Here is a 115,343-nt window from a genome sequence, read left to right as displayed (position 1 = left end):
AACCGCGGATTTGCTTTGGTCGGAGAAATAAGGAAGTCTGATCTCAAGTCGGCCTTCGGCGGAATCCCCCAATCCCAGCTGCGGTATAATCTCTTCCCCTGTTAACGTGTCAACCATTTCCAGATTCCACTTGCCCTCTTCTCCCCAGCGTGAGCCGATGGTGCCGTTGGGAATCCGCAGCCCGCCGGAGATTTCGTCGATGAGCACGGTCTTCCATTCGCTGTTATTCGTTGCGATTCCCAGATCATGGGCCGTGAGAAACCGGTCTGCCGCGAACGCCCCATCCTGCTCCCGGAGCAGCACAAGGAACGGGAAATCCGTATATTTCTTGGAGTAGTTTTCAAAATAGGGCGTTCTCTGCTTCACATAGAACTCGTTCAGAATGACATGCCCCATGGCCATGGCCAGTGCGCCGTCTGTTCCTTGCTTCGCCGGCAGCCATTTATCCGCGAATTTTACAAACTCCGCATAATCCGGGCTGATGGAGACGACTTTGGTTCCGCGGTAACGGGCTTCCGTCATGAAATGGGCATCCGGGGTTCTTGTCATCGGCAGATTCGAGCCCCAGACCAGCAAATAACTGGAGTTGTACCAGTCGCTGCTTTCGGGAACATCCGTCTGGTCCCCCCAGATTTGCGGCGAGGCCGGCGGCAAATCCGCATACCAATCGTAGAAGCTGAGCAGCGGCGAACCGATGAGGGACAGGAAGCGTGAGCCTGCCGCGTAGCTGACCATGGACATAGCCGGAATAGGGGAAAACCCAATCACACGGTCCGGGCCATACTTTTTGATAGTAGAAATCATGGAGGCGGAGATAATCTCGGTTGCTTCATCCCACGATGCCCGGACCATGCCGCCTTTGCCGCGGGCCGATTTATACGATTGTTTTTTATTCTCGTCCTGCATAATCGAGTTCCACGCCTCAACGGGATCAGAGTATTTGCTCTTCGCTTCCCGCCATAGATTCAGCAGCCTGCCGCGGATATAGGGATATTTCACCCGAAGCGGACTATACAGGTACCAGGAAAAGCTGGCTCCGCGGGGACAGCCCCGGGGTTCGAACTCCGGCATGTCCGGTCCTGTCGTGGGATAATCCGTCTGCTGGGTTTCCCAGGTGACAATTCCGTCTTTCACGAATATTTTCCAGCTGCAGGAGCCTGTGCAGTTTACGCCATGGGTTGAACGGATCACGCTGTCATGCTGCCAACGGTTCCGGTACATATTCTCCCAGGAGCGGTCGGCTGTGGACTCTTCGCTCCACCCCTCCGCATTGGTCTCCCGCTTGCGGAAAAATTTCAGCTTTTGGATCAGAGGATTGAACTTGTTCATCGTTCCAGCTCCTTGCCCCTTATGATACTTCTATTGTAAAGGCAGGAGCAGGCGGATAAGAGAGGGGAACTCCCCCATTCCACGGCAGGGATTCCCCGAAATCGGTGATCGGCTACAGAAGGGAACGTGCAAGGGAAACCGCCGCTTCAAGGACAGAGTCCTCATGCTTGAGCCACAGGGTTGGAGGGGAGGTGCGGCCAACAGGCTTCTCCCAGCTGATCCAAAGCCGGATGTTTGCCGCTTGGGCCGGCAAAGCTTCCATGTCACCGTCATGGCGGATCAGCGCAATCTTGGGATGACGGGCCGATTTGAAGCCTTCGGCGATGAGAATATCAACCTTGCCAACAAGCTGCCGGGCAATGTCGTCCAGGGATGTGGAGCTTTTGCGCATGGAGCGGGTAGCCGTGGATGAAGTCAGGACTGTTTCTACGGCGCCGTGAGACAGATGCTTCTCGCTATCTGTGCCCAGGTCATCCAGGCGGAAATCGTGGGCGTCATGCTTGGCCGAGCCGACACGAAGCCCCTCGGCGGTAAGCGCAGCGATAAGCCTGCACACGAGGGCGGTTTTGCCGCTGTTTTTGTAGCCGATAATTTGCAGGACAGGGACAGCCGGTACGAAAGAAGGCGCGCCGGATGGAATGTTCATGTCTCTTGGCTCCATTAGTCATAGAATCCCTTCAGGGGAATAAGCTCCACCAGGGAGCCGGCCCGATATCCGGAAGGAGAACCCGGAAGACAGATCAGACAATTGGCATCCCGCAGGGATACGGTTAAGCTGGACATATCATAACCCACCGGCGCGGCCATCAGCTTGCCGTCCTGCTCAAACATGCGGCCACGGACAAATCGTGTAAAACGGTCCGATTTCACGTAATCCTCCGTTAAGGTTGCCGTCACCCGGGGTTCAGGGCTAAGCTCTGCGCCCAGCATGCCCCGGAGTGCGGGCCGAAGAAATAATCTGCAGCCGACATAACAGGCGGCAGGGTTGCCGGACAAGGCAAAAACCGGCTTCCCTTGCCATACTCCGAAGGTTGTCGGGCTTCCCGGCCGCATCATCACCTTGTTGAAGAGCAACTCGCCATCCCATGACTGTGTGACATCATACAGAATATCGTGGTCTCCGACAGATACGCCTCCCGTCGTCGCCATAACATCATGCTCACGGAGTGCATCAAGGATCATCCGCTTTGCCACGTCCACATCGTCAGGCGCCTGGTCCAGCACAACGGGAATACCGCCGAAGGACGCAATAGCCGCCGCCAGCATGTACGCGTTGCTGTTCCGGACACGCCCGGGCACCAGCGCCTCTTCTACGCGCAGCAGCTCTGCACCGGTTGCAAGAATCGCCACCTTGGGCCGGCGGTAGACCTGCACCTTATGGATGCCAAACATTGCAAGCAGGGCGATTTCCCCGGCGCCGATCTGAACGCCTTGACGCAGCACGGCTTCCTTCTCGGCAATTTCAATCCCGATGGCAGAGACATTTTCCCCGGCGGACACAGCCCCTTTCACCGTGCAGAGGGCCATGCCGTCCGGCGCCTCCTCCTCCGTTGTCATCTCATATTTGATTACCGCATCCGCTCCCTCCGGCACCGCCGCTCCCGTCATGATCCGGATGCATCGACCGGGCTGCACGGTCTTGCCCGATACCTTCCCGGCGGGGACATTGTCGATAATCTCCAAGGTAACGGGCGCTCCAACCGATGCTTTACCCGTATCGGCAGCCACAACTGCGAACCCGTCCATGCCTGAACGGCGGAAATGGGGGATAGGCTGTGGAGCGATTAGATCGACAGCCAATGTCCTGCCGATGCTCTGCATCAAAGGCACTTCCTCCGTCGGCATCACCCGCACACGCTCAAGCACCAGGTGTGCAGCTTCCTGCACACTAACCGCTTTGCGCGTAAAATTCTTTTGTTCTTTCCTACCGCTCATGAAAATACCTCCTGCTGAATTCCAAAGGATTGATTTCATTGAAAACGCCTACATAATAGTCCGTTTCTCCAGCATCATTTTTGATGGCGTTAATGGCGATATGCTGCAAATACAATTCGCCGTTCCGTTTTTTGTTCCACATGTTGCCCGACCATGCGTTTTCCGCCGTAAGCTGCTCCCACATCGATTCATAGAACGCTTGATCATGCAAGCCCGATTTCAAAAAACCCGGCTTCTGCCCAATCGCCGCCTCTCTCGTATAGCCTGTAAGGGCGGTGAAGGCCGGATTGACGGTTAGAATCAACCCTTTTGAATTGGTGACCAATACCGCCTGTGAGGTGCTCTGTATAATTTGCTCCGCCAATTTAACGCGGTCCTGCCAGTACATGTAGAGAGTAAGCAGAATGCTGCACAAGGCAACCATCGCCAAAGCCATGAATCCGATGGCGTAATGGCCTGTCATTGCCCGCAGTGAAGCGAGCATCAGCGGCGGGAAGAATCCGCCTAATCCGCCAAGGGCGGAAATCAGTCCGTTGGCAATCCCGGATTGCTTGGCAAAGTAGAGGGGAACCAATTTGAAGATCGTCCCGTTGCCCAGCCCCGCACATAGCCCGATCAACAGACAGCCGGCGGTAAAGAGCGGAATGGAGGGAGAAAACGCGAGCAGAATGCCGCCCAAGGTCAGTCCGCTGAACACGAACAGCAATATTTTGAAGGGATTGTACCGGTCCCCAAGCCACCCCCCTGTCGGACGCATGAAGGTGGCCAGGGTAACGAATCCGGCAGTTCGCAGACCCGCATCAACCTTGCTGATCCCGAAGGTATTCACCAGATGATTGGGCAGGAAAACAGTAAATGCCACGAAGGCCCCGAAGCTAATAAAATAGAAAAAGCATATCAGCCATAGCTTCTCGTTCTTGTAGATGCCCTTCATTTGCTCCAGCAGCGGAACATTGAGCTTGGATTCCTTCCGGTCTCCGATGAAGAAGTTGGCAAGGGCGAAGACTGCCAGCAAAATCAAATATACCTGGACTGTCGGACGCCATCCGATCTGCGTCGCCAGCACCGGAGCGAAGAAGGTGCTCAGCGCCGAACCCAAATTTCCCAGCCCGTAAATGCCGTTGACGAATCCGTGCTTTTCTTTGGGATAATACTTCGGCAGAGAGGTTACCCCTACTGAGAAGGTCGCACCCGATATTCCCAGGAACAATCCTCCGGCAATCAGATCGGCGAAGCTCTTGGCTTGGCTGATGTAGAATACAGGAACGAGCAGCACGATGAAGCTGATCAAGAACATATTTCGCGCGCCGTATTTATTCGTCCAATAGCCAAACGGAATCCGCAAAATCGAGCCGAGAACCACAGGTACCGCCGTTACAAGGGATAATTGCCCCGGCGTTAATGCAATACCGTCCTTGATGAATACGATTAACGATGATAAAATGCCCCATACTGCAAATCCGAGGATCAAACTCAAGGTTTGCAGCGGTAAAACCGCTTTGGGTGGTCCCATGGCCATTCCTCCTCATGACATCAACTACCTATCCCCATTATCCGTGTAGTTGGCCATGAAAAAAATTGGGGAAATCCCTCATTTGCTTTGCAGGAATTTCCCCATCTCGGGCTGCCGTTATTCAGTTCCAGTGCAGCTCATCCAGCAATACTCGCGTAGGTATGGTAAAGCGCACCGTTTGGCGGCTTTCCTCCGCCACAATTTCCAAATCGCATTTTAATGCGAGCAGTTGATGCTTAACGGGGTTAAACATCTCGCGGGATATAGGGCAATCCCCCACGCTGTTAAATTCCACCAGCGTATTCCCCGCATCGTCTTGCTCCAACACAAGCCTCGCCGCGGCATGAGCCTGGATGCAATGCTGTGCCAGCAGTTGGAGAATGGCGGCGACCTGTTCCTGGCGGTCATCCGGCAGCCGCGTAATGCGCTGATCCAATAATTCGCAGACCACCCCTTCTGCGCGGAAATCCTTTAGCCGGTGAAGCAGCAGGCTTGCCTTGTCATCCTGGACCGGAGCTTGCGCATCAGGAGCCTGGGAGTAGGCCGTAATGCTGTCGTACAAAACAGCCAGCCTCGCGGCAGAACACTTCACCTCTTCGATGTCTTCTTCGCTGAATACCCGTTCCTCCCGCTGCCCTACCAGCAGGACGCCGTAGGCCTGCTTCCGCTCGCCCCCAATGGAATCCACCGAAACCCCCACGCCGGAGCGCAGCGATTCCACGAGGAATATCGGATATCCCAGTACCTCATCCTGCACCTCCTCCGGAAAAAAGGTGACCACATGCGGCCGTCTGGCTTGCAGGACTTTTCCTGCCATCCCGTTGCCCATGCGGACGGTAATTTTTTTATAACGCCCCGACCGGGCGCCCAGGGCGATTTTCCAATGAATGTCCCGGTAATTGGCATCCGCCAGCGCTAAGGCAACGAAATCGAGCGCCATGCCGGATTTCAGCTGCTGCAATTCAAGCTGAATCTGCTGCTGTGTGGTAAGCGGTTGGCCGCTGTCATTAATCAAAGTCGAGCAGCCCCCTTTGAAGCGCAAACTTCATCAACTCGCGCCGGTTGTTCAATTGCAGCTTTTCCATAATATTGGCCTTGTGGTTCTCAATTGTCTTGACACTGATGGTAAGCAGCTCAGCGGCTTCTTTATTGGTGTATCCCTTGGCCACCAGCGTCAGAATCTCCTTCTCCCGTTCGGTTAACGTCTCGAATGAGTCCGTTGCCTCCCGTGTCTGGCCCTGCAGATAACCCTCGATTACTTTCTTTGTGGCATTCGGATGCAAGTAGACGAGTCCTTGATGAACCTGCATGATAGCCGTCATAAGCTCCGAGATTGGCGCCGACTTGAGTATGTAGCCTGACGCCCCTGCCTTCAATGCACGGTATAGGTACTGTTCCTCATCATGCATCGTCAGGATAATGACCTTGATCTCAGGCATGGATTGCAGCAGCTCGCTTGTGGTATACAGACCATCGCGGCCATTGGGCATGCTCAGATCCATCAGCACAAGATCGGGATGGAGCTCGAAGGCCTTCTTCATGCACGATACGCCATCCGCCGCTTCTCCGACAACCTTGATCCCCGGCTTCGCATCCAGCACGGCGCGGAGTCCGTCCCGGACAACGGCATGATCATCGACAATCAATACTTTGATATCCATCATATATCCATCCTCCCGTTTACCTGGCCTGCCGCTCGCCAATGGGCACCTTTACTTGAATAACCGTTCCTTGGCCCGGTGCGGATTCAATGGCAAATTCCCCGCCCAGAATATTCACCCGTTCCTCCATACTATAGAGCCCCACGCCTTGACGCAATTCCGCAGTGATGACAAACCCGGTTCCATAATCGCGAATATGCAATTCCGTATACAACGGAAGCAGCTTTAAGCTGACATCAACCACTTCAGTCTGCGAATATTTCGCCGCATTGGTGAGCGCTTCCTGAACGATGCGGTAAAGAGCAATTTCATGCGCGGCCGGCAAACGGCCACTGTCTCCTTCAATCGTGAACAGCACTTGAATGCCGAATTTTTGCCGGTACAGCCGCACGTAATTGCGAAGCGCCGCCGCGAGCCCAATATCATCCAGCGCGGAAGGACGAAGCTCAGCGGACAAATCGCGGATATCCTCGATGGTATGGCGGATCGATTCCTGCAAAGCCGACATGGGTTCGTCTGCTGCTGAATTCTCCTCCGATTCGAGAGACGCTTTGATGATTTCCGTCTGAATCAGAATACTGTACAGGGACTGGCCGATCCCGTCATGCAGCTCCCGCGAGATGCGCTTCCGCTCATTCTCCTGTGCGGACAAAATGGAGTGGGTAATCATCTTGGCGATCCGGTTCTGCTCCTCCTGACGCCGCTCCTCCACCTCCTGCATGCGGATAATGTTCAAAGGGCCATATATCGGGTCCTGATATTGCGACAGGCTGGCATTTATGGACTTCTTCCTTCCGCTTGGCGTGGTCAGCTGCAGCGTCATCACCTGCGCGCCTGGCTCGGTAATAAAACAATTTTGATATGAGCACAGCTTATGCAAACCCGGATAATTCGAGCAAAAATTGCAAAAGCTCAGCGCAGCCGGTTCATCGCCAATCTGCATCATCTGTCCTGCGACAGGATTCATCCGGACAATATTCAGCGTATGATCCAGCACCAGAATCCCGTCCGGGCTATGCTTGAACACATTCGACAGCAGCTCCTGCTCGGACCGGAGCTTGTGGCTCTGCCAATAAATAATAAAAAAGAAAAGCGTAATGATCATGACCACAAACAAAAAAATCGGGACATACTCCAGCCAGCCCCGCTCCTTCTCATGAAGAATCGCGCGTATCGCCAATACAATGATCAGGCTTGTGGCCAGTGTCAATATCCCGTTTTTGACCATAAACCTCATGAATGTCTTCGTCTTCCGGAACGTTGTCATCTCTGGTGCCCATCCCTCCGTCACCACTTCTTATTGAAAGTATAACATTGATTGAATTTGTTTGGCGGGATGGCATTCAATAAAAAGAAAACCAGGCTGATTGCTGAGCCTGGTTTTTTACATGCGCAAGACTATTTTTCATTTCTGACAATGGCTACAAGCATTAACTGCACCTACTATACCCGCAGCTGGTGCAGGTTTTGCATCCGTCGGAGGGAATCAGCGAGGCGCTGCCGCAGCTGGGGCAGATGTCCTTGCTGACGGCGCCCAGATCCAGGCTGCTGTGGCCATGGCCGTGGCCGCCGTGGGCGTCGTGACCGTGACCCGCCGCGTGGCTGTACGCGGTTGCTTCCGCCGACGCGGTGACATACGGCGCGCTGTTATGCGCGGCGTTGGTGGCATTGGCCTGCACGTGCATTTCCAGCGACTTCGCTACAGCGTCGGCGATGGACTCTACCCGGTTGGCGCCAAAGCCGATAGCCCCGGAGCCGCCGATGCCCTTCAGATGTTTGATAAGCAACGCTTCCTTGTTGCCGTGGTTGCCATAGCGCAGGAACAGGGAGCATACCCGGCCCAGAGCCTCGGACATGGCGAACACGTCGGAGCCGGCTTTGCCTACGTTCAGGAAGATTTCGCTGGGAATGCCGTCCAGATCATTGATGGTGATATAGGCCATCCCGAAGGGCGTATTGACCTTATAGGTTGCGCCGCGGAGCACCTGCGGACGGCGTTTGTATTGGTTGTCGAAGACCTGCTCGGTTTTCTTGTCCACGTTGACGGAGAGGGCCGAGCCAATGGCTTCCAGAGACTCGTTTTCCGCGTCGGATTGCTCCGGCTTCACAGCGGCTGCAACCGCTTTGTCTGCTTCCGGAGCGGCTTCGGCCTTGGGAGCCTCCGCTTCCTTTTTGTCTTCCTTCTTCTCGGTGGAGAGCACCTGCACGTCGCGGCTGCCGTCCCGGTAAATGGTGACGCCCTTGCAGCCCAAATCAAAGGCCAGCTCATACAGCCGCTCGGTTTCCTCTACTGTAAAGTCGGCGGGGCAGTTGGCTGTTTTGGAGATGGAGCTGTCCACCCAGCGCTGGATGGCGGCTTGCGCCCGGATATGATCCTCTGCCGACAGATTCATGGCAGTGACGAAATAGTCCGGCAGCTCCTCCCCGGGATGGGCGTCCTTCCACTCCTGGGCAATGGGCACCAGCTGCTTGTCGAAGCCCAGACGGCTTTGCCGGAAATATTCAAAGGCAAAATACGGCTCAATGCCGGTGGAGGTGCCCACCATGGTCCCGGTGCTGCCCGTAGGCGCCTGGGTAATCACGGTGACATTGCGCATCCCTTTGGCTTGGATGGCGGCTCCCACTTCGGGGAAGGCCTGCATCATATTTTTCATAAAGCCGCTTTGCAAATATTTCTCCGCATCGAACATCTTGAAGCTGCCCTTCTCCTCGGCAATCTCCGCAGAGGCCAGGTATGCCTCCTTGGCCATAAAACCATAGAGCTTGTCCAGGAATTCCAGGGATTCCGGGCTGCCGTAGCGGATTTCCAGCTTGATCATCAGCTCGGCCAGGCCCATGGAGCCCATGCCCACCCGACGCTCGTTCAGCTGGTTCTCGCGGTTTTCTTCAAAATGGTACGGCGTCTTGTCGATGACATTGTCCAGGAAACGGGCGGAATACCGCACCACCCGGCCCAGCTCCTCCCAGGCCACATCATGCTTGTCCGCATCGTAGAAGCGGGACAGGTTGACGGCGGACAGGTTGCACACGCCCCATGCCGGCAGCCCTTGCTCGCCGCAGGGATTGGTGCAGATAATGGGATTGAAGTACCAGCTGTTGGACATCTGGTTGTAATATTCCATAAATACAACGCCGGGTTCGGCAGACTTCCAGGCGGATTCGATAATGGTATGCCACACGTCCCGGGCTTTGACGGTTTTGTAGACCTTGACGGCTTTACCCTTGGCTTTCCACGCATCCAAATCGCCGTTCCATACGGCGTCGTATTCGCTGTCCGTGGTGTCCGGGAATACCAGCTCCCAGTCCAGATCCTCCTTCACCGCCTTCATAAAGCCGTTGCTGACGCACACGGAGAGATTGGCGTTGGTGATCTGGTTCATGGTTTGCTTGACGGTAATGAAGTCCAGCAGGTCCGGATGCCAGTCGTTCATCATCAGCATCAGGGCTCCGCGCCGGCTGCCGCCCTGCTCGATAAGGCCGGTGGTGTAGCTGAACAGCCCGCCCCAGGATACAGCGCCTGACGAAGATCCGCTGACGCCGCGAACCACGGACCTGCGGGGCCGCAGGGAAGACAGGTTGATGCCCACACCGCCGCCGCGGGACATAATCTCCGTCATTTCCGACAAGGTGGCCATAATTCCGCCGCGGCTGTCATGGGGAGACGGGACGACGTAGCAGTTGAACAGGGTCAGCTCATCGCTGGCATCGGCGCCTGCCGCAATCCGCCCGCCGGGCACCAGCTTCCAGTCGTCCAGTATGTAGCGGAACTTTTCGGTCCATTCCTGGCGTTTCTCGGGCGTGGCTTCCACCGACGCCATGGCCTTGGCCAGCCGGTCCCACAGCTCCTCGGGAGTCTGCTCCTTGGTCAACGTCAGCTTTTCCACGGTGGATTCCACCATTTCTCCGCTGCGCAGCTTGATGGTGACCTGCTTGCCATTCCGGGCAACCACCTGTCCCACTTCCTTGGCGGGGAATTTCGGATCGTCCTTGGTCAGCACCAAAACCGCGTCTCCCACCTTGGTATTATTGGTATCGGGGTCCTTCATCGCATAACGGTCCAAAAATATTTTTTCGCTAAGCCCCTCCAATTTGGATTGCTTCAGTTGCATGGTTTCCACATGAACACCCTCCCGGCTATGATTATTTCGGCTTGACAAAACATCTGGAATATGTTCTATAAAGAGGCAGAACGTTCAAGATATAGTGCGAGAAGTCCATTATACACCACTATATGTAGTGTTTCTAATGAAATAAAGCCGAAATTGACGAATTTGTGCCGAAAGGCCGGGGAGAAGCTGTCATTTTCTCAACCTGGCTCACTTTTTCGTGGTCAATAACCTGTAATGGTCTGTGGACACTCTCCGCTCCCATCTCATTAGCGCGTTTGAGCGGCCAGCATGGAAGGCGCAGATTGGGTACACGTACGGAAACAGACTGTGGATTAGCGGCAGCTATTTTCCGTTATTGGCAGCCGCATGATTCGTGATGGCCCGTTAGCGGAAGGCTTTTTCCGTTAACCTGCTCTTTTCCCCGGTTTGGCCGGACGTCTGCTCCGGATAGTGGAAATTCGTTTCCGCTATTGCCGATGCGAGGGGCTCCGCCGCAGGAATAGCGGAAAAAAGCTTCCGCTATTCTTCCCCTGTGCAATTTTACGCGATTAGGGGTAAAATAGGGAAAACCGAAATTTGCCAAAAAGGAGCTTGCCCGCCATGAAATTTCTCCATAATCTCACCATCACGGATTACCAGGACGCCGCCATACACCCGGATGACCGGGGCTATTATTTCGGCGACGGCATTTATGAGGTTTTCCGGATTTATAACGGCCGCCTGTTTCAGGAGGATGCCCATCTGGTCAGACTGGCCCGCAGCGCTGCCGAGCTGAGGATTCCCCTCCCCTACGGCCTTCCCGAAATTACCGGGCTGCTGTACAAGCTGCTGGAGGAGGACCCTGTGGAGGAGGGCATCCTGTACATGCAGATTACCCGCGGCGCCTCCCCCCGAGGCCATGCCTTTCCCCCGGAGGGCACCCAGCCTGTGCTGACAGCCTACTGCAAGCCCTTGCCCCGGAACCGGGACAAGATTACAGGAGGCATCCGCATCGTATCCGTGCCCGACATCCGCTGGCTGCGCTGCGACATCAAAACGCTGAACCTGCTGGGCAACGTGCTGGCCAAACAGGAAGCGGTGGAGCGCGGGGCTGACGAGGCTGTGCTGCACCGGAACGGGACGGTTACGGAATGCAGCTCCTCCAATATTATGATGGTCAAGGACGGAGCCGTATGGACCCACCCGGCGAATAACCTGATCCTGCCCGGCGTAACCCGTCAAGTGGTGCTGGAGCAAGCCCGCGCCCTGGGTATTCCGGTCCATGAGCAGGCTTTCGGCCTGGAGGAGCTGTACAAGGCCGATGAAGTGTTCATCACAGGAACCACCACAGAGGTGACGCCTGTGATCCTCATTGACGAAACGCCCATTGCGGCAGGCCAGCCCGGCCCCGTTACCCGCCGGCTTCAGCGGGAGTTCCAGACACTCTTTATGTAGAAAAAAACACTCACTTCTCCAGCATACTAAACAGGGACGCGGAAAGCCATCATCCATCCGTCCCTGTTTTTATGCGAACAGTTCTGCCTGCTGCCTCGCCGCGGGACGGCGTGCAGGGGCATGAGTCGTCTCCCGCCCCTCTCTGCCCCCTACTGCCCCTCGCCTCCTGCTGCCTCTCGCCCCTCTCCCCCTGTCACCGCTAACCTCCGGAAGCTATGCCACCCGCCCTCCCGCACCACGCACTGCGCGCTTGCGTCCCGCAAGCCCATATCCCTGCCCCAACTGAAAAGGCCCTGCAAAAGGCTTGCGCCTGCTGCAGGGCCTGTATTCGTGACACTTACGGATGCAATACCTCGACGGTGATGCTGTCGCTCATGGTGCTTCCGGCTGCATTGACCAGCTCGCAGCGGTATTCATAGACTCCCGGCTGCCTTCCGGCAACCGCCGTCCGGGCGCTTTGGGCTTGGGGAGTGCGCAGCTCCAACGCCTGGGTGTCGATAAGCTCCCCGTTCTCATACAGGCGGTAGGCAGTGCCGTTGGTGCCCCACCACAAATTCATGGTCAGCCTATAGCTCCCGTCCCCATCCCAGTTATCTGCGGACAGCACCGGTTTGGAGGGGGCGGCATTCTGCACGGTAACGGTTATCTCCTCGCTCCGGCTTGTGCCATGGGCATAGGACAGCTCCGCGTAATAGCGGTAAATCCCATCCCCTCTTCCGGCAATGGAGGTTGCTGCGGTCTGGGGATTGGGCGTCTGCGCCGCAAGGGCCTGGGAATCAATCAGCACCCCGTTTTCATACAGCCTGTAATCGTCTGCATTGTTTCCCCACCACAGGTTCATCCGCACCTCATAATCCCCGTCAAGCAGCCCGGTATCATGGCCATTATTATGGGACAACTCCGGCCGTCCGGGTGCGGCCGCGGCTTCCTCCCCCTCTGCACTCCCGCCGGAAGAGGAAGCAACCTCCAGCAAATACGGCGTATAAGGCGCAAGCTCAAAGGACGCCGGATTCACCGGCTTGCCGGAAATCCGCTCCAACACAGGCGTCTGCACCGCCTGGCCGTAAACCTCCAGGGAGACCGTCTGGGTCCGGTTGGTGTAATTGACAGCATTAATCAGCAGCTTCCCGTCGTTGTTGGCAGAACGCCATTCCACTCCATAAACCGGCTGCTGGCTCGCCGCCTCCTCCAGCATCACCGGGGTCATGTCCTCCTGCTCCAGAAGAGGAAGCAGAGTCTGGCGGATCTGCTCTCCCGAAGCGCTGCTCCCCACAATAACGGCCTGAGCGGCGGCTGCTTGCACCTTGGCCGGAGAATGAGCTTCATTATGCTCATTCCTGCCCAACGATTGGCCGTCGATCATCACTACCTTGCCGCCCTGCTCCGCAAAACCGGAAATCCCTTCCAGCACATCTTCCGTCACATGGGTGGCCGCAGGAATAAGCAGCAGCTTGCAGCCGTCCAAGCCGCCCTCTTCAAGCTGTTCCTCCGAGACAAAACGGATGCTTTGGCCGCTGTACGACAAAGCCTCATAGCCGCGATACAGCGTGGCAAAAAAGTCGCTGTTGTACAAGGACGACGGCCTGGAATAGAGAATCGCGGCCTGGGCCGGCGCATCCTGAAGCGCCTTTACTTCATAGGCCAGCCGGTTCAGGTCCAGATTGGTCCGGCCAATGGCGGACACCACATCCGGCCGGTGCAGCAGACTGCCCTCGAAAACGCTGGAGGTATCATAGGTCCGCTCCCACACCCAGGCTGTGGAGGCGCTGCGGCCGTGAACGGCGCCCTGCCAGAACAGGGCTTTGGCATGTACAGCCTGGTCCTTGCTGTAATTGATATCCCCGTCCCGAATAAAATGATACTCCGAGTTGAACACCGGCGCCTTATTGAAGGAGCGCTGGATATCATAGAAAACAGCCTCGTTGCGGAACGAACTGGGCCGGTCGCCCAGGATATTGTATACATCATTGCCATTAATCTGGCCAAGCTGGGCGAATTGCTCCAAGTCCGTACCCCGCTCCAGGTTTCGCTTAAAATCGGCCATGACCTTCACATGAAGCGGAATGTCCGGGGCGATCTCATGGATAATATCCGCCATCCATTGATGCCACTGGCTGAACATCTGGTTGTTGAAGAGCAGATAATCGTAGTTGACCGGCTTGGCCTCCTGCACCGCAGGCATGGGAACCTCCTGGAAGGAGGCATAGGCGGTTCCGTAGATCCGGTTCAGCTCCCCGATATTCCCCTCGTATACTTCACTGAGATACTGCTGCCAGTCCGGCAGATGGACCGGATTCAGATTGGCGTAATACACCGGCTCATTGGACAAGGTTAGGCTGTGCAGAGAACGATAATCCTTAATCAGCGGAATAACCGCCCGCAGATAGATTTCGATAACCTCCTTGGCCTTGGGATGATAGATATTGTACTTCAGGAAGCCCTTATTGTCGGTGTAGCGCATCTCGGGATATTTTTGCAGCACCGAGCTGGGAAAATAGTGGGGGGAAAGCAGCACATTGACCGCAATATCATTCGCCTCTCCGGCCTGGAGCGTGCTGATGACATCCTGCTCGAGCCTGTCTGTGGCAATGAGATAATCCGTTCCCGGCACCGATACAGTCTCGGGAAACTCCTCAAAGCCGCTGTTCTTGACCAGGTTCTGCGTGCTGCTCTGTTCGGTCACGCTAATATCGTCAATCCAGATGGTGCCGATATTCTCCAGCACAAACATCATATCTATGGATACGGCCTTGGAATCGGTCGTGTAGGTAGCCGAAACCTCAGTCCAGTCATAGGTGCCTGCCGGAACCTTGGTCCGCCACAGCCAGTTGGGACCTCCCGGGAACCAGGCATTCTCGCCCACGAGACCGTCAGCCTTGACCCATGCCTTGAAGGTATAGGTGGTGTTCGCCTTCAGAGTCATCGTTTGCCATACCCGCAAATAGACGTTGGGGGCCTTAGGGGTGCGGTTAACCATCTTCAGCGATCTGCTGCCGCTTCGGCTTACCGTATCATCCACGCCATACTCGCCGGATACCGCCCCCCTTGTGCCGCCGGAAAACTGGGGTATGTAGTCCTTTGGAAACACAACCTTGTTCGGACCGGTTTCTATTTGCACAATATTGGTCCCATAGTCCTGGAATTTGGACATGTCGCTGCGAACCTGGTTAAAATGCCCGTAGCCGTTGAAGAAGATCGGGCGGTCCTGCTCCACCTCCTGGGTGCTTCTGGTTTTGGCCGTGCCGGTAAAGCCGTAGTCTTCGATGTCCACCTTGCCGGTGGTGTAGCGGGGAACGGCCCAGGACTCCCGGACGCCGGACAGATATGCCTCCAGGCTGTCAATAGCTCCGGCCAGCATCGCCTCCAGTTCATTCAGCACGTAATTGGCCCGCTGCAGCCTGCCCTTGGCCATATCCTCCCGGCCGTAGCCCAGGAAATTCTGCAGAACCGTGAGATCCACCTGCTCATAATCCGTGGCAATTCCCCGAAGCGCAGCCTGCTCCATCAGGCTCTCCAACTGGGGCAGCCTGCTCTCCAGCTCATCATACCTGACAGACAGCTCCTCTGCCGTTACGATAGCGTAAACCGGAAGCTCCAGATTGCGCGTAATGCCTGCCGCCGCTTCCGATACTTCCACCCCAAGGGAGAATTCGCCGCTGTCCGGCATGGAATAGGCCGAGGTCAAATGAAGGGCCGTCCCCGGAGCCAGCTCCGCCTGCCGCTGCAGCCCCAGCAGGGGAGCGGATAAAGTAAGCGTTCTCATTTCATCGCTGTAATTGACAACGGTTAAGGTGTAGGGAACCTGCTCGCCCGGTCTGATCTCCTGCTTGGTATCCAGCCAGAAGCTCCAGTTGTCGTGAAGCGGCACCGGATACAGCAGGCTCATCTGACTGGTATTCTTCAATAGTCCGATGGAATTATTCCATTCCACCCATCCCCTTCTGCCCGTTCCGTCGTTGTCGTTGGCCAGAAGCGAAAACTGCACCGGTCCCCGCAAATCCGGTTCCTGGGTAAAGATGGCTCGCCAGGGGATGGCTGCTTCATATACCGTCACATTGCCGGTACGGTTGGCCCGGAGGGTTGCCGCATCCTTCCCCAAATCCGCCTCTGCATCCACCCAGCGCCAGATCTGGGCTTCCCCGCCCACCAGGGCAAAGCCGTATTCCGGCCCGTAGAGGCTGCCGCTGCCAAAAGCCAGCTGAATGCCGTCCCCGCTCCACATGGCGTCATTGGCAACCGCATAATGCACGTTGTCGGTTACACGTGCCGCCAGATAGAAATTCTCTTCATCATATGCGAACCGGGCGGACAGGGAAAGATCCTCCGCGCCGCTCCAACCGCTAAGCTGCACCTGGCTTGGATCGGACGGCAGAGCAATTTCCGAATATTCCCCCGCGTCCCAATCCTCCAATTGTCCGTCCATTACCAGATTGCCCCCGGCGTGAAAAATCGGCATCTGGGACTCCGCCCCAAAGCCGCCCCGCATAGCCTCCCACTCCTCCAGGCTTTCCGCAGGAGCGGCAGCCTGCGCCTTATGGCCGGGACCGGCCAGCGCCCAAGAGCTAAACAGCAAGCTTAGGGCCAGGAACAAAATAAGCGTTTTTCTCATCATTTCACACTCCCTTTGGATTGCTTGCCGGGCCGGTATACACCGGCGCCGGCAGCAGTTGATGCAGCGTGACACCTCAGCTTTTTGACTTGTTCGGCCCCACTCCTAAAACTTCATCTCGTACAAATCCTTCATGAAGACCCAGCTATTCTTGTTTTCCTGATACCATTTTTTGTGCCAGTCCTCTGCCTTCTGGCCGCCGGAGCTGTACCAGGCATCCTTGATCTGCTCCACCGCCTTGTCCAAGTCTCCGTTGCTGACTATAGCCTTCAGAATCGTATCATGCCATTGGCTCCAGCCGCTATCCACTGTGGCGTTGATATCCTTCTCCAGATTGGGGCGAATCTTGAAGTGGGTGTAGCCGGGTGTCGGGCGGCTGGGATCAATATAGAGCTTATCCATCATCTGGGACAGCTTGATCCATTCCTGATCGAAGGGGTCCTTCGAGTTGAGCATAACCCCGTCCTTCTGGTAATCCTTCAGAAAATAGGTGGGCATGAACATTTTGTAGTCCAAGTTATAGTTTATTTCCTTGGTATTTTTGTCCTTGTCAATGGTTTCCGGAGTGCCGTCTGCGCCCCTTTTGAAGTGAACGCCTTCCTCTCCGTACTGGAAATGCTCCACAGTAGAGGGTTTAATCATAAAGTCCACGTACTGCATCACCGCCTGCGGGTCCTTGGTTTTGGCGTTGACTACCCCCACAATATCAAGAGGGGAATTGAAGTCGGGGCTGTATTGGCCAAAAGAGGTTTCCGGCAATACAATGGGCAAGATTTCCGCTTTGGAATCACTCTTCTTCAGAATTTCATAATTTTTTTTGACATTGGCTATATAGCCGACAAAAATACCGGTTTTGCCATTGGCAAAATCCTGCTGCGCCTTTTGTCCGGTCTTGTCGGTCAGGAAGTCCTTATCCACCACGCCGTTCTCGAACAGCTTTTTCTTCACCTCGGCGGCAGGCTTGATCCGGTCAAACGTGCGGACCAGCTCTCCGTTCTCAATAATGAATAACTCGCTGCCAAACATCTTGTCAATGATATAATGCTCATTCATATTAAAGCCGTAGGTGTCATTCTTGCCGTTGCCGTCAGGGTCGTTATGGGCAAAGGCATAGGCCACATTGTAGAAATCGTCCACAGTTTTGGGCACCTGCAGCTTCAGCTTATCCAGCCAGTCCTTGCGAATGACCATTACCGTCTGGGCGGTGGGTTTGATTACCTTGCCAATTTGATAGGTTTTTCCATCGGGCATAGCCGTAACCTTTTTCAACTGAGGAAACTTCTCCAGCAACTGCTTGTATTCCGTACTGTACTTGTCGATAATATCATCCAGCGGCATTAACTGCTTCTGGCTCCAGAGCTGGCTGCGCATACCGGCGTTGTATTCCAGCACCAGATCAGGCGCATCGCCGGAAGCGAACAGCACCGGAATTTTCTGCTCCGATCCGTTTCTCTGCACCGGCACATATTTTACATCCACAGGCCCCTTCTCATTGACCCACTTGGTCCAGCGGTTATTGTCGTAGGTGCCCTCATCGGGAGAAATTTGCCCCCGGTCATAAATGGTGACGCTCAAGCTGCCCCGCTTGGCAGGCGCCGTTGCCGCTGTCCCGGCGCCGGGCTGCACGCTGGACTGGGCCTCCTGGCCGCCCTCCTTGCTGCTGCAAGCCGGCAGCACTGTTCCTGCCGCCAGCACGGCTGCCATTGCCGCCGGAGTCCATAATTTCATTTTCTTCCGCTCCATGTCTAACCCCTCCATTATGAGTTGTGACAAGCTCTTTTTGCCTCTTGCTGTCCGGCTTTCCAATGTTTTCAGCTTCTTCCGCCGCTTGCGCCCGCCGTCCGGCTGTCCTTTTCCCTTCGCCCGAGGCTGCGGCAAAAGACGGCATCCCCCCTTTCAATCCGCATTCCCCATCACCGTCGTCCGTCCCTATCCTTTTATCGCGCCAATCATGACGCCTTTTACGAAATATTTTTGCAGGAAGGGGTAGACAAGCAGCATCGGCAGCGTCATCACAATCACACTGGCCGATTTGATGGATTCCGGCGTCAGCATCTTGTAGTCATCCGGATTCAGATTGCTCATTTCCGTCAGGATGGAGGCATTCTGGATCATATTCTGCACCAGTACGGACAGATTGTATTTGTTGGGATCATTAATATAAATCATGACGTTGAAGAAGGAATTCCAGTGCCCCACTCCATAGAACAGCGTCAGCGTGGCAATAACAGGCAGGGATAAGGGCAGAATCACCTGCATAATCAGCCGCCATTCGCTGCAGCCGTCAATCCGCGCCGCATCCTCCAGCTCCTCGGGAATAGCCGCGAAGAAGGACCGCAGCAGCAGCATATTGTAGACGCTGATTAGTCCCGGCAGCCACAAGGCCCAATATTTGCCCACCAGATGCAGCGATTTGACCAGCATATAATCGGGAATGAGCCCGGCCTTGAACATCATGGTGAAGACAATGGCCAGGGTAAAAATACGCCTGAAGTAAAAATGCTTTTTGGACAAGGGATACGCTGCCAGAATGGTAAATACCATATTGAACACGGTTCCCGCAAGGGTAATCAGCAGACTGTTTTTGAAGGCCTTCACAATATTGGTTCCTTCAATCATGCTTTTATACGCCAGCCAGGAGGGCTCCACCGGCCACAGACTGACCCTGCCGGTAGCAATGGCCGTATTGCTGCTGAAGGAAATGGCCACAATGTGAACCAGAGGCAGCAAGCATAACAGCCCGATCAGCGTTAACAGGATATAATTGACTCCATAAAAAACTCGTTCTCCCACTGTTGTTTTCATCAGATATCCTTCCTTTCGTTAACATCCCCCATCAAAAATTACCACAGGCCCTGATCGTATTTGCGCGCAATGCTGTTGGTCACCAGCACCAGGCTCAAGCCAATCAGCGATTCAAATAATCCAAGGGCCGTCCCGTAGCTGAACTCTCCCATACCCAGACCAAATTTGTAGTTCCAGGTGCTGATTACTTCGGAAATATCGGAGACCATCGAATTCTGGAGCACAAAAACCTGATCGAAGCCCACATCCATCACATGGCCGATATTCAGAATAAACATGAGAACCACCGTCGCTCTGATGCCGGGCAGGGTAATATGCCAGATTTGCCGCCACTTGCTGGCTCCATCCATGTTGGCGGCCTCGTACAGGTTCAGATCAATGGAGGTTAAGGCGGCCAGATAAATAATCGCGCTCCAGCCGGCGCCCTTCCAGATGGTGGAGCCTACGAAGATCGTCAGCCAGGACAGCTTGTTGTACAGAAAAGGATAAGCCTCCCCGGTAATCTGCCTGACCACATGATTGACAACTCCCGTCTCCTGGGCGAATACCATAATAATCATGCCGCCCACAATGACCCAATTCAGAAAATGGGGCAAATAAACCAGGGTCTGAACCCATTTTTTGAACCATGTCCGCCTGACCTCATTCAGTAAAATGGCCAGAATAACGGGGAATGGAAAGCCGATTAAAACATTCATCAAACTTAGCATCAGCGTATTGCGGATAACACTGGTCATTTGCGGACTATGGAAGATATAGCGGTAGTTCTCCAACCCCACCCAGGGGCTGCCCCAAATGCCGTCCGCCATATTGTAGTCCTTGAAGGCGATCACAATCCCCAGCATCGGGATATACTTGAAGATAATGAAATACGCCGCGACCGGAATAAACATGATGACCAGCGGTTTGTTCAAATTCCAGATGCGGCTGCTTGCAATTCCCCTGCTCCGTTCTGCACCGGCTTGCTTATTCATTTTTGTTCCCAGTCCAGGGGCTTCCCTTGGTTCCATCTCCTGCTCCACCTTTCTTTTTTGTGAAAAAGGCTTTTGCCCCTTTTCATTCCGAGGCTCCCCCAAAAGTACCCGGATTTCGCTTCAAAGCTTCTCGTCACTTTTGAAGGATTGCTTTTATTTGGCCTTTTATCCCGATCCTGCCAACAGGCGCCGCCATCAGCTTGCAGCCTGCCCGGCGGATACAGTTGCATTATAGGCGGCGCCGGTCCGTTTCCACAACTAACACCTTTGGAGGGGGTAACAAAAATGAAACTCCGGTCAAATCCGGGCTATGTAGCCGTTTTCGCCTGCTGACAATATTGGAACGGAGTTGTCCGAAAAGTACTCCAAGGTGAATCCATATTCGGCAGAAAGGACCGGGAGGTAAAGGGGGTTCTGCAGGAAAACCAGCTTCGGAAGCATCCGTCTGAGGACAAGCAGAATCTGGCTAACGAATCTATATCACACTATTTCGCAAAAACGGGCATGAAAAAAAATCTAACGAATCTATATCGCGCTATTCGCCTGTTTGAACGCAGTTCGGCGCAAATTCGGACAAATAGCGCTCCTACGATTCGTTAGATTTCAAACAGGCTCACCTATAGGCAAATAGCGATGCATAGATTCGTTAGCCTTTTTCCGCGAGAGCTTGTAGCTTTCGAACAGCCTCAGGGTTGTTCATATGCCGTTGCGATGGCCGGAGCTCCCGGCGGTTACTTGCGGTAGTCGCCGGGCGTAACGCCGGCAATCCGTTTGAATACCCGGTTGAAGGAGACGTAATGGGTATAGCCGGCCCGGACAGCCACCTCCTGAACGGTCAGCTCCGTTTCCTTCAGCAGCCGCATGGCCTGCTGGATGCGGATGCGGGCCAGATAATCCACGAAATTCTCGCCGGTTTCCTCCTTGAAGAGCCGGCTTAAATAATTGGAGGTAATGTGAAAATGCTCCCCGACATAAGTCAGCGACATATCCGGATTAGCATAATTTTCTTCAATAAAGCGCCTTGCCTCCCAAACGATGGAGTGAGCGGCCCGTTTTTCCCTGATCTGCCGGATCAGAGCATCCTGCTCCTCCAGAATGGGCAATATCTGGCAGGAAAGCTCTTCCAGCGTATCCATCCCGCCCATGACCCGCTCCAGTCCGGGAGCAGCCTGCTCCTCCCACGGCCGGCGGCTCTCCTCCGGCAGCCCGGCCAGCTCAAGGTTCAATTGGTACAGCATATACCCCATCAGATTGACAATATCATCTCTGGAGAACCTGCCTTTTTTCAACGCGTCCATCACCTGGGCTAACAGCTCCCGCCACTTCTCCTCGCCAAGACGGAAGGCTGTGGCCATGGCGCGGATGGGCTGCAGTTGGCTGAACACATCCCCGGGGGATTGAACGGGCAGATCCAGTTGGGCAATCACCCGGCTATTGCCCAGCACCGATTTGTACTTCATCGCCTCCGCGGCGCTTTCATAGGACAGTCCCACCTCTGCCGCCTTCTCTACCGCAACGCCCAGGGCAATAGTGATAGTGAGGCGCAAATTCTGGCGGACCCATTCCACCGCGCTGCCGGTCACAAGCTGGAGCCGCCCCTCCGATTCCGGAGCCTGTCCTCCGCTCTGATGCAGAATCAACAGGCCCATCCGCTGGCTGGTCAGCCACTCCGCCCAGATGCGAAGGCCTTGCTGCTCCGCAAGCTCCGACACCACATTGCCCAGGGCAAACCGGAGCAGCCCCTGGTCCCGATGGTTGTAGCTGCGGCAGAAATCCTCATACCGGTCGATGTCCACAATGCCGGTCTGCAGCCGGTCGACAGGCTCTTCCATCCCCAGCCCCTTCAGCTGCTCCCGCCATTGCTCCGGAGATATCGCCCTGCTGCCCTCAAACAGCTCCTGAAACAGCAGCTTCCGCCGGTAGATCACATCCTCCCCGGTTTGGCGAATCAGATCATCCAGCGCCTTGGCGATAAAAGCAAATTCATCCCCGCCCCCGCCGTTTCGCAGCTTGGGAGGTTCTACAGACGCATATGTTTCAATGCTCTCCATAATCTTGCCGATGGGCTTGTAGTTCCGCATGGTGATATAGATGATAAAACCGATGCCAAGAAGCACCGTCAGAACCGCCAGCGCCAGCCAGACCCGGGGAGGAATGGTGTAGCCTCCCGCATAGCTGCCGTCCTTCAGGCCGCTCTGCACCTCCCAGCCGGTATAATCGGATTTGATCCGGGTCAGGACATTGGCGTTCTTGGTCGGCGGCTGTTTCTCATAGCCTGCGCCCCCTTGCTGCATGTCCGTGCCGTATACAAGGGCTCCGTTGTCATCGTACAGCCTGATGAAGCTTAAGCCCGAATCGGAGAAGCTGTTCAGCAATTCGGCAATCGCGGCAGTCTGAATATTCACCACCACCATGCCCTGCTCCCCGTCCAGCAGCGGATAACGAAGCAAGAGAGAGAATATGCTCCTCTCCTCCTTTCCCACACCGGCCGCCGTGCGGGGGCTGGTCCAGAACCTCATCTCTTCCGTCCTGCTCTGGGCCTCCTGCAGAAAGCTTCTGTCGGGAAAACTCTCCAGGCTCAGCATGGAGGAATTGGTCATGACCTTCTGATCCGCGAAGCGCACCAGATAGATGGAATCAATCAGCGGAGAATTATCCGTGAGTCCGATCAGCTTGCTGGAAAGCTCATATTCGGCGAGGTAGCGGTTAGTCTGCGGCTTCGGCTCAAAAAAGTCGCTCCACAGCGTATTCATCCACAGCTCCCCCAGGATCATCTGATCGACCACGCGCAGGGAATAATCGATGGATTGCTGCACCTGGGAGGCGAATATCCGGTTGGCCCGGAGCGCTTCTTTTTTTCCTACTCCAACGGCGGCAAAAACAAACAGAATGCTGAGAACGGCGGCAATCGCCAAAAATACAGGCAAGTAAGACATGAGCAGCCTCTTGAACCAGGGTCTCTTGCTAAGCATAAATCTGTCATCCCCTCCCCCATTCAAGGGTAATCGCGCATACGCCGCTTTTCAATCCTTTTCTGTGGCCACCTTATGATATTCCTCTACCGATTGCAACTAACAAATTTGGAGCAAGTATCATTTTTACCGCATTCCCAAGAGCTTCCGGCCCAAGTCCGCGATCCGCCGAATAATCCGCGTTATGAAAGCGCAGCATTTGGTTCATACTATACAATACTGCCTTATGTATGCTTACGAAGGAGGTGTGCGGTATGAGCGAACCAACGTCCCCGGAAGAATCGGTGCGGGCCTTAAGCAGCATTCTGGACATGCATATCGACCGCAGTTGGCTCGCCGAGATGCGGCAGCGGGACGAAAAAAACGGTCCTTGGGACGATTGGACCCTGTTCCAGCTGGCCTACGAAGCGGAAGCATCCCGGCTGGTAAGCAGCTTCGACGAGCTGCTGTGCCTGAAGCATCTGAACCAGGTGGAGCCCATGGCCCACCAATTGGAGACGGCGCGGCGGGTGCTGCTGGAGATGCGGGGACGGGCTATTTTGGCCGATGAGGTGGGGTTGGGGAAAACCATTGAAGCCGGGCTGATCTTAAAGGAGTATATCGTCCGCGGCCTGGTCAAAAAAGCGCTGATCCTGGTCCCCGCCTCTCTCGTCCTGCAATGGGTCCGGGAGCTGAACTCCAAATTCGGCATCCCCGCCGCCGCCCAGAAAAAGGAATATATGTGGGAGCAATGCGACATTATCGTGGCCTCCATGGATACGGCCAAGCGGGACCCCCACCGGGAGATCGTCCTGAACATGGACTATGACATGCTGATCATTGACGAAGCCCACAAGCTGAAGAACAAAAAAACCAGCAACTACCAGTTTGTCAGCGAGCTGCGGAAAAAATATTGCCTTTTGCTCACAGCCACGCCTGTCCAGAATGATCTGAAGGAGCTGTACAATCTCATCAATGTACTGAAGCCGGGACAGCTGGGGGGGCAGGGCCAGTTCCAATCCTCCTTCATTCTGAGCAAACGCACGCCCAAAAACGAGCGCGGCCTCCAGGACGAGCTGTCCAAGATCATGATCCGCAACCGGCGCAGCGATGGCGGTGTTACTTACACCAAGCGCAAGGTGCGCAATGTCACCCTGGAGCTTTCCGCGGAGGAAATGGAGCTGTACAACGGGGTCACCGATTTCGTGCGGAAGCGGTATGAGGAATCCCAGGGGGATCTGTCCGGGATTCTGTCTCTGGTTACCCTCCAGCGGGAGGTCTGCTCCAGCCGGGATGCGGTTTTCCTGACCCTGTTCAATATGTTCAAAAAAATGCCCGAGGACTCTCCCGTACGCGGCCGCATCGGCGAGCTGGTCCAACTGATCCGCGGCATCAAGGCCAACACCAAGGCGGAAAAAGCCTTGGAGCTGATTGAGGAGATTAACGACAAGGTGATTATTTTCACCGAATACCGGGCCTCCCAGGAATATCTCCTCCATTATCTGAAGGAGCGGGGCATTTCCGCGGTGCCCTACCGCGGCGGTATGAACCGGGGCAAAAAAGACTGGATGATGGACCTCTTCCGCACCCGGGCCAGAGTGCTGGTAGCCACAGAGGCGGGGGGCGAGGGGATCAACCTGCAATTTTGCCACCACATGATCAACTTCGACCTGCCGTGGAATCCCATGCGGGTGGAACAGCGGATCGGTCGGGTCCACCGCCTGGGCCAGACCGAGGATGTGATGATCCACAATATGTCCACCAAGGGCACAATCGAGGAGCATATCCTGTCGCTCCTGCATGAAAAAATCAATATGTTCGAGATGGTCATCGGCGGACTGGACGCCATTCTGGAGCGGATTGAGAAGAAATCCGCCAGTCTGGAAAGCCTGCTGCTGCGCATGTCCCTGGAATCCCGCAATGAGACGGAGCTGCGCCGCAGAATGGATGAGCTGGGCGCGGAATTCCGCACTGTCCGGCAGGAGGTGGAAGAGGAGGAGCAACAGGCCGGACCCGGAGTGCTGGCCGCCTTTATCCCCGCCTCGCAAGACACCGCCCAGACCAACACCATCTCATGGAGGTGAAGCAAGCATGAACCGGGAGATGATCGAAAGCTTCGTGCAGCGTTATCTGGATGCCACCGGCAGCCAAGTGACGGAGAAGAATGACGGCTGGATCACCGTGCAGCTGTCCCCGGAGGCGGACAAGGATCTGATGAACCGCTCCTACTATTGGGGGTTTGTGGAGCGGACGGGAGCGCCGCCGGAGCCCATGCGGTTCACCTTTATCTATGATCCCGAGAGCTACGGGGCCAAAGCCGCTCCTCCCCGCCCTGCTCCGCCGCCTGCAACTCAGCAGCCAGCCGCAGGAAACACACCCGACGGGGCCCCTGCGGCTCCCGGAACGCCGGCGGCAACCGGCGACAGCATTCTGGGGCGCTACTTCGGCACCACCACCGTTCTCTCCTCCGGCTACGGCCGCATCCCCAGCGATGTGATGGCCTTCGGCAGCCGCCGGATGGAGCAGCTGTTCGGGGTGGTCAAGGCCCGGGGGCGGTTTGTCCGCCTGTTCGAGAGCCCGTCCCCTGGCGTGCTGAACCCGTATGCCTCCCTGGGCTTCTCCACCTGGCTCTGCGTCAATTACAAGGTGGAGCTGATCTGCGACATGAAGCGGGACGAGCTGCATTCCCTGGGCATCAACATGGCCACCGGACAGATTGTGGAGGGCTTTTATGACCGGGTCAAAAAACGTCCGCTGACCCCGCAGATTCCGCCCACCATCCATCTTCAGCCCGCCTCCCTGTCCCTGGACCGGGCAGTTGCCGAGCTGGAGAACTTCCTCACGGCAAAGATCGGAGCCTACGACCAAACCTGGTCTGTGGAGGCCTGGAGGCGGCTGAAGGAGGAATGGAACCGGATCGACAGCTATTACGGGGAGCTCCTGCGAACTGTGGAACCCTCCCAAAAAACGGAGGTGGAGGAGCAGTACAAAGCCCGGGAGCAGGAAATCGACTGGCAATACCGCCCCCGGATTGCAGTGTCCGTCACGAACTGCGGTTTCTTTCATCTGTATGAAGGAATCCGGACACCAATTGACCCCAGTCGCTAAATGTTCTTAAAAAAAACAAAGCCCCTGTCCACAAAAACAAACAGCCTTTTTGCCGCCGTTCCGCTAAGCTGAATATAACGCTCCCATTTGAAGGTTGGTGCAAAACTTTGGCACATTGGAAAAAAAGAATGGCCTTGACTGTCCTTCTGGGCAGTCTGCTGGCAGTTTGGTCCTTGGCTTCTTCCGCATTGGCGGATTCCACCGGAGAAGTCCTGGCGGGACAAGCCCCTCCGCAGGACGTGCAGATCATGGCAGCAGGTTACGCACCTGGGGACAGCTCCCGGCAAGCTCCCGAGGGGGAGGAAGCCGGCATGACGGCCGTGATCCGCTCCTGGCTGGACACGCTGTCGGACGAACCCGGCTTTGAGGGCTGGGCCGCCGCCACCTGGACCGTCTATCCCCTGGGCCCCGGCACCCATAGCTGGGTGGTGCTGCTCCAGGCAGACTCCCGGGAGGTGGGATATCTGGTGCTTACCGCAGACGGAGACGGCTACCGGCTGCAGGAATACGGGCAAGGGGATTACCCCCTGTTCAGCATGAATACGCTGCACCGCACCTTGGCGCAGCGGGGACTTATTTCCGAATCCATTCCTTCTTATACAGTTACCCGTCTCTATGCAGCGCCTCTGCAAGGTGTGTGGCGGGTGGAGGTTGCAGCGGAAGAGCCGCTGTATCTGGACGCCAAAACCGGCGAGGAGCTTCCCGTTCTCGATTCCTGGGTCACCGAGCAGCCCACCGGAGATTCCGCTCCGCCTTCTGCGGAAAGCCCGGCCGCCCAGCCTGGAACATTGTCGGGGGTTTTGATCAAGAGAGCTTTTGACCCACTGCTGAAGCCGGTATGGATCAAGGGCAACCCCCAGCCTGCTGTGGACTTTGCTTCCTGGAGGACCGGCCCTGTGGCGGCGGAGGAGACACCCGTTACCTATCTGGGCAAATGGTTCGGCGGCAAAGCCCTGTATCCCCTGGCGGTTACAGGCTACCATGAGTGGAGCCGCGCCGGTCCGTTTATCCGGTTGGAGCATGAAGGCTCCCGGTTTGTCCCTTACGCCGAAGCCGTTAAGCTGGGCAGCTTCTTCACTCCATAACGATTGGTTCTCCTCCTATTCCTATATAGAAAAGCTGCGGAAGCGCCGCCGCCAACAACCGGCATTGCCTCTCGCAGCTTTTCGGTTCCCAGTCCGTCCCGTTTTATTCGGGAGTGGGCTGTTTTTTTCGCCGCTGTTCCTTCCAGACCTTGATGGACAAAGGCAGCAATCCGAACCACCGGACTGTCCAGGGAGTGCTGTGCCGGAGGATGCGGCGCTCCTGACGGTGCCGCCTGCGGACATCCGTAGGTGTATCGATATATGTGACCACCTGCTGGGTAATGTACTTCACCAGATCATCGCTTTTTGCCATAGCCAAACTCCTTGTCATCTTGGTGTGATATCGCCTCTTGTCCTCAGTTTCCCCAGCTTCTCCCCTCTCTAAACTTTTTTGGGCCTGGATGGCCGCGGCGGCGGAATCTTTGGTTTCAGCTGTTTTTGGCATAGCTTCCGCTTTGAAGCCCGTTTACACTGGAGGCATTGGAGTGAGAAAGGGAGGCGGCGCACCCATGAGAAACCGCCTGCGGCTGGTATCCCGTTACCGGGACAACCACAGCCTGCGGCTCAGCTTTAATCGGCTGGCGCAGAAGACCTTTGGCATTGATTTTGAAGGGTGGTACCAAAAAGGAGCCTGGGACGACAGCTACGCCTGCTACTCCTTCGCGGACGGAGAGGAGATTGTGGCCAATGTCTCCGTTACGGCCATGACCATGCTGCTGGACGGCAGCACGCTGCCCGCCTTGCAGGTGGGCACAGTGATGACGCACCCGGGTTACCGGGGGCAAGGGCTGTTCAGCACGCTGATGGGAGAGGCGCTGGCTTCCCATGGAGAGCAGGAAGGTGGCTTTACATTTCTGTTCGCCAACGCATCGGTGGCGGACTTGTACCCTAAGCTAGGTTTCCGGCGGCGTCCATTCTACCGGATTGAAGCGGATGTGGAGATTGGCGGACAAGCGGTCGCGCCGCGGCTCCGCAAGCTGGATGTGAACCGGGCGGAGGATTGGGCGCTCATCGTCCGGTTGGCCCGGGAGCGGGCTCCCTTGTCGGGAAAATGCTCCGCACCCGGTTCCGCCTCCATCTTCCTGTGGTACTGCCTGAATATTTTCCCCCATGCCCTCTATTATGCGGAAGACCGAGAGCTGCTGCTTGTTTATGAATGGTCCGGGGAGAAAATCCAGCTGATGGATGCGGTCAGCCCCCGCCCCTTGCTGATGCGGGATATTGCGGAGTGTTTAGCCGCGGCGCGTCCGGGAGAAGAGGCGGCGAATAACGGCCGCTGGCCGGTGGAGTTCCACTTCACCCCCGATTTTGCCGACTTGGCGTCGGAGGAGATCAGGTGGCGCGAGGATGAGGAGGAGTTCTTTTTTGTCAGAGAGGAGTGCGCCCGGATGCCCCCGGGATACGTGATCCCGCTGTCGGCCCGGACGTGACTCATATACTCCAATCCCCAAACGGAAGCGTTCTGCGGTCCAGAAGAGAAGATGCGGCAGGAGTCCAGTTTAGTCGGCCCCCGAAAAGAAGATACGGCAGAACCGTGTCCCGCTGGCCCCGAAGAGAGGTGCGGCAGAACAGATGTCCCACCGTCCCTCCAAGCGGACCGACGATCCGTTATTTCCCGTATTTGCGCCTTTTTGTAAATTTCGCGGACCGACGATCCTCTATTTGTCCGTGGATACCGCCAAACCGGCTGTTTTCCGCCACTTAACGGATTCTCTGTCCGCTCAGCTCCGAAAACATCCGTTTTTCGCAAAATAACGGAACCTGGGTCCGGCTCGTTGGCCCACGCCGCAGAAAGTACAGCAAAGGACAGCCCGAAGGCTGTCCTTTGGCATTTCTTATGCTCCCCATGCCTGGCCCGCTACAGAAGCCAAACCATCAGATCATCTCCGGCGATTCCAGGCCGATCAGGGCCAGGCCGTTGCGCAGGGTGATCTGCACGGACTTGACCAGCGCCAGACGGGCATTGCGCACCGCCTGATCCTCCACCAGAATCGGGCATTCGTGGTAGAAGCGGTTGAACGCCTGGGCCAGATCCACCAAATAGCGGCTGACGATAGACGGCTCCAGCTTCCACATGGCCTGCTGCACCTGCTCGCCGAAAATGTACAGCTCCTTCAGCGCTGCTTGGGCTTCCGCATTCAGCAGTTGGCTTGCATCCACCTCCGCTGCCCCGGCAAACTCAATGCTGGAGCTGCCGCCGTTGGATTTGCGCAGCACGCTGCACGCCCGGGCATGGGTGTATTGCACATACGGGCCGGACTCGCCTTCAAAGTTCAGGGCATCCTCCCAGGAGAAAACCACGTCCTTGATCCGGTTGGTGGACAGGTCATTGAACACAATGGCGCCGACGCCTACCTGGCGGGCCACCTCTTCCTTGTTGGGCATATCCGGGTTCTTCGCCTCGATAATCTCCCGCACCCGGTCTATCGAACGGGTCAAAAGCTCATCCAGCATCACCACATTGCCCTTCCGCGTGGACAGCTTGGCCCCTTCCAGGCTCACCTGGCCAAAGGGCACGTGAACCATATCCTTGGCCCACTCGTAGCCCATCAGCTCGACAATTTTGAACAGCTGCTGGAAGTGGAGATTTTGCGCCGCGCCGGTAACATAGACGCTTTTATGAAAATTGTAGGTATTCTTCCGGTAGATGGCCGCGGCTACGTCACGGGTGTGGTACAGGGTGGCTCCATCCTTCTTGATCATCAGCGCCGGAGGCATGTTGAACTGGTCCAGACGCACCAGGAGAGCCCCGTCGTCCTCCTCCAGCAGCCCCTTGTCCTTCAGTTCCTGAACGGGCTTGTCCATCTTGTCGTTGTAGAAGCTTTCGCCGGCGAAGGAATCGAATTTGATGCCCAGCAGGTCATAAATTTTGTTGAATTCCTTCAGGCTGATGTCCACGAACCAGCGCCACAGCCGGTTGGCCTCCTCGTCCCCCTGCTCCAGACGCACGAACCAGGAACGGGCTACCTCCTCCAGCTCGGGATTCTTGTCCGCTTCGTCATGGAACTGCACATACAGGCGCAGCAGCTCCAGAATGCCGCCCTCCTCCACAGCCGCTTCATCGCCCCAGTTTTTGTAGGCCACAATCAGCTTGCCGAATTGGGTTCCCCAGTCTCCCAGATGGTTGACGCCCACGCAGGTATACCCCAGGAATTGATGAATGCGATACAGGGCGTTGCCGATCATGGTCGAACGCAGATGCCCCACGTGAAACGGCTTGGCGATATTGGGCGAGGAAAAGTCGAAGACAACGGTTTTGCCCGCTCCCAAATCGGAGGAGCCGTAGCGCTCCCGCTCGGTCAGGATGGTCGACAGCAGATTAGCGGCAAAACCCTGCTTGTCCAGGAACACATTTACGTATCCCGAAACGGATTCCACCCGGCTGAACAGGCCGTCCGTTCCCAGCTTGGATTTGATCTCGTCGGCAATGGCCTGGGGAGATTTGCGGAGAGCCTTGGACAGCTTGAAGCAGGGCAGGGAAAAGTCCCCCAGCTCCGGGTTGGGCGGATATTCGATCAGCTCCCGCAGGGCGGCTGCCTCCACTCCCTCGAATCCTTCGGCAATCTGTTTGGCCAGTTCGTCTTTGTAATTGATCATAGTACCCTTCCTCTCATATATACAAAGGCAGCCCTTCACAGCGTCCACTCGGCGCTGCAGGGTACCCGAAACTATAACTTGGGGGCGAATGCCGGTTCATACCCGGGGGTTGCTGGCTGGCTGATATGGGATGGCTGGCTTATGCGACAGGTGCCGCTTTATGCGGAATACCGCCTTATACGGCAGATGCCGCTCCACCCGCGGGTTGTCGGCTGATGCGGGAGCGCTAACGGAACTCAGCGACTCTTAAACGGTAAATTGGGCTCATTATCCAAAATAACGGAACTGGGAGACTCTTAAAACGAGAAAACTAGCCTTTGGGAGCCTGCCAGGGCCTGCCAAGCCCTAGTTAGCGTCTCTCAGTTCCGCTAGCACGCCAAAACTGCCGTTTTCGCACCGTAAGCGTCAAATAGTTCCGTTACACCGTCCGCAGCATCCCTTCGGCTCACACAAAAGCAGCAAATTGCTGCCTTTTCAAACGGAAACATAGCAACAGAACACCCCTGGCGGGGTGCTCTGATAATAACCGGTCTTTAGGACGTGTCTGAAAACCCGCTTGAGGGCAGCTTTCACCGCCTTTTCGCCCCATGCTTCGTTACTTCCGCTTGACGTACCCCCGGTACGCCTTCACGAAAGTGCCTTGCCTGGAACGAAAATTTGAGCATTAGCTGCTTCCCTCGGAGTTATCAGACACGCCCTAGACAAATTCCGGACCCTCATCCGAAACTACATTATACAGCAAGCCGGTTTCCATGGCAAATACCGGCACTCCGCGATCCCGCGGTGATCCGCACACTTGCCGGCAGGCGCTGCCTTACCGCAAGCAGGCGGACAGCACGGGGATATCCTGCTCCCGGATGCCTTCGGCCACCAAGGCGGCGATAGCCAAAGCGCCCTGCTCCGAAAAGTGGGTGTTGTCCGTGGTGCCCTCCGGCAAACCGGCATATTCCCCCGGCGCCGTCCACATGAACAGAGCCTTGGAGGGTTCGTCTCCCATCCGCTCCAGCAGCGCCCTGCTTTTGGCCGCCAGATTGATGTACGGCACCTCCAGCTCCCGGGCCAGCTCCTCCATGGCCGGGATGTAATCCCCATGGGTATCCTTCACGGTGCCATCCTCCTCGAAGAAGCGCCGCTGCATGGCGGACACCAGCACAGGCACCGCCCCGCGCTCCCGGGCTCCCTCAATATAGCGGGTCAAATGCTCCTTATAGGTGGAAAAAGCCTCGGTGCCGCGCTCATCGTCCTTTTCGTCATTGTGGCCGAACTGCACCACCAGCACATCCCCCGGCTTGATCAGCTTCCACACCCGGTTCAGACGGTCCTCCGCAATGAAGCTTTTGGAGCTGCGGCCGGAACGGGCGTGGTTGTCCACCGCGATCCCCGCGTTCAGGAACTTGCCGATGGCCTGGCCCCATCCGGTATAGGGATACCCTGCCGAAGGCTGATCCGTCACAGTGGAATCCCCCGCCAGGAACAGTGTGGGCAGCATTGGCGCATGGGTGATCTCGACGGCATCCACCCGGACCCCCTCCCCGACCCAGGCCAGCTTCAGCTGCCCGTCGCAAACATGCATGGCGAATTCCCCGCGGACACTCTCTCCCGCCCGGACGGGCGCATGGTCAAGGACAATCCGTCCGCGCCCTTCTTTAACAGTCAGCGCAGCAGCCCCCTCCACGCCGGTGAAGGAAACGGCAACCACATAGTTCCCCTTCGGAACATTCACCAGAAAGGACGGCCGCATGGGCACAAAATAATCCCCCGGCCAGGAATCCATCAGCTCCTCATAACGTGAAAAAGCCGGCGGCATGAAAAAGCCGTACCCTGTTTTCCAACTGAAACTCTCATTCTCCTTCAGCTCAATCCAACCCGCTCCCCGATTCTTCCGATCAAACGCAAAACGAAAATTCGGACGCAAACCCAACACCCTTTCGCCTATAATCAATGAACAAACGGAGATGAACAAATGTGTTCAAAACCTTCCGATATAAGAATATCCCGTTACAGGGCAGATGTCCATGGCAAATTCGCGTCTTCTCTTGGAAGCAGCGGATGTGCGTCTATAGACATTATAGGTTATGGGTCTTGGACGAAAGGACGTTCTTTTGTTATCTTGAAAAGAACGCAAGAATGAGAGAGAGGAGTCCTTTGCCGTGTTCACCGCCGTGTTCAGCACCATGCTTCAAGTGATCGTTCCCATTTCCATCCCCGTTGTCGCCGGAGCTCTGCTGCGCCGGTTTACCCAACTGGATGTGAAGCCCCTGCTGACCCTGTATCTGTACTTCCTTAGCCCTGCAATTATTTTCGATACCCTGTCCAAGGCCGCCATCAGCACAGGCGATATTTACCAGACCTTGGGCTTTTGCCTGCTGAACCTGCTTCTGCTGTGGGGCTGCGCCCAGCTGCTGGGCCGTATGATGAAGCTGCCCCAACCCGAAACAGCCGGCTTAACCCTGATGTCCACCTTCACCAACAGCGTCAATTACGGCCTGCCTCTGGTGCTGCTGGCCTTCGGCCAGGCCGGGCTTGACCATGCCTCCGTTTATGTCATCGCCCAGATGGTGATCGTCAATACAGTCGGGATATTTTTTGCCGCCCGTTCCCACTTTTCCTTCCGCAATGCCCTTCTGTCGATTTTCCGTCTGCCTGCCATCTATGCCGCGGCGATGGCCATTCTGCTCCGCATCACAGGCCTGCACCTGCCGGAGGGCGTGGACAAAGGGATTACCATGGTAGCCGGAGCCTATTCTCCTGTAGTATTGGCTATTCTTGGCGCACAAATGGTGCGGGTAGCCGGCGTAAAGCTGGAGCCCCATGCCAACAAAACCTTTATCGCAGGCATGGCTGTCCGGCTCCTGCTGTCTCCCGTTATCGCCTTCGCGGGCTTGTGGATACTGCGGGTAGAAGGAACGCTTTTTTCCGTGCTGCTCATTCTCGCCTCCATGCCTGCCGCGGTTAACGCTACAGTGCTGGCGGAGAAATACGGCGCCGCTCCGCAGATTGTGTCCAAGTGTATTCTATGGACCACCTTGGCTTCCTTTTTGGTGCTGCCTATCTTATTGGCTCTGACTCCGGGTTAAGCTTCCGAAGAATCGCCGGGAGGCGTCGCGGAGGCCGATCTCCCAAGAAACACCAAAAAACCCTGCTGCGCCATTGCGTGCAGGGATCAAACGAAAGAGCTAAAGGGGCGGCCGGCTACGGAAGCTGCCGGTTCGCGGCCGGTGTCTGCTCCTCCTCCGCCAACGTGCTTTGGAAGGAGTGGCGGATCACATCCCCGCGGCTGATAATGCCTACCAGAACGCCGTTTTTCTCCACAGGAACCTTCTTGATCTGGCGTTTGCCCAACAGTGATGCAATATCCTCCACCTCGGCATCCCAGGAGACCTTGTACACCTTCTTCTTGGCAATAAGCATCACGTTCAAGCCAAGAACCTTCCTGATCCGGTCCTCGTACTCATCCTGATCCCCTTTGAACACCAGGCTGAAGAACAGGGAGCCTACCACCACCTGATCCTCCTGGCGCCCCACATACCGAAGAATATCCCCGTCGCTGATATAGGCGACAATTTCATTGCGCTCATTCACTATAGGAAGGCCGCTGATGCGGTACTTGATGAACTTCTCGATCACCGCCCGGACAGTATCCGTTTCCTTCACCTTGTAAGCGGGGTTGACCATAATTTCATGGGCCTTCATTTCCCATTCCTCCACGAATGCAATCTTATAATTGTATTATACAACTAAATTCCGGACTGTCAACGGACATCTAATGGAACGATTAAGGGCATGCCCAGCCGCCGAAAAGGAGAAAAAACAGCCTGGAAATAAGCCTTCCAGGCTGTCAAATCCTTGCATGGATCAGTGAACGGAAACCGGCTCCTTCTGGATCACCTGCTCCGCCTCCGGCATCTTGTTGGAGGTCCGCAGCGGAATCTCGCGAATGAAGAAGGTCAGGACCAGGGCCAAGGCCAACAGCAGGGTGCCCGACAGGAAAACGGTGGTCAGCGCAGAGCTGAGCGCGTCCTTCAGAGCATCAATCATATGCTGGACGATAGGCTGGAGGTCTGCAGGCAGGGATGCCATCAGCTCCTTCAGCTTCGGCTGGTCCAGCAATGCCTGGGGACCTTGGAAATCCTTGAGGGCGGTTGCCAGCTTGGGGTCCAAATTGGCCAGATTGGCCGCGCCCGCTCCTCCGTCCGCAGAGGCTCCGCTTTGCATGTTGTGTTTCAGCGAAGTGGTCATGATGGTGCCCATTACGGCTACGCCAATGGTGCCGCCCATGTTCCGGAACAGCTGCGAGGAAGCGGTGGCTACGCCCAATTCGTTGGGCTTAACGGCATTCTGCACCGTCAGGGAGAAGACCGGCATGCCCAGGCCCAGGCCTGCGCCGAACACGATCATGGCGATAACCGCCATCCATACGGAATCCATGTAGGCCATGATCAGCATACCTGCCACCATGATAGGGAAGCCGATGAGAGCATAGCGCTTATATTTGCCGGTTTTGGTAATCATCCGCCCGGTCATGGCGCTGACGAATACCATAGCCAGGGACATGGGCATGGTCACATAGCCGGAATAAGTGGGCGAGATGCCCTCCACACCTTGTACGAAGAACGGCAGATAAATCAGCGCGCCCATCATGCCTGCATTCATAATAAAGCCGATGACATTGGACAGGGTGACGATATCATTGCGGAACAGCGACAAGGGCAATACCGGACTTTGGGCCCGGGTTTCCACCAGGATGAAGATCAGCAGGAACACCGCCGCGGCGGCAAAAAGCCCGATGGTCTGCGTGGACCCCCATGCATATTTGGTGCCTGCCCAGGAGAAGCCCAACAGCAGCGGCACAATGGTCAGGGTCAGGAAAATCGAACCCAGATAGTCGATTTTCTCCGATTCCTTGCGGGGGACCTTCGGGAACAAAGCCAGAATCATAATGAAGGCGACAACGCCCAAGGGCAGGAAGATCCAGAACAGCCATTTCCACGGCATATTGTCTACCAGCCAGCCGCCCAGTGTAGGACCGAGCACGCTGGAGAAGCCGAATACCGCCATCATCACCCCGGTCCACTTGCCTCTTTCCCGGGGGGAAAACAGATCGCCCACGGCCGTAAAGGCGGAGGACATAATAATGCCGGCGCCGATGCCCTGAATGCCGCGGTAGGTAATCAATTGAAAAATATCCTTGGAAAATCCGCTCAGGAAGGCGCCGATCATAAAGAAGACAATACCGGCCAGGATAAACGGCTTGCGCCCGTAAATATCCGACAGCTTGCCGACCAGCACTGTGGCGATGGTGGAGGTCAGCATGTAGATGGTGATGACCCAGGTGTAATAGTCCATGCCGCCCAGAATGGCGATAATCCGGGGCATGGCGGTGCTGACAATGGTTTGGTTAATTGCGGAAAAAAACATGGCGCCAATAATGGCAATCATGATGGATAATTTCCGCTTGTGTGAAAGTTCTTCCATTCGTCTCTCTTCTCCTTTAATATGGTCTTTCTTTTCGTCCGTCGGCAAAACCGGCAAGCCCTCTCCTATTCTTTTTCTTGGGGGGCCATTTTTTCCAGCAGCTCCGTAAGGGCTCTTCTCTCTTCAGGCTCCAGCCGGGAAAAATAGTCGCGGATAATGTCATTCCGGTGGGAAACCGCCTGCTCCAGCATTTCCTCTCCGGAAGCGGTCAGTTCCACCAGTATGGATCTGCGGTCTGCGGGATCATCACGGCGGACGACATACCCGGCACGTTCCATCCGGTCAATCATCACCGTAACGGCGCTGGGCTTTACCTCAACCTTATCGGCTATGTCGCTCAGCTTGCATTTTCCCTTCCGCTTGACATAGAAGAGCACATACATCTGCGGCGCCGTGATGGAGGGGCCCATCCGCTGCAGGAGCCGGCATTCGAAGCCGCGGCGGAAACGCAGATTCGCCGTGTGAAACCGCTCAATAAGGTCTTCGGAATCCTGTGCCATTAGTTCTGTGTCTCCCTGTTATTTATTTAAACAATTTAAATATTATACAGTTTCAATAATCCCGTCAAGTCTATTTGGCGAGTGCCCGTACACTTGGTTGGACGGAACTGGGGGCGATTGCGGGCGGGACGGAGCTAGGCGCGGTCCCTTGGGAAGCGGCGGAGACGGAGATAGCGGAAGGCAAAACTTCCGCTATTTCCCGCCGCCGCGGGCAAACTTGGCAATAACGGAAAGCATCTTTCCGCTATTGCCTCCTTTTCCCCGGGCAGGCTCCAACCAGTAAGCGATTAGCGGAAAGTAGGCTTCCGTTATCTGCTTCAATTGAACTGCGCAGCTCAAATAGCGGAAAATGGCTTTCCGTTATTCACCTGCTTCCAGTCCGCTACCCGATCCCAATGGGCATACGGGCCAGGGATCACATCATAACGGAAGCCCGTTTCCGCTATCACGCCGCGCGGTCCAAAACAGACAACAATAGCGGTAGCGTTCTTCCGCTATTACCGGCCCCACCCCGTTATCCCGGTCTGCCAGCCCGGATAACGGAAATCTCCTTCCGTTATCCTCACGGAAGCCAAGCCCTACCAAGCTTAGCGGAAATCCCTTTCCGCTAAAAATCTAAAGCTTACATCCCCCCACTCCCCCGCAGCCTATTGCCTCAATTAGAGCTTTTTCACGTGGTCTAGTTTGCCCCCATCAGGACTCTTCCCCATTCCCTGGTTTGCTCCCAAAGCTCTCCCCCAGCCCCCAATTGTCTCCACCAGCCGCCCTCCGCCATCCCTCGAGTTTTCAAACCCCCGCGCCTATGTTAATCTTTACATAAGCAATCCAACGGAGGTCCTTTATGATGAACCATCAGTCCCTGGAGGAAGTAGAGCTGGAGCTGGCTTTGCTGATCCGCCGCCTCACATCCATGGTCACCGCCCAAAAGGTGGGCAGCCTCGACCGGGCCGCTTATTTGCTCCTGACCCAGATTTCCCTGGGCGGGGCCTGCAGCGTCAAAACCTTGTCCCAAACCTTCCATCTGGATATCTCCACCGTCAGCCGCCAGGTTTCTTCCCTGGAGCAAAAGGGCTACGTCCGCCGGGTTCCCGACGAATTGGACGGGCGCGCTTTCATTCTGAGCATTACCGGATTGGGGGAGCAGCTGCTGGCGGACGACAAGGCTAACCGAATTGCCCGTCTGGGCCATGTGCTGGATAACTGGGAGGAAGGCGAGATGAAGCAGTTTGGACAGCTTCTGAGGAAATTCAACCACAGCGTGGTGGAAGCGGAGCAAATGGAAAAGGTGTCCCAGCATGATGGCTGAGGCACCTTTTTTCGTAAAAAGAGAGCGGTCCCATGTTCACCGGAGCTTGTATTGCGCACTTGAGCTTGCATTGCGTGCTTGAGCCTGTATTGTCGGGAGAAATTGTGTTATTGGTTTTCTCAGTCCCTTAGGAGTGCAGCAGCTTCTGCCGCTCCCGGTACTCGGTGGGAGTGCAGCGGAACACCTTTTTGAACTGGCGGGCATAGTAATTCTGGTCGGAAAAGCCGCTTTCCATGGCCGCCTGCTGAATCGTGACCCCGTCGTCCCGCAGCAGCGTGCAGGAATAATCCAGCCTGCGGCGGATGATATAGTCGATGGGCGTGGTCTGGTAATTGCGGGCGAACACGCGGCAGAATTGGCGTTTGGACAGGTAGGCCGCCTCCGCCAGCTGATCCAGGGTAATCGGCTCCAGGAAATGCTCCTCAATAAACGTCACCGCCTCGCCGATCCGCAGCGCCTTGTTCTCCTCCCCGCCGCTGTTGGCGGAATAATACCGGGACAAGGTAGCCATTAGAGCCGAAAAGCAGGTCCGGATCATCAGCCGATACCCCTCCTCCTTCCGTTCTTCCTCCTCCAAAATGGCATCCAGCATCCCCGACACCTTCGCCAGCTGCTCCGGCCCCAGGGACAGCATCCCCTTGAAGTTCATCTCCTTGCGGTAAAATGGCTCAATATAAAACAGCGCCTGGAAGCCCGACAGACATTTCAGCTCCGACAGCTGCAGCAGCTGATCCCGGTGAAACATGACGTTAATGTACTGAATATTGTTCACATCGCGGTAGCCGTGGGCCACATCCTCGTGAATCAGGAATACCTGCCCCGCGGACACGGGATACTCCCTTCCTTCAATAATATGGACAGCGCTGCCCTCCAGAATCACCACCAGCTCGGAAAAATCATGGCTATGGACAAAGTAGTCATGGGTTAACGGGCATTTTTGGATGCGGAAAATAAACCCCGGGTCCAGATCCATATCCCTGTAAAAAATTTTCTTCGTCATGTCATTATTATGCTAAACAAAGGCCCAATCGTCAAGGCGCAACCCCTCCGCTTGGCTTACCATAAAAGAGAAGGAATAAAGCTTGCTTAAACGGAGGTGGATGCAGTGAAGCGCTGTCAATTCAGGGCTGAAATGAATGCGGATACAGATATACAGACTTTTTTGGAGCCAAATAATCCTGCCCTTCAGGAACGAATGGCGGAAAACGGCGTCAGCCGACTCAGTCTTTTTCAGTGGGAGAGCCAGCTGTTTGTGTATTACGAATGCCCTGGTGAATCTCCGGCTGCGGGTCCTCATGTGCTATTCTCCAATGCCGAGGAGATTCTGCGGGTTTGGCCAGGCGGCACGGGGGACCGCTATTGGGCTCCAATGGCGGATATCTTCCATTATCAGGCCCCGACGGAGGAAACTCCCTGGCGGACCCCGCAGGGCAACGGCGCCCCCTACGGCAGACTGGCCCGGCTCCAGCCGGATATGATCTCCAGCTATATCTTTTATCACTATCAGTATCAGGAGGAAAAACCGGGGGACGGCTGCAAATACGGCATCATCTCCCTGCATGAGGACCTGATGTTCTTTTATTCGGAAAAGCCCGGACTGGTGGAAAAAGCCCCCTACCGCGGCAAGCTCTCCACCGCCAATACCCCGGCCGACTGGGGAGCCCTCATGGACCCCCACTTCGTCAAGTGGCCGGACTCCCGCCCCTGGCTGGACATCCCGCTGGTTCTCCATGCGGAGATTGAACAAGGAAGGTGACGAACATGCGGACAACCGTCTGCCTAAACGGAGAATGGGATTTTATGCCTCTCTACTCCACTCCCAACAGCCTGGAGCTGCCCTACCAATTGGCCTTTGAGCTGCGCAAGGTGCAGGTGCCCTCCAGTTGGAGAAGCGCTTATGAGAATGTTCCCGGTAAAAAAATGGGCGATATTCCCGAGCATGAATACCGTCCTTATGATCTGTTCGGCTATCCCAGGGAATGGGAAGCGGCGGCGGCAGGTGTGCTGCACCGTACGTTCACGGTTCCCGCCGAAATGGAAGGGCAGCGGATTTTCCTGCGGCTGGACGGAATCATGCAGCAGGCTGCCGTTTATCTGGACCGGGAGCAAATCGCCTTCTGGCAGGACGGCTATCTGCCCCTCCGTGTGGAGGTTACGGGCAAGGTGAAGCCCGGCGGCGAGCACCGGCTGCATGTGGTATGCAGCAGCTTTCCCAAGGTGAAGATTCCCTCCGGTCTGGAAAAGGTCACCGGACTTACCGGCTCCTGGTTCGGCTATATTGCCCGGGGCATCTGGCAGGATGTGTTCCTGGAGAGCCAGCCCGCACAGGCCATTGAGGATGTTGTTGTGCGCACCTCTGTCCGGGAGAAGCGGCTGGAGGTGGACGCTTTGGTGACGCTGCCGTTGTCAGGTGCGGCGTTGACAGCCGGGCCAACGGGAACCGCCCCGGTTCTGAGCTTAACAGTGAAGCCGTGGGACAACGCTGCGGGAACGGCTGTGCTGACGGCAGAAGCCGCAGCCAATAGCAATAGCACAGGAGGCTTGATCCGCTTCGCGCTGGATTGGGCGGACCCGGTGCTGTGGAGCCCGGACCGGCCGTTCCTGTACATGCTGGAGCTGGAGCTGCTGGCGGACGGGCAGGTGCTGGACCGGCAGGAGGTGCGTTTTGGCTTCCGGGAGGTATGGACCGAGGGCCGTCATTTTATCCTGAACGGCATTCCGGTGAACCTGCGGGGGGATTCCTGGCACTTCCAGGGAGCCAACCAGCAGACGGAGGGGTATGTGCGCACCTGGTACAGCATGTGCAAGGAAGCGGGCGTCAACTGCGTCCGTCTTCATGCGGAACCGTACCCCGTTTATTACCTGGACATTGCCGATGAGATGGGCATGCTGATCGTGGACGAAACTGCCATCTACGGCTCCGGCAAAACCATGCAGGCCGACCATCCCGAGTATATCGAGAACTGCCGCCGCCATGTGGAACGGCTGGTGCGGCGGGACAAAAACCACCCCTCCATTATGATGTGGAGCGTGGAGAACGAGATGCGCTGGGTGGACGGGCGGGATATTTTCAAAACCTTTATCCCCGAATTTATGGACATTATCCGCCGACTGGACGCTACCCGCCCCATTATTGTGGAGGGGGACAACCGCCTGCTGCCCAAGGAGCTGACAGAGGTGGAAACCCGCCATTACAACATTGACGGCATTATCAGCCAATGGGACCGGACGGTGCCGCTGGTGTTCGGCGAGCACGGCGGCTGGTGGTATATCTGCCCGCAGAACAGCAGCATGTATGTGGGCTTCGACGCTTACCGGCATACGGACGAGGCGGCCAAGGGACTGGCGGAGAAGGAGCGGCTGTTTGTGGAATACGCCCGCCGTCACGGGGTTTCCGGCATCTCTACCTTTAACTTCGCCCACTATTTCATGCGGGCCATGCCGGAGCGCGACATTCCCTTGCCGGCGCCGGAGCGTCTGGACACGCCGGGACCCAAACCCAAGGTGATTCCGCGCTATTCCCTGTCGCTGAACAACGGGCTTTTGCCCCCTGAATATCCGGCGTACCGGACCAACCCGTCCTTCGATATTATGGCGGCATCCTTTAAGCCGGCCACCATTCTGGCAGCGGAGTACAACACCAGCTTCTTCGACGATCTGCCTGTGCGGCGCAGCCTTGATGTATTTAACGATACGCTGGCAGCGCGGGACGTGGAGGTAGCGTGCAGCATCCTCCAGAGCGGACGGACGGTATTCGAAGAGACCTTCCGCTTTGTGCAGGAGCCGGCGGACCACCGGGTGGTTTCCTTCGAATGGTCGCCTGCCTGCGTTGATGCTGTTGAGGAGGCTGTGCTGACGGCGGTGTTGCGGCATGATGGGCAGCGGGTGCACGAGCTGGTATTGCCCTACCGGATTTATCCGGCCGGGTTGAAGACTTCTCCTGCCGGTGTGGCGCGGCCTGCCGTTTTTGTGGGCAGCGCGGAGGATTACGCAGGGTTGCTGCCTTTGGTGCCGAGCTGCCGCAAGGCCGGGCTGGAGGAGCTTGCCGGGCTTCCGCCGGAGACCCTGATCATCGCCGGAAGCAGGCTGGAGGACAGGGACGGCGGATTGGAAGCGGTGCTGAAGCGGCATGTGGCAAAAGGCGGGCGTGTGCTTCTCTTGGAGCAGATAAGTCTGTCCCTGGGCAAGCTGGCCCTGAGCAGGCAAAGCTTCCTGCGGGCCCACGGCGCCGATTGGAAGCATCCGGTGCTGTCGGGCTTGGGCAGCGGCGACTTTATGTTCTGGCATGAGGCGCTCCATGAGGACGGGCCGGAGCCGGTGGTCCGGGCGGCCTTTGAGAAGCCCCTGCACGGCGACTTCACCATGATTCTGGAATGCAGCTCCGGGGATTTCGGGGATGGCGGCGATCTGTGGACTCCGCTCCTGGAATACAAGAGCGGAAACGGCTTATTTGTGGCCAATCAGATGGAGATTATGCCCCATATCGGACGTGTGCCCCAAGCGTGTCTGCTGCTGCGGAATCTGCTGGCTTATGCGGGGGAAGCGGCGGAGACGGAGGAGACGGAAGCGCCCGCTGTAACTGTGGTGAAGGCGGGAGGCCGCACCGTGATTTCAGCGCAGGCCAAGGCCCTGCCGGTGTCTGCGGCTTGGGTGAAGCCGGGCGGCGAGGCGGCGGACTTCCTGGAGGCCATCCGGCTGGAGCACCGGCTTCTGGCCCGGCGCGAGGAGCTGGCGGCATTGCCTGCGGGAAGCCTCGTCATCGTGGAGGCGGCTCTTTTGAAGGGGCAGGCGGATGGGGATGGAAGCGCCAACGGGGATGCTGGTGCGTGGGCGGATGTGAGCGCGGATGCCGGTGCAAGCGCCAACGCCGATGCCCTGCGGCGGTTTGCCCAAGGCGGCGGAACCGTGCTGGTGCTGCCCGCGCTGCCGGAGGATGCCCCCGGCCTTGCACGGCTGGCGGACAGAGCTGTCCTTGCGGCGGCCCATGAGACCTATCACCTGGAGGCGGCTTATCAGTACCGGGAGGTTTCGGGCATGAGCCCGGTGGATCTGTTCGGCTTCGATAAGGTTCACCTGTCCCCGCGGAATGTGGTGAACCGGCCTCTGGCTCTGCACAGCCTGGACATTTCCGGCGCCGCCGCTCTGTGCCGCAGTATAGAAGGCACCGCCTGGAAGGATTTCTTCGTCGGGCAATACGCAGCCGAATACAGCCGCCTGGCGCTGGTGGAATTCAACCGGGACAAGGCCCGCAGCTCCGGCGTGTTCCTGGCGGGGCTTCCCGCAGGAGAAGGACAGCTGGTGTTCTCCCAACTGCTCACAGACGCCGCCAGCGCCAAGAGCATCCGGCTCTACACCCGGCTGTTGGCCAACCTGGGAGCAGCTTTCGGTGACGGCCTGCTGGAATCCGTCAAGGGAGACGGGGAATGGGCCGTGGAAAGCCTGATGGCGCTCCCCTGCCCGGCCTATGTGGATTTTGCAGCCATGAAGAGCTATTATACCGATCCGGAATTTTCGCTGAACAATCTGGGCGAAGGCCTGTACGGCTGGATGAAAAAGAAGGAGCGCAGCTCCGCAGACGGCACTGTTTTACTGGATTCTCCGGGCGGAACTCCCTGGTTCCTGAGCTGCTTTGTGCATGTGCCGGAGGCTGACGGAGCCGGGCGCACCGGAAAGCTGCGGGTGAACACCGATGCTCCCTGCGAAATATACCTAAACGGCAAGCTGGAGCCGGAGCCGCAGAACCGGATCACCCTGCAGCAGGGTGTCAACCGCCTGATTGCCATTGTGCAGTCCGGCAGTGAGGATGTCCGGCTGGGCCTGGTATTCCTGAACGAGGACGGCAGCTATATGAAGGACCTGCAATACCGCATGACCATGGACGAGATGGAGCCGAAATAAGGCTGCTTTGGGCAGCCATCCGATTGGAGCGGCAAACAGGCCGGGAGTTTCCGGCGGGAACAAAAAAGACCGCCATACTAATCGGATGGTGACCCCAACACAACCAGCCACTTTAAATCTGACGTCCGTCACCACCTGCCTGCCTATAACGGAACTATTTGACTCTTATTGAGCTAAAAGCAGCTTGTGGGTTTGCTTACGGAACTCAACGACCCTTACAGGAAGAAATTCGGCCCGGTGAACCAATATACCCGTCATAACGGTCTCTAAGTTCCGTTGCCAACTGAAACCAACGGATTTTCCCCTGTAAGAGTCTATAAGTTCCGTTACAGCAGAGAGTGTACCGTATGGTGCATCCCCAGTGCCTGCATTCTGATGTGGTCAAAAAAAGGAGCGATCCCATGAAAAAGCCAGCACAGCAATCCCTGGAGCAAACCTTCCGCTTCCTCGACGACAAGAAGGAAGTGGAGTTTCTCCGGCATGACACCCCGACCCCCTGGATGAACTATTTGTCCAACGGCACCTTTCATACCATGATGTCCCAGGCCGGCGGCGGCGTCGCTTTCTACAAGTCCCCGCAAATCTGGCGGATCACCCGCTACCGCTTCTTCCATCTGCCCACCGACCGCTCCGGACCGTACATTTACCTTCAGGACCGGGCCAACGGGGAATATTGGTGCCCCACCAACGAGCCGGCCCATACCCGGCCCACCTCCTGGAAAAGCGCCCACGGCATGGGCTACACCCGCTTTGAAGCGGAGCGGGACGGCCTGGCGGCGAAGACGGTTTATTTTGTCGGCCCCTTTGAAAACTCGCTGATCTGGAACCTGACCCTGACCAACAACAGCGGCAGCGCCAAATCCCTGAACGTATACGCCTACGCCGAGTTCGGCATGATGGAATTTATGCGGGAGCTGCAATGGCAGTGCTACAACAAGCACCAGGTGTCCGTAACCTACCATGACAAGGAAGCGCTGGTCTACAAATACGGCGTGGAAAATCAGCCCAAACCCGACGAAACTCCGCTGGTCTATTTCGCCTCGGATGCGCCGCTTTATGCTTATGACGGGGACCGGGACGAATTCATCGGCACCTACCGCAGCGAAGCCAACCCGGAGGCCATAGAAGAAGAGGGCTGCACCAACTCCACCCTGTTGGGCGGCGATCCCTGCGGCGCGCTTCAATTCCAGGTCACCCTCCAGCCCGGCGAAACCCGGACGCTGAACATCTTCCTCGGATGCGCCATGACGGAAGAAGAAATTGCAGCAGCCTTGGACCGTTCCCGGGAAAAAGACTTCGTCTCCAAATCCTTCGCGGCGCTGACCGCCAACTGGGCGGATTACCTGGGCAAGCTGGAATGCCAACTGCCGGATGCGGAAGCCTCCCGGATGATCAACATCTGGAATCCGTACCAGGCGGAGCGGAACTTCCAGTTTTCCCGGAACATCTCCTTTTACGCCACCGGCACCTTCCGTGGAGTCGGCTACCGGGACACCGCCCAGGATATTTTGTCGGTTATCCCCTTCGATCAGGAGCGGGCCAAGGACAAGATCAAGCTGCTTTTGGGCCAGCAATATCAGGACGGCCACGTGAACCACTATTTCTTCCCCACAGAGGGCTGGGAGCCTGTCACCAGCATCCATTCGGACGATCATCTGTGGACCGCCCTCTCCGTTTGGGATCTGGCCGCGGAAACCGGAGATGCCTCCTTCATCCAGGAAACCGTACCCTTTTATGACGGCGGCGAGGACACCATCTACAACCATCTGAAGCGCGCCATCACCTTCACCGCCTCCAAGCTGGGCCCCAACGGCTTCCCGCTGATGCTGCGCTCCGACTGGAACGACCAGCTGTTCCGGGTCTGCCGCAAGGGCAAGGGCGAAAGCATCTGGACCGCCATGCAGTTGGGCGCCGTTCTCTTGAAGATGCAGGACCTGGCCGTGCTGGCCGGGCATTCCGAGGATGCGGACGGGTACCGGAAGATGTACGCGGAGCAACGGGAGCTGGTAAACACTCTTGGCTGGGACGGCAAATGGTTCCGGCGCGCCGTGATGGACGATGGGCGCTTCCTGGGCAGCGATGTCCATGATGAAGCAAAAATTTGGCTCAACGCCCAAACCTGGGCCACGCTGTCAGGAATGGCCGAGGAGTCCAAGGGCATCCAGGCCATGGACAGCGTACGGGAAATGCTGGATACGGAACTGGGCATCAAGAAGCTGCATCCCTCCATCACCACCTTCCCCGACCCGGCGGACCCACTCACTAATTACAACAAGGGTACCGGTGAAAATGGAGCTGTCTTCTGCCACGCCAACACCTGGGCGATTATTGCCGAATGTATGCTGGGCAGAGGCGACCTGGCATACAAGTATTACCGCCAGCTGATTCCCCAGGTGGCCATGGAAAAAGCCGGACTGAACCGTTACAAGGCAGAGCCGTATGTCTACGCCTCCAACCTGTTCGGTCCCGAGTCCGACAAGTTCGGTCTGGCCAACGTTTCCTGGCTGTCGGGAACCGCCGCCTGGATGTACGTGGCCGCCACCCAGTACATCATGGGCATCAAGCCCGGCTTGGACGGTCTTCGCATTGACCCCTGCATCCCCTCCGATTGGGAGGGCTTCACGGCCAAACGCCGCTTCCGCGGCTGCGTATATGACATTAAGGTTATAAATAAGACTGGCTCCTGCAAAGGCGTCAAGGAAATCCGGGTGGACGGCCGGCTGATCGCCGGGCAGGTGCTCCCGGTTTATCCTGCCGGAACCAGCGTTCAGGTGGAAGTGGTGCTGTAATCCGGGTTTGAACATAAACCGGCATTGCCTTTAACGGCATGCCGGTTTGTTTTTGGAGCTGCGGCTTTTCTATATGGAAGCCACGGCCGTTATTTCTGGCCGATGAGGGAGCGTGCATCTCGCGGCGGCGCTCCGATTAATGACAAGCGGCTCACTCCCCTCACCCCCACGCGCCAAAAAAAGATTCATTTCCCCTGAATGATGTTGCGAATATAGAGAACACTAGCTTAAAAATCCCAAAATGAGGTGTCCCCTTGCTGCATCATCACGAGACCAACCGGGAAGGGTTGGAAACCATCCGCAAGCTGATCAAAGGCATTGATACTGCCATGCTGACAACCGTAACCGATGAAGGCGTCGTATCCCGCCCCATGAAAACCCAGGATGTGGAATTTGACGGAGATATTTGGTTTTTGACCAAAAAGGATACCAGCAAATACCATGAGCTTCTTCATAACGCCAAGGTCAATGTGGCCTATGCCGACAAATCCTATGTCTCCATCAGCGGGACGGCGGAGATTGTGCAGAGCCGGGAGAAGGTCAAGGAATTCTGGAATCCGGTTTATGAAAAAATGCTGGAGACCTCCTGGGACGATCCCAACATCGTGCTTATCAAGATAAAAGCCGAAACCGCCGAATACTGGGAATCCGGCAGCCTGATCAAACAAGCCAAGTTCCTGTTTGAGAAGCTGACGGGAAAAGAAACCGAATCCAAGCTTAACGATACCGTGCGGCTGTAATCTTGGCTGGCGGCCCGCGGCAATAACAAAAGCCTGCCGGAACTTATCCGACAGGCTTTTCGTTATTCAATCAAAAAAAGCAGGTCCTCCCCTTTGGCGTCAATTGTAAGGTTCCGCTCTTCCAGAAACCATAAATCACTTTGCTTCATATAGATGAAAAAGCCGCCGCTGCTCATTTGAATGATTTGATCATTGTTCTCGGGCTTTTCCCTCAGGATTCCCAAGGCATAGGCTTCACTTCCGCCGCTGGCGTACCTTACATAGACCCGAATGTAATCGCCGTCTGTAAAACCCCATTCTTGTTTGAGACAGGACACTGCCGTTTCCGTGATCCGCAGGTTCATGACTGCACCTCCAAGGTTAATCTCCATTATTGCCAAATTCATTATGGCAGATACGGCTAGGTGCAGATACGGCTAGGTTAACACCATCCCCGAAGAATGCTATAATAGCATGTAAACGTTTTATCATACGCAGTGCCGCTTCCGGAGGGTGGTTTTTATATGAAGAAAAAGTCCACAATCAAAGGCCGCATTATTCTGATCATGACCGCCTTTGCCCTATTAACCGCCACGCTGCTGTCCGTGTTCAGCTACGAGCTCATCTCTTTTTTTCAGCGCAAAACCACGATTCAGGCTACAAAATTCAACCTGCAGCTAATCGCCAATATCATCGAGCAGGATCTGATCAATCTCTCCTCTCTGGCCATGGGGTGCAGCACCAATTCCACCGCCAATACCAAGCTGGCCGAATATTTCAAAGCGGAGGAGCCTAGCCCGTGGATGGCCATCGATGTGTTTAACTCCATGTTGGAGGCTTCCCGCAGCAACCGTTCCACCACCTACGCCCGGCGGCTGATCGCTACCAATAATAATACCCTTTTTGTGCAGGTGGACAATACCGGAAACTCTATTCCCTTAAACATACATAACCTCGATGAGCTGCCGAAACTGGACGATCCTGCGGGTGAGCAATGGAATGCGGTGATGCAGGACCCCTTTTCCTCGACCACTGTTATTCCCTTCGCTATGCCTATCTATGGAAACGGAGCATCCAACATCGGAACCGTTTATCTGTTTGCCAATGTCTCCGTCATTACCGACAAGCTCAAAGGCTACAGCATCCCCAAGGAATCCCGGCTTGTGCTTACGCTGGGCGGCCGGCATTACCAGATCACCGGGGAGAAGATATCCACAGAGCCCATTCACTATAAGGAGGAGCCCTACACCAACGACAGCTTCTCCGACCTGGGAGCCGCATTGTCGTATATATCCGACAGCTCCGGCCGCCATCTGGCCGTCTCCTTCCCCGTCCGCTCCGGCGTGGAGCTGACCCAAACTCTGGAGGGCTACCAGTTTGCTCCCCAAGCGAATATCTGGCTTTTCCTTATGGCCGGAGTTTGTCTTTTGATTATCGCCGCAAGCGGCATCATTACCCTGTATTTGACCCGCACCATCAGCCTCCCCGTGGAAAAACTCAAGAAACGGATGGACAAAATCGCCCAGGGCCAATTTTATATGGACAAAAATATCGAGTGGAACAGCGAGCTGGGGGATGTGGGCAGAGGCATCAACCGTCTTTCCCAGGATATTGTGGCGCTGATGGAAAACCGCATGGCCCAGGAAAAGCAAAAGCAGGAGCTGGAATACCGGGTGCTCCAGAGCCAGATCAATCCCCATTTTCTCTATAATACGCTGAACTCCATCCGCTGGATGGCTACCATCCAGAATGCCACCGGCATCGCCGAAATGACCACCTCCCTGTCCCGGTTATTGCGCAGCATTGCCAAGAATATGGGAAAACCGGTTCCGCTGAAGGATGAGCTTAGCCTCTTGGATGACTATTTCCTCATTCAAAAATACCGCTACGGCAGCAGCATCACCATGGACCAGCAGGTGGAAAGCGAGGATTTGCTGGAGGCGCTGATCCCTCGGCTGACCCTGCAGCCATTGGTGGAAAACGCCATTTTTCACGGCATCGAGCCAAAAGGCAAGGGGCATGTGCAAATCACCGTCGCCAAACAAGGTGTCTTCGATATCCGCATTACCATTGAGGACAACGGCGTAGGCATGGACAGGGAGCAGATTGCCGCCGCGCTGGCAGAGGAAATTCCTGACACCAAAGGCATGATGGAGCATATGGGGCTCCGCAGTGTCAATGAACGGCTGCGCCTGGCCTATGGCGAGAGATACGGCGTCACCCTTGAAAGCGAAGTAGGCCGGTATACGCGCACGATCATTATGCTGCCTTTTCAATGAACCATGCATGTATCAAGGAGACTCCGGTCTTCCGGACAAGGATGTGACCACAATGATCAAGCTGCTTATTGCCGACGACGAGGCTTTGGTATGTATAGGCTTGCAGTCCATGCTCAAATGGGAGGAATACAACATCGAAATTGTGGGGATTGCCCACAACGGCGCCCAGGCCGAGGAAATGATCGAATCCCTGCGCCCGGATATTGTCATTACCGATATTAAGATGCCGGTGAAAACAGGACTGGAGGTAGCGGATGCCGTGCGTAAAAAGCAGGGCCGCCTCCCTCTGTTCATCATCCTGACCAGCTTTGAGGAATTTGAATATGCCAAGAGCGCCATTGAGCTGCAGGCTGTGGATTACCTGGTCAAGCTGGAGCTGACGCCCCAAATGCTGACCGCCTCCATTTTGAAAGCCATCTCCCGTCTGGAGGAATATAAATCTCTGGAAAAAAACAGCTCCGACTCCGCTCACCGCAGCGATCTTCAGGGACACCGGGAGAAGTTTTTTACCCGGCTTCTGAACAATCTGTTTGACAATAAAAACCAATACCTGCTTCAGCTGAAGGATCTGGAGATCGAGCTGGCCCAGCCTGCCTATGTGGTCTCCACCTGCCGCATTCTGGGTCCCACCAGTGTTCCTCCCCGGGGGGATAAGCTGGTGGCGCTGTGCACCAGCACTGTCCAGATGGCCAAGGAGACACTTGCCCAGGCAGGGGCCTGCCATGTAATCAGCCTGGATATGCGCAACTTTGCCGTTGTTCTGCCTGTTGCCGGAGCTGATCCGGCATGCTGGACGCCGGAAATCGGGAAGCTTATGGCCCATATGACCTCCGTGCTGCACAACTACTTTAATGTGACCGTTATCGGCTCTGTCGGTTATGCCGTGGAGGACCCCTACCTGCTGCGGGACAGCTACGAATCCGCCCGCAGAGCCATGCCGGAGGCGGTGCGCGAGCAGAGCTTCGTGTTCTACTCTCCGGAGACTCACGCGAGAGAGGAGCATCCCCTCTTCGACTTTTCCGAGTCCCGCCAGGATATCCGCCGCGCCTTCGAGGAAATGGATACACGGGCGTTGTACGCCATCATCACCAGGATGATCGAGGATTTCGACAGCCGTCCCGAGCTGGTTGTCCCGGCTATGGATGCCGCCTGCAATGTGCTGTATATGGCCACTTCGCTCTTGGCAGACGGCAAGAACATGGTGGAGCAAATCTTCGGGGACGAGCCGGAGGGCTACCGGGCCATCTACCAGCAGCATACTATGGAAGGCATTGTGGACTGGCTGATCCGGTTCCGGGATGGAAGCTGCGAGCTTTTGTCTACCCGCCGGCAGAGCTACAAGGAGCAGCTGGTCAAAAATGTCCAGTCCTACATCAAGCGCAATCTGGACAGCAAGCTGTCTCTGAACCAGGTGGCCGACGTATTCAGCTTCAGCCCCAATTATTTGAGCCACCTGTTCTCCAAAACCGCAGGCATCAATTTCGTCGATTACATCACCGAAACCAAAATCGCCGCCGCCAAGGACATGATGCTCCGCGGGGAAGGCCGCGTCTACGAAATCTCGCAAAAGCTGGGCTACGAAAGCGCCTTTTATTTCAGCAAGGTGTTCAAAAAGGTAGAGGGCATCTCCCCCAGAGAGTTTATGCAGCAGGTGGAGGGCGCTGGTGGGGAGTGAGGAGGGATCGTAACTAAAATAGCAGAACAAATAAAATTAGCGTTCAAATGCGCGTTTGTAGACATCTTGGCTAAATTATATGCTATAATGGGTTCAAAAGAGGCTTCATTCACTAAAGACAAAGGAAGCCGTGTTGGCAGCACGACTTCCAATACAGCAAATAGAACCGCTTTAAGGGCGTTCGGCTTTAACCAAAGGATGACGGACAAAAAGTAGACCGATTCCCTTCTCACAGGCGGTCTACTTTTTGTTGTGGAATGACAATATGAGAACGACCAGTGTCGCAAATGAAATCATAAGCGCCAAGGTGTCTTTAATGTCCACAGGCATCACCTCCCTTCCGAGAGGCTAGCCGACCGCCCATATAAGCCTATCTATCGCTTGTTTAATTGTATCATATTTTGGCGCTGAGTGGCAGATTATGCTGCTCTTTTTGTTGTGCAAAAAGCCCCCTCTAAGGCACGGTGCTTCATCAACCCGGTTGCCCTAGAGGGAGCCCCTCATTTATATAGCGCGCTTTACTTCAAATTCTTCAGCAAATTGTACAGCACCTGGACGCTTTCGGCGCGGGTGAGCTGGTTCTGGGGAGCGAACTGCCCGTTGCCCCGGCCTTGGAGCAGCCCTGCCGCGTTGGCGGCGGCTACGGCGTCCTTGGCCCATGCGCTGATTTGATCGGCATCCGCAAAGGCGGCTTCCGTGGAATCTGCCAGTTGCCGGTCCGCCTTCAACCGGTAAGCCCGCACCAGCATCACAGCCATTTCCTCCCGGCTCACCGTGCTGTCCGGCTCAAAGCTGCTGTCGCTGCGGCCCGTTACCAGGCCTGCCTGTGCTGCTGCCGCTACGGCATCCGCGTACCAGGCTTCCTGCGGCACATCGGCAAATCCGGCTGCGTCGCTGCGGTCGGAAGCCTGAATGCCCAAGAGCCGCACCAGCATAGCGGCAAACTCGGCCCGGGTTACTTCCCCCTGAGGCTCAAACCTGGCTTCGTCAACTCCGTCGATCACATGCTTTGCCGCCATCCGTGCAATGACGGTTTTGGCCCAATGGCTGTCGTCCACATCCGCGAAGCTGCGTTCATAGGCCAGCACCGCGTATTGGCCTCCCAGCGGAACCGTGGCGGCAATTTCGCCGTTGCTCCACTGGCCTCCCATATAAACGGGTTTGCCGTCAGCGCCGATGGCATACACGCCCAGCAGCTCCGGATCGGCCACCGGACCTGTTTGGATGGCCAGCACAACCGTTTCCTTCGGCAATGCGGTGGCGCTATTCAATTGATCGCCGTTTTGGCTTATCGCTTCCGCCTGGATGCGGTACAACCCGCTGGCAGCTGTCCAATTCACGGCTCCCGGAACGGTTGCGCCCTCTATGGCCTGCTTCATCAAACCGGAATCGGCAATTTCAGCCGTAATCTTGATTTGCCCCTCCCGCGCTCCATCTCCTGCTTCCGCCAGCAGCTTGCGCAGGGTTTGCCCGCTGAGCTCAAGGGCCACCTGATCCTTCACCAGCTTCAGGGCGCCGCCCGCTTCCACAGCGCCGGCCACCTCCGCCGGCAACAACAGCGTTTCCTTTTCCTTGCTCCACTGGACAGTGAAGCTTCCCTGTCCATCCGGCTTCAGATCCTCACGGCTTACCTGCTGGGTGTCTACCGGTGGCTGAGGCACAGGAACAGGTGTAGAGGGTATTCCAGAAGTAGTGTCGTCGTCTCCGCCGGAGTTATCTACCGGTGCGGCAACAATCACCTGGCGTGTCACTTTCTCCGCCGCGTTGCCCGCCGCATCCTTTACATTGTAATGGTACATATAGGTTCCGGCCACTGTGGTGTCCACGGCCGAAACAGCCTTGTCACCAAAGGTAATGGTGGTCACCATCCGGTCGCTGATATCCCCGTCCCGGTCATCCGCAGCTATGGCTCCGGCATCGGTATAAATTGCTCCGTTTTCCACATATACCGTTGCGTCGCCCAACAGGGTAATGACCGGCTTCACCGTATCGGGTCCGCCGTATGTGGCCACTACCACTGTCCGGGTAACCTCATCGGCCCAATTGCCTGCCAGGTCGCTGACATTGTAATGGACCTTGTAGGTGGCTTCCGTCACTGTGCTGATACCTGCCGCAGGAAGACCGTTCCAGCTGTAGGTAGTGATGATCCGGTCTGTAATATTTCCATCCCGGTCATCCGCAGCCAGTGCTCCCGCATCCGTATACTCTCTGCCCACACCCAGGGTCACAAGCTCATGTCCCAGCAAGGTGATCACAGGCTTCACCGAATCCGGAGTAACCGGCGGCGCTCCCACAATAACCGTTCTGACCGCCTCGTCAGCCGCGTTGCCTGCCAGGTCGCTGACATTGTAATGGACGGTGTAGGTAGCCTCCGTTACCGTGTCGATCTTGTCTACCGGGGTTCCCTGCCATTTGTAAGCAACTACAATCCGGTCCGTAATATCCCCGTCCCGGTCATCCGACGCTACTGCTCCCGCATCGGTATACACCGCTCCGTTTTCCACGTGGACTGCAGCATCGCCCAAAAGTGTAATGACCGGCTTCACCGTATCCTCGCCTTGGGGTTTGGCAATCATGATCCAACTGAGCTGCATATCGGTGTTGCTGCCGGAATTGGCGGGAGCCACCGTGATTTCCATGGTCCCGTCTTCATTCATGACGATTCCCTTGTGCTCCGCCACAGCGTAAGAGGCATCGATAATCCGGCCTGTCTCCACGGTGCTGCCGTTAATGATGGTATTGGCAACCCGCTTGGACTGGGAGCTGGAGAACCATGGGTCATAGAAGCCCATGTAGACAGTATAATTGCCCTTTTCCAGATCGAATTTGTAGGTCAGGCTTCGCTGGGAAGAGCTGTTCACATAACGCAGACTTTGGAAAATATCCGTTGTATTGGCCCGCAGTGCACTGTTGGAGCCGGTATAGCCCCATGTTTTTCCGCTTGCCGGATCGTACCCTTGCTCCGCCGTATCATGGCGCAGGGTTTTACCCGTTGATGCTCTGTAAGCATCCACCAATTGGGTATATTCGGCAACATCGCCGGATGCCGGATTGACGAAATAAAGCAGATTGTCCGGAAGGGCGACCGTAACCTCGTAATCGATCCGGCTTCCTGCCAACTCCCCTCCAAGCGTCCCCTGAACGGTGGCGGCTCCCAGTTTTAAGTGCACAGCCTCTACACTGGCTGCATCCCAGGTTACCGGCACATTCCGGTGCACCGCCGAGCCCTTTTGCACATCCAGGGTCATAGGCAGTTCAGGAATCTCTCCCAGCCGGAAGGTATTGCTCCCGCCCCCGGCAGACAGCACCTTCAGCGGAGCAAAGCTATCCATCACGTCAAGGCTCCAGTCGCTCAAGGTCTGGCCTTCAATTTGAGTGCCGTTGGCCGTTATGCGCAGCGGAACCCAGACATAGCCGGAGGTTTCCAGCGCCCGTTGAATCCAGCGGTCCCCCATGTAGATGAACAGCCCGTTCTCCGCGTCGTAAGGAATAACCGCCGTGGATTGCGTCCGGTAGGAGGTATTGGAGCTGTCGTTGGGGAACGGATTCCCCAGCTTGGTATAGGGCGTAAAGGTTTGGCCCCCGTCTGTGGTATTGCCGAAAATATGATTGGCCCGGTAGGCAATGGACGGGTTCGGGTCCCAGCCGGTGGTGCCGGAGGTAATGAAATAATAATACCCGTCATACTTGAAGACTGCCGGAGCCTCCCTGCTGGCATCCGGGAATACCCGGGCGGTGAAGGTTTCACCCAGCCCTGCCGTGCCGTCCTGTGCAGGAGCGGTATACGATTCATTCAGAAGAGAAACATACGTGTACTTGTTCTCTTCGCTGGAATAAATGGCATATGCCTTGCCGTCATCATCCTTGAACACAGTCATGTCCCGGGCCATCCCCTGGTTGCTGGGATAATAGCCCTCAATGTAGTTCATTTTTTGGGCATTGACCAGCTTGAAGGGGCCGAAGGGCGTATCCGATTCGGCGAAGCCCATCTGCGCACGGCTGTAACGGCTGATGCCGGTATTGTACATAGGGTCATTTTGCAGAGTATCAAAATATTCCAGAATTCGCGCATCCGTCGGACCGTCCGCGTGGTACACAATCACATACTTGCCCGTCTGTTCGTTGTAGAGCATCTTCGGGCGTTCCATGATGGTGTAGTAAGCATAGGTGCGGTCAAACGCCAGCTTGAGACTTGCCTCATCATAGACTGCAGCTAGGTAGTCGAAGCCTGCATCGCCGCTGCGGCTGTAGCCGGGATGGGCGCTCCGGTCCACGTAGGCCTGCAGGAAATCCCGGGCATAGTCGATATCCTCCTGGGTCAACGGCTGGCCCAGTTCATTGACGCCTGCTCCGGGTGCCGCCATAGCCCGCCCCTTAAGCGCCGCCAAGCGGGTATCGCTCAACTGAACTCCCGTACCGTCGGAGGTCTTCTCCATCGGGAACACACGGTGGGGATACAGGGCCACGCCCATATCCACCCAGTTGTACAAATCCTTGGAGACATAGGTGTGGATGCCGCCGATGGGCCGCCCGCCATAGGTTTTATCTTCCCCTACCCACAGCCATGCGCCGTCGCCCGTGGCCGGAGAAACCGTGTAGGAAGGCACCTCGCCGTTCCATTTCACATGCTCCACCCACGTCACCTGGCCGCCGTGGGCCTGAATGGGCACTCCCTTGGTATCGAACCAAACATCGGTATTCTCGCCTGCTACGCCGCCAATGGAGGAATAAACCGGAGTTTGGGCCGCGCCGGCCAGCTCCTCCACCGCCAGCCAACTGATGGCGGCATTCTTGTTGGTTTTGCCTGCTCCCGGACCGGCAGTATACGAGCCCACATTGGTCAGCACATAGCGCACATCCGATGCCCCTTCAGGCAGATTGATGCTGTACTCCACCTGCCGGGAATGTCCGGCGTGGTCCAGATGGAGCCTGTTGACCAGTTGGGAAACCGTTTTGCCGTTCAAGTTGTATTCAATGGCGATCTTGAGCGGCATTTCATTGTCCCACCACAGCCGGTGATAGGAGGTAAAGCGGTAGCTTTTGCCCCCCTCCAGGCCTTCCAGCCGGTAGGTCAGGGTGGACAAAGGATCGCCGCCGTCAATCATGATGCCTGTGGCGTTTTTGTCCAAATCGGATTGGGCGGACTTGTTGATAATCGGCTTCACGGCTCCGGCGCTGCTGAGAGCGGTATACCCCCAGCCCGATCCGGCGCTGTAGAGCTGATTGGCCGAGCTGTTCAGCAAACCATTGCCCGTCAATTTGTTTACGGCATCATACACATATTGGTTTGCCGCCCCAGTGTCGATGAAGTATTTCAAGCCTTGGGGAACGACCTCCACATAAGCCTGGAATTGCTTTTCCCCGCTGCCGTCCGAATAGTGGCCGTATACCGGGACAGTTTCATATGGTGTGTCAAAATCGGTTCCGGAGATAACGCCTCCGTCTGCTGTCCATCCCGTGACGGAATATTCAGGTCCTCCGTCAACCAGACGGACGCTCTGGGGAAGCTGGGGAACCGTTCCCGCATAGGCGGCAAATACCTCCGTTGTGCGGGATGTATCCACCACCGGGGCTTTAATCGCACCGCTGGCCGCCGCCGACTCCTCCGCCTCGCCTTTGGTCAGCGCCGCCGTAAAGCTGAAGCTTCCCGGTGTTAAACCGGAGGAGGGCTGGAAGGAGGTAAAGGCGATATTGCCGACAGTTACTCCTGTAGCGCCAAAGCCATTCAGTCCGTTGATGGTTTGAAGCAGCCAGGCGCGGACATCCGCCTCTGTGTTGGCCGCAGCCTTTTCCACATTGTAGGCCGCTCCTTCAAGAATGCTCTTGGCTTCATTCACCGCCTGGACATCCGCAGGGCTGGCCGTCCGTTTGGCTACCGCCACATAGCTGACCAGTGCAGCCTGATTGCCCGAATACGTGTTGTTAATCGACAGCTTCACCGTCCCGTCAACCGGAAGGGTAAAGTTATGGTTGACCGTTACGCCGTTGGGGCCTGCCACAAGCCCGGTTTTGACGGTTTCCGTCACAGTGGTGCCCTGAGCATCCTTGTAACTTAAGCTAAGGTCCATGGTCCGGTTGGTGTTGTTCCACCAGTCCCGGTGGAAAGAGGTGATGGTATACTTGCCCGCCGTCAACGGGAACACATAGCCCAGCGGATTGTTCAGGGTATCGGAGCCGTACACGCCGGTTTGGCTTTTGTCGGTTGCGACTACCGAACCGGTAAGCCCCTTAAGCTTATAGTTGGTGTTGGTGGGCGTATGCCCCCAGACCGTATCCCCGGTGGAGGGCTGATCGGCCTTGTTGTTGAGCAGGGCGTCTCCCGCCAGATTTTTGACCAGCGTATACGGCGGTGTATCGCCATCCGCCGTGACGCCGGGGTCCACGAAGTACACGAGACCCGCAGGCACAACCTCCACATACGCCACTGTCTCCAGATTGCCGTAGGTGCCCTTCACAGCCACCGTTTCGTAAGAAGTGTTGAAGCTGGTCTCCTGGAGCTTCCAGTCCACCGTTACAAGAGAGGTGGTGCCGTCCTCATGCTTCGCCTCCACCTTTTGGGGAAGCGCCGGAGCGGTCCCGGTGTAGGTTGCTGCGTACAAAGGTGTGGCAAGAGAAATAATGTCGCCTATATACAGCTGGTTCTGCGTATAAACCAGACGCGCCGCAAGCTGCTCCGCTCCTTCCTGATCCAGCCGGTAAGCGGCGGGATCAGCCAAAGCCTCTTGTACGGCGCTCCGCATGGCCTCGAACAGCTGCCAATCGGCCTCCTTGAACTCATCCTGCCGGGTCACGGCTTGCGCTGCGTCCAAGGCCGCCTGGAGCGGCGCAGTATCCGTTGCACCCTGTACCAGACCGGGCTCAACCGCCACCGCATCCACAGACAGGTTGCCGCTGACCACCTTGATTTGCACCGTATGCTGCCCGTATGGAAGCCCGCGAAGAGCATAGGTCTGGTACAGCTCCTTGGAGGCAACAGTGGCGGCGGACTTGGCGATCACCTGACCGTCCACCGTAACCTCAAGCTTCGCCGTGCCGTCATTGGGCCCGAGAATATCCAGCCCTGTTCCGGTAAACGTATAGGCTAAGGCTGCGCCTGCCCCCTGGCTTGCCGAAATGGAGCGCTGATAAATATACATGCCCTGTCCGTTGGTATGGCTCCATGCTCCGCTGTAGACCAGCTTCTCATTGGGAACCTGGGCCAAGTCGGTCATTTCCAAGTTGTCCAGCAGCTCGGAATAGTACGGCTCGTAGCCATCGAGCTTTTCCACCTTCAAGTTATCGAACCGGGTATGGTAATAGCCGCTGGCCAAATCCACCCGGCCGGACAGCTTGGGGCTGGGATCGGTATAGGCGGCCAGCTTTACCCCGTCCAGATAAGCGGTGATCCGGCTGCCTGCCGCCTCAATGGCAATGTTGTGCCACGCGTCATAAGCGGCATTAAAGCCGTCGATCTTCACGCCGCCGGCGCCTGTGGCCGCATTGCCGTTGGCTACGGAGGCATTGTTCACCAGCAGCTGCCAGCCGCCGTCAAACCAGAATTTCAGCACATACGGCGTGCCCGTAATGGAATGGGAGCTGCCGCCGCCCTGGTAGCGGGCGCCGATGGCCGCATAATTGGCTCCGCTCTGGGTGCTGTTATTCTCAAAAGACACATCCACGCTGGCCTTGTAGTTGGTCCACCGGTTGTCGCCAATGGCGGTAACCGGCTCGCCGTTGTTCCAGGTGCCGCCTAAGCCCATGATGCTTTTGTCCAACTGCTGGCGCAGCACGTAATTTCCGGTGGCTTCGTCCAGATAAGCCTCGAAGGCGCCGTTGCGGTCATGGGTGTAGCGGGGCATGGCGCCCTTGGACCCACCACGGGAATCGATGTAGCTTTGGCTGCCGGTAATCTGGCCGCCTGGGCCGATGACGGCTGCGGTTTTTCCGGTATAGTTGAAATCGTCGGCATACAGAATGCTGTCGGTCGTATTTTGTACTGAGCCGGTGGCGTCCGTATCCAGCACCGTCCGCTCTCCTTCAACGGGAAGGGGCTTGGAATAGGCCTCCTTGTCGTTGCAGTCCAGGGAAGTCACCGTCACGATGGAATACGGCTTCACCTTCACCGTGTACACCCCTGCCCCATCGGCGGCTGCCTCGCCCAGGTACTGCATATATCTGCTGTTGAAGGCTTCTCCCGCTTCGGCTGCCCGGGTTTCCCAAACCTCCAGAGGCGGCGTGCCGGACGCAAAGGCCATATTCACAGTCTGGAGCTTGTAGGTCCGCTCATATTCGCTGTCATTGACGATTACAGTGGAAAAATTGCTCTTATCCGGCGCAGCCATCGTCATGTAGCTGGGGGTGCCATTGCGTCCGCTGACCGGGTTGGTGCCGGTGGCTCCGGTATAGCTGGCTTGGGGAATCGCCCGCCAGATGCCGGCGTTGTTGGCTTCATTTTCCCATCCGGCCTTCATGAACCAGTTGAAATGCTGCAGAATAGCCAGCCCTGCGTCATAGTGAATCCACCCTGACCAGGGGTCCCGGGCGCTGAGCAGCTCCTTGAAGGAATATTGCCCGCCCTCATAAAAGGAACCGATAGCCGGCTGGTATACAAAATGAGTCCGGCGGGAGTTCACAAAGCCCTTGATGATGGTGTTGCCCATCTCCAAAGCGCTGCCTGTGCCGCCGATGCCGGTGCCTGCCACTGACGGGTCCTTGGCATTGTTGTGGGGGCGGAAAGCCGAGTTGCTGAAGGTGGCCTGGGCTTCGCTGTTCCAGATCTCCAGATCGTACTGCTCCGCCAGCTTCTTGAAATTGCCGGCGCTGTCATCGTCGGTATTGTAGTGATAGCCAGCTACAGACACTGCCTCCCGGAGAGCGGCATCGCTGATCATGCTGCCGCCGAAGGAGCCGATGCCCACCTCGTCGGAGATGACCACCTCAATGCGGTTATAAAGCGCTTTCTCCTCCGGGCTCAGGAAGCCCTCGGCATCGCTCCTGACCTTGGCGGCATATTGCTTGGTCCAGGTTAGATCAGCCGCATGTTCGTTAATATGGGGGTTCACATAATCCGCCATATAGCCGTACTGCCTGTAAGCGGCCAGAATGGTGTTTTTATACCAGGTATAAATCTTGTCGTTATTGTCCGCCCAGGCCGGAGCGCTCCAGCGCAGAATGCTCACCTTGAGCTGGGGATTGACGGCCTTGGCGTCGGCAGCCAGCTGGAAGCCGGGATGCCGGGCCACATTGGCCGCTTCATCGGCGGTGCGCATGGTGGCCGGATCAGGGCCGGTGGAGTTGTTCCGGTCATTGCCCATTTCAATCTTCACATGGGTCATGAGAGGATGCTCGCCGCCGAACAGCACCTGGAGCAGCTCCGCATATTTCTCGGGATGCTCGGCTTTGTAATCCATTAAAAGAGCGCTCGTGCTGTTGGCGCTAAGCACGCCAAAACCCTTGAAGGTCAACCCGTTGACATTATCCGCCTTGATGTCGTTGCCGTCCAGCAGTACCTTGACCATGGAGGCCGCCGCCTTGCGGGCGTCTTCGATCATGGTTTTGATGCCGCCCTTGGCTACGGCGAACCAGCTTACGATAGGCGCTTCGCCGGACACATTGGCATAGGTCAGCTTCAATGGAACGCTGGTGTCCGCATCTGCCGGAAGGGTAAATTCACTGGACACCTGGGTAGTGGAATTGGTGTTGAACTGGTCCAGCAGAATGGTCTTCACGCTGCCGCTTGTATCCGTATACTCGATCCGGGGCCGTGTCTCCCGGGAGCGGTTGCCGTACCAGTCGAAGAAGCCGCTGGTCAGGGTGTAGGTGCCAGGCTCCAATGTAAGCCTATAGGATATGGAGGTATTGCCGGTGCGCAGGCCGATGCGGTAAAGATCGGCGGAATCTCCGGCGGCTGCCCCGTCCGGGCTTTGCAGCGGATCGGTTCTGGTTGTCCCGGTGCGCAGCCCCACCACCGCTCCCCAGGTGTTGTCAGGCTCCCCAGCCATATTGAAAATCTGGTCGGAAACCTCATTGGCCAGCTGCACGCCGTCCAAGTTGGCAACCGCCTCGTAGAACAAGGAACGGATCACCGGCTTTTTGTCGGTTCCGGCAGGCGGGTTGGCCCAATCGGGACCGGTGCCGCTGTCTACAAAATACACCAGCGGATTGCTCCGGGGAGGCAGCACCTCCACGCTGGCGACCGCCGTTGCACCGTTGGCCGCCGTTCCGGTGACGGTGACGGTATCATAAGGGGTGGCAAAGGTATCCTCCCCAATATGCCAGGTTACCGCTGTTGGCACTCCTTCCACCTCTATCGTGGCAGGCAGGGACGTTTCTTCTGTTGTTTGGGCCCCCATGTAAGCGGCGGCATAAACCGTGCTTGGCGCAGCGGCCGATGCCCCCTGGGGCAGAACAGATTGGAACAATCCGGCCAGAAGCACGGCTGCCATGGCAAGAGCGCAGACCCGGCTTCCTAAAGAATGCTTTCGCTTCATTGAAATCCTCCTTGTGTAGGTGATGAGGATAGGCTCCTTACATTTACGCAACGTGAACTCGGTTTTTCATACACAATGTGCCGCTCCGGCCGTTTTTCCGGGATTTATGCTCGGTTTTTCATACACAATGTGCCGCTCCGGCCGTTTTTCCGGGATTTGTGCTCGGTTTTTCATACACAATGTGCCGCTCCAGGCGTTTTTCCGGGATTTATGCTCGGTTTTTCATACACATGTGCCGCTCCGGCCGTTTTTCCGGATTTATGCTCGGTTTTTCATACACAATGTGCCGCTCCGCCCCCCCTCCACACGGCCATCTGAACAAATGAAGCGCAGCCGCGAAAGCCACGCTTCATCTTGTCTTGTTGTCATATAGCGGTCAACCCTTGATGCCTGATGAGGCGATGCCCTGTACGAAATACTTTTGAAGAGCCAGGAATACAACCAGCACAGGTATGATGGAAATGACGCTGGCCGCCATAATAAGGCCGTATTCCGCGGAATATTGGGAAATGAACATCCGCAAGCCGATCTGAATGGTTTTCAGCTCGGTTTTGGTCAGGTAAATCATCGGTCCCAGGAAGTCGTTCCAGGTAGAGACGAAGGTGAATATCACCAGCGTGGACAAAGCCGGCTTGGACAAGGGAAGCATGATTCTGGCCCAAATGCCGTATTCGCTTAATCCGTCGATCCGGGCGGCCTCGCACAGCTCATCGGGAATGCCCTGGTAGAACTGCCGCATCAGGAATACCCCGAAGGCGGAGAAGGCCTGCAGCAGGATAATCGCCAGATGGGTATTGTTCAGTCCCAAGGAACGCATCAGGATGAACTGGGGCACCATATACGCCTGCCAAGGGATAGCAATGGTGGCGATATAGCCCAGGAACAGCGTGTTCCGCCCCTTGAACCTCAGCTTGGAGAACGCATACGCGGCGAAGCTGGAGGTAAGAAGCTGAAGGATGGTGACAATGACCGACAGCTTGGCGGTATTAAAAATGAATTTGCCCAGCGGAATCCGGGTCCAGATATCCGCATAATTCTGCCAGCGCGGCGCCTCGGGAATCCACTGCATGGGAAAGGTGAATACGTCCTTGTTCAGCTTCAGCGAGGAAGACAGCATCCATACATAGGGCACCAGCATAAACAGCACGGTAACAATCAGCAATACATAGATACATGTCATCAAAACGAATTTTAGTCCTCTGCTACGTCCTGCCATAGCGGATACCCCCTCCTTCATTCCATTTGCCCGCCGAAAGGTTATTATCCATACTTCTTTTCCCCGCGGAATTGAAGAATGGTAATGCCCAGGACAAGCAGGAACAGCACGATGCTGATGGCGCTGGCATAGCCGTAGTCGAGAGAACGGAATGCCGTATTGTAAATCTGATAGACCAATACCCGCGTGGAGTCATTCAATTGATTGTCTGCTCCCGCGAACAGGTTGATGAAGATATCATAAACCTTGAAGGAATTGATAATCAGAATCATCAGCACAAAGAAGGTGGTGGGCGCCAGCTGGGGAATCGTAACATTCCGGAACCGCTGCCAGGCATTGGCCCCGTCCAATTGCGCCGCTTCATGAAGCTCGGGATTAACACCCTGCAGCCCGGCCAAATAAATGACCATGTAGTACCCCATATTTTTCCACACTGTAAAAAGAACAACGGTCACCATCGCCCAGTTCTTGTCCGCCGCCCAGCGGGGCAGCTGCTCCAGGGGAATGCCGGTGATGGCGTGCAGAAGATTGTTGATCGGCCCCAGGGTGGGGCTGAAGATGAAGTTCCATACGGCGGCCACCGCTACCAGCGATGCCACATACGGGAAGAAAAATACGGTGCGCATAAAATTCCGCCCAAAAATCTTCTGATTAAGCAGAATCGCCAGGGCAAGGGCGCATACCATGGTAAGCGGCACAACACCAATCGTATAGACAATGGTATTCCACAACGCTTTATGAAAAACGGTATCCTCAAACAGCCTCAGGAAATTATCCAGCCCGATAAACGCCATGGGATTGGACCCATCCCACTCCACAAAGGCAAGAATCAGGGCGAAGGCCATGGGAACCAGGGTAAACACGGCAAACCCGAGAAAGTTTGGAGCAATGAAGCTGTATGCCACCAGATGCTCCCTGACGCTTTTGGACATCAGTCTTTTGGGCGGTTTATCCATTTTCAGGACGGTTTCATTCTGCATGATATCTCCTCCAGACCTCCGTCATCTCCGGCAGCCCTCCTTGAAGGAGGCAGGCGAGCGGCCCGCCCCCCATCATGGATGAGGCTTTTTGTCTGTTACTTTTTCAGCACGGCCTGCACTCTGGTTTTCATATCCGCCAGACCCTTGTCGATGGTCACATTCTTGGTCATGATATTGTCATGGACCTCGTTAAGCACCACTTCGATTTCGGCGCTCTTCTCATGAAGCGGCATTTCCAGATAGGTCTTCACCGTAGTCAGCGCCTGCTTGCTGTTTTCGTCTGTCGGGAAGCCCTTCATGGAGGCGATGGAATTGACCACCTGGCTGTCCTTGATGGCGGGAATCGTGCCGGTGGCGGCGATCACGGCTGCCCCTTCCTTGCCGGTAACGAACTTCATGAACTCCAGAGCGGCATCCTTCTTGGCCGACTTCTTGTTGACAGCCAGGGAGGTGATGGTGCCCAGGGTGGTGCCTGCCGGTACGCCGTCCGGGTGAGGATATTTCACAATGCCCCAGTTCTTGGCTTTGGACTCGCCGCTTTCCACCTTGGCGATTTGGGTGGCGATAAACCAGCTGCCCATGTTCATCATGGCCACATTATTGTTATAGAAGACGCCGGAGTAGTGGGTGCTGGAGGTCTTCAGGGTGGCGTAGTCCATCACAATGCCGTCGGTTTGCTGCTTCAGGATTCGCTCATAGGTGGGCTTCAGGAACTCATATTCTCCATCCACAATCGTATTCTTGCCGTCCAGAATGCCGAACAGCTGGACTGCGCTGCGCCAGGTATGGTAGTGGCCGCCGTACACCTTGGCCGAGCCGGAGCCGGAGGTCAGCTTGCGGGCCAGAGCGTCATATTGGTCCAGGGTCATGTCATTGGTGGGATATGCCACGCCGGCTTTGTCAAACAGGTCCTTATTGTAATACACCACCCAGAAATCGCTGCGGAAAGGAAGCGCATACACCTCATTGTTGACTTGGATCTGTTCTACCGTTCCGCCATAATCCGCCGTATTGATGGACGCTTTGGAAATGTAGCTCTTAAGCGGCTCCAGATGGTTCTGCTTCACCAGGTTGGCGTAACCGGGAATATCCTTGATGGTCAAAATATCCAGATCCGCGCCGCCGGACAATTGGGTGCTGAGCATGGTCATGTAATCTGTGGAGCCCAGATCCACATATTCGATGGTCACATTGGGATGGGTTTTCTTGTAGGCTTCAATCAAAGGCTTGTAGTAGGCGGTTGCTTCCCAGTCCCACAGGGCCCACTTCAATTTTACAGGCTCATTGCTTGGCGCTGCGGAAGCGTTTGCAGAAGCTGCCGGTTGAGACGGTGCAGTGGTTGCCGTACTGTTATTGTCGTTATTCCCGCCGCAGCCTGCCAGCAGCCCGGCGCTAAGGGCGCCTGCAAGGGTAATATTGAATACGCTCTTCATTTTCATGCCGATTCCCCCTCAATTTTATCCTTGATTATGGATTCGATTGTCCGAACCTGATTCTGATTATAGCGAATAGGCTTCAAAAAGAATATGTACATTCAAAATGAGTTCATGTATTTTTTACCGGGGATTATCCGCTGTCGAACAAAAAGCTGTATTATTTCACGGAAAACATGCACTTTTTTAAGCATTTGATTAAATCCGCCGCAAAGAAAACGTAATCATTGGATTGAAATGGAGAAAAATGATAAATTGATGCCAGCGCCGCAGCAAAAAGCCATCCCTGGCCCGTTCACCGGTAACCATGGATGGCTTTTGCGCATTGCCGTTTTCGGCTCGAATGATGAATTAGAGAGAAGGGTTGAGAGCGTCCAGCAGCTTCACAGAGTAATCGGCCTTCAGCGCATTGGCGTCCTGGCTGCTCAGGGAGCCGGCGGTCACATAGGTGTTGATTTCCTTATTGGTCTGCTTCACAAGTCCCTTGTACAGGGTTGCCGCATCGGTTTGCGCTGCAGCCGCCAGGCTCCGCCCTTGGGCCAGCCCTTCGAGAATTTGCGCAGCCGGGGTGCCTGTGACGGCGGCGGCGTCATACACAATACGGTCCGCCCGTTCCTGCAGATAGGCATCGGCATCCACTTCCCCGGTATAACCTGCCTGATCCACTGCAGCCAGCAGCTCCGCATAGGCCGCATCCTTGGTGGAAGCCGCTGCCTCCGTCTTCAGCCAACCGTTATCTGCCGCTTGATCGATATAAGCATCCACAGAGCTGTCCAGCGCCGATGCAAGCTCCGCCGCACTTAAATCCGCCGCAGCCGCAAGGGTTGCACCGCTGTCAAGCTGGCTTCTCAGCTCCGCCAGGCCAAGACCGGCATAGCTTGCCGTTTGACTGACGATGGAGCGCAGGCTCTCCTTGACAATAGCCGGGTCGGCTTCCGTTGCGGCTCCGTAGCCGTTGGCGGTTACAGCCGCCAAGAGCTGCTTCTGCGCTTCGGCTTTCCATTCATCAAGCTTGGCCGTGCTCAACGCTCCTGAAATCCACGCCGCATCAAGGGCTTTGTCAACGTCCGCCTGCAGATGAGCGGCCAGTTGATCGGCATCCATACCGGTAGCCGTCTCCAAGCTTTGGCCTGCCGCAAGGGCGTTTGCCACATCGGTGTAGTCCTCATCCGCATAAATGGCAGCCAGTCTGGCAACGCTGCTTAGCTTTTCGTTAATCAGTGATTGGGCATACACATCCATCCAGGCATTTTCCTCGGCATCATAACCCTTGGTGTTGACGATTTTGGCCACAGCCAATGCCGCTTCGCTCTTCAGGCCGCTGCTTTCCTCCTGGGTCAACCGATTGGTTTGCACCAGCCGGTCCAAATCCTGATTCAGCCCGGAGAGCAAATAGGCGGTCAGATCGGATTCACTCAAACCGGAAGCCTCCACCAGGGATTCCCCGGCTTTTAACGCCGCCCTTACATCCGCTGTGGAAATCTCGGACACACCGGCAGTAAGCTGGACCAATTGGCTTAACCGGTTGTTTAATGCCTCACGGCCCAGATGCAACGCCTCTGCTGCCGCATCGTAGCCGGACCAGGCCTGGCTCAACAGCTTGGGAAGCAGACTCTCCACCTGCTTGGCTGCATCGGCTGCTTCCTCTACTGTAAGGTAACCGTGGGCCACTTCATTTTCCGCATCCTTATTGAACAGCGCCGTCAGATCCGAAACGATAGTAGTATATGACTCGCCTGCCGCATCCGCAATGGAAGCCCCATCGGCCAAACGCTCGGCGTAAATGTCCTGATCTTCACTGTACAAACCGGATACCCGCTCGGGAAGGCTGTTCAACCATGCGGATACAAACACATCGGAGTATGTAACGGTCTGCTGAGAGGCTTCATCCGCATTTATGGATATGGACACGGTGTATGTATCTGCCGCAGCATGGGCCGCAGTGCCTGCCCATCCCCATCCTCCCGCCGCCAGAACCGCCGCACTCATAACAACTGCCAATTGCTTTTTCATTATTCATCTCTTCCCTTCAGATTTGGATTGGATTTGTTAATGTATAGAGCTTATCCCCCAAACCTTAAACGGCGATGAAATAAAGCTGAATACAAACTGAGAGTTTCCTGAAAGATTTTTTATTGATTGTTATCCGTATGACCTTTCTTTTTCCCGATGTTCCCGATCCCATTGTAAAGAATGGACAAAAGCGCAGGCATACATACGGGGAGCATGATAAAGCTGAGCAGCAGCAATCCGATAATAATGGAGATGGCCACTTCAATAAGAGTGATGACACCCGAGGGGATCAATGCGGCGAAGGTCCCGCTTAAAATAACGGCCGCCGAAATGACAACGCCGCCCATGTAGCGTGCAGCTTCCACAATGCCCGGAGCAGAGAGATTCCCCCTTTCTTTGAACCGCATCATCAGGAAGATACTGTAATCCACACCTAAAGCGACAATCATAATAAAGGTGAAGAAAGGCACGTTCCACCCCAGATTATCCACGCCCAGCAGCCGCGTGCCGATTAATTCGCCCAGGCCGAGAGACGCGCCATATGCCAGCAGCAAGGAGCCAATAATAAATACCGGCTGCCAAAAGGAGCGGGTAACCAGGACCAGCATTAATCCGATGCCGGCCAGCATCAGCACGACAGTGCGTGAAAAATCCTCTCCGGCCATGGCCTGCAGATCCACGTTCTGCGAGGATTTCCCTCCTACCGCCACCTTGGCGCCAGACAGACCGCTTCCCTCCAGCGCAGCTTTTATTTGTCCGTTCAAATCTTCTGCAATATCCATGGCTTCTGCGGAATACGGATTTACCTCGAGAATTACCGCCATCCTGACCATTTTCCGATCGGACGACATATACATATCCACCGATTTTTGGAATTCTTCACTTTTCAAAACCTGGGCTGGAATATAGAATTTCTGTGAAGCCTCGGAGCTGCTGAGACCGTCCAAATATTCACGGGCATCGTTAAGTCCTTCGCTGATGGCAGCCAGCCCGGCTGTGCTTTCGCCGAGTCCCGCTTTTAGGGTCTCCATCTTTCCCTCAAGCTGGCCCAATCCGGCCAGAAGCTCCTTCTGCCCTTCATATACCTGGGACAGTCCTGCCTCCAGTTCTGCGGTTTTGCCCGAAATCTGCGCCGAGCCTGCCGCCCCTTCCTTCAGCCCCGTCTCTAGCCCGGCTGCGCCCGTGCCCAGTTGAGCGGCTCCCTGCTCCACCTGCCCAAGCCCTGCCTGAAGCTGCGCCAACGCTCCATTGGCTGTTTGAAAAGAGGCGATTGCCTCTTCATAGGGGGGAATGGTCTGCTCCAATTGGGCAGACAGCTCTGCCAACTGTTTTTCGCCGGATGCCGCTATGTCCATGACAGTCCGAATATTCCTGTCGTCGTTAAGCTCCGGACGGCTTTTGACCAGCTCCGTCATGGAAGCTCCAATCTGCCGGTAACCCGCTGACGCTCCGCCGATCCTCCGGCTGATGTCATCCAGATACCCGGAGTAGGAGGATAAACCCGCTTCCAGTCCGGCATAGCCCTCAGCCAGGCGGAAAGCAGCCTGGGACATTCCGCCAAGCTGCTGCTGCAGTGTGGACAGACCGGATTGCAGCTCACTGGCTCCTGCAGCTCCGGAGTTAATGCCTGCCGCCACCTGATTGAGCGCATTCCCCAAAATTGCCGTTCCTTCCCTTAATTTCCCTGTTCCGTCGATTAAGGCCTGCACATGAGTCAAGCTGTTTGCGCCCGAATGTTTAAACTCCTCCTGAGCGGAGGCTAATCCCGCATGGATGCTTGCAATTCCGCTGCCTGCCTCATCCAGTCCGTCCTTCAATTCATGGGACTGGCCGCTGATATAAAGCTCCTTGAGTTTTCCGCCGGTTGGCCGCGTTACTGTATACACCCCTTCAATGCCCTTGACCTTGGAAATCTTCTCAGCCAGTTCGTCCACAGTCTGGAGACTTTCTGTGGTATCAAGGGGATGGTCAGCTTCAATGACGATGGTGGCGGGTGAGGAAAAGCCCGGGGAGAAGTGCTCTTCGATGATGCTGATCCCCTGCTTGGAGGCATAAGCATCGTCCACTTCAAGCAGGTCGTTATAGCTTAACCTGCCGCTGTAGCCCATAATGAGAGGTGTGCACAGCAGCGCCACCGCCGCCAGAACGGCAACGGGACGGCGGACGGAGACACGGGACAAAGCGCCCCAGATGCGGCTGTCTCCATGTCCTGCAAGGGATTGGGACGGCCAGAACAGCTTTTTTCCCAGCAGAGCCATAAAAAAGGGATTCAGCGTGTTTAATACCAGCAGCAAAACGGCAATTCCAATGGCTACGGACGAGCTGGAGCGGTAAATATTGAACTCGGCCAGAATCAGCGCCGCAAAGCCGATAAACACCGCCAGCCCGCTGTACAGCACAGTCCGCCCGGCCGATTTGTAGGTGGCCTTAATGGCGGCATTGCCATGCTCCTGACGGCCCAACTCCTCCTTATATCTGGTGAACAGGAGAATATTGTAGTCCGTTCCTATGCCAAACAGCACCACCACCAGAAAGACCTGGGTGAAATTGGAAAACGGATAATTGAACTTGTCGACGAGATGGGCAATGATTCCCATGGAAACCAGGTAAGACACCCCCACTGTAGCCAAAGAAACCAGCGGCACAACGGGAGAGCGGAACACGATGATCAATACGGCTAGGATGAAGCCTACCGCAATGACCTCCGTCTTTTTGATCCCCTCCTGGGTAGATTTCACGAAATCCTCGATAACCAAATCCGTTCCGGTTAAATAGGTTTGCAGCCCATCTTTTTGGATAACTGCCTCCAACCGCTCCGACACCTCCGAGATGATGCCGCTCTCCTTGGATATGGCGATTTGGGCCAAAATCGTCGATTGGTCCCGGGAGACCAATTGCTGTCTCATTTCATCGCTGTCCAAATAGGAGTTCACTTGCCGGATGCCCAATTCCCCGCTCCGGCTCTGCAGCTCTTCGATGGACATCTTCACCTGCTCCAACTGCGCGCCGGACAAGGCTGTGCCGCTGCCGCTGTAAAAGACGGCGATCAGATCATAATTCTCTCTGCCATTCTCATTCATCTTGCTGATCATGGAATTGGCGATTCGGCTTTGTTTGGTATCCGGCACACCGGCTTGACCCTTTTCTCTCACCAAAACATCCATGTCGGGCATGGTGAACAGCAAAACGGCCGTTACCGCCCCCCAAATCAACAAGGAAATACTTCTTGAAGTCAAGATTTTTTTCATGGTATCCCTCCATCTGTATTATTCGGAATGAATATTCATTCCGTTCGCTGCAAAAAAAGAGTCAGATGACTCTGACGGCATCCCAGCAGCTCTCCTCCACCCCTGCCAGCAGCTCCCGGGTTTCTGTTAGAATCCCCGCGCTGATGAGCTTGAAGATCTGCACATATGCGCCATACACCAGGGCAATCAGCGCATTTATATCAAAATCCTTAATCATACCCGCTTTTTTGCCGTTCAGGATCACCTGCCGGAAGGTGCCCAGCAGCTCCTCAAAAACCTTCTTGCTTTCCTGATCCAGATAATAGGCGCTGTTGTGGGAATCAATGAAGAGCAGCGCAAGCAGGTTATTGTCCGCAAAAGCCACCAGACGCTGAAAGATAAAGTGGAATTGCTCCCTGATATCCTCTTTAGAGTGGAGGGCATCGAAATGCAGAGTATCGGCAAATTCCTTCACGCATGACTGGAACAGGCCGTTCACCAGGGACTCCTTATTCTCGAAATAGCGGTAAATCGTCCCCGCCCCCACTTGGGCCCGATCGGCAATCATGGGCACAGTGGTGCCGTCATAGCCCCTTTCCGCAAAAAGCTGCAGCGCGGCTTTCAGGATGCTGTCCCGCTTATTGGCTGCCAATGAGTTGTCCCCCTTTGTCTCGGAATGAATATTCATTCACATTGTAAAAGATTATGCGCTCGTTGGCAAGTATAAATTCCGCGAGTCCGGGAAGCAGCCCCATGGGCGCACCCTCCATACCTACAGATAAGGGAAGCCTATTTTCCGTTATCTCCTCAGCGCTCCGGAAAAGGCAAGAATAGCGGCAAGCAATTTTCCGCTATTCGCCCAACACCGAGTTGGTTTGCCGGTAAACCGGAGCAATAGCGGAAATCGGCCTGCCCTTATCTGCGGCTTCCCCTCCTTTTGACCAGAATAGAGGAAATTAAACTTCCGCTATCCCCAAATAGCCAGCCCCATTCTAACTGAAGGCAAAGCCGTGGGAGCCTAGCCGGCATTCAATAAATCAGCAAATAAACACAATAGGTCAGTTTTTTGCCGGGATACTCTATTGCCCGCCGCGGGACGGGCCCATATACTGTTCAGTAAGACAACCCGATGTATGGAGGGAGAATGGATTTTGACACAGCAGAAAAGCTACTCCGGCTATGTAATGGCCCATTTTATTGGCGAGCAGCCTGACGGCGAGCAGGTTTATTTCGCATACAGCGAGGATGGGCTCCATTGGAAGGATTTGAACGGGGGTTTGCCGGTGCTCCGCTCCGGCTTGGGCGAAAAAGGAGCCCGCGACCCGTTTTTGGTGCGTGACCCAAAAGCCGCCAAGTTCTATCTGATTGCCACCGATCTGCGCATCGCCAGCGGCAAAGGCTGGGCGACAGCAGTCCAGGCCGGAAGCCGGGATATGATCGTATGGGAATCCGCCGACCTGGTGAACTGGTCTTCCCCTTGGGCCGTCACCTTGGCTGTGCCTGGCGCAGGCTGCCTGTGGGCGCCTGAAGCGGTTTTTGATGAAGCCAGCGGGGACTTCCTGGTATTCTGGGCCTCCGCCACCCAAGAGCAGCATGAAACAGAGCGGAAGCATAAAATCTACAGCGCTCGGACCAAGGACTTCAGAAGCTTTACCCCTGCGGAAAAATATATCGAACGGGATAACCATATTATCGATACCACTATCCTGCTTCATAACGGGGTCTGCTTCCGCTATTCCAAGGATGAAACCACCAAGAATATCCGGGTGGAGCAAGGGGCTTCCCTGGATAAGGACGCTTTTGTCCCCCTCTTCGCTCCCGTGCTGGAGGAGCTCACCGGCGTGGAAGGGCCGGAAATCTTCAAATTCAATGACCGCGAGGAATGGTGTCTGATTGTGGACCGCTTCGCCACGGGCAAGGGGTATCTGCCTCTGGTCACAACCGATCTGGCAAGCGGCGAATTCCGTGTGCTGGATGATGAGGAATTCGATATGGGCAAGAGCAAAAAGCGGCACGGCGGTGTCCTCCCCATCACCCGCGACGAATGCAGCCGTCTTCTGGCCGCATTCGGGGACGGCCATCAGGTGCTTCCGGGCCAGTTTGCCGATCCGGATCTGGCCAAGTTCGGGGACCGTTATTACCTGTACCCCACCACGGACGGGTTCACCAAATGGTCCGGCACCCAATTCCATGTGTTTTCCTCCGCGGATCTGAAGCTGTGGAGGGATGAAGGCATCATCCTGGATCTGGCTACCGACGATGTTCCCTGGGCGGTGGGCAGCGCCTGGGCCCCCTGCATTGCTGCCCGAAACGGCAAATACTACTATTATTTCTGCGGCAAAAGACCGGATGGCAAAAGCGCCATCGGCGCAGCGGTAAGCGAATCCCCGGTTGGCCCCTTCCGGGCGGAGCCTCAGCCGCTTATCACCATGGAGCTGCTGGAGCGCCTTGCCATAACTATGGGGCAGGCCATTGATCCCTCTATTTTTGTGGAGGAGGACGGGAGTGTCTACCTGCTGTTCGGCAACAGCCATGCCGCCATCGTCAGGCTGAATGAGGATATGGTCAGCATCGCCGAGGAAACCATGCGGAATTTGGAGGGACTGTTCGATTTCCGCGAGGCGGTAACGGTGCTTAAGCGGGGCGGACTGTACCACTTCACCTGGTCCTGCGACGATACGGGCAGCGAGGATTACCACATTAATTACGGCACTGCCGAGGAGCTGTACGGCCCTGTTGCCTACCGTTACCCCGTCCTTGTCAAAAACAAGGCAAAGGATATGCTGGGCACCGGCCACCACTCCATTTTCCAGGAGCCCGGCACGGACAAGTATTGGATTGCCTACCACCGCTTCGTGACGCCCCTTACCCGGTTTGCCGAAGGCAAGGGTTTTCACCGCGAGGTGTGCATTGATCCGCTGGACTTTGGCCCGGACGGACTGATGGCGCCGGTGAAATTGTAGGATTTAACGATCCGCTAACAAATTTTTTACCGAAAATGCATCTCCTTGGTGTATGATGGGACTGACGGTTGGGCAGTTCTCATCATACATGAAGGGGAGCTTTGCACATGAAGATCGGACTATTTACGGACACCTATTATCCGCAAATTAACGGCGTGGCCACATCCGTACTGATGCACAAAAAATTTCTGGAGATGCTGGGACATCAGGTGTATGTGTTCACCACCACCGACCCCAGGGCCGATCCCCATGAGCCCGGCGTATTCCGTGTCACCAGCCTTCCGTTTGCCAGCTCCAGACGGATCGGCATCTTTATCCATCCCAAAGCCATCTCCTTCATCCGCAGGCTGGGCTTGGACGCTATCCATACCCATACGGAGTTTTCCTTGGGCATAGTGGGCAGAACCCTGGCGAAGCTCTTAAAAATCCCTTTTTTGCATACCTACCATACCATCTACGAAAATTATACCCACTATATCGTTAAATTCGGGGTGTTGGAGCCCGCGGCCAAAAAGCTGGCCCGCTCCATCAGCACCCGTTTTTGCAATTCCGCCGACCAGGTGATTGTCCCTACGGAAAAGGTCCGGAGCCTGCTGCTTTCCTACGGCGTCCGTCCGGATATCGGGGTTATCCCCACCCCCATCGATGTCAGCCGGTTCGGCAGCGGCTCCGGTTCCTCTGCGGAGCTGCCGGAGCTGCGGGCATCTCTGGGCATTGAAGACGGGGACAAGGTGCTGCTCTACATCGGCAGGATGGCCAAGGAAAAGAATGTGGACCTGCTGCTCCAGCATCTGCAGGATTATCTGCTCTTGGCTAAGGAGCCGGTGAAGCTTCTGCTGGTAGGGGACGGGCCGGAGCGGAAGCGGCTGGAGGAGATTGCGGAGGAATACGGCATTGCCCACCGGACGATTTTTGCCGGGGAGGTGCTGTGGGACCGGGTCTGCCTGTATTACCGGCTGGGAGATGTGTTCGTCAACGCCTCGCAAAGCGAAACCCAAGGCATTACCTACACCGAAGCGCTGGCCTCCGGCCTGCCGGTGGTGGCCATGGCCGACCCTTGCCTGGAAGGAGTCATCCGGCATGGCGCCAACGGGTTCGTGTTTCAGGAGCAGGCGGATTTCATCCGTTACGTTGAAGCCATCCTCGGCGACCGCCTGATGCAGGAGCGCATGTCGGCGGAAGCCTGCCGCTCCGTGTCCGAGCTGACCGGCATCCGTTTTGCCAAGGATGTGGAGGGGCTGTACCGGGAGACCATCGCCCGCGCCTATATGCCGGTAGGTTCGGAAAAGCTGAGTTAGGCTTCCGGATTGAATAATCTTCGAGACCCAAAATACCCAAAAAGACGATACCCGACAATACCCTGACTTCTAGGGCGTGTCTGATAACTCCGAGGGGAGCAGCTAAGGCCCAAATTTTCGTTCATGGCAAGGAACTTTCGTGAAGGCGTACCGGGAGTACGTCAAGCGGAAGTGACGATGCAAGGGACGAAAAGGCGGTGAAAGATGCCCTCAAGCGGGTTTTCAGACACGCCCTAAAACCGGAGCCAGGGTATTTTTACTGGCGCAGCATCGGCGAGAAAGGCGGAGCAGGCCTCCTTCACATGCTTCCTCAAGGAATAGCAGGAATCCGCCAGCAGGTACACGGATGCAATGACAGCGGCTCCGGCCGTTAGATTGCCGGGCAAGAGACGCAGAGCGTTAGCTACCGGGGGATGAATGAGCACAGCGAATACCAGCGCAAGGGCCCCCCACAGCAGGGAGTAAAACAGGCAGATATGGCCGCCCAAATTCATCCGGTTGCCGCTGTAATCCCACCATCTGCGGTGAAACAGCTTTTGAAGCGCCGCGCCGGTCAGATATTCCAGCAGCGAAACCAGCGCCATGGAGAGAAGGAACAAAAGCAGGTACCGGACAGCAGCCGATACGGCAAGGGAAAGCGTCCAGTTGGATACAGCAATGATAATCAATGCCCCCGCCCCATAAATGGGACAATAGCCGCCATGCAAAAATCCCCTGTTCACAAACCTTTTCTCACGCAAGGAAGCATATGCACTCTCCAGTATCCAACCCGCAAACGCGTAACAGACAAAATAAAGAATGCCTGTGGCAAGTTGATAGCCCATTTCTCTCATCCCTTTCCAGTTTATTATTCACCCATAAAACCCAAAAACTCTACAAAGCTCTTGCGAGCTTGTCATTCGGTCTTAGCGTGTGTGTTGGCATACACGCCCTAACCTCACAGAGCTTCGCCCATCAGCTCATACAGCATGGCCTGCTCTTTGACGGGCAGCTCCTTCATGATCCTTAAAAATTCAGCTACCAGGTCCGCGGCTTCTAGCCCCAGCTCCTCATTGACGCTATGGATGATGGTTCCCAGAACTGTTCCCACAAACATGGTCAGCCCCATTTCCTTATCCGGCGCCTTGCCCGAAATATGGCGGATCAGGGTTTCCGTCTTTCCCCCCAGTTTTTTCAGGTAAATCATTAACAGCCCCAGGACGTATCCGCAAAATTCCACATTGGTGGTTTTTTCGGGAATCTCCTTCAGCACTTTTTTGATCAAATCGTTAACGCCGGTATATTTCAGGCTTTTCAGCAGAGCTTTAATGCCGGCAACTGTCTCATTCCATGCTCCAGAATCCGCAGTATCGGTCCGGCTTTGCTTGAGCAGGCCGGAGGCTTTAGCCGTAGGAGTGAAAACCACTTGAGAACGGCCCGTTTCATTGGGATTGCCCTCATAGCTCCGGGACACAAAGCCCAGCTTTTCGATTTCCTTCAGCATGTCATAAGCCGTCCATTTGCTGACGCCCAATGCTTGGCCCAAGGTTTCATAATGGATGGGGAGGCTGGTTTTGTGGTACAGGTCAACCAGCTTCTGCAAAAATTGCATCCGCCGCGTAGTCAGGGTCATGCCGCTCACCTCAGTTTGGTTCTTAGTTTTTGGTCTTTTTGTGCTTTTTGTGTTTCCTGTGATTTTATATTAGCACCGTGTGAACTTCCAGTCAATGACAAGGTGAATACTAATGCAGAGCTTAGGCAGCGCATATGTCAAAAGAAAAAGCCGACACCGCCAAATAGGCTGATGTCAGCTTGATTTTCCACATTTCCGGCACGGCGCTCCTTACCAGAACAACTCCCCATGCCCCAGCAAACGGGACAGGCCCTCCACGAAATAATAGTCGCCGTAGATCAGCGGCACATCCATGTTTTTGCGTTCCGGGTAGTGGCTGGTGCCGTGCAGGATCAGCCCTTCCTCCTCCGCGGAATCCCAGGAGCCATAGTTGGCATACAGGGAATGGAGAATCCGCTCCCCGGCTTGGCGGTACAGATCCGCCTCCAGACCGTCCACCTGCTCGGCGATCAGCAGCAAACCGCAGGCGGCGCAAGCGCCGGCGGAGGAGTCCCGGTAATGGGGCACATCCTCAGGCAGCCGGAAATCCCAATGGGGCACATGATCCTCAGGCAGATTGGCGATGAAGAAATGGGCCACCCGCTTGGCCGCCTCCAGATAGCGGAGATCGCCGGTGTGCTTGCAGGACAGCGCCATGCCATAGATGGCCCAGGACGCCCCCCGGGACCAGGCGGAATCCGGCGCAAAGCCCTGGCCGCCGTTGACGGATACCTTCTCCCCGGTAAGAGGATCGAAGATTACGATATGGTTCACCGAGCCGTCCGGCCGGATAAAATGGTCCAGCGCCGTATCGGCATGGCGGACGGCGATATGGCGGTAGCGGGGATCACCGGTAATTTCGGTGGCCCAATGCAGCAGGGACAGATTCATCATGCAGTCGATAATGGCCCAGCCCGCATTCTCCTGGCCCTCATGCCACGGGTTCCAGGCCCGGATATAGTTGCCCTGGACATTGAACCGCGCCGCCAGCAAATTGGCCGCCAGCAGTCCGCGGCGCTTGGAATCCTCCGCCTCCGCGGCGCCCAGAACCTTGTACCGGGCCACGCTGGTCAGCGTCCACATAAAGCCAATATCGTGATCCAGCTTGTAATAGTCGGAAATTACGCTGTCCAGCTGCTTTTCGCAGGATTCGGCCAACTCCCGCAAACCGGCGTCTCCGGTTTTCCGGTACAGCAGCCAAAGCAGCCCCGGCCAAAAGCCAGCAGTCCACCAATATGCCGGCTCCAGCTTGTACATCCCGTCTGCACTGGCATGGGGGAAGCCGTCTTTGATGCGCTTGCTGGTCCGTCCAATCTTCTCCACTGTTTTGTCCCATGCGTCCTGGGCCCAATTTTGCGGTAAGCTCATGAATTCAAACTCCTTTACACATCGATTGTTAAAACGTTTAAAGTAATGAAACCCATTTCATTTTACCAGTTTCCGCCGCAGGATTCCATATGCATTTACGAAAAGATACGCAGCCGAGGGCTCCAGCCTGGACATGAGGAAACCTAACGGAAGTGAGCGCCTCTATGCCGGCTAAAAACAGGGCGGCCGGATTCTAACGGAAGCAGGAGCCCTTATTTAAGCCAAACCGGGTCCATAGCGCCCCTTTTGTCTCACATAGTGTCTCTCCCCGCCGTTAGAAGAAAAATAGAGAGGATCAGCGATCCCCTCTATCCCCGCCTTGTCAGGCTCATTATTTTTTGTTGGCGTCAATCAGCTTTTGCGTGCGTTCCTGGGAGTTCTTGATCATCTGGTCGATGTTTTGCTTATCCAGGATGAGCTTTTCATATTCCTCGTTGATAACCTTGTACACATCCGCATTGTAGGAAGCGGGAGGCACCAGGCTGGTAGACTTGGCGCTGAGCAGAACCCGCTTCAGGGATTCCTTGTCCACCTTTTCCGGATTCTTGGTGCCGGCCAGAATGGTGTCGATGATGGAGCTCAGCTGGTCGTCCTTGATCTTGGACCAGGACGGAACATACTTCTCTTGGGCAATTACGCCTTCGGTGGTGGCGAACCGGATGAACTGGTAAGCCGCATCCTTGTTCTTGGAGTTATTGGACATGGCGTAGAAGTCGGTAGTCACCATGGAATAGGTGTCTTTATCCCCGGCATTGTTCTTCGGGAACGGAGCCACCGCCACATTGAAGTTCAGCGGGAATTGCTCGGTGCCGCCGATTTCGGAGTTCATCCAGCTGCCGATGACGATCATGCTGGCCGCTTGGTTGAAGAACTGCGGACGGTAGTTCAGCTTCTGCGAAATCATATCGGTGTAAGGAGTGGAGGACTTGTCCACCTTCTCCATGTTGTAGCGCAGCTCAATGGACTTGCGGAAGTTGGGGTTGTCCAGATTGGAGGTGCCGTCTTCCTTCAGATAGTCGCCGCCGGTAGCCTGGTTGGCCATGGCCAACCGGGTGAATTCCAGCCAGCCGCCGCCTTGGGGGCCGTGGAAATAGGTGCCGTACCGCTTGGTGGCGCCTTCGCCCTTGGTCAGCTTTTTGGCGTAATCCCGGAAGTCATCCCAGGTCCAGTCGGTGGGAACCTTCAAGCCCGCCTCGTCCAGATGGGTCTTGTTCAGAAGCACATACCAGGGGTTGAACTTGCCGGGCAAAGCGTAATATTTGCCGTTCAGCATAGTATCCACCTTGTATTCCTCGGGAACCTTATAGCCTTCCTTATTGATGAAATCATCCAGAGGAGCAACCATGCCCAAGGCTACACGCTGGGCGTACATGCCCGCTTCACTGAACATGATCACGTCCATGGCTTCATTGGAGGCAGCCGCCAGGTCCAGCTTTTTGGCATATTCCTGGGTATCGCCCTTTTCACTCAGGTTGATCAGATCCACCTTAATGTTGGGATACTTGGTCTCGAAGGCACTGATAACCTTGCTCCAGTTTTGCTGGGCTTCGCTGCCGAAGGCATGAAACTTGATGGTAACCTGCTTGTTGCCGTCTGTAGCAGCGGCATTGCCGTTATTGCTCTCGTCTTTACTGCCGCAGCCTGCCAGCATTCCGGCAACCAAAGCGCCGCACAGCAAACCTGCCGTCAATTTACGCTTTTGCATGTAGGGACCCCTCCATATTAATCGAGAATGTATAGCGCTTTCTCTCGTCTTGCACTTTGATTATAGCAAGGACGAAATTTCCGTTGATAACGCAATATTTACTTCTCCCGATGTTATTTTGACATTGTAGCGGAAGTCTCGGGAGTTTATGAATTCCCGTTCCGGTACTCCTGAGGGGTTGTCCCCGCCACAGAACGGAACATCTTGATGAAGTAGCTGTGATTGTCGTATCCCAGGGTTTCCCCGATTTTGGCTACAGACAAGCTGGTCTGGTCCAGCAGCTCCTTGGCCCGCTCCACCTTCATCCGGTTGACGTATTCAATGAAGGTTTCGCCGGTCTCCTTGCGGAACAGCCTGCTGAAGTAGCTGGGGTTCATGAAAAGATGCTCCGCCACCTCATCCAGAGTAATCCGCCGGTTCAAATTCAGAGTGACATACTGGCAAGCATCCAACACCTCCGTGCGCTTGCTCAGCTCCTTGACTTCGCCGGCCACCACCAGGGAGGATTCAAAGAAATGAATCATCCACAGCTCCATTTCCTCCAGCGTATCGATCTCCAGAAGCTCCCGGTGAAGAATCTCCACGGAGAAATGGTTGCGGAACATCTGCATGGATTGCAGCTTCAGCTTCAGATCCAGCATCAGCTTCATCGCCCAGTCCTTCACCGTATCCGGCCGGAAGCGTTCCTCCCGGATGAACTGCATCCAGCGACGGATGACAGGCTGCACCTGGTCCGCCTTCCCCTCGATGAGAATTTCCCGAAATTCATTGGCCGCTTCATCATAGGAAGCGAACAAATCGGCTGAAGAGAATACCTGCTTATTCTTCCTCTCCAACGAATTGCTATACATATAAAAGCGCTGCCCGGAGGAGCCCAGCAATCCGTTCAGTTCCTGCTTCAGCTCCTGGGGAGTCTTGCACATAGTCCCGATAATAAAGGACAAGCCGACCTTAATTGTGCCGGCGGACGCCGCCTGAATGCGCCTGAACAAGGCTTCCGCCAGATCATACGGATTGGTCTTGATTCCGCCCACCACCGGAGCAATGATGAAGGACCGGAGGGCATCATAAGTAAAATTTACAATATTGGTTTTTACTTCCGCCAGCATCTCTTCCAGCAGGTTATTGACGGCAAACCGGAGCACATCATCGGTCACGAAACGCTGCCGGGCGGAGCGCTGCCCATCGATATAGCAGATCACCGGAAGGAACGAGCCGCCTGTCGCCAGCCCAAAAGCTTCCGCCTCGTTTATCCATGACAGCTCATTGAGGAGAGGCGTATGGACCGTTCCCCGGATAAAAGCCTCCTTATGCTGCTCCCGGTTCCGGTCCACCAGCTGGCGGAGCTGGTCGTTCTTCATAAACCGGCTGGTTTCCTCATCCAGACTCGCCTTCATCTGCCCAAGCAGTGTCTCCAGGTCCTGGGGATCAAGGGTGTCCTTGACCAGGTAGTCCTGCACATTCAGCTTCATGGCCTGCTGGGCGTAGTGAAACTCGCTGTGGCAGGAGAGAATCACCACCCGGATGGCGGGATTCAATTCCTTCAAAGCGCGGATCAGCTCCAGCCCGTTCAACCGCGGCATTCCGATGTCCGTGACCACAATATCGGGCATTACCGTTTGGGCCGCCTCCAGCGCCACCGCTCCATTCTCATAGACGCCCATAAGCTCAACCCCCAGCCGGTCCCAGGGAATGGCTTCGGACAACAGCTCCAGCACCGGATAATCGTCATCCACCAGCATCACTTTGTACATGGGCCCCACACCTCCTCGCCGCTGCGCAATTTATCCTTAAAGGGGCAGGTACATGGAAATGCACGTACCGGCTCCTTCTTCACTTTCAATCTCCATACTGAAGCTGCTTCCGAAGGTCATCCGCATCCGCTCGTACACATTGGCCAGCCCAATTCCGGAAAAGCCCCTCTTCTCGCTCCTGTCCTCCGCCTCCCCATGCAGCCCCAGCATCCGGCGGCGCAGCCCCTCCAAGGCGGCGGCATCCATCCCCTTGCCGTTGTCCCTGACCTGAATCAGAATCGCCCCCTCTTCTCTTTTGGCATGCAGATAGATGGTTCCCTCCATCTGGTTCAAGCCATGAATCAGGGCATTCTCAATCAGCGGCTGAAGGACAAAACGCGGCACCCGCTCCATCAGCACATCGGCGGCGATATCCACCTCCAGCGCCACCTCCTGCTTCTGCCTCATGTTCATCAGCAATACATAATCGATAGCCGTCTCCACCTCATCGTGGAGGGGGATATTGCCTGTATCCTGGATGGTCATACGCAGCAGCTTGGACAAGGAACTGAGCATATCGGCGCTCTCCCTGTCCCCGTTCCTCATCACCTTCATGCGGATGGAGTTCATGACATTGAACAGGAAGTGGGGATTGATCTGGGCCTGCAGCATATCCAGCTCGGCCTTGCGCTTGCGGGCCTGGGTCTCCGTAATCTCCCTGATCATGTCGGAGATCCGGTCCAGCATCTGATCGAAGGACTTGCCCAGCCGGCCCACCTCATCCTGGCCGCGGATGGAGGAGCGCACCTCCAGATCCCCCTGCTGCACCCGCAGAGCCACCTTGTCCAGCTTTACCAGCGGCTTGGTGAACGCCCGGAGAAGAACCAGCAGCAGCAGGAAGAACAGAATGAAGGATACAAGCTGAAACAGGAAGACGTTCTGGAAAATATCATTGATCTTGGCCACAGCGGACTTGTACGGAGTCAGGGAAACCAGCTTCCAGCCGCCGATGCTGATTTCCTTTTCCGATACCAGATAGGCGATGCCTCCCCGTTGAAGAATCGGCGTGCCCTCCCGGGAAAGCACCTCTCTCATTTCGGGAAAGGGGGAGCCGATGAGTCCGCTGTCCGTATGGGACAAAATTCTGTCCTCCCGGTCCAGCAGCATAATCTCCTGCCGGGTAGGCAGCCCCTCGAAGTATTGGTGAATCAGACTCTCCATTACCGTTACCACCACATAGCCGTATATGGCATTCCGGTCTCCCCGGAGGGGACGGACGGAGGTAATCTGGTAGGGATTCCGGGCCTTCTCGCTGCTGAAGACGGTAGGCATAACTCCGGCCCAGTAGGACTCCAAGCCGAAGGTATTCTCCGATTCCTTGACCCAGGGCTTGTCCAGCAGCAGCCGGGGATCATATTCATAACCCCAATAATTAGTAAACGCCATGCCGTTGTTCAGCACAATGGACACAAAGCTTTGCTGGCCTGCCGCAGTCAGGCTGCTGATGCTCTTGCGCACCTCATTGCCGTTCAGAAACTGCTCCTCCGTCTCCCGGTTGCGGTCATAGGGCTCCGCCGCCAGATTCTTCAGAAGGAACAGAATGTCCTGATCCACGGTAAAATAATTCATCAGATAGAGCATGTACCGAAACTCGTTGGATACATGCCCTTCCACCAGCTTCAGGGTTTGGTCGGCATTCTGTATCGCCTGGTCCTTCACCGCGTCCCGGGTCAGATAGTTATACACCATCATGGTGCCCAAGGCCGGCAGCAGGATGCACGCCACTGATGCGAGAATCAGCTTGCTTCTAAAGGATCTGGCGGCAAAGGAAGACCGGACCCATCTCATAAACAGCCCCCCTTTGCGGATAATTGGAGTATGCCGCTTTTTACCGGCGCCCATGTCCAGGCTCCATAGACAAAAATACGCGGGAGGAAGAGCCTGCACCCTCCCTCTCGCGTATATTGCAGCATGTAATCCTGCTTGTGCGGCGGGTGCTTTCCTTCAAAATTACCCTTTGACACCACCCAAGGCAATACCTTCGATTACGTTCTTTTGGCCGATGATGAAAATAATCAAGAGCGGCAGAATGGCCGAAACCGCGGCAGCCATAATCAGAGAGTAGAACTCGCCGTTCAGAGAAGCAAATTTCTGCATCGCCAGTTGGATCGTATACCACTTGTCCGAACGGATGAAGATCAACGGATTCTGGTAGTCGTTCCAGGTCCAGATAAACCGGAGAATGGCATAGGTGGCCACGGAAGGACGAACCAGCGGCAGCGCAATCTGCCAGAAGATCCGGGCGTGGCTGGCGCCGTCGATTTTGCCGGATTCTATATACTCCGTACTCAGGCTCATGAAGAACTGGCGCAGCATGAAGGTGCCCAATACACTGAAGCAGTTGATAATGACAAGACCCAGCAGGCTGTCGAACAGGCCGATGTTGCGGTACAGGATGAATTGGGGAACCAGGATGGCTTGTCCCGGCACCATGTAGGTGGCCAGAATCAGCAGGAACATGCCGTTGCGGCCCTTGAACTCGATCTTGGTAAAGCCATATGCCGCAAGCGCCGACACCACGCAGGAGATAGCGGTTGTGGCCACGGACACCACAATCGAATTGAGATAATATTTGTAGAAGGGATTGGAGCCCAACCAGACTTCCTTGTAGTTTTCAATGGCGTTCCAATGCTTGGGAATCCACTGGATGGGATAGGTGAACACATCTGTTTCCACCTTGAAGGAAGCCGACAGCATCCAGACGAAAGGCAGCAGGAACAGGATGCTGACAACGAGAAGCAGGATGGTGCCGATAAGCTTTTTTATACTGAACGGTTCCTTAATGCCCGAATCCATACGAAAACCTCCTCTTTAGTAATTGACCCATTTTTTCTGAGCGACCCACTGGATGCCGGTAATAATCAGCACGCAGGCAAACAGTACGACAGCAATGGAGGACGCATAACCCACCCGCAGGCTGACGAAAGCTTCATCGTACAAATACCAGACCAGCATACTGGTGGAGCGCATCGGTCCGCCGGCTGTCATTACCGCGATCAGATCGAAGGCCTTGAAGGTGGAGATCACGCCGGTAATGAGCAGAAAGAAAGTAGTGGGCGAAAGCATCGGGATGGTAATATGGCGCAATTGCACCCAGGAGTTGGCTCCGTCGATTTCCGCCGCTTCATACAGATCCTTGGGAATGGACTGCAGCCCTGCCATATAAACGATCATGTTGTAGCCGATGGAAATCCAGACCGAGATCATCATTACCGAAATCAGGGCAAAATTGGGGTCGGCGATCCACTTGGGCGGATTGTCAATGCCGATGGACATCAGGAACTGGTTCACCGGACCGGAGGACGGGTGGAACAGAACCTGCCATACAATGGCCACGGCCACTACGCTGGAGATGTACGGCATGAAGAAGGCAACCTTGAAATAAGACTTCATGTACACGTACTTGTTGATGAGAATGGCCAGCGCCATGGAAACGGCCAGATAAGCCGGCACTGTCAGCAGGAAGATCAGGTTGTTGCGCATGGAAATATGGAATGTATCCTCACGGAACAGCCGGGAGAAGTTGTCCAGCCCGATCCATGTGATTCCCTTGAAGCCTTGCACAAAATTCCAGTCGGCCAGACTGAGTACAAATGTCGCGATAATCGGCAATAAGGTCAGTACGATCAACCCGATCATCATGGGACTGACAAACAGGAGCCCGGAGATGGTTTCTTGTCTGCGCAGATTGCCTGCCTTCAGCTTGGCGCGTTCCGATTTCATGTTCTCGTTCACCTCTCGCAATGGTTTTCTTCTGATTTTTCGTCGATGGTTGAATTATAAAGAATAACGTTATTTTGAAGATAACGCTATTTTGATATTTTCGGATTCAATTTTGACATATTGGCTTCCGGCAGTATTTCCTTCGGGAAAATTGTCTTATAATGGGTTGAAGACAATACCCATTTCCCTTTTCGGATGGAGGCCTCTCAAAACAATGAATCCGTTTCCCTTGCCCATTCAGCACAATCCTCTCAAAACCAAGGCTGATCTTGCCCAAGCCTTCCGGCAGCTCACCGATCCGCTCACCCCCTACTATTCTCCCGGCAAGGCCGGACTGACAGTGGGCAGCACCGGCACCAGCTACAGCGGCAGCGTCGCCGCCATGGAGGGCTTCTCCCGCGTGCTGTGGGGGCTTGTTCCGCTATTGGCCGGCGGAGGAGAAAGCCCGCTGTGGGATACGTACATCCAGGGTATCCGCAACGGCACCGATCCCGAACATGAAGAATACTGGGGCGCAGCGGGAGACTATGACCAGCGCAGCGTGGAGATGGCGGCCTTCGGTCTGGCTCTCGCCTTGGTGCCCGGCAAGCTGGTGGACGGTCTGGGGAAGGAAGGACTGGATCAGCTGACAGCCTGGCTTGCCCCCATCAACGGGCATAAGCTGTGGGAATGCAACTGGCTGCTGTTTCGGGTGATGGTCCAGATGGGCTTCCGCAAGGCCGGGCTTTCTTATGACAAGGAGCTTACAGAGAGGACGCTGGAAGCCGTCGAACCCTTCTATATGGAGGAAGGCTGGTATGCGGACGGACTCAAGGGCCAGGCTCACAGTGATTATTATGTACCTTTTGCCATCCATTATTACGGATTGCTGTACGCCGCGTTGATGGAGGAGGAAGATCCCGGACGCAGCAGACTGTATAAGGAGAGGGCCGTTCAGTTTGCCCGCCAGTTCATTCATTGGTTCGCCGAGGACGGCTCTGCCCTGCCTTACGGCCGCAGCCTGACCTACCGCTTCTCCCAGGCCGCCTTCTGGAGCGTCATGGCCTTCGCGGGTTTGGAGGAGCCTTATTCCATGGGCGTGCTGAAGGGGCTCGTCCTGCGGCATCTGCGCTGGTGGTTTGCCCAGCCCATTTTTACCCCCGACGGGCTGTTGACCATCGGGTACGCCTATCCCAATCTGGTCATGGGGGAAAACTACAATTCTCCCGGCTCCCCTTACTGGGCGCTGAAGACCTTCCTGGTCCTGGCCCTGCCGGACAGCCATCCCTTCTGGACGGCGGAAGAGGAACCGCTGCCCAAGCTGGAGAGCAGCTTCGTGCAGAAGGCGCCTCATCTGGTTCTGTGCCGCCAGTCCGAGGTTCCCCACGTGACGGCGTTTAATTCCGGCCATACGTCCTCCAATGAGCATACCCATACCTCGGCCAAATATGAAAAATTCGCCTACTCCACCTTCTTCGGCTTCAGTGTGCCGCGTGCGGAGTGGGGGCTGGGCCAGGGTGCCTTCGACTCCATGCTGGCGCTGTCGGAGGGAGACAATCTGTACCGCGTTAAACGGCGCTGCGAGGAGACCCGGGTGGAGGAAGGACTGATCTATACCCGCTGGAAGCCTTGGGCGGATGTGGAGGTCAGCACCTGGATCATCCCCGGCCTGCCATGGCATGTGCGGGTCCACCGGATCGCAGCCGGGCGGGTGCTGGACGGCGCCGAAGGCGGCTTCGCCTTGGGCATCGAAGGCCTGGGCTCCGGCGGCCGGCTTCCCGGCAGCGGCGGCAAGCCTGCACGGCCTTACAGCGCCATGCCGCCCCACGGTGCGGAGAGCGCCGGCAGCGGTGAAGCGGCGTATGCCGCATACGGCAGAGGCGCCAGCGGCGTGAAGCTGCTCTACGGAAGCGGACAGGCGGAGCTGCTGACGCCCCAAGCCAACACCAACATTATGGTGAACCGGACGGTGATCCCCACGGTCCGCACCCATGTGGAGGCGGGCGCCACCGCATGGCTGGCTGTGGCGGTCTACGGGGAAGCCTTCGGGCCGGAGGGCTACGGCACCGGGGAATGGGCTGCCGCACCCAGAGCAGCAGTGCAGGACCGGGAGCTGCTGATCTATACCGCCGCCGGGGGTGACGCCGCGCCGGTATTCCGGGTCCGCCTGGACGCGTAGGGAAACCGTTTGGCGAGAGCCGCCTGCGTACATTTGCTCCATAACCACATTGCGGCCAAAAAAGAAACCGCCGGGGAATAAACTTCCCTGACGGTTTTTTTACGAAAAATGCACGATTGTCGCATTTTCATTCGGGGGCTCCCCCAAAAGTACCCCGAATTTGCTTCCAAGTATCCTCTTCACTTTTGGGGGATTGTTTTGTGCCGGAGTGGAATAGTAATCATGAGCCTGAACTGCAGAAAATTTCCTTAGAAGGAGTATGTCCGATGACAATCGTTGTTTCCATTTTAGTGCTTTTACCTTGGCTGGCTGTTGGCTTCTTAAGCAAGCACAAGCTGCGGCAGTTTATTTCGGCGGCGTTTTTTGGCAGCCTGATCAATATCGCCGCGTTTCAATTCGGCGATTATATGGGATGGTGGACAACCTACCAATCCTTCCCGCCGCTTGGCAATATTCCCACATTTGTGTTTGGCTTTTCCCCCGTTGTTGCGCTGTTTATCTTCTGTTTCGCCTACCCCAACCTGTGGCTGTTCCTGGGCGCCAATCTGGTGCTGGATGCCTTGCAGGCATATATCGTCGGGCCTCTGGTGTTTGAAAAGCTTGGTTTCTATGAAATGACCGGCTCCAGCGATACCCGGTTGTATCTGGTTCTGATCAGCCTGGTGCCCCTGATCTATGTTTACCAGCTGTGGTACGACAACAGCCGCTACACAAGCGACGAGATTGCGGGATTCCCCCGTCTGACCGGGTACCGCAAAGCCCGGTAAGGCCGGAGCGAAGCCGGGGACGAACCGGCATAGCCCCGGCATGTCCCGCAGAAGCTGCCGCCGCCCCCGGCCGGGCTCCGCTCACCCGTGGCGCAGTATCATCACCCCGTACCCGCTAACGGATGCGGTCCCCGTCACCCGGTTGCCGGTCAGCAGATCAAGAGCCTCCAACGCCCCCATATGAATCGAAGCTGCCGCCGAATTATGGTTCAGCACAAACGTATACACTGCCCCGTCCTTCTTCCGCTGCACCAGCTCAATGCCCGCATCCGCGCCAAACGGGGCAGCCACACCGGTTTGCGCGCACAAGGTCCGGCAGAGGTCCGCAATCATCCTGTCCTCCGCGTCCGCCGCCACATAATAGGCTTTGCCTGCGCCGAACTCATTGACGGTAAGAGCGGGCATCCCGGCATAAAAATCATCCCCGTACACCGCCAGAGCCCGGGCTCCCTCCAGATGAAGCAGATCGCACAGCAGTCCGCATTCGTATTCGCCCTGCACCTGCCCGAAGCCTCCTTGCAGCACCATCCGGTTCTTCATCTCCGGCAGCAGGCTGTCGATCTCCTCCACCCAGATGCCCAGCAGCTTCCGCAGCTCCCCCGGATAGCCGCCCAGCTTCACCCGGTCATTCTCATCCACGATCCCGCTGAAAAAGGTGGTGACAAAGGTGCCGCCGTTCTGGACATAGGCCTCCAGCCGCTCCGCTACGCCGGGCTTCATCATATACAGCACCGGGGCGATCACCAGCTTGTACTTGGAGAAATCCGACAGCGGACTGATGACATCCACACCGATGTGGGCTTCATAGAAGGCCTTGTAATATTTCTGGGCCTGCTTCAGATAGTCCAGATCCACACTGGGTCCGCTGGTGATCTCCACGGCGTTCCAGGTGTCAATATCGAACAGCAGCGCCACCTGGTTGTCCGCCGCCGCGTCAAGCAGCGTATCCCCAAGCGCCTCCAGCTCCCGGCCCAGCTCCGCGCATTCCCGGAACACCCGGGTGTTCCCGTGGCCCACATGCTCGATGACTGCCCCATGGTATTTCTCGCATGCGCCGAAGGAACGCCGCAGCTGGAAGAACATCACCGTGTCGGCGCCGTGGGCCACCGCCTGGTAGCTCCACAGCCGCATTACGCCGGGGCGCTTCAGACTGTTGTAGGGCTGCCAGTTCTGCTGGCTGGGGGTTTGCTCCATCAGCATAAAGGGCTTGCCGTCCTTCAGGCCCCGCATATAATCATGCCGCATGGCCACATTGGTCATGGGCTCATTCATTTGCGGGTAGCTGTCCCAGGAGACCACATCCATGCGCTCCCCCCATTTTTTCAGATCCAGGCCGTTAAACAAGCCCCAGATGTTCGTGGTAATGGGGATGTCCGGCGTAATCGCCTTAATAACATCGTACTCCGCCTGGTAGCAGGCCAGGATGGAATCGGACATAAAACGCTTGTAATCCAGCGTCATCCCTTGGAAGCAGCGGTTGTCCCCGTTGAGATTGGACGGCGGCACAATCTCCTCCCAATCGTAAACCGTGTGCCCCCAGAAGCTCATGTTCCAGCGCCGGTTCAGCTCCTCTATTGTCCCGTAGCGCTCCTTCAGCCATTCCCGGAACGCCGCCGCGCATTGGCCGCAATAACAATGAGGCCCGTATTCATTGGCCACATGCCAGATCAGAAGCGCCGGATGATCCTTATACCGCAGCGCCATCCGTCTGGCCAGCTCCACGGAGAAACGGCGGTACACCCCGCTGTTGGGACAAAAATTCACCCGGGAGCCATGGGTCCGTTTGTTCCCGTCGATATCCACCGGCAGCACCTCGGGATACTGCCGCGACATCCACGCCGGTTGGGCGGCGGTGGAGGTGGCCAGACAGGCGTAGATGCCGTTTTCCGCAACAAGATTGAGGATTTTATCCAGCCACTCAAAGGAATAGGTGGTTTCATCCGGCTGAAGTTTGGCCCAGCTGAACACCGGCAGGGTTACAATATTGATGCCCGCCTCCTTAAAAAGCCGCATATCCTCCCGCCAGATTTCCTCCGGCCATTGATCGGGATTGTAGTCGCCTCCATACCAGATGGTCGGCAGCTTGGGGTTAATCATCGGCATGTCCTCCGTTCGATTCGGTTTTATTGAAACCCATTTCATGAAATGGGTTTCACTCATAGGCAGGGCAACGCCGCCAGAGCGTCCCCTTCTCCCCCCATCTTAAAGCAGGCCCCTAAAATGGTCAATCCTTACTTTTGCCGGAATGCCGCCGGGCCTGTGCTCTGCCGGCAGATCAGCTGCGGCTCCAACACCGTAAGCTTTTTCACCTTCTCATTGCCGATCATCTGATGGAGGAGCTGTACGGCATATTCTCCCAGAGCATGGGAATTCTGCGACACTGTCGTAAGCTCGGGGGTGATGGAGGATGCCAGCAGCGTGTCGTCAAAGCCAGTCACGGAAAGCTCCCCGGGAATATGCACCCCCGCCTCCAACGCCGCCTTGACGGCACCAACCGCCACATTATCATTCACGCACATTACTGCCGTAGGCCGCTTTTCTCCTGCGAGAACTGTCTCCATCAATTTCCGGCCGCACGCGATGGAAAAGCCCCCGTACAGAACCGTGTCCGGCTGAAACGGCAGGCCGTTCTCTTCCATCACCGCCTTTAAGGCCTGCACCTTTTGCACCGTGGCAGTAATGGAGCTCTCTCCCCCGATAAAGCGGATCTCGCGGTGCCCCAGCCCGATGAGATGCTGCGCCGCCAGCCGGAACCCTGCGGCTTCGTCGGTCATCACCCGGGGCAACGAAACCCGCGGCATATTGCCGTTGACCAGGACAACGGGCAGCCTGGCGGCGCAATCCGCCATTTCCCGGGCTAATTCCGCCTTGGAGCGGACCTGGTTGATTCTCCCGCCGAGAAAAATAATCCCGTCCACCCGCTTTTCCTGCAGCAGAGTCAGGTATTCGGATTCCTTCTCCTGCTCCCCCATGGTGTTGCACAGGAAAATGGCGTAGCCCCTTGCCCGCGCCTCCTTCTCCGCTCCAAGAAACACCTCCGGAAAGAAAGGATTCCCAATATCCGGCATAATCATCCCGATCATGCCGCTTTCCTTCTTGATCAGACTTCTGGCCAGAGCATTGGGCTGGAATTGATGCCTGTTGATCACTTCCAGCACCCGCTCCCGGGTACTGGCCTTAACAGGAGCCGTGCCGTTTAAGACCCGGGAAACGGTAGCCACCGAAACCTGGGCCTCCTGGGCAATATCGTAGACGGTAATTTGCTTCATGAATGAATCCCTCTCATGTCCAAAAGTACATCGCATGTTCGATTATAACACGAAATTGGAGGAGAAGAATTCAATCGGGCCAGCAGCTGTGCCATTCCAACGCAATGGGACATTCAAGCTTTGCGCTTGAACATCCCATTGTACTAAAGAGTGTAACTACCGTTAAGCTTGCCGGTTAGTTTCCGTAAATCTTGACCTCCCACAGTCTGGGCGTATACCAATTGTTCGGGTTGTTGTGAAGCACTGCTTTGACCATATTGATGCGCACATATCGCGCCGTAGCCGACAAGGTATCCGAGGTGAAGCCATAGGTTGTATTGTTGGTCCGGTCCAGAGCCACTGTCCAATTTACGTTGTCGGTGCTGGTTTCAATTTTGTATTGGTAGTACCCCTCTGAGCCTTTCATCATCCACCAGGAAATCTGGACATTCTTGATGGTTTTCGTGGAACCAAGATCAACCTTCCACCAATGGGGCCAGGTTGCACCTGTGCCGGTCCATTCGGTTTGGTAGTTTCCGTCATTGGCATAGCCGGCCGGATTGCTTCCCGATGCAGATTGGGCCGTTGCGGTTTTCCCCTGGGACAGCAGCGTTCCGTTCGGCACACCGGAAACAACACCCGTAGCCGCATCAATGCTGATGGTATCATAATAGTCCATGGAAGCTGTGGTTCCGTTCAGAGTCAGAGGCAGCCAGACATACCGGGAATCCCCCAAAGCGCCGGAGTTCCATCTGTCTCCCGCATAAATATATGATGTGGTGCTTGTTCCTTGGACGGTGAAAATGAAGGCAGGCTGTGAAAAAAAGGTGGACGAGTTGCCGATGGGCTTCAATGCCGACCAAGGGCCGTTAATATTGGTTGCCGTTGAATACATGGCTTGATTGGGATACCAGCCTGTGGCTCCGGAGGTAATCAGATAGTAGGTGGAACCCTTCTTGACAATGGCCGGAGCTTCCCGGTGATCCCCTTCGTAGATCATGTTCAATTCAGTGTCGATTCCCAAATAATCCGAAGTCAGCCTATACAGTCTCAGATTGTAGTTATTGTCGGAGGAGGAGAAGAGATACGCCTTCCCGTCTGTATCCTTAAAAATCGTCATATCCCTGGAAGCGTTTCCATTTGGTTGAAAGCTTTTTTGGTAAGTAAACGGCCCCACGGGAGTGGAAGAGATTGCCACGGCAACCCTTGCAAGAGTATACCCTGCTCCGTCCTCATAGTGCGCCCACATGACATATTTGCCTGTGGCTTCATTGTAAATAACCTTAGGCCGCTCAATCTTGGCATACTCCAGCTCCGGGCTTGAGGTTGTTTTCAGAGCATAGCTGCGCCACGTCCAGTTTTTCAGGTCCGTGGAGGAATACACGCAGACTGCCTTGAAATTGGCGCTGTTGTGTATTTTATCTTCTCCGTACCAGTAATAGGTTGATCCCACCTTCAGAATAGAACCGCCGTGCGCTTGAATAGAACCATTCGTCACATCCTTCCATACCGTACCATTGGCTATGGTTTGCGCCGCCGCGTCAGCCGGCCGCAAGCCTGCCGGAAGAAAACCAGCGATTAAAGCGCAAATGACAATAAGCCTCGCCCAAAATTTCATCAATAAACCTCTCCTTCCTTATTAAGGAAATTTTTAATTGCGAGTCTAAGGTACCACACCTCCCAGCAAAAATTATAGTATAAAATCCATACCTAATTGGACAAATCCCATATGTACAGGCTGCACAATTCAGATTTTATTCAAAAAACCTGCAATGTCCTGGTTCGCCGCGCTGTGAAAAACAACAAGGCTCCATGAAAAAGCAACCTCAAGCTATGGGCGTTCATGGGCAGCCTGTGTTTTAATGCAAGATAGCAAGACAACCTGATTGGAAGAAAGGATGAATGAGCATGAGCCACCATCAACCGCTTGGCTTGAAGCCTTCCATGGGCTGGAATTCATGGAACACCTTTACTTGGGATATTAATGAACAGTTGATTCGCGATGTGGCCGATATGTTCGTGTCGCAGGGCTACAAGGAGGCGGGGTACGAGTATATCGTCATCGATGACTGCTGGAGCTTGAAGGAGAGAGATGCCGACGGCAAGCTCGTTGCCGATCCGGCCAAATTCCCGAGTGGAATGAAGGCGCTTGCCGATTATATTCACGAGAAAGGGCTGAAATTCGGCATGTATTCCTGCGTCGGCACCCATACCTGCGCCGGTTATCCCGGCAGCTTCGAGCATGAATTTCAGGATGCCGCCCGCTTCGCCGAATGGGGAGTCGATTTTTTGAAATACGATTATTGCTTCAAGCCACGCCATATTTCGGGAGAGCTTCTGTACAAGCGCATGAGTCTGGCGCTGAAGAACTGCGGACGCGACATTCTGTTCTCGGCCTGCAACTGGGGCGCCGACGGCGTCTACGATTGGATTCGCGAATCGGGCGCCCATATGTACCGCTCCACTGAGGACATCCGGGACAATTGGGAATCGGTCAAGTCACTCGCCCTGTCGCAGCTCGGCAAACAAAGCTATACCGGCTCCTTCTGCCACAATGACATGGACATGCTGGTGGTCGGCATGTATGGGGGAAGCAACAGCGATTTCATCGGCCGGATCGGAGGCTGCAGCGATACTGAATACAAGACCCATTTCTCACTCTGGAGTCTCATGGGTTCTCCTCTGATGATCGGATGCGATATCCGGAAGGACAATCCGGTGACCAAGGAGATTCTGCTGAATCCCGACCTGATCGCTATCAATCAGGACATGGAGTGCCGGGGAGCCTACCGCATCAAGCCCGAACCGCAGTGGTTCCATACGGACGATGTGTTTATGCTGGTGAAGGTGCTCACGGATGGCGATCTGGCAATCGGCTTTTTCAACCTCAGCGACAGTTCACGGGAGCTTTCCCTGCAATTCTGGGATATGGGCCTGCCGTACACCGCCGGATTCTCCCTCTCGCTGTACGACTGCTGGGCGCACCGGGAATTGGGCGTCTTCCGGGAACGCTACGCCCCCGTGGTAGCGGCGCATGATTGTCTGGTTGTCCGGGCCAAGCTGGTGCGGTAGCATGGACAACGACCGATTTTGCCTGACCTGCAAGGTTCCGCTTGCCGCCGACGATGTGGCAATCTATCTGAAGCTGGTTTCCCGGACGGACCGGAAATTTCTGTGTTTGGATTGCCTTGGAGACAAGCTGAAATGCGGGCGTGAGCCGCTTGAGAAGCTAATCGCCTATTACCGGCAATCGGGCAACTGTTCCTTGTTCCGGTAAGCCGTAGGAGAGTGGGAGGTCGCTTTTTTGAATACCCGCGAAAAATGCAGCGGATCATGGTAACCGATGGAATAAGCGACCGACTGAACCGATAAGCCGGACGACTTCAGCAGCTCCCGGGCACGCTGGATTCGGAACCAAGTGATGTAGCCGGACACGGATTGGCCGGTCGCTTCCTTAAACAGACGAAACAAATAGCTCCGTTCGATACTGACGGCATTTGCAATTTCGGAGGCCTTCAACGACGCTTTCCAATAATTGCGCTCGATATACGTTTTGGCCATCCGGACATAGTCTGTGGGAGCCGCCTCCCCGCTTGGATAAAACTCCAGATAGCAGGATAGCAGGAGCCGCAAGCGGGCATCCAACCGCAGCCGCTCAAAAGGCTGCACCCCGGGGTTCCAGGCGATATGGAAAAACTGCTGCAGCTCTTCGGGAGCTGCACCCACAACAGGGCGGTCCTCCTCCAGCTTGGTCATCGCCAGCAGACGCCGTGCCTCCTCTCCCGTGAACTCATTCCAGACATATTCCCAAGGGTCCTCCGGATCGGGGTAATAGTACACCTCCGTCTGCGGAAAAATAATAAAGCTCTCCCCTGCGCCAATTTGAAAAACCGCCCCCCTCGTCTCAAGCGTGCCCCGGCCGCTTATAATATAATGCAGCGCGTAGACATCCCGTATGCCTGGCCCCCACCGGTGCTGGTTGGCAGGCTTATACCCGCCCGCCAGGAAGCTCAGACTACTCAACGCATAACTGTTAACGGCATACATTTGTTCCATGGGAGAATCTCCGTTTCTCTTAAAGTCTTACCGGACCGCACTTTGCTGCAAGTGTATCAGAAAACAGGCGAACCCTCAAGAAAGACCACCTCCCCGCTGCTCCCCATCCTTGCCCAAAATGCAAAAGTACATTTACTTTATGGGCCAGCCCCTTAGACGGGAGGACAAAATGTAAAAGTGCAGTTATTTCCCGCGAATTCCACCCGTTTGGCGGTTTCAACGAAAAATAGATGCACTTTTGCAGGATGGGAGCGTAAAAGAGGGATCACGGTCAAAAATAACTGCACTTTTGCAGGATAGCCCGGCCCGCTGAATTTCTTCAGCGCAGGTTTCGTACCGGCATTCCTATTCTTTCACAGAACCAAGCAAAACCCCCTTAACGAAGAAGCGCTGGGCAAACGGATACAGAATAATCATGGGCAAGGAGGCCAGCACCATTGCCGCCAGCTCGATGGTATGCGCCGAAACTACCCCCTGTGTTTTCGAGGAGCTGATCATCTGGGCCACACTGAAATTGGAGCTGTCCAGAGAGCTCATCATGTTTTCCACCGCCCGGTTGGATTGGATCAACTTGAGAATTACATACTGCAGCGTTTGCAGGCGCGGGGATTGGGTAAAAAACAAGGTCGTGCCATAGTCATTCCATATCCCCACAGCCGTGAAAACAGAGAGTGCAGCCAGAACAGGCTTTGACAGCGGAAAGACGATCTGGAAGAAAATCCGGTATTCGCTGGCTCCATCCATCTTGGCGGATTCAAACAGCGAATCGGGAATCCCCTTGTAGTTCGCATTGAAAATAATCACATTGTAAAAGCCTCCAAACAGGCTTGGCAGAATATAGACCATATAGTTATCATACAGTCCCAGCCAGTTCATCAACAGAAACGACGGAATCAGACCGCCGTGGAAGTACATGCTGGCAAAGCCGAGGATCACATAAAACCTTTTCATTTTCAGATAAGAGCGGGAAAAAGCATAGGCGAACATAGCCGTGTAGACGATGGAAATAACCGTCACAATCACCGTCCGGGACGCCGTGATCCAGGTTGCCCGGAGAATAGCCGGATCAGCCAGCACCGCCCGCCAACTGGCAAAGGTAAAGTCCCGGGGGAGCAAAAATACGGGGCCCCGCAGCAGATCCTTCCCCGAATTCAAGGAGCTGACCAGGGAAAACCAGAATGGATAGACCGTTACGGCCATCAAAATGATCATAATCATTATTGTGGATACGTTAAAAGAACGCTCAGCGACGCTTTTCCCTCCAACCATAACCCATCACCTCAAAATAATCCTGTTTTTGTAATTTTATTCGACAATGCATTGGCGCCAAACAGCAGCAGCAGGGCAAACACCGTTTTCAGCAAACCAATCGCGGTGGCTGAAGCAAATTGAAAGTTAAGCAGGCCGGTTTGATAAACATAGGTGTCAATCACCTGGCTGGCCGGCAAATTCAGCGTGTTCTGCAGAACATAAATTTGCGTAAAGTTGTTGTTCAGCATGCCGCTTACTGCGAATATGATCAAGACCATAAAAGTCGGTAATATTCCAGGCAAGGTAATATGCAGCATCCGCTTGAACCGGCCTGCCCCATCGATGGCAGCCGCTTCATACAGATTCTGGTCCACTCCGGCCATCGCCGCCAGATAGAGAATCGCCCCCCAGCCAATATCCTTGACCAATCCGGTCAGGATGGCGATTCCCCAGAAATATTTGGGCTCAGCCAAAAATTGCAGCGGTTTGCTGATCAGGTTCAATTCCAGCAGCACATAATTGACAATGCCATCCGTGTTCAATAACGTAATGAACAGTCCTCCAAAAATAACCCAGGAGAGAAAGTGGGGAAGATAGGTGACCGTCTGAACCAAGGATTTGAACCGGGGGTTCTTCACTTCATTCAGGAGCAGCGCAAACAGCAGGGTTGCCGGAATGGACACCGCAGCGCCCAAAAGATTAATGCCCAGCGTATTTCTCACCATGGGCCAGAATTGAAAGTTGTCAAAAATGCTGGTGAAATGATAGAAATTGTTCCATTCCGCGGTAAAGATTCCCTTGATGCCCATGACCGGCTCGTAGTTTTTGAACGCCATCAGCAATCCGAACAAGGGTGTGAAGTTAAAGACCAACATAAGCGCCACTGCAGGCAGCAGCATGGTTTTCAGCTCGAACTGAGTCCTGAAGTCATAGCCAAGCCTGAACGTTTTCTTGTGCTGTGATTGCATGAAAGTTCCTCCGTTCCTGGTAACAGCAGTGCCAAAGGATGGCAGAGCCGAATCACTTTGGCACTCTTGTACTGTTCTCTATATTCGTTTAGGAGTTAATGCCCTTTACATGAATGCCGTATTTCTTGTTCTTCTCCTGAACCCAATCATTCCTCACCTTGTCAAGCTCCTCAATGCCAAGCTTCTTCAACTGGGCAATCATCTCATCATAGAGCTGATTGAACTGGGCGTCGTCCTTGGCCAGAATGATCTTGGCAATTTGCGCTTGTTTATAGGTTTTGATTTGCAGCTCCGCATTGGTCAGCTTGGCGTCCTTGGCAAACAGGTCCCCCGGCAGCCGGATGGATGAATCATCATACCGGACAACCTCGGGAGATTTTCCGAAGGCCGTAAACACACGCTGCCCGGTAATGGATTGGATATCTGTTTTTTCCGTAGGGGGCTGCACGATGCTGCCGGTAAGAGCGGTATTGGTAAACGGCCAGAAGGCGCTTACCCCTGTCTTCATATAATCGCTGGCATTCTTCAACCCCTGCTCTGTCTTCTCCAAGAATCCTTCCGCATTCCACTTGTAATCAACGCCCTCGAAGCCAAACTGGTGAAGCAGAAGCCCTTCCTTGCTGCTCATAAAGCTGAGGAATTTGGCCAGCTTCTCTGGTTCCTTGGCTGTTTTGGAGATGTAGGTCAGCATCCATCCGCTGCCCGCCAGGTAGTTCTTGGCAAAGGCAGGTTTGGTGCCGGCATCCGACAGGATCACCCCGGAGGAGGTCCAGTAATCATTCAATTGGAAGGATGTATTCGCCATATTGCCCATAAAGGTAAACACTCTGCCGGAAGCCACATCTGTCTTTACAGCGGCGTTGTCTACGGTCATCTGCCCCGGATCAAGGTAATTATTCTGGTATGCTTTGCGCAGGAAATTCAAAGCCAGCTTGGTTTCCGGCGCCAGCAGCCGGTCCCGGTAATTGCCGTCCTTGTCAAGCGCCATCGCCCCGAAGGTATCCTGCAAAAAGCTTAACGAAGTATCCTGATACGATTTTCCGTCTACCAGCAGAGGAATTACAGAAGCGCCATCCACCTTCAAGGCTTTAACCTTTTCATACGCGGCCAACAGACCCTTTTCCGTTTTAATATCCTCCAGGGTCAAGCCGGCTTCCTTCAACAGCTTGCTGTTCACCATAATCCCGTTATTGGCGGCATAATCCAGATTGGTTTGCTGGAACGGGGAGGGCGGATACACCTTCCGCGCATCGGGTGAATTGACATTGCTGGGGAAAGCAAAAAACGATCCGTCCCTGTCGATAATGGCCGCCTTCATGTCGGCAGGAAAGTCCTTCAGTATATGCGATTCCGGATCATATTTCTTGAGAAACTCCTCAATATCCCATACCTTTCCCGAATCCTTCAGCTTTTTCCCGAGAACCGCGTTTGTCAATGTCAGCAAATCCGGGAAGCTGTCGCCGGAGGAGACCAGCATCAGATTCAATTTGGTTTCCCCGTCCTGAGCCGGAATATTGAATTCGAAGGTCAGGCCGGTTTTTTCGGTAATCTTCCCCTGTACAGTGTTAGGGTCGGTACTCCAGTTGGCCGGCGGATTCCAAAAGTCCACGGTAGAAAACCATACTGCCTTGGAGGGAGCCTGTGTTCCCGCTGCGCCGGAATTCACCGGCTCCGGTGTCTTTTGCGCTTCCTGTTCCTTGTCTGCGCCACTGCTGCAGCCCGTAAACGCCAATGTTAATGCCAGCAGCGACAAAATCGAATATTTGCTTTTGCCTTTCATGTTGAACAACGACCTCCCTGTTTGGTTTGTTTAAGAACAACCCCATTGTAACCGCATTCTTGGCATCCGGGGATGTCTCCTGTTTTGTCTTTTTGGTGTTCTGTTCGTTTTTGGGATTTTATAGCTTGCGGTATTGGCTGGGCGTAATGCCCAGCATTTTCTTGAACAGCTTATTGAAATGGTAGTAATCTTTATATCCTACCTCTTGAACGATGTCGAACACGGAGAGGGCCGTATTGCTCAGAAGCTCCTTGGCCATGGTTAGACGCTTGTTCATAATATATTCCGAATACGTCGTACCGGTTTGCTTCTTGATCAATGAGCTGAGATGCCCGGTGCTGATATTGAATCGTTTGGATATATCGCTCAATAGGATATCTTCTGTAAATTTCTGGTTTATGTATGCAATCACCTTCTCTACCTGCTCATTGGAAATATTCACTTCCTGCCGCGCCAGCTGATTCATAAACAAATGGATATGCCGGAATAGTTGCTCAGGCGAATGGAAGAGCCGGACAATCTGCTCATAGGACAGGTATTCCATCTCATCCGCATGGCTCATGCCGCCGCGGTATTTATAGATCATGGAGACAATCTGATTATAGATGGCGGCAATCTGATCGATATGCAATTGCTGTCCGCCGCATTCGCGGCTTATTCCCGCCAATAAACTGCCCGTCTGCTCCTTGTCATTCTCCTTGACGGACAATTCCAGATTGAGCAGGAGCTTCCGGATGGTGTCCGGCACCTCCGGACGTTTATAGGGGGCAACCGCAGCGCCTTGATGAAAATAGGAGCTGAACATGGCAATTTCCGATTCCTGAAACAGCCTTGCGATGGGCGTGGAGTACAGGCCGATGGAGCTGATGCCCACATATTCGGCGCCGGATACATATTCGGAGATAAAATTCAACAGAGCCAGGGGATGATGCTGCTCATCGTAATTGACAAGGATGGAAACCTTATTTTGTCCCGTGCGGAATCTGACGGCGCTTATGTCCTGAAGTGAAGCTATGTTCCCATGGAAGACCGCTCTGGCGGAGGAAGCTGCCGGATACAAGCAGCCCAAGAACCGGTAATGCGGGTATTGCGCCGCAAGCTGCCGGTTGGCCTGAAAGTTGCTGATTGTAATGCGGTTGGCCGGGTCCAGCAATTCAAACAGATCGTCCAGGAACAGATCAACCGCGGCAAATGCGGTTTCCTGTCCTTTTTCCAATTCCGCCGCGGCTCTGCGTATGGTCTCCTCCAGCTTGCTTTCATCGATCTGCTTGACCAAATAATCGAATGCGCCCAGGCGGATGGCCTTCTGCGCATATTCAAAATCGGCATAGCCGCTGATCAGAATAACCTTCGTGTTCAATTGCAGCCCATTGATTTTCTCCAGAAGCATGATTCCGTCCAGCCCCGGCATTCGGATGTCGGAAATGACAATCTCCGGCTTGTGCCTGGAAATATAAGCCAACGCCTCCTGCCCGTTATGCGCTTCCCCGCCCACACGGCATCCGAGGCTTTCCCAATCGATCAGATGGGCAATTCCGTAAGCCACCCATGGCTCATCATCCACAATCAGTACCTGAAGCATACAATTCTCCTATTCTGCCTGGGGAAGCTCCCTGGGCAATATGATGGTGACGGTGGTTCCTTGGTTAATTTGGCTTTGGATGGCCAGCTCCGCCTGATCGCCATAGATCAGCTTGATTCTGCGGTGAATATTGTACAGGCCGATGCCTTTGTTTCCCTGCCGCCAATGATCCTGCGAATCGTAGCGGGCAAGCCGCTGCCGCAGCTCCATCAGCTGCCCATGGCCGATCCCGATGCCGTCATCTGAAATGACGAATGCCAGGCGGTTATGGTCGGCAGCCGCAATCCTGACCTGAACGGTTCCAGGCTCAATCTTCTTCTCCAAGCCGTGAAACACCGCATTTTCCACGATAGGCTGCAGCAGCAGCTGGGGAGTTTTGCTGGATAACAACGCCTCCTCGGCATCAATCATGATTCGGATTTTCCCGGTGAACCGGTAATCGATGATCTTGGCATATTCCTGCAAGTGGGAGATTTCCTCCTGAAGAGACACAAAGCTTGCCCCCCGGAGCGAATAGCGGAAGATATTGGATAAGGACGAAGTGATTTTTACAATATCATGGGCCTTATGGTAAATGGCAATCGCCCGGATACACTCCAGGGTGTTATACAGAAAATGCGGGTTAATTTGGTTGCGGTAAACCGAAATCTCCATTTGTTTTTTCGCCAATTCCGTTTCGTACATTTTCTTCTGGACCGCCTGCATCCCGCTGCTAAGTGTGGAAATATCATCCAGCATCTGGTTCAAGCTGCTGGCCAACACCCCGATTTCGTTATGATAAACCACACTGAACCGTCTGCTCCCGCCGCTCTTGGCAAAAGATTTCACAAAATCGAGCAGGGCCTTCACCGGCTTCAGCAGCCGGTTGTAAAAATGGAGCAAAAACACGCAAAAAATCGTAAATATAATGAGATATGTGGTGACATTCAGCTTCTTGACGATTCCCAGCTCCTCCACAACCTCGGCTTTGGGAACGATGCTGATGATCTTCCAGCCGGTATGCTCCAGCACAATTTCCTGCATGATATAGCTCTTGTTTTGGGCAAAAGCATCCAAGTCCAGGGATTGCGCGGAATCCAGCGGGCCCGAGCCGGTCATAATCCGGTTGTCTTTATCGATAAGCAGCAGCCTGGAATGAGCCGATACCTTTGACTTTTGCAGGATGGAGCTGAAGTTGGACACATCCATAATGAACAGACACATGCCCCGGTAATCTCTTAACACCAGATTGTTTTGCAAATTGAATACAGGAACGGAAATGGTATAAAAGGACCCTTCCATATCCGCGGTATTCAAGGTGGCATATTCGATCGCCTCCACTCTTCGTTTTTCCGCCGGAGCCATCGTCCGCCCCAGGCTGACTGCCAGTTTTTCCTGATCATCATACAGCTGGATGCCCACGATGTTTTCCTTCAGGGAAAGGGTGCTGGAGAATTGAAGCACAATATCCTTGTTCATGAGAATCCGGGACAGAATATCATTCGTGCTCAGATAGGACTGGATGGTCGGATTGTATAACAGGGAATAGGAGATTCCGTCCATGTCCTTATAAAAGCTCATGATGGTTTCTTCCACCTGCAGCATAATTTTTTGGACGGATTCCGTTACCTTCTTCTCCACAATCCGCTGGGCAATGTAATTTGAAATAACAAAGGACAGCAGCAAAATGCTCATCATGATGGAAATTAAATAAATGAATTGCTTCACCAGACTGTTTCTGCCGAATGGACCCACTCTGATCGTCTCCCTCGTTCGCAAAGCCTCTTGAAACAGAAGAAACGGTCAGATGTCCCGGTGCCGGGAATCTATCCGTTTCTTCCGATCATTTCTGGGGATGTTTGCTTATCCCGGGAATGCCATTCTATATATCACAACCGCAGCCTGGGCTCTGGTTGACAAGCCCTGGGGAGCAAAGATTTGGTGCTCCAGCCCGTTTACAATGCCTTGCCGCTGCATGGCGGCTACTGCTTCGGCGGCGTATTCCGCAATATCCGCTTGGTCGGCAAACGGGGCTGCGGCTGCTGCAGACTCTCCTTCCAATCCGAGAATCTTGGAAGCACGGTGCAGCATAACCGCCAGGTCCTGTCTGCTAATCCGCTCGTCCACTCCGAAGGTGCCGTCTTCCCTGCCGTCCACAATCCCCAGCTTTTGGGCGGTTGCTACAGAGGGATAATACCAGGCATCCCTGGCCGTGTCCGTAAACGATGAAACAGCGGTGGAATCCGTCAAATCAAACATATTGACAAGCATGGCAATGAATTGCCCGCGGGTAAGCTGCCCATTGGGATCAAATTGCCCGTCGCTCATGCCATCCACCACATCTCTGGCAGCCAACGCCTCAATATACTCTCTGGCCCATTCGGCCTCATGCAGATCCTGGAAGGATTTATTGGCATAAGCGGCGAAATATTGGCCGGAATGGTTGGGGGCAAATTGCACGGTGCCTGCCGCCTGATCATACCTGGCGTTTTTCACCACTTCAGGCTGCCCGTTGGCGGATACGCGGTAAATGACAACCTTATGTCCGGCTTCCCCCTGGCGCAGGGTGTACGGAAGCTCTACCGTTGCTTCCTTGTCCTCCAATACGGTTATGGGGCGTTCATCCAGCTTCAATTGAAAATCATAGATCACCGTATCCGCCTTCACTTGCTCCTTGGCGGCTGCCGGCAAGGCAGAAGAGTCCATTTGAGTGACAGAAAGCTGCAGATTGGCCGCGGCTTTTGCTTCTTCCCTGGCAAACAGCTTCTCATTCAAAGCGACGGCGGCCAGGCTGCTCGTGATGGAGACGGTCTTTATTTTTTGACCTGCCGCATTTCGCACTTGCTCCAGCGGGATTTCAACCTCCACCTGTTTAGGCTTGGCAGCTGCATCGGTCTCCAGGACAATGTTCAAGCCAGTGCCAGCGAGTTTGTCGATTGCTTTTTGCAGGTTGGCCAAATCAATCTTCACCGACACAATCCCAGCATCGTTTGGAAGCGCCTTGACCAGAAGCATGGAATCGGTAATGGTCGGTTCATTCCCCGCAGCCGGTGTTTCGGTGTAGCCTCCGCCAGTGTAGCCGTCGCTGCTGCCGCCAATTTGTACACGGGTCCCGACATTCGGAGTATAGGCAGCCCAATGATTCCCGGTTTGACCGACTTTAATCTTCTCCAGTGTAAAGGTATCTGTGCCGTTGGCTTGGGCAGTAAGCCTCACTTTCCCCAAAACAACCTCTCCGCTTTCGCCTGCCGCGTTGCCTTTTTTTGTAAATACGGCTCGCACATGGCCGCCGCTGAACAATTCGGGATTTACAATCGAACTGAAGCCATCCTGCAGATTCGTCATGAACGAAATGTCTTCGATGCCGGTTTTCCATAACGAAGCATCAAATGACAGATTCAGCTCATAGGCAACCCAGTCCTGGGCATTCCGCACCCGAATCTCCACTTCAACCTGATCTCCGACAACCGCTGCGGTTTTGGACACTGTGAGAGTACAATCTGGCTCCGCCGCCGCAAACAACACAGAAGGCCACAAAGCGCATAACAGCAGGATCATCAGACCAATAGCCGATATTCTCTTCCTCAACGGATTCAACTTCCCTTCTTTTCTTTCCGAGGCTAACTTAATGCAAAGAGCAGTCCCGAACAATAGCCGGTTTTTAATGGCTTTGGTCCAGAAGCATGCTTGCCAAAGCATACAGATCCTCGATATCGATTACGTTATCGTCGTTCAAATCCGCCTGCTTGTACTGGTCCCAATCGGCTTGCAAGCTGTTCCTTCCATAGTAGACTGCTGCCATTCTGGCCAAGTCTCCCACCCCGACTCTGCCGTCTCCGTTCAAATCTCCCCTTACTTCGGGAATCACCTTAGATGCAAAGGCTTGAACGGCCGCATTCAGTTGAGCGAGGGCTTGATCCACTTGGGCTTGGGCAGCCGCGCCATCATTCAGTACCCCATCCGCCTGTTGAATCGCAGCCAACAGCAACGCTTTGGAGCCTGCCGGATACTGCCCGGCGAGGGCGCCTTCCACCGCGGAATCATGCAGCGTTTGCGCATCGGCAACCGCTGCGCGCAACGCGGATTTGGAGACTGCCGCAGCAATTTCGAAGCTGCAATACACCGCATCCGTTACCGTTGTTTCAGCCCCTGCCCCATCCGCCAGCACCACATTGGACAAGTACACGCTGCTGGTGACGGTTTGACCAACTTCCTTGGCCCTGAATTGTGCCTTCAGCAGGCTGACAGGGCTTGCGGGCGTCTGTCCCGCCTGCAGATCAACCGTTATAAACCGGATTTGGCCCGGTGCAGCCGACTCCTGCAAAATGGAGAATCCGGGCTTCACCGGCTCTGCCGACAGATAATCCACCTTCGATGGATCATAATGGAAGGTAACATCCTGGGCATATACACTTTGGGAGACAGTGTTCAGTCCGAATGTCACGTCAAATACTTGGTTGCCAACCACACTCTGCGGTCCCGACAAGGTGACAAGGGCTGCCGCAGGCGGTTTCCGCTCCAGACCGGCTACCGCTGTTTGCAATGCGGCCACAGCAGCAGCCACCTGCTCTTCCGTTGCCCCGGCATGGTCGCGAACGGAGATGGCCGTTGTCAGCGTCTGCTGCAAATAGGTCCAGCTCGTTACGGTATAGTCATCTTCGGTGAGGGTTTGGGCTGCGGCAATGGCTGCGGCCAAAACCGACCGATCAATCGTAACCGTATAGCTCTTTTCCAACACCGCGCTGGTTGCTCCGTCTACTACTGCAACTGCCTTGAGCGTGCTTTCGCCCAGAGGCAGCGCAATCGGCGCCGTATAAAGCGTGCTTGCAGAGGTAGGCGCGCTGCCGTCCAGCGTATAATAAATCCGGGCGTCTTTCACCGCATGCGACAGCGTCACTTGTTTCGGAGACGTATACGTGCCCGCCTCCACATCCGCGCTGGGCGGGGTCAGCGCAAACGGATCAGCCGAGTTGGCGTAAACCTGAACCTCAACCAGCCCGCTGCCCCAGCCATTGCTAAGGGCATTGTTGTTGACGCGCCTCACCTCGTTCACCTTAAGCTTCACATATTGATAACGTCCGCTGAGCTTATCCGAGTTGAAGCCGGCCCACATATTGGTGCTGTTATTGACCAGTTCTGTCCAATTGTTGTTATCGTTGGAGCCGAAAATCTGATACCGGTGGTACATTTCCGAGCCGTTATAAAGCCTGTAAGCCACATCCATCCGGGATAAGTCATAAACAGCGCCCAGATCGACAGTGTATTCGTACGGAGCGGCAAGGCCGCCGAAGAAGTGAGTCGAATCGCCTGACGTACTGAGGCTGTATTCAATGCCGTCATTGGCTTTTTCAATCCCCGCTACCGTATTCCCGTCGCCGTTGACAAAGGTTGCGCTTTTGCCTTGGGAGACGAGATAAGCCTGGGGAAGCTGTACATTGCCGGTGGCCGCATTCAGCTTCCACCCTGTGGTGAATGTGATCGAAGCGGTATGCTCCGTCTCGTCGAATGTGATCGGCAGCCATACGTAGCGGGAGTCGGAAAGCTGGCTGGAGCGCCATCTGTCACCCATGTAAACATAGGTTTTTTCTCCCTTTTCGTTAACCAGCTTCATAATGTTGGTCGGTTGGCTGTAATAGGTGCTGTTATTGCCGAAGGCATATTTCTCCACAATCCGGCCGTTCTCCTTGACTGTGGTCCAGCCTGCGTGGTCTGTGAGATCGGCATTAAAGCTGACCGTTCCCTGGTTCGGCAGCCAGCCCGATTGGCCGGAGGAGACCATATAATATCCGTCATCCGCCCTTACCACCGCCGGCGCTTCGCGTCCGACACCTTCGTAGAAGCTGTAGGATTCAAAATCCTCCGCTTTCCCGGCAGGGTCGCTGAAGGTGTAAGTGGTAAAGTCCACGTCGGTATATTCATCGTTCAGCCGGTGGATGCGCATGGAATGTCCTTCCGCCGAGACCAGATATGCCGTCTTGTCATCATCGACAAATACGGTGAAGTCGCGGGAGGTATAGCCCAACTGGGATACATCGTTTACCGTCTCCGCCGGAACGGTTGCTTTGACGCCGCTGGTTTTGTAATAATCGGAATCCAGGTAAATCCCGTTTTCACTCCGCCAATTGCGCAAGGTGCCGCCCGGACGCCAGTGCCCCAGGAAGGTATACGGGCCTGCCACTTGATCGGCAGTCGCTACCGCAATCTGGCTGCTTGCATAGCTGCCCGCTGTTTCCCAATGGCCCCACAGTACATACTTTTTGGTTTTCTCGTTGTACAGAAGCTTCGGGCGTTCCCACTTATTATCCAGAAGCCCATACTCTGCCCCTTCTGCTGCTTGGGTAAACGGATCAATAATATCGCCCTCATAAACCCAATTGACCAAATCCCGGGAGGAGTACAGCGCTACCGCATGGAAGGAGGCCCGGTTGTGAAGCTTGTTTTCTCCCACCCAATAATAGATGGGTTTGCCGTCTGCGGCGGTTTGCTGCAGGAATCCGCCGCCGTGGGCCTGAATGGGATTGCCTTCGGTATCGTACCAGGTTTCTCCCACAGGCACGCCGGCAGAGGCATAGTCCACCACATGATCCGGTTGAACGGTCAGCACCCAATTGAAGGCCTCGTCGATTTGCAGGGCCGCCCGGTCAACGGTCCACTGCGTAGCGGAAGCGTCCGCCAATACCGCTGCGGCATGATCAAGAGCCCCCACAATGGTGTTCCAGGTTGCGTTGGTATAATGTCCTTTTGGCGTGTCTTTTCTGGCATCGTATTTGGCCTGAAGCTCCGATTTATCGATATATGGAGTCCCAAATACCGCCAATTCAATAATCCCGTCGGCCCAAATGGCGCTCTGTCCGGTATGCACATTGATGATATTGTGAACCGTTAAGCGGACATAGCGGTAGCGCCCTGTATCCGTAACCGGATTGGCCACAAAACCGCTGACATTGTTCGCCGACCCGTCCACAAGCTGCGTCCAGGTCCCATTGTCCAGACTGCCTTCCAGCGTATAGCGGTAAACCGTATCCGAACCGGTGACGATTCGGGTAGTCAGGTTAATCTCCGACAGCCGGGAGGGCTGCTCCAGATCAATGACCATACTATAGGGCAAGGAGGTGTGCTGAACCCGCGGGGATGACGCCAAATCCGCCCCGTCCGTCACCGCTGTTGCATCCAGTCCCAGAAAATCGGTTGCCTTCTTGCCCAGAGAGAGGAGCTGCCCTGACTGAACCGGAATCAGCCCGTAAACCGGGTCCAGATCCAGCTGAAAGAACCAATCCGCTGTGGCAACCCCGTTATGGAAGGCCATCGGGAACAATCTTGCATAGGTGCCCATCGGGTCCTTGTAGTCTGCGGCATACTGGGCTCCCCAATGATAGCCGTTCTCTGCGAAGGCAATCCGTCCGTTGGAGCCGGTCCATACTCCCACTCCGTTCGCCTGCGTGGCAAACGTAGAACCGTTGCCGATGGGGCGAAGCGGGGTCCACTCCCCGTCGAGAGATTCTGCGGAGGCATACTCGGCCTGGCTCGGATACCAGCCATTGGCCGTGGAGCCGAAGAAGTAATAACGCCCTTCATATTTGATAACCGTCGGCGATTCCTTGTGTTTGCCTGCAAAAGCAATGTTTACAATCCTGTCGGGATGCTCCCATCCCGCATCCAGCTTGAGAATCCCGATATCGCTGTTATTGCGGGTGGCAAATATCAGGTATGCGCTGCCGTCATCATCTGCAAAAAGCGACATATCGCGGGAATCCATTAAAGACGAATCCGCATTGGACGGACGGCCTCTGAAGGTTGCGGCAAAATCATTCCCCCCGGGAGTTGCCGAAGCAATGAATATGGCTGCTCTGGTGTAACCGCTGCTGGCTTCCTCATGGGCTGTAAAGATAATTTTCCCGGTTGCGGGATGGAGCTTATACCCTGCGCCTTCAACCCGCATATCCTCAAAAGAGCCAAGCAGCCGGTCGTTGCCATAGTTGCGCCCGTCTGTTCCGGTCTGCTCATAGATGCCGGTTGTGACAATCCCTGTTGTCTCGTTCTTCACCGCTTTATAAACATAATGGTACCATGCATTTCCGATCTGAACCCCGTAGGTACTGCCCGTCCCCAGGCTGTCCGCGCCGTTGTAGTTATTTTTCTTTCCGGTAACCGCCGCAGGATCATAGGAGAAGGTATGTACCGCATTGGTTTGGGCGAAAGCAATTTGTTTGCCGCCGCTGACAGCCTTGACGGTATACGTGCAGCTCTGGCCGACTTCAAGGTTATAGTCGTCCACGGTATCTCCGTATGTCCGGTTGATCAGCTGCTCCCCGCGATAAACCTCGTAATAGTCGGCTCCCGCAATCAGCGGCCAGGAAATTTTCACATTATTGACCGTTGATTGGCCGTCCAACCGGAACTCATTGGCGGTAGCCGCCCATTCGCTGCCGTAGTATTGAACGCTTGCGATCTCGCTTCTGTTCCCGTTGGGGGCAATGGCCGCCGCCTTCACCGTCTTGCCGTGCTCTACTGTGAAGGGGCCTGTATACTTCGTGCTGGCCAAGGTCGGATCTGCGCCATCGGTGGTGTAATAAAGATAGTTATTCCCCGCCGGATGGGAAACCGTAACCGGAACGTAGATCTGTCCGCCAGCGGCGGGAGAAATCAACGGCGAAATATTCGTCACCCTGTATTCGGTCAGATCGTCCTGAGAGAGCGCTTTATTGAAAATTTGGAAATTGTCAATCAGCCCGGCATAATATTCGCCCGTTCCCCAGTTGCCTTTGCCGATCTGGAGGATTCCGCCCGAGGCCGTGAGAATATCCGTTATGGCATAGCTGCTTGCCGCAGTCGATTGCAGCACGCCGTCAATATAAGGCTCGGTAGCCGCCGCTTTGACCACCACATCCACATGCTTCCACTCCGTGCCGCTTGTGGCAGCGGGGTTTGCCGGACGGGCGCCGTTATTGTTATACCGCTCCACAGTTAAGGAATTGGTCTTGTCAAGGATGCCCAGATAATGCTCCTTATTAACCGTCTGCGCGGTGGTGTTGGGAGCGGCGAAGAATGCCCAGCCGCTGCCTCCGCCAGTCTTGCTGTCATAGGAAATCGTCAATTCCTCAAGCCCGGCAAGCAGCGGTGTTGTTCCGTCTTCCTTGGTCACATTCAGCCAGAAGGCGCTGCCGATATTGGCCGCCTTCCCGTTGCCCTCAAAGGAGTCCGCATAGCTGGCGGTTCCTTGAACAGCAGCCTTCGCTCCGCCGCCAACCAGCCCGCTTGCCCCATCATTAAAATTGAAATCGGCAATGAGATAGTCCCCGGCGTCAATGGGCATAACCGTTACCGTATAAGCCTGGCTGAACCCCTCAAACCAGTTCATGGTCAAGGTAACTCTCTTCGCCGCAGTACCTTTGGCCGGACGGGTCACCGTACCTGTAGCCGGGTCAATTACATGATTGTCGCTGGAGGTCCAGGCAATATTGGCGTCCCGCAGCAGCGCAAGATCCTTGCGGACCACCAGACCATCGGTTAACGGCTTGGAAGCAAGCAGGTCGTTCCAGGTGAAGCTGCGGATTTCATTGGCCATAATCAGGGCAGCGTTTTCATCCAGAGCATCATCAAATACGCGGACATCCCGGTAGTGGGAGTCCAGATTGGCAGCGGTGCTAATGGTCCGGTTGAGCCGGAATGCCCCATTGCCGATCTCATCCGCTCCGATCCCGTTGGAAGCGGCCTCCGCCGCTTTGACCCCGTCCACCCAAACAATCAGCTTGCCGGTACCGGCGGTGCCGTCCAGCGAGATGGTGTAATTATGCCACATATCGGCTGCCGGTGCCGGGAAGGAGGCCACAACAGCATCTGTTCCATTCCGTTTCAGGACTACTGCAGCCATGCCCGCGCTGTAGTAAGGCCGGAGCGTAATATTGGTGTTATTATCCGCGCCGTAGGAAAACAGGGTGTTTGCCGCGCTGACGGTACGGGTTTGGGTCTTGTTCAATTTGATATCCAGGGAGAAGGAAAGCTTCCTTCCCGTTACAGGGGTTCCCGGATTGGTGCCGGCAATATGCCCGTTATTGGCATTGCCCGGGTTGACCAATGATACATACTCCGCTTTCCAGGCCGCATTGTCGCTGGCCAAAGCCTGGGCCGGATTCAGCCTGTTTTTTGCCTGGTACGTGCTGTTCAGCGGATAATGCGCTACGGTGACGCCATCCAGAGAACCGTCGTTTTTCAGCACAGTCAAATGGTAGTCCTGGCTGTGCCCGCGCCAGTTCAGGGTTAACACCACATCGGCATCCTGTGCGGATTCGCCTTGCGGACGGGTCACAGCCCCCGTTTGCGGATTGATGACAGCCGCGTCGCTGGACACCCAGGTAATCCCAGGGTCCCGAATCATGAACAGATTTCCTTTTACCATCGCTCCATCGGAAATCGTAAGCGCTTGCAAGGAAAGCAGCTCATTCCAAATAAAGCTGTCCACCTCATCCGTTAACGCTTGCGCCACAGCTTGGTCAACCGTGTTATTGATCACCCTTACATCCCGGTAATGCGCATCAAGGTTGGGGTTGCCCCCGGAGGTCATCATCCGGTTGAGCCGGAATTGCCCGTGCCGATCTGGTCTGCACCAATACCGTTTGAGCTTGCCTCCGCCGCTTTTATTCCATCGACCCATACAATCAGCTTGCCGGTACCGGCGGTGCCGTCCAGGGAAATGGTATAATTATGCCACATATCTGCCGCCGGCGCCGGGAAGGAAGCGACCACAGCATCCGCTCCGCCTTGCTTGAGCACAACTGCGGCCAGACCGTCGGCATAATAGGGCCGCAGGGTGATATTATTGGCATCGCCCGCTCCGTAAGCCAGAAGATTGTAGGCCGGGGTGTAAGAACGGGTTTGCGTTTTGTTCAATTTTATATTCAGGGAAAAGGAAATTCGGGCGCCCGTTACAGCGGCGCTTGGGTTGGCGCCGGCAATATGCCCATTGTTGGCATTTCCCGGATTGACCAGAGAAACATAATCCGTTTTCCAGGACGGTGAACTGCCGCTTAAGACCTGGGATTCATTCAATTTGTTTTTATACTGGTATGCGCCATTCAACGGGTAATGGGCCACTGTGCCCGCCGGCTCATAATCGGCTTCCGCAGCGTAAACGTGTTCAGGCAGCACATAAGCGCTCAAGCATATGCTTAGGGCCAGCAGCAATACCATTGCTTTTTTCAATGACGCCGCCAAATGCTGGTATCGTTTGGATTTCATATCATTCTCCTTTTTCTTCTCAAGCGTAGAGTCTGAAGTGTCAGTAAAGGTGCCAAGCTTTCCCGGCTTGGCACCTCCACTTTCTTCGTTCCGCAGGGCTTACTTAATGCCCTTCTCCGCTGTATAAGCCAGCCATTGCTTCTTGTATTCGGCCTGCACCTTCTCCAAGCCTGCGGTTTTGGCCTTGCTCAGGAAGGTTTTGATACCCTCCTCCACGTTGTCGATCTGGCCCGCGTACAGCGGGAAGAGGTACTGCTTCACCACCTGCTCCAGAGCGGCCCGCTCGGCCTGATACCCGCTGTAGTCCTCGGCAAAACCAAGGAAAATATCCGGCTTTTGAATCTTATCCAGCTCGGCGAAAATTTCCTTCACGGTGTCATAACCCGGGTCAAACAGCATAATTTCCGGATTCCGCCATGCCCAGCCGTTCATGGACTCCCGGGGGAAGCCATTGGAATTTTTATCGCCCAGCATTTTATAATAGCCGTTTTCCACTGCGAAGTTCTTGCCTTCAATTCCGTATTGGGTCAGCCAGTTATAGCGTTTGTCGGTGACCAGCTTCTCATAGAAAGCCAATGCCCGCTCGGCATTCTTGCTGCTCTTGGGAACGGCATAGCCGTTGTGGATGGGATGCACCGGGGTTGCAAAACCGGTGGCCAGCCCGTAGGGGGAATAGCCCAAATCCCAATCCGGATGCGCCGATTTGATTTTTTGCAGGCTGTCATTGTAGCGTGTGGGATTGTCGCCGATAATGGCGGCTGTTTTGCCGTTTACCAAGAGATCCGTAGTGGCGTCCTTGATATTCAGCACGTTCTTCGGGAAATATCCCTTGTCGGCCCAGCTCTTCATAGTGAGCATATCCTGCTTGAACTCGTCCGACTCCCAATACGAGTACACATCGTTGGGCTTGTTGTATTGAATGCCCAGCCCGTAAGGAACGGCTCCCACCCATCCGCGGAATTCGCGGAAGGCGTTGACCACGCCGTCAATGGCGGCGTTGGCAGTCAGCGGAGTCATGGTGGGCTCATTTTTCTTGATGCCCTCCAGATACGCCTCAAAGGTCTTCATATCTGTCGGCTTGGGCAGATTGTACTTCTTCCGCAGGTCCTCCCGCCATACGAAGCCGCCGGTGACATATTCCTTGTATGTGGAAGGCACCGTATAGATTTTTCCGTTGATCTTAACCGCTTCCCACATGTCCTTGGGAACGAAGGAATACAGCTTCGGCGCCGCCTTGGGCAGGAGATCGCCGATATCCAGGAACGCTCCGCTTTTGGCATAGGCCTGGAATTCGGCCCATTCCGTGGTATAGATCAGGTCCACATCCTGCCCGGAGGACAAGAGCAGCTTGTACTTCTGCTGCCAATCGGTCCAAGTGGTATAGTTGAACTTCACAGTTGCGTTAAGATCAGCCAGCGCCAGCTTGTTTACCTCCGCTTCAATTACGGACAAGTCCTTGGGCGCGCTGCCCAGCATGTAGAACTGGAGCTCCACCTTTTTGGAGGTGTCAATCCCCGGCTTGGCGGTTTCCTGGGCTGCGGCGCTTGCGCCGGCAGACGCGCTGGGGCTTGCGGCGCTGCTGTCCTCATCCTTGCCTGCGCATCCTGAAAGAGCCGTAACGGCCAAGGAAGCGGCAAGTATGGCTGCGGCGGATTTTCCTTTAATTTGTTTCATCTGAATCCTCCCTTTTCATGTTCATGAATATGTTAACCGGCCGGGATATTCCCATAGGCCAGGTTTAACCTTTGACAGCACCGATTGTCAAGCCTTTTACAAAATACCGTTGGATAAAGGGGTACAACAGCACGATTGGGCCCGTAACAATCAGAGCCATGGCCATCTTGGTGGATTCTGTGGGAACATCCTGCGACAGGGCGACCCCTGTGCCTGCCCCCATATTGGCCAGGAACGAGATGGTATTGATGATGTTGTAGAGATAATATTGCAGCTGGTACATCTTCTGATCATTAATGAACAGCGAAGAGGAGAACCAGTCATTCCAGAAGTGCAGGGCCAGGAACAAGCTAACGGTGGCAATGCCCGGCAAGGAAAGCTTCAGCACAATCCTCCAGTAAATGGTGAAATCATTGGCTCCGTCTATTTTGGCCGATTCGACGATTTCATCGGGAACGGCGGAACGGATGAAGTTTTTCATCAGGATGATCAGAAAAGGAGACATTAACCCCGGGAGCACCAGGATGGTATAGGTGTCCATCAGCTTGAAATACTTGGTGTACATGATGTACCAGGGAATCAAACCGCCGCCGAACAGGGTGGTGAAGTAGATGTAGAAGGAAAGCTGGTTGCGGTATTTGAAATCCTTGCGCTGCAGCACATAACCGGCCATGGTGATGAGAAACAGCCCCAGCAGGGTTCCGATTATCGTTGTGGAGGTGGTGACCCCATAAGCCCGCAGCACCTCCTGGGGAAATTCAAGCACCATTCTGTACCCTGCCAAGGAGAATTTTTGCGGAATCAGGCTGTAGCCTTCCCGGATAATGTACTCATTGTCGGTGAATGATGCGGATATGATCAGAAGAAACGGAATCAGACAAGCTATTGTGACAAGGGTTACGGTGAGATAAGCAATGGTCTGGAATAGCCCAAAATATTTTTCGTCTTTAATTTTCATGTGATCCTCCCCTGGCGGAAAACTGGTCTTGAGAGCTTAAAACAGCGCATATTCGTCATTCAATTTGCGAATGATGTAATTCACCGTCATGATCAGGATGAAGCCGAACAGGGATTGGTACAGTCCTGCCGCGGTAGCCATGCCGATCTCGAAGGTA

At 55.3% G+C, this 115,343-nt stretch carries 71 protein-coding genes (2 of these 71 only partly in view); 19 read left to right on the top strand and 52 right to left on the bottom strand.

Features of this window, described 5'->3' with window-relative positions; translation table 11 throughout:
• The 8 genes from DQG13_RS04435 to DQG13_RS04400 form a co-directional block, all read right to left on the bottom strand.
• Nucleotides 1-1,329, bottom strand: the 5' end (the start) of a protein-coding gene (locus DQG13_RS04435) for a nitrate reductase subunit alpha (protein ID WP_113018533.1). Its footprint begins 2,352 nt before the window's first position; only the first 1,329 of its 3,681 coding nucleotides appear in the window; its start codon is at nt 1,327-1,329; its stop codon lies off the left edge, out of view.
• A gap of 112 nt (nt 1,330-1,441) precedes the next feature.
• Entirely contained in the window at nt 1,442-1,975 is a 534-nt protein-coding gene (gene mobB, locus DQG13_RS04430) for a molybdopterin-guanine dinucleotide biosynthesis protein B (protein ID WP_181592572.1), read from the bottom strand.
• Nucleotides 1,976-1,989: 14 nt separating this feature from the next.
• Nucleotides 1,990-3,264 carry a molybdopterin molybdotransferase MoeA gene (locus DQG13_RS04425; protein ID WP_113018531.1) on the bottom strand — a complete coding sequence of 425 codons (1,275 nt, stop codon included), beginning with the start codon at nt 3,262-3,264 and terminating at the stop codon, nt 1,990-1,992.
• A complete protein-coding gene (locus DQG13_RS04420) occupies nt 3,254-4,777 on the bottom strand; it encodes a nitrate/nitrite transporter (protein ID WP_113018530.1) in 1,524 nt (507 codons plus the stop codon). Before DQG13_RS04420 ends, DQG13_RS04425 begins: the two co-directional genes overlap by 11 nt.
• A gap of 121 nt (nt 4,778-4,898) precedes the next feature.
• Complete coding sequence (locus tag DQG13_RS04415) at nt 4,899-5,792, bottom strand: hypothetical protein (protein WP_113018529.1); 894 nt, start codon at nt 5,790-5,792, stop codon at nt 4,899-4,901.
• Entirely contained in the window at nt 5,785-6,438 is a 654-nt protein-coding gene (locus DQG13_RS04410; protein ID WP_113018582.1) for a response regulator, read from the bottom strand. Before DQG13_RS04410 ends, DQG13_RS04415 begins: the two co-directional genes overlap by 8 nt.
• A 19-nt stretch (nt 6,439-6,457) precedes the next feature.
• The gene (locus DQG13_RS04405; protein WP_113018528.1) at nt 6,458-7,705 is read right to left on the bottom strand and encodes a sensor histidine kinase; all 1,248 of its coding nucleotides are present in this window, start codon (nt 7,703-7,705) and stop codon (nt 6,458-6,460) included.
• Between the two features lie 163 nt (nt 7,706-7,868).
• The gene (locus tag DQG13_RS04400) at nt 7,869-10,547 is read right to left on the bottom strand and encodes an adenosylcobalamin-dependent ribonucleoside-diphosphate reductase (RefSeq protein ID WP_181592579.1); all 2,679 of its coding nucleotides are present in this window, start codon (nt 10,545-10,547) and stop codon (nt 7,869-7,871) included.
• A gap of 600 nt (nt 10,548-11,147) precedes the next feature.
• Between DQG13_RS04400 and dat the strand changes: the two genes are divergently transcribed.
• The gene (gene dat / locus DQG13_RS04395; protein WP_113018526.1) at nt 11,148-11,981 is read left to right on the top strand and encodes a D-amino-acid transaminase; all 834 of its coding nucleotides are present in this window, start codon (nt 11,148-11,150) and stop codon (nt 11,979-11,981) included.
• Between the two features lie 337 nt (nt 11,982-12,318).
• Here the strand turns inward: dat and DQG13_RS04390 are convergent, their stop codons facing one another.
• The 5 genes from DQG13_RS04390 to DQG13_RS04370 all read right to left on the bottom strand — a co-directional run bounded on the left by DQG13_RS04390 (nt 12,319) and on the right by DQG13_RS04370 (nt 23,341).
• Nucleotides 12,319-16,593, bottom strand: a complete 4,275-nt coding sequence (locus DQG13_RS04390; RefSeq protein ID WP_113018525.1) for a beta-galactosidase — start codon at nt 16,591-16,593, stop codon at nt 12,319-12,321.
• 102 nt (nt 16,594-16,695) lie between these two features.
• Nucleotides 16,696-18,333, bottom strand: coding sequence for an extracellular solute-binding protein (locus DQG13_RS04385; RefSeq protein ID WP_181592571.1), 1,638 nt, complete (start codon nt 18,331-18,333; stop codon nt 16,696-16,698).
• A gap of 186 nt (nt 18,334-18,519) precedes the next feature.
• A complete protein-coding gene (locus DQG13_RS04380) occupies nt 18,520-19,395 on the bottom strand; it encodes a carbohydrate ABC transporter permease (protein ID WP_113018523.1) in 876 nt (291 codons plus the stop codon).
• Nucleotides 19,396-19,433: 38 nt separating this feature from the next.
• Entirely contained in the window at nt 19,434-20,405 is a 972-nt protein-coding gene (locus tag DQG13_RS04375) for an ABC transporter permease (RefSeq protein ID WP_113018522.1), read from the bottom strand.
• Between the two features lie 695 nt (nt 20,406-21,100).
• Nucleotides 21,101-23,341 (bottom strand): helix-turn-helix domain-containing protein, encoded by a 2,241-nt coding sequence (locus DQG13_RS04370; RefSeq protein ID WP_146767101.1) that lies wholly within the window; start codon nt 23,339-23,341, stop codon nt 21,101-21,103.
• Between the two features lie 254 nt (nt 23,342-23,595).
• Between DQG13_RS04370 and DQG13_RS04365 the strand changes: the two genes are divergently transcribed.
• The 3 genes from DQG13_RS04365 to DQG13_RS04355 all read left to right on the top strand — a co-directional run bounded on the left by DQG13_RS04365 (nt 23,596) and on the right by DQG13_RS04355 (nt 27,513).
• Nucleotides 23,596-25,404, top strand: coding sequence for a DEAD/DEAH box helicase (locus tag DQG13_RS04365; RefSeq protein WP_113018520.1), 1,809 nt, complete (start codon nt 23,596-23,598; stop codon nt 25,402-25,404).
• Between the two features lie 7 nt (nt 25,405-25,411).
• On the top strand, nt 25,412-26,428 hold the full coding sequence (locus tag DQG13_RS04360; protein WP_113018519.1) for a YqhG family protein: 1,017 nt from the start codon (nt 25,412-25,414) through the stop codon (nt 26,426-26,428).
• Nucleotides 26,429-26,556: 128 nt separating this feature from the next.
• On the top strand, nt 26,557-27,513 hold the full coding sequence (locus DQG13_RS04355; RefSeq protein WP_113018518.1) for a hypothetical protein: 957 nt from the start codon (nt 26,557-26,559) through the stop codon (nt 27,511-27,513).
• A gap of 103 nt (nt 27,514-27,616) precedes the next feature.
• On the opposite strand, the gene DQG13_RS04350 is transcribed toward DQG13_RS04355, so the two are convergent.
• A complete protein-coding gene (locus DQG13_RS04350; RefSeq protein ID WP_113018517.1) occupies nt 27,617-27,826 on the bottom strand; it encodes a YqzE family protein in 210 nt (69 codons plus the stop codon).
• 196 nt (nt 27,827-28,022) lie between these two features.
• On the opposite strand from DQG13_RS04350, the gene DQG13_RS04345 reads away from it, so the two are divergent.
• Nucleotides 28,023-28,943 carry a GNAT family N-acetyltransferase gene (locus DQG13_RS04345; protein ID WP_181592570.1) on the top strand — a complete coding sequence of 307 codons (921 nt, stop codon included), beginning with the start codon at nt 28,023-28,025 and terminating at the stop codon, nt 28,941-28,943.
• Nucleotides 28,944-29,388: 445 nt separating this feature from the next.
• On the opposite strand, the gene argS is transcribed toward DQG13_RS04345, so the two are convergent.
• Together argS and DQG13_RS04335 are read right to left on the bottom strand one after the other, a co-directional pair.
• On the bottom strand, nt 29,389-31,107 hold the full coding sequence (argS, locus tag DQG13_RS04340) for an arginine--tRNA ligase (protein ID WP_113018581.1): 1,719 nt from the start codon (nt 31,105-31,107) through the stop codon (nt 29,389-29,391).
• Between the two features lie 817 nt (nt 31,108-31,924).
• Nucleotides 31,925-32,917 carry a rhamnogalacturonan acetylesterase gene (locus DQG13_RS04335; protein ID WP_146767100.1) on the bottom strand — a complete coding sequence of 331 codons (993 nt, stop codon included), beginning with the start codon at nt 32,915-32,917 and terminating at the stop codon, nt 31,925-31,927.
• Nucleotides 32,918-33,260: 343 nt separating this feature from the next.
• Here DQG13_RS04335 and DQG13_RS04330 point away from each other — a divergent pair, with 343 nt between their 5' ends.
• The gene (locus tag DQG13_RS04330; protein WP_113018514.1) at nt 33,261-34,187 is read left to right on the top strand and encodes an AEC family transporter; all 927 of its coding nucleotides are present in this window, start codon (nt 33,261-33,263) and stop codon (nt 34,185-34,187) included.
• 115 nt (nt 34,188-34,302) lie between these two features.
• Here the strand turns inward: DQG13_RS04330 and DQG13_RS04325 are convergent, their stop codons facing one another.
• The 3 genes from DQG13_RS04325 to DQG13_RS04315 form a co-directional block, all read right to left on the bottom strand.
• Complete coding sequence (locus DQG13_RS04325; RefSeq protein ID WP_113018513.1) at nt 34,303-34,803, bottom strand: CBS domain-containing protein; 501 nt, start codon at nt 34,801-34,803, stop codon at nt 34,303-34,305.
• A 162-nt stretch (nt 34,804-34,965) separates the two neighbouring features.
• Nucleotides 34,966-36,585 carry an MDR family MFS transporter gene (locus tag DQG13_RS04320; RefSeq protein WP_113018512.1) on the bottom strand — a complete coding sequence of 540 codons (1,620 nt, stop codon included), beginning with the start codon at nt 36,583-36,585 and terminating at the stop codon, nt 34,966-34,968.
• Nucleotides 36,586-36,650: 65 nt separating this feature from the next.
• Complete coding sequence (locus DQG13_RS04315) at nt 36,651-37,085, bottom strand: MarR family winged helix-turn-helix transcriptional regulator (RefSeq protein WP_113018511.1); 435 nt, start codon at nt 37,083-37,085, stop codon at nt 36,651-36,653.
• 841 nt (nt 37,086-37,926) lie between these two features.
• Here DQG13_RS04315 and DQG13_RS04310 point away from each other — a divergent pair.
• Nucleotides 37,927-38,391 (top strand): MarR family winged helix-turn-helix transcriptional regulator, encoded by a 465-nt coding sequence (locus DQG13_RS04310; RefSeq protein WP_258525450.1) that lies wholly within the window; start codon nt 37,927-37,929, stop codon nt 38,389-38,391.
• A gap of 127 nt (nt 38,392-38,518) precedes the next feature.
• Here DQG13_RS04310 and DQG13_RS04305 read toward each other — a convergent pair whose 3' ends face one another.
• Complete coding sequence (locus tag DQG13_RS04305; protein ID WP_113018510.1) at nt 38,519-39,391, bottom strand: AraC family transcriptional regulator; 873 nt, start codon at nt 39,389-39,391, stop codon at nt 38,519-38,521.
• Nucleotides 39,392-39,496: 105 nt separating this feature from the next.
• Here DQG13_RS04305 and DQG13_RS04295 point away from each other — a divergent pair, with 105 nt between their 5' ends.
• From DQG13_RS04295 to DQG13_RS04280, 4 genes are all read left to right on the top strand, one after another.
• On the top strand, nt 39,497-40,147 hold the full coding sequence (locus DQG13_RS04295; protein WP_146767099.1) for a hypothetical protein: 651 nt from the start codon (nt 39,497-39,499) through the stop codon (nt 40,145-40,147).
• A 5-nt stretch (nt 40,148-40,152) separates the two neighbouring features.
• Nucleotides 40,153-44,289 carry a glycoside hydrolase family 2 protein gene (locus tag DQG13_RS04290; protein ID WP_113018507.1) on the top strand — a complete coding sequence of 1,379 codons (4,137 nt, stop codon included), beginning with the start codon at nt 40,153-40,155 and terminating at the stop codon, nt 44,287-44,289.
• Between the two features lie 401 nt (nt 44,290-44,690).
• Nucleotides 44,691-47,078: a GH36-type glycosyl hydrolase domain-containing protein gene (locus tag DQG13_RS04285; RefSeq protein ID WP_181592569.1), complete on the top strand. Its 2,388-nt coding sequence runs from the start codon at nt 44,691-44,693 to the stop codon at nt 47,076-47,078.
• A gap of 257 nt (nt 47,079-47,335) precedes the next feature.
• Nucleotides 47,336-47,818 (top strand): pyridoxamine 5'-phosphate oxidase family protein, encoded by a 483-nt coding sequence (locus tag DQG13_RS04280; RefSeq protein ID WP_113018579.1) that lies wholly within the window; start codon nt 47,336-47,338, stop codon nt 47,816-47,818.
• 62 nt (nt 47,819-47,880) lie between these two features.
• Here DQG13_RS04280 and DQG13_RS04275 read toward each other — a convergent pair whose 3' ends face one another.
• Nucleotides 47,881-48,162: an iron-sulfur cluster biosynthesis family protein gene (locus DQG13_RS04275; protein ID WP_181592568.1), complete on the bottom strand. Its 282-nt coding sequence runs from the start codon at nt 48,160-48,162 to the stop codon at nt 47,881-47,883.
• Between the two features lie 159 nt (nt 48,163-48,321).
• On the opposite strand from DQG13_RS04275, the gene DQG13_RS04270 reads away from it, so the two are divergent.
• Together DQG13_RS04270 and DQG13_RS04265 are read left to right on the top strand one after the other, a co-directional pair.
• A complete protein-coding gene (locus tag DQG13_RS04270) occupies nt 48,322-50,076 on the top strand; it encodes a sensor histidine kinase (RefSeq protein WP_113018504.1) in 1,755 nt (584 codons plus the stop codon).
• Nucleotides 50,077-50,128: 52 nt separating this feature from the next.
• Complete coding sequence (locus tag DQG13_RS04265; RefSeq protein WP_113018503.1) at nt 50,129-51,751, top strand: response regulator transcription factor; 1,623 nt, start codon at nt 50,129-50,131, stop codon at nt 51,749-51,751.
• Between the two features lie 240 nt (nt 51,752-51,991).
• On the opposite strand, the gene DQG13_RS31790 is transcribed toward DQG13_RS04265, so the two are convergent.
• The 8 genes from DQG13_RS31790 to DQG13_RS04230 all read right to left on the bottom strand — a co-directional run bounded on the left by DQG13_RS31790 (nt 51,992) and on the right by DQG13_RS04230 (nt 71,741).
• Complete coding sequence (locus DQG13_RS31790; protein WP_220094325.1) at nt 51,992-52,081, bottom strand: putative holin-like toxin; 90 nt, start codon at nt 52,079-52,081, stop codon at nt 51,992-51,994.
• Between the two features lie 188 nt (nt 52,082-52,269).
• A complete protein-coding gene (locus DQG13_RS04260; protein WP_113018502.1) occupies nt 52,270-62,220 on the bottom strand; it encodes an S-layer homology domain-containing protein in 9,951 nt (3,316 codons plus the stop codon).
• A 376-nt stretch (nt 62,221-62,596) separates the two neighbouring features.
• Nucleotides 62,597-63,436, bottom strand: coding sequence for a carbohydrate ABC transporter permease (locus DQG13_RS04255; RefSeq protein ID WP_220094324.1), 840 nt, complete (start codon nt 63,434-63,436; stop codon nt 62,597-62,599).
• Nucleotides 63,437-63,480: 44 nt separating this feature from the next.
• On the bottom strand, nt 63,481-64,416 hold the full coding sequence (locus tag DQG13_RS04250; RefSeq protein ID WP_113018501.1) for a carbohydrate ABC transporter permease: 936 nt from the start codon (nt 64,414-64,416) through the stop codon (nt 63,481-63,483).
• Nucleotides 64,417-64,511: 95 nt separating this feature from the next.
• Complete coding sequence (locus DQG13_RS04245; protein ID WP_113018500.1) at nt 64,512-65,855, bottom strand: ABC transporter substrate-binding protein; 1,344 nt, start codon at nt 65,853-65,855, stop codon at nt 64,512-64,514.
• 345 nt (nt 65,856-66,200) lie between these two features.
• Nucleotides 66,201-67,862, bottom strand: a complete 1,662-nt coding sequence (locus tag DQG13_RS04240; RefSeq protein ID WP_113018499.1) for a hypothetical protein — start codon at nt 67,860-67,862, stop codon at nt 66,201-66,203.
• A 119-nt stretch (nt 67,863-67,981) separates the two neighbouring features.
• The gene (locus DQG13_RS04235; protein ID WP_113018498.1) at nt 67,982-71,110 is read right to left on the bottom strand and encodes an MMPL family transporter; all 3,129 of its coding nucleotides are present in this window, start codon (nt 71,108-71,110) and stop codon (nt 67,982-67,984) included.
• A gap of 61 nt (nt 71,111-71,171) precedes the next feature.
• On the bottom strand, nt 71,172-71,741 hold the full coding sequence (locus DQG13_RS04230) for a TetR/AcrR family transcriptional regulator (RefSeq protein ID WP_113018497.1): 570 nt from the start codon (nt 71,739-71,741) through the stop codon (nt 71,172-71,174).
• Nucleotides 71,742-72,240: 499 nt separating this feature from the next.
• Between DQG13_RS04230 and DQG13_RS04225 the strand changes: the two genes are divergently transcribed.
• Nucleotides 72,241-74,052, top strand: a complete 1,812-nt coding sequence (locus DQG13_RS04225; protein ID WP_258525449.1) for a glycoside hydrolase family 43 protein — start codon at nt 72,241-72,243, stop codon at nt 74,050-74,052.
• Between the two features lie 107 nt (nt 74,053-74,159).
• Complete coding sequence (locus DQG13_RS04220) at nt 74,160-75,350, top strand: glycosyltransferase family 4 protein (protein WP_113018495.1); 1,191 nt, start codon at nt 74,160-74,162, stop codon at nt 75,348-75,350.
• A gap of 233 nt (nt 75,351-75,583) precedes the next feature.
• On the opposite strand, the gene DQG13_RS04215 is transcribed toward DQG13_RS04220, so the two are convergent.
• The 8 genes from DQG13_RS04215 to DQG13_RS04180 form a co-directional block, all read right to left on the bottom strand.
• Complete coding sequence (locus DQG13_RS04215; RefSeq protein ID WP_181592567.1) at nt 75,584-76,174, bottom strand: putative ABC transporter permease; 591 nt, start codon at nt 76,172-76,174, stop codon at nt 75,584-75,586.
• A gap of 113 nt (nt 76,175-76,287) precedes the next feature.
• Nucleotides 76,288-76,962 carry a LexA family transcriptional regulator gene (locus DQG13_RS04210; protein ID WP_113018493.1) on the bottom strand — a complete coding sequence of 225 codons (675 nt, stop codon included), beginning with the start codon at nt 76,960-76,962 and terminating at the stop codon, nt 76,288-76,290.
• Nucleotides 76,963-77,172: 210 nt separating this feature from the next.
• A complete protein-coding gene (locus tag DQG13_RS04205) occupies nt 77,173-78,309 on the bottom strand; it encodes a glycoside hydrolase family 88 protein (RefSeq protein WP_113018492.1) in 1,137 nt (378 codons plus the stop codon).
• 331 nt (nt 78,310-78,640) lie between these two features.
• Nucleotides 78,641-80,014, bottom strand: coding sequence for an ABC transporter substrate-binding protein (locus tag DQG13_RS04200; protein ID WP_113018491.1), 1,374 nt, complete (start codon nt 80,012-80,014; stop codon nt 78,641-78,643).
• 146 nt (nt 80,015-80,160) lie between these two features.
• On the bottom strand, nt 80,161-81,768 hold the full coding sequence (locus DQG13_RS04195; protein WP_113018490.1) for a response regulator transcription factor: 1,608 nt from the start codon (nt 81,766-81,768) through the stop codon (nt 80,161-80,163).
• A gap of 36 nt (nt 81,769-81,804) precedes the next feature.
• Nucleotides 81,805-83,595, bottom strand: coding sequence for a cache domain-containing sensor histidine kinase (locus DQG13_RS04190; protein ID WP_113018577.1), 1,791 nt, complete (start codon nt 83,593-83,595; stop codon nt 81,805-81,807).
• Between the two features lie 162 nt (nt 83,596-83,757).
• Nucleotides 83,758-84,603 carry a carbohydrate ABC transporter permease gene (locus tag DQG13_RS04185; protein WP_181592566.1) on the bottom strand — a complete coding sequence of 282 codons (846 nt, stop codon included), beginning with the start codon at nt 84,601-84,603 and terminating at the stop codon, nt 83,758-83,760.
• A gap of 15 nt (nt 84,604-84,618) precedes the next feature.
• The gene (locus tag DQG13_RS04180) at nt 84,619-85,530 is read right to left on the bottom strand and encodes a carbohydrate ABC transporter permease (protein WP_113018489.1); all 912 of its coding nucleotides are present in this window, start codon (nt 85,528-85,530) and stop codon (nt 84,619-84,621) included.
• A 214-nt stretch (nt 85,531-85,744) separates the two neighbouring features.
• Here DQG13_RS04180 and DQG13_RS04175 point away from each other — a divergent pair, with 214 nt between their 5' ends.
• A complete protein-coding gene (locus DQG13_RS04175) occupies nt 85,745-87,688 on the top strand; it encodes a DUF2264 domain-containing protein (protein ID WP_113018488.1) in 1,944 nt (647 codons plus the stop codon).
• 266 nt (nt 87,689-87,954) lie between these two features.
• Nucleotides 87,955-88,455, top strand: coding sequence for a hypothetical protein (locus DQG13_RS04170; RefSeq protein ID WP_113018487.1), 501 nt, complete (start codon nt 87,955-87,957; stop codon nt 88,453-88,455).
• Nucleotides 88,456-88,536: 81 nt separating this feature from the next.
• Here DQG13_RS04170 and DQG13_RS04165 read toward each other — a convergent pair whose 3' ends face one another.
• The 3 genes from DQG13_RS04165 to DQG13_RS04155 form a co-directional block, all read right to left on the bottom strand.
• A complete protein-coding gene (locus DQG13_RS04165; RefSeq protein WP_113018486.1) occupies nt 88,537-90,552 on the bottom strand; it encodes a beta-galactosidase in 2,016 nt (671 codons plus the stop codon).
• A 134-nt stretch (nt 90,553-90,686) separates the two neighbouring features.
• Nucleotides 90,687-91,724 carry a LacI family DNA-binding transcriptional regulator gene (locus DQG13_RS04160; protein ID WP_113018485.1) on the bottom strand — a complete coding sequence of 346 codons (1,038 nt, stop codon included), beginning with the start codon at nt 91,722-91,724 and terminating at the stop codon, nt 90,687-90,689.
• 175 nt (nt 91,725-91,899) lie between these two features.
• The gene (locus tag DQG13_RS04155) at nt 91,900-93,321 is read right to left on the bottom strand and encodes a family 43 glycosylhydrolase (RefSeq protein WP_113018484.1); all 1,422 of its coding nucleotides are present in this window, start codon (nt 93,319-93,321) and stop codon (nt 91,900-91,902) included.
• Between the two features lie 290 nt (nt 93,322-93,611).
• On the opposite strand from DQG13_RS04155, the gene DQG13_RS04150 reads away from it, so the two are divergent.
• Together DQG13_RS04150 and DQG13_RS04145 are read left to right on the top strand one after the other, a co-directional pair.
• Nucleotides 93,612-94,775: a glycoside hydrolase family 27 protein gene (locus DQG13_RS04150; protein WP_113018483.1), complete on the top strand. Its 1,164-nt coding sequence runs from the start codon at nt 93,612-93,614 to the stop codon at nt 94,773-94,775.
• 1 nt (nt 94,776) lies between these two features.
• The gene (locus DQG13_RS04145; RefSeq protein ID WP_113018482.1) at nt 94,777-94,980 is read left to right on the top strand and encodes a hypothetical protein; all 204 of its coding nucleotides are present in this window, start codon (nt 94,777-94,779) and stop codon (nt 94,978-94,980) included.
• On the opposite strand, the gene DQG13_RS04140 is transcribed toward DQG13_RS04145, so the two are convergent.
• From DQG13_RS04140 to DQG13_RS04085, 12 genes are all read right to left on the bottom strand, one after another.
• Entirely contained in the window at nt 94,944-95,759 is an 816-nt protein-coding gene (locus DQG13_RS04140) for an AraC family transcriptional regulator (protein WP_113018481.1), read from the bottom strand. The genes DQG13_RS04145 and DQG13_RS04140 overlap by 37 nt on opposite strands.
• A 345-nt stretch (nt 95,760-96,104) precedes the next feature.
• Nucleotides 96,105-96,977 carry a carbohydrate ABC transporter permease gene (locus DQG13_RS04135; RefSeq protein ID WP_258525448.1) on the bottom strand — a complete coding sequence of 291 codons (873 nt, stop codon included), beginning with the start codon at nt 96,975-96,977 and terminating at the stop codon, nt 96,105-96,107.
• 62 nt (nt 96,978-97,039) lie between these two features.
• The gene (locus DQG13_RS04130; protein ID WP_113018479.1) at nt 97,040-97,978 is read right to left on the bottom strand and encodes an ABC transporter permease; all 939 of its coding nucleotides are present in this window, start codon (nt 97,976-97,978) and stop codon (nt 97,040-97,042) included.
• 88 nt (nt 97,979-98,066) lie between these two features.
• The gene (locus tag DQG13_RS04125) at nt 98,067-99,758 is read right to left on the bottom strand and encodes an extracellular solute-binding protein (RefSeq protein ID WP_113018478.1); all 1,692 of its coding nucleotides are present in this window, start codon (nt 99,756-99,758) and stop codon (nt 98,067-98,069) included.
• Nucleotides 99,759-99,876: 118 nt separating this feature from the next.
• Nucleotides 99,877-101,340, bottom strand: a complete 1,464-nt coding sequence (locus DQG13_RS04120; protein ID WP_113018477.1) for a response regulator transcription factor — start codon at nt 101,338-101,340, stop codon at nt 99,877-99,879.
• A 9-nt stretch (nt 101,341-101,349) separates the two neighbouring features.
• Nucleotides 101,350-103,074, bottom strand: coding sequence for a cache domain-containing sensor histidine kinase (locus DQG13_RS04115; protein ID WP_113018476.1), 1,725 nt, complete (start codon nt 103,072-103,074; stop codon nt 101,350-101,352).
• Nucleotides 103,075-103,182: 108 nt separating this feature from the next.
• Entirely contained in the window at nt 103,183-104,907 is a 1,725-nt protein-coding gene (locus tag DQG13_RS04110) for an S-layer homology domain-containing protein (RefSeq protein WP_181592565.1), read from the bottom strand.
• Nucleotides 104,908-104,980: 73 nt separating this feature from the next.
• On the bottom strand, nt 104,981-111,970 hold the full coding sequence (locus DQG13_RS04105) for a chitobiase/beta-hexosaminidase C-terminal domain-containing protein (protein WP_258525447.1): 6,990 nt from the start codon (nt 111,968-111,970) through the stop codon (nt 104,981-104,983).
• Complete coding sequence (locus tag DQG13_RS04100) at nt 111,880-112,554, bottom strand: hypothetical protein (protein ID WP_181592564.1); 675 nt, start codon at nt 112,552-112,554, stop codon at nt 111,880-111,882. The genes DQG13_RS04105 and DQG13_RS04100 overlap by 91 nt, the downstream gene beginning before the upstream one ends.
• A 99-nt stretch (nt 112,555-112,653) precedes the next feature.
• Nucleotides 112,654-114,228, bottom strand: a complete 1,575-nt coding sequence (locus DQG13_RS04095; protein WP_113018474.1) for an extracellular solute-binding protein — start codon at nt 114,226-114,228, stop codon at nt 112,654-112,656.
• 64 nt (nt 114,229-114,292) lie between these two features.
• A complete protein-coding gene (locus tag DQG13_RS04090) occupies nt 114,293-115,186 on the bottom strand; it encodes a carbohydrate ABC transporter permease (protein ID WP_113018473.1) in 894 nt (297 codons plus the stop codon).
• A gap of 36 nt (nt 115,187-115,222) precedes the next feature.
• A protein-coding gene (locus DQG13_RS04085) for an ABC transporter permease (RefSeq protein WP_113018574.1) crosses the window boundary here: on the bottom strand, nt 115,223-115,343 show its 3' end. 746 nt of this gene lie beyond the right edge of the window; the window shows 121 of its 867 coding nt (coding positions 747-867); the start codon falls outside the window, past its right edge; the stop codon is at nt 115,223-115,225.

It is taken from the genome of Paenibacillus sp. YN15, from assembly GCF_003285005.1.
GTDB lineage: Bacteria > Bacillota > Bacilli > Paenibacillales > NBRC-103111 > Paenibacillus_AR.
The sequence above is the reverse complement of the archived record's forward strand: the minus strand, read 5'-3'. Positions and strand labels throughout refer to the sequence as shown.

Bases quoted from the DNA above. Each gene is read 5' to 3' on its own strand.
- mobB (WP_181592572.1), bottom strand. From the start codon at position 1,975: ATGAACATTCCATCCGGCGCGCCTTCTTTCGTACCGGCTGTCCCTGTC.
- DQG13_RS04425 (WP_113018531.1), bottom strand. From the start codon at position 3,264: ATGAGCGGTAGGAAAGAACAAAAGAATTTTACGCGCAAAGCGGTTAGT.
- DQG13_RS04420 (WP_113018530.1), bottom strand. From the start codon at position 4,777: ATGGGACCACCCAAAGCGGTTTTACCGCTGCAAACCTTGAGTTTGATC.
- DQG13_RS04410 (WP_113018582.1), bottom strand. From the start codon at position 6,438: ATGGATATCAAAGTATTGATTGTCGATGATCATGCCGTTGTCCGGGAC.
- DQG13_RS04405 (WP_113018528.1), bottom strand. From the start codon at position 7,705: ATGACAACGTTCCGGAAGACGAAGACATTCATGAGGTTTATGGTCAAA.
- DQG13_RS04400 (WP_181592579.1), bottom strand. From the start codon at position 10,547: ATGCAACTGAAGCAATCCAAATTGGAGGGGCTTAGCGAAAAAATATTT.
- dat (WP_113018526.1), top strand. From the start codon at position 11,148: ATGAAATTTCTCCATAATCTCACCATCACGGATTACCAGGACGCCGCC.
- DQG13_RS04390 (WP_113018525.1), bottom strand. From the start codon at position 16,593: ATGATGAGAAAAACGCTTATTTTGTTCCTGGCCCTAAGCTTGCTGTTT.
- DQG13_RS04385 (WP_181592571.1), bottom strand. From the start codon at position 18,333: ATGGAGCGGAAGAAAATGAAATTATGGACTCCGGCGGCAATGGCAGCC.
- DQG13_RS04380 (WP_113018523.1), bottom strand. From the start codon at position 19,395: ATGAAAACAACAGTGGGAGAACGAGTTTTTTATGGAGTCAATTATATC.
- DQG13_RS04375 (WP_113018522.1), bottom strand. From the start codon at position 20,405: ATGGAACCAAGGGAAGCCCCTGGACTGGGAACAAAAATGAATAAGCAA.
- DQG13_RS04370 (WP_146767101.1), bottom strand. From the start codon at position 23,341: ATGCTTAGCAAGAGACCCTGGTTCAAGAGGCTGCTCATGTCTTACTTG.
- DQG13_RS04365 (WP_113018520.1), top strand. From the start codon at position 23,596: ATGAGCGAACCAACGTCCCCGGAAGAATCGGTGCGGGCCTTAAGCAGC.
- DQG13_RS04360 (WP_113018519.1), top strand. From the start codon at position 25,412: ATGAACCGGGAGATGATCGAAAGCTTCGTGCAGCGTTATCTGGATGCC.
- DQG13_RS04355 (WP_113018518.1), top strand. From the start codon at position 26,557: ATGGCCTTGACTGTCCTTCTGGGCAGTCTGCTGGCAGTTTGGTCCTTG.
- DQG13_RS04350 (WP_113018517.1), bottom strand. From the start codon at position 27,826: ATGGCAAAAAGCGATGATCTGGTGAAGTACATTACCCAGCAGGTGGTC.
- DQG13_RS04345 (WP_181592570.1), top strand. From the start codon at position 28,023: ATGAGAAACCGCCTGCGGCTGGTATCCCGTTACCGGGACAACCACAGC.
- DQG13_RS04335 (WP_146767100.1), bottom strand. From the start codon at position 32,917: ATGCCGCCGGCTTTTTCACGTTATGAGGAGCTGATGGATTCCTGGCCG.
- DQG13_RS04325 (WP_113018513.1), bottom strand. From the start codon at position 34,803: ATGAAGGCCCATGAAATTATGGTCAACCCCGCTTACAAGGTGAAGGAA.
- DQG13_RS04320 (WP_113018512.1), bottom strand. From the start codon at position 36,585: ATGGAAGAACTTTCACACAAGCGGAAATTATCCATCATGATTGCCATT.
- DQG13_RS04315 (WP_113018511.1), bottom strand. From the start codon at position 37,085: ATGGCACAGGATTCCGAAGACCTTATTGAGCGGTTTCACACGGCGAAT.
- DQG13_RS04310 (WP_258525450.1), top strand. From the start codon at position 37,927: ATGATGAACCATCAGTCCCTGGAGGAAGTAGAGCTGGAGCTGGCTTTG.
- DQG13_RS04305 (WP_113018510.1), bottom strand. From the start codon at position 39,391: ATGACGAAGAAAATTTTTTACAGGGATATGGATCTGGACCCGGGGTTT.
- DQG13_RS04290 (WP_113018507.1), top strand. From the start codon at position 40,153: ATGCGGACAACCGTCTGCCTAAACGGAGAATGGGATTTTATGCCTCTC.
- DQG13_RS04285 (WP_181592569.1), top strand. From the start codon at position 44,691: ATGAAAAAGCCAGCACAGCAATCCCTGGAGCAAACCTTCCGCTTCCTC.
- DQG13_RS04275 (WP_181592568.1), bottom strand. From the start codon at position 48,162: ATGAACCTGCGGATCACGGAAACGGCAGTGTCCTGTCTCAAACAAGAA.
- DQG13_RS04270 (WP_113018504.1), top strand. From the start codon at position 48,322: ATGAAGAAAAAGTCCACAATCAAAGGCCGCATTATTCTGATCATGACC.
- DQG13_RS04265 (WP_113018503.1), top strand. From the start codon at position 50,129: ATGATCAAGCTGCTTATTGCCGACGACGAGGCTTTGGTATGTATAGGC.
- DQG13_RS31790 (WP_220094325.1), bottom strand. From the start codon at position 52,081: ATGCCTGTGGACATTAAAGACACCTTGGCGCTTATGATTTCATTTGCG.
- DQG13_RS04260 (WP_113018502.1), bottom strand. From the start codon at position 62,220: ATGAAGCGAAAGCATTCTTTAGGAAGCCGGGTCTGCGCTCTTGCCATG.
- DQG13_RS04255 (WP_220094324.1), bottom strand. From the start codon at position 63,436: ATGGCAGGACGTAGCAGAGGACTAAAATTCGTTTTGATGACATGTATC.
- DQG13_RS04250 (WP_113018501.1), bottom strand. From the start codon at position 64,416: ATGCAGAATGAAACCGTCCTGAAAATGGATAAACCGCCCAAAAGACTG.
- DQG13_RS04245 (WP_113018500.1), bottom strand. From the start codon at position 65,855: ATGAAAATGAAGAGCGTATTCAATATTACCCTTGCAGGCGCCCTTAGC.
- DQG13_RS04240 (WP_113018499.1), bottom strand. From the start codon at position 67,862: ATGAAAAAGCAATTGGCAGTTGTTATGAGTGCGGCGGTTCTGGCGGCG.
- DQG13_RS04235 (WP_113018498.1), bottom strand. From the start codon at position 71,110: ATGAAAAAAATCTTGACTTCAAGAAGTATTTCCTTGTTGATTTGGGGG.
- DQG13_RS04220 (WP_113018495.1), top strand. From the start codon at position 74,160: ATGAAGATCGGACTATTTACGGACACCTATTATCCGCAAATTAACGGC.
- DQG13_RS04215 (WP_181592567.1), bottom strand. From the start codon at position 76,174: ATGGGCTATCAACTTGCCACAGGCATTCTTTATTTTGTCTGTTACGCG.
- DQG13_RS04210 (WP_113018493.1), bottom strand. From the start codon at position 76,962: ATGACCCTGACTACGCGGCGGATGCAATTTTTGCAGAAGCTGGTTGAC.
- DQG13_RS04205 (WP_113018492.1), bottom strand. From the start codon at position 78,309: ATGAGCTTACCGCAAAATTGGGCCCAGGACGCATGGGACAAAACAGTG.
- DQG13_RS04200 (WP_113018491.1), bottom strand. From the start codon at position 80,014: ATGCAAAAGCGTAAATTGACGGCAGGTTTGCTGTGCGGCGCTTTGGTT.
- DQG13_RS04195 (WP_113018490.1), bottom strand. From the start codon at position 81,768: ATGTACAAAGTGATGCTGGTGGATGACGATTATCCGGTGCTGGAGCTG.
- DQG13_RS04190 (WP_113018577.1), bottom strand. From the start codon at position 83,595: ATGAGATGGGTCCGGTCTTCCTTTGCCGCCAGATCCTTTAGAAGCAAG.
- DQG13_RS04185 (WP_181592566.1), bottom strand. From the start codon at position 84,603: ATGGATTCGGGCATTAAGGAACCGTTCAGTATAAAAAAGCTTATCGGC.
- DQG13_RS04180 (WP_113018489.1), bottom strand. From the start codon at position 85,530: ATGAAATCGGAACGCGCCAAGCTGAAGGCAGGCAATCTGCGCAGACAA.
- DQG13_RS04175 (WP_113018488.1), top strand. From the start codon at position 85,745: ATGAATCCGTTTCCCTTGCCCATTCAGCACAATCCTCTCAAAACCAAG.
- DQG13_RS04170 (WP_113018487.1), top strand. From the start codon at position 87,955: ATGACAATCGTTGTTTCCATTTTAGTGCTTTTACCTTGGCTGGCTGTT.
- DQG13_RS04165 (WP_113018486.1), bottom strand. From the start codon at position 90,552: ATGATTAACCCCAAGCTGCCGACCATCTGGTATGGAGGCGACTACAAT.
- DQG13_RS04160 (WP_113018485.1), bottom strand. From the start codon at position 91,724: ATGAAGCAAATTACCGTCTACGATATTGCCCAGGAGGCCCAGGTTTCG.
- DQG13_RS04155 (WP_113018484.1), bottom strand. From the start codon at position 93,321: ATGAAATTTTGGGCGAGGCTTATTGTCATTTGCGCTTTAATCGCTGGT.
- DQG13_RS04150 (WP_113018483.1), top strand. From the start codon at position 93,612: ATGAGCCACCATCAACCGCTTGGCTTGAAGCCTTCCATGGGCTGGAAT.
- DQG13_RS04145 (WP_113018482.1), top strand. From the start codon at position 94,777: ATGGACAACGACCGATTTTGCCTGACCTGCAAGGTTCCGCTTGCCGCC.
- DQG13_RS04140 (WP_113018481.1), bottom strand. From the start codon at position 95,759: ATGGAACAAATGTATGCCGTTAACAGTTATGCGTTGAGTAGTCTGAGC.
- DQG13_RS04135 (WP_258525448.1), bottom strand. From the start codon at position 96,977: ATGATTATGATCATTTTGATGGCCGTAACGGTCTATCCATTCTGGTTT.
- DQG13_RS04130 (WP_113018479.1), bottom strand. From the start codon at position 97,978: ATGCAATCACAGCACAAGAAAACGTTCAGGCTTGGCTATGACTTCAGG.
- DQG13_RS04125 (WP_113018478.1), bottom strand. From the start codon at position 99,758: ATGAAAGGCAAAAGCAAATATTCGATTTTGTCGCTGCTGGCATTAACA.
- DQG13_RS04120 (WP_113018477.1), bottom strand. From the start codon at position 101,340: ATGCTTCAGGTACTGATTGTGGATGATGAGCCATGGGTGGCTTACGGA.
- DQG13_RS04105 (WP_258525447.1), bottom strand. From the start codon at position 111,970: ATGGGTCGATGGAATAAAAGCGGCGGAGGCAAGCTCAAACGGTATTGG.
- DQG13_RS04100 (WP_181592564.1), bottom strand. From the start codon at position 112,554: ATGAAATCCAAACGATACCAGCATTTGGCGGCGTCATTGAAAAAAGCA.
- DQG13_RS04095 (WP_113018474.1), bottom strand. From the start codon at position 114,228: ATGAAACAAATTAAAGGAAAATCCGCCGCAGCCATACTTGCCGCTTCC.
- DQG13_RS04090 (WP_113018473.1), bottom strand. From the start codon at position 115,186: ATGAAAATTAAAGACGAAAAATATTTTGGGCTATTCCAGACCATTGCT.